95 protein-coding genes, 1 tRNA gene and 1 riboswitch (2 of these 97 cut by a window edge) are annotated in these 115,343 nt (G+C 55.1%); of the genes, 74 read left to right on the top strand and 22 right to left on the bottom strand.

All coding sequences use genetic code 11. The features are described from left to right. Nucleotides 1-901, bottom strand: partial view of an S-methyl-5-thioribose-1-phosphate isomerase gene (gene mtnA, locus NQZ67_RS10770; RefSeq protein ID WP_257445337.1) — the 5' portion only. Its footprint begins 155 nt before the window's first position; 901 of the gene's 1,056 nt are visible here — the first part of the coding sequence; the start codon lies at nt 899-901; its stop codon lies off the left edge, out of view. A 32-nt stretch (nt 902-933) separates the two neighbouring features. Beyond that, nucleotides 934-2,145, bottom strand: coding sequence for an S-methyl-5-thioribose kinase (mtnK, locus tag NQZ67_RS10765; protein WP_257445335.1), 1,212 nt, complete (start codon nt 2,143-2,145; stop codon nt 934-936). A 177-nt stretch (nt 2,146-2,322) separates the two neighbouring features. On the opposite strand from mtnK, the gene NQZ67_RS10760 reads away from it, so the two are divergent. The 6 genes from NQZ67_RS10760 (at nt 2,323) to sufB (ending at nt 8,223) form a co-directional block, all read left to right on the top strand. Next, a complete protein-coding gene (locus NQZ67_RS10760) occupies nt 2,323-2,907 on the top strand; it encodes a DUF1802 family protein (protein ID WP_257445333.1) in 585 nt (194 codons plus the stop codon). Nucleotides 2,908-3,051: 144 nt separating this feature from the next. Continuing rightward, nucleotides 3,052-3,831 carry a Fe-S cluster assembly ATPase SufC gene (gene sufC, locus NQZ67_RS10755; RefSeq protein ID WP_257445331.1) on the top strand — a complete coding sequence of 260 codons (780 nt, stop codon included), beginning with the start codon at nt 3,052-3,054 and terminating at the stop codon, nt 3,829-3,831. A 21-nt stretch (nt 3,832-3,852) separates the two neighbouring features. Then, a complete protein-coding gene (sufD, locus tag NQZ67_RS10750) occupies nt 3,853-5,160 on the top strand; it encodes a Fe-S cluster assembly protein SufD (protein ID WP_257445330.1) in 1,308 nt (435 codons plus the stop codon). Then, entirely contained in the window at nt 5,157-6,383 is a 1,227-nt protein-coding gene (locus NQZ67_RS10745; protein ID WP_257445328.1) for a cysteine desulfurase, read from the top strand. The genes sufD and NQZ67_RS10745 overlap by 4 nt, the downstream gene beginning before the upstream one ends. Continuing rightward, nucleotides 6,370-6,789, top strand: coding sequence for a Fe-S cluster assembly sulfur transfer protein SufU (gene sufU, locus NQZ67_RS10740; protein WP_257445326.1), 420 nt, complete (start codon nt 6,370-6,372; stop codon nt 6,787-6,789). The genes NQZ67_RS10745 and sufU overlap by 14 nt, the downstream gene beginning before the upstream one ends. Nucleotides 6,790-6,825: 36 nt before the next feature. Beyond that, a complete protein-coding gene (gene sufB / locus NQZ67_RS10735) occupies nt 6,826-8,223 on the top strand; it encodes a Fe-S cluster assembly protein SufB (RefSeq protein WP_257445325.1) in 1,398 nt (465 codons plus the stop codon). A gap of 67 nt (nt 8,224-8,290) precedes the next feature. Here sufB and NQZ67_RS10730 read toward each other — a convergent pair whose 3' ends face one another. The 3 genes from NQZ67_RS10730 to NQZ67_RS10720 form a co-directional block, all read right to left on the bottom strand. Further along, a complete protein-coding gene (locus NQZ67_RS10730; protein WP_257445324.1) occupies nt 8,291-9,364 on the bottom strand; it encodes an HD-GYP domain-containing protein in 1,074 nt (357 codons plus the stop codon). A gap of 126 nt (nt 9,365-9,490) precedes the next feature. Further along, a complete protein-coding gene (locus NQZ67_RS10725; protein WP_257445323.1) occupies nt 9,491-10,543 on the bottom strand; it encodes a ThiF family adenylyltransferase in 1,053 nt (350 codons plus the stop codon). Nucleotides 10,544-10,562: 19 nt separating this feature from the next. Then, entirely contained in the window at nt 10,563-11,294 is a 732-nt protein-coding gene (locus tag NQZ67_RS10720) for a molybdenum cofactor biosynthesis protein (RefSeq protein ID WP_257445321.1), read from the bottom strand. 100 nt (nt 11,295-11,394) lie between these two features. Between NQZ67_RS10720 and moaA the strand changes: the two genes are divergently transcribed. The 7 genes from moaA (at nt 11,395) to NQZ67_RS10685 (ending at nt 20,430) form a co-directional block, all read left to right on the top strand. After that, nucleotides 11,395-12,396 carry a GTP 3',8-cyclase MoaA gene (gene moaA, locus NQZ67_RS10715; RefSeq protein ID WP_257445320.1) on the top strand — a complete coding sequence of 334 codons (1,002 nt, stop codon included), beginning with the start codon at nt 11,395-11,397 and terminating at the stop codon, nt 12,394-12,396. A 36-nt stretch (nt 12,397-12,432) separates the two neighbouring features. Continuing rightward, on the top strand, nt 12,433-13,875 hold the full coding sequence (locus NQZ67_RS10710; RefSeq protein WP_257445319.1) for a bifunctional metallophosphatase/5'-nucleotidase: 1,443 nt from the start codon (nt 12,433-12,435) through the stop codon (nt 13,873-13,875). Nucleotides 13,876-14,024: 149 nt separating this feature from the next. Beyond that, nucleotides 14,025-15,146, top strand: a complete 1,122-nt coding sequence (locus tag NQZ67_RS10705) for an HD-GYP domain-containing protein (RefSeq protein WP_257445318.1) — start codon at nt 14,025-14,027, stop codon at nt 15,144-15,146. Nucleotides 15,147-15,266: 120 nt separating this feature from the next. Then, nucleotides 15,267-16,412, top strand: coding sequence for a radical SAM/CxCxxxxC motif protein YfkAB (gene yfkAB / locus NQZ67_RS10700; protein WP_257445317.1), 1,146 nt, complete (start codon nt 15,267-15,269; stop codon nt 16,410-16,412). Nucleotides 16,413-16,436: 24 nt separating this feature from the next. Further along, a complete protein-coding gene (ytvI, locus tag NQZ67_RS10695) occupies nt 16,437-17,468 on the top strand; it encodes a sporulation integral membrane protein YtvI (protein WP_257445315.1) in 1,032 nt (343 codons plus the stop codon). Between the two features lie 45 nt (nt 17,469-17,513). Next, a riboswitch (TPP riboswitch) is annotated at nt 17,514-17,616 on the top strand. A 201-nt stretch (nt 17,617-17,817) separates the two neighbouring features. Beyond that, nucleotides 17,818-19,575 (top strand): phosphomethylpyrimidine synthase ThiC, encoded by a 1,758-nt coding sequence (thiC, locus tag NQZ67_RS10690; protein ID WP_257445314.1) that lies wholly within the window; start codon nt 17,818-17,820, stop codon nt 19,573-19,575. A gap of 126 nt (nt 19,576-19,701) precedes the next feature. Beyond that, on the top strand, nt 19,702-20,430 hold the full coding sequence (locus NQZ67_RS10685) for a GT-D fold domain-containing glycosyltransferase (RefSeq protein ID WP_257445313.1): 729 nt from the start codon (nt 19,702-19,704) through the stop codon (nt 20,428-20,430). A 54-nt stretch (nt 20,431-20,484) separates the two neighbouring features. Here the strand turns inward: NQZ67_RS10685 and NQZ67_RS10680 are convergent, their stop codons facing one another. After that, nucleotides 20,485-21,483, bottom strand: a complete 999-nt coding sequence (locus tag NQZ67_RS10680; protein ID WP_257445311.1) for a ketoacyl-ACP synthase III — start codon at nt 21,481-21,483, stop codon at nt 20,485-20,487. Nucleotides 21,484-21,680: 197 nt separating this feature from the next. Between NQZ67_RS10680 and NQZ67_RS10675 the strand changes: the two genes are divergently transcribed. From NQZ67_RS10675 to NQZ67_RS10650, 6 genes are all read left to right on the top strand, one after another. Continuing rightward, nucleotides 21,681-22,904: an exosporium leader peptide gene (locus NQZ67_RS10675; protein ID WP_257445310.1), complete on the top strand. Its 1,224-nt coding sequence runs from the start codon at nt 21,681-21,683 to the stop codon at nt 22,902-22,904. A gap of 183 nt (nt 22,905-23,087) precedes the next feature. Further along, nucleotides 23,088-23,822, top strand: a complete 735-nt coding sequence (locus tag NQZ67_RS10670) for a YhcN/YlaJ family sporulation lipoprotein (protein ID WP_257445308.1) — start codon at nt 23,088-23,090, stop codon at nt 23,820-23,822. 153 nt (nt 23,823-23,975) lie between these two features. Next, complete coding sequence (locus tag NQZ67_RS10665) at nt 23,976-25,337, top strand: nucleotide sugar dehydrogenase (protein ID WP_257445305.1); 1,362 nt, start codon at nt 23,976-23,978, stop codon at nt 25,335-25,337. Then, entirely contained in the window at nt 25,334-26,020 is a 687-nt protein-coding gene (locus NQZ67_RS10660; protein ID WP_257445304.1) for a putative rhamnosyl transferase, read from the top strand. The genes NQZ67_RS10665 and NQZ67_RS10660 overlap by 4 nt, the downstream gene beginning before the upstream one ends. 13 nt (nt 26,021-26,033) lie before the next feature. Further along, nucleotides 26,034-26,897 carry a dTDP-4-dehydrorhamnose reductase family protein gene (locus NQZ67_RS10655; RefSeq protein ID WP_257445302.1) on the top strand — a complete coding sequence of 288 codons (864 nt, stop codon included), beginning with the start codon at nt 26,034-26,036 and terminating at the stop codon, nt 26,895-26,897. 30 nt (nt 26,898-26,927) lie between these two features. Further along, nucleotides 26,928-28,148: a glycosyltransferase gene (locus tag NQZ67_RS10650; protein ID WP_257445301.1), complete on the top strand. Its 1,221-nt coding sequence runs from the start codon at nt 26,928-26,930 to the stop codon at nt 28,146-28,148. Between the two features lie 53 nt (nt 28,149-28,201). On the opposite strand, the gene wecB is transcribed toward NQZ67_RS10650, so the two are convergent. Next, entirely contained in the window at nt 28,202-29,275 is a 1,074-nt protein-coding gene (gene wecB, locus NQZ67_RS10645; protein WP_257445299.1) for a non-hydrolyzing UDP-N-acetylglucosamine 2-epimerase, read from the bottom strand. A 196-nt stretch (nt 29,276-29,471) separates the two neighbouring features. Here wecB and NQZ67_RS10640 point away from each other — a divergent pair, with 196 nt between their 5' ends. The 16 genes from NQZ67_RS10640 to NQZ67_RS10565 all read left to right on the top strand — a co-directional run bounded on the left by NQZ67_RS10640 (nt 29,472) and on the right by NQZ67_RS10565 (nt 51,357). After that, nucleotides 29,472-30,530, top strand: a complete 1,059-nt coding sequence (locus tag NQZ67_RS10640; protein WP_257445298.1) for a Gfo/Idh/MocA family protein — start codon at nt 29,472-29,474, stop codon at nt 30,528-30,530. 5 nt (nt 30,531-30,535) lie between these two features. Next, nucleotides 30,536-31,639 (top strand): DegT/DnrJ/EryC1/StrS family aminotransferase, encoded by a 1,104-nt coding sequence (locus NQZ67_RS10635; RefSeq protein WP_257445297.1) that lies wholly within the window; start codon nt 30,536-30,538, stop codon nt 31,637-31,639. A gap of 4 nt (nt 31,640-31,643) precedes the next feature. Next, nucleotides 31,644-32,360, top strand: a complete 717-nt coding sequence (locus NQZ67_RS10630) for an acyltransferase (RefSeq protein WP_257445295.1) — start codon at nt 31,644-31,646, stop codon at nt 32,358-32,360. 22 nt (nt 32,361-32,382) lie between these two features. Next, nucleotides 32,383-33,351, top strand: coding sequence for a glycosyltransferase family protein (locus NQZ67_RS10625; protein ID WP_257445293.1), 969 nt, complete (start codon nt 32,383-32,385; stop codon nt 33,349-33,351). A 208-nt stretch (nt 33,352-33,559) separates the two neighbouring features. After that, nucleotides 33,560-37,387 (top strand): glycosyltransferase family 39 protein, encoded by a 3,828-nt coding sequence (locus NQZ67_RS10620; protein ID WP_257445292.1) that lies wholly within the window; start codon nt 33,560-33,562, stop codon nt 37,385-37,387. A gap of 241 nt (nt 37,388-37,628) precedes the next feature. After that, nucleotides 37,629-38,642, top strand: coding sequence for a glycosyltransferase family 2 protein (locus NQZ67_RS10615; protein WP_257445290.1), 1,014 nt, complete (start codon nt 37,629-37,631; stop codon nt 38,640-38,642). Beyond that, nucleotides 38,563-39,084 (top strand): GtrA family protein, encoded by a 522-nt coding sequence (locus tag NQZ67_RS10610; protein WP_257445288.1) that lies wholly within the window; start codon nt 38,563-38,565, stop codon nt 39,082-39,084. The genes NQZ67_RS10615 and NQZ67_RS10610 overlap by 80 nt, the downstream gene beginning before the upstream one ends. Next, nucleotides 39,027-39,779 carry a class D sortase gene (locus tag NQZ67_RS10605; protein ID WP_257445286.1) on the top strand — a complete coding sequence of 251 codons (753 nt, stop codon included), beginning with the start codon at nt 39,027-39,029 and terminating at the stop codon, nt 39,777-39,779. The genes NQZ67_RS10610 and NQZ67_RS10605 overlap by 58 nt, the downstream gene beginning before the upstream one ends. Before the next feature lie 128 nt (nt 39,780-39,907). Then, the gene (locus tag NQZ67_RS10600) at nt 39,908-40,132 is read left to right on the top strand and encodes a helix-turn-helix domain-containing protein (protein WP_006040330.1); all 225 of its coding nucleotides are present in this window, start codon (nt 39,908-39,910) and stop codon (nt 40,130-40,132) included. Between the two features lie 189 nt (nt 40,133-40,321). Beyond that, complete coding sequence (locus tag NQZ67_RS10595; protein ID WP_257445279.1) at nt 40,322-41,932, top strand: glycosyl hydrolase family 18 protein; 1,611 nt, start codon at nt 40,322-40,324, stop codon at nt 41,930-41,932. Nucleotides 41,933-42,477: 545 nt separating this feature from the next. Next, on the top strand, nt 42,478-43,449 hold the full coding sequence (locus NQZ67_RS10590) for an ABC transporter permease (protein WP_257445277.1): 972 nt from the start codon (nt 42,478-42,480) through the stop codon (nt 43,447-43,449). 36 nt (nt 43,450-43,485) lie between these two features. Beyond that, nucleotides 43,486-44,376 carry a carbohydrate ABC transporter permease gene (locus NQZ67_RS10585; protein ID WP_257445474.1) on the top strand — a complete coding sequence of 297 codons (891 nt, stop codon included), beginning with the start codon at nt 43,486-43,488 and terminating at the stop codon, nt 44,374-44,376. 76 nt (nt 44,377-44,452) lie between these two features. Beyond that, nucleotides 44,453-46,141, top strand: coding sequence for an extracellular solute-binding protein (locus NQZ67_RS10580; protein ID WP_257445275.1), 1,689 nt, complete (start codon nt 44,453-44,455; stop codon nt 46,139-46,141). 158 nt (nt 46,142-46,299) lie between these two features. Next, nucleotides 46,300-47,979, top strand: coding sequence for an extracellular solute-binding protein (locus tag NQZ67_RS10575; RefSeq protein ID WP_257445273.1), 1,680 nt, complete (start codon nt 46,300-46,302; stop codon nt 47,977-47,979). Between the two features lie 39 nt (nt 47,980-48,018). Next, nucleotides 48,019-49,599, top strand: coding sequence for a response regulator (locus NQZ67_RS10570; RefSeq protein WP_371825290.1), 1,581 nt, complete (start codon nt 48,019-48,021; stop codon nt 49,597-49,599). A 9-nt stretch (nt 49,600-49,608) separates the two neighbouring features. Next, nucleotides 49,609-51,357: a cache domain-containing sensor histidine kinase gene (locus NQZ67_RS10565; protein WP_257445270.1), complete on the top strand. Its 1,749-nt coding sequence runs from the start codon at nt 49,609-49,611 to the stop codon at nt 51,355-51,357. Here NQZ67_RS10565 and NQZ67_RS10560 read toward each other — a convergent pair. Both NQZ67_RS10560 and NQZ67_RS10555 read right to left on the bottom strand, forming a co-directional pair. Next, nucleotides 51,354-51,629 carry an HPr family phosphocarrier protein gene (locus NQZ67_RS10560; RefSeq protein ID WP_257445254.1) on the bottom strand — a complete coding sequence of 92 codons (276 nt, stop codon included), beginning with the start codon at nt 51,627-51,629 and terminating at the stop codon, nt 51,354-51,356. The two genes, NQZ67_RS10565 and NQZ67_RS10560, sit on opposite strands and share 4 nt — an antisense overlap. A 115-nt stretch (nt 51,630-51,744) precedes the next feature. Then, complete coding sequence (locus NQZ67_RS10555; protein ID WP_257445473.1) at nt 51,745-53,310, bottom strand: catalase; 1,566 nt, start codon at nt 53,308-53,310, stop codon at nt 51,745-51,747. Nucleotides 53,311-53,533: 223 nt separating this feature from the next. On the opposite strand from NQZ67_RS10555, the gene NQZ67_RS10550 reads away from it, so the two are divergent. From NQZ67_RS10550 to NQZ67_RS10510, 9 genes are all read left to right on the top strand, one after another. After that, nucleotides 53,534-54,214, top strand: a complete 681-nt coding sequence (locus NQZ67_RS10550) for a tetratricopeptide repeat protein (protein WP_371825289.1) — start codon at nt 53,534-53,536, stop codon at nt 54,212-54,214. Nucleotides 54,215-54,317: 103 nt separating this feature from the next. Continuing rightward, nucleotides 54,318-56,063, top strand: a complete 1,746-nt coding sequence (locus NQZ67_RS10545) for a sensor histidine kinase (protein ID WP_257445251.1) — start codon at nt 54,318-54,320, stop codon at nt 56,061-56,063. A gap of 118 nt (nt 56,064-56,181) precedes the next feature. Further along, on the top strand, nt 56,182-57,801 hold the full coding sequence (locus NQZ67_RS10540; RefSeq protein WP_257445249.1) for an SWIM zinc finger family protein: 1,620 nt from the start codon (nt 56,182-56,184) through the stop codon (nt 57,799-57,801). Next, entirely contained in the window at nt 57,798-60,677 is a 2,880-nt protein-coding gene (locus NQZ67_RS10535; protein ID WP_257445247.1) for a DEAD/DEAH box helicase, read from the top strand. The genes NQZ67_RS10540 and NQZ67_RS10535 overlap by 4 nt, the downstream gene beginning before the upstream one ends. Before the next feature lie 7 nt (nt 60,678-60,684). Then, on the top strand, nt 60,685-60,876 hold the full coding sequence (locus tag NQZ67_RS10530) for a hypothetical protein (protein WP_257445245.1): 192 nt from the start codon (nt 60,685-60,687) through the stop codon (nt 60,874-60,876). A 350-nt stretch (nt 60,877-61,226) separates the two neighbouring features. Next, entirely contained in the window at nt 61,227-62,594 is a 1,368-nt protein-coding gene (locus NQZ67_RS10525) for an ABC transporter substrate-binding protein (protein WP_257445243.1), read from the top strand. Nucleotides 62,595-62,607: 13 nt separating this feature from the next. Continuing rightward, a complete protein-coding gene (locus tag NQZ67_RS10520; protein WP_257445241.1) occupies nt 62,608-64,419 on the top strand; it encodes a cache domain-containing sensor histidine kinase in 1,812 nt (603 codons plus the stop codon). Next, a complete protein-coding gene (locus NQZ67_RS10515) occupies nt 64,416-66,035 on the top strand; it encodes a response regulator transcription factor (protein WP_257445239.1) in 1,620 nt (539 codons plus the stop codon). Before NQZ67_RS10520 ends, NQZ67_RS10515 begins: the two co-directional genes overlap by 4 nt. 60 nt (nt 66,036-66,095) lie before the next feature. Beyond that, nucleotides 66,096-67,715: a glycoside hydrolase family 3 protein gene (locus NQZ67_RS10510; RefSeq protein WP_306812802.1), complete on the top strand. Its 1,620-nt coding sequence runs from the start codon at nt 66,096-66,098 to the stop codon at nt 67,713-67,715. A gap of 70 nt (nt 67,716-67,785) precedes the next feature. On the opposite strand, the gene NQZ67_RS10505 is transcribed toward NQZ67_RS10510, so the two are convergent. Continuing rightward, nucleotides 67,786-68,925, bottom strand: a complete 1,140-nt coding sequence (locus tag NQZ67_RS10505) for a YfbR-like 5'-deoxynucleotidase (RefSeq protein WP_257445238.1) — start codon at nt 68,923-68,925, stop codon at nt 67,786-67,788. A 131-nt stretch (nt 68,926-69,056) separates the two neighbouring features. Here NQZ67_RS10505 and NQZ67_RS10500 point away from each other — a divergent pair, with 131 nt between their 5' ends. The 4 genes from NQZ67_RS10500 (at nt 69,057) to NQZ67_RS10485 (ending at nt 73,944) form a co-directional block, all read left to right on the top strand. Then, the gene (locus NQZ67_RS10500; protein WP_257445236.1) at nt 69,057-70,103 is read left to right on the top strand and encodes a DUF3231 family protein; all 1,047 of its coding nucleotides are present in this window, start codon (nt 69,057-69,059) and stop codon (nt 70,101-70,103) included. 185 nt (nt 70,104-70,288) lie between these two features. Beyond that, on the top strand, nt 70,289-71,266 hold the full coding sequence (locus NQZ67_RS10495) for a bile acid:sodium symporter family protein (protein ID WP_257445235.1): 978 nt from the start codon (nt 70,289-70,291) through the stop codon (nt 71,264-71,266). Between the two features lie 50 nt (nt 71,267-71,316). Further along, the gene (gene pnpS, locus NQZ67_RS10490) at nt 71,317-73,095 is read left to right on the top strand and encodes a two-component system histidine kinase PnpS (RefSeq protein ID WP_257445233.1); all 1,779 of its coding nucleotides are present in this window, start codon (nt 71,317-71,319) and stop codon (nt 73,093-73,095) included. Nucleotides 73,096-73,221: 126 nt separating this feature from the next. Beyond that, nucleotides 73,222-73,944, top strand: coding sequence for a response regulator transcription factor (locus NQZ67_RS10485; RefSeq protein WP_257445231.1), 723 nt, complete (start codon nt 73,222-73,224; stop codon nt 73,942-73,944). Nucleotides 73,945-74,012: 68 nt separating this feature from the next. Here NQZ67_RS10485 and NQZ67_RS10480 read toward each other — a convergent pair whose 3' ends face one another. The 4 genes from NQZ67_RS10480 to NQZ67_RS10465 all read right to left on the bottom strand — a co-directional run bounded on the left by NQZ67_RS10480 (nt 74,013) and on the right by NQZ67_RS10465 (nt 77,353). Further along, the gene (locus NQZ67_RS10480; protein ID WP_257445230.1) at nt 74,013-74,879 is read right to left on the bottom strand and encodes an AraC family transcriptional regulator; all 867 of its coding nucleotides are present in this window, start codon (nt 74,877-74,879) and stop codon (nt 74,013-74,015) included. 18 nt (nt 74,880-74,897) lie between these two features. Further along, on the bottom strand, nt 74,898-75,329 hold the full coding sequence (locus NQZ67_RS10475; protein ID WP_257445471.1) for a threonine/serine exporter family protein: 432 nt from the start codon (nt 75,327-75,329) through the stop codon (nt 74,898-74,900). Between the two features lie 17 nt (nt 75,330-75,346). Next, nucleotides 75,347-76,060 (bottom strand): threonine/serine exporter family protein, encoded by a 714-nt coding sequence (locus NQZ67_RS10470; protein WP_257445470.1) that lies wholly within the window; start codon nt 76,058-76,060, stop codon nt 75,347-75,349. A 99-nt stretch (nt 76,061-76,159) separates the two neighbouring features. Next, the gene (locus NQZ67_RS10465) at nt 76,160-77,353 is read right to left on the bottom strand and encodes a M20 family metallopeptidase (protein WP_257445228.1); all 1,194 of its coding nucleotides are present in this window, start codon (nt 77,351-77,353) and stop codon (nt 76,160-76,162) included. Between the two features lie 162 nt (nt 77,354-77,515). Here NQZ67_RS10465 and NQZ67_RS10460 point away from each other — a divergent pair, with 162 nt between their 5' ends. The 9 genes from NQZ67_RS10460 (at nt 77,516) to NQZ67_RS10420 (ending at nt 88,397) form a co-directional block, all read left to right on the top strand. Continuing rightward, on the top strand, nt 77,516-78,706 hold the full coding sequence (locus NQZ67_RS10460) for a methyl-accepting chemotaxis protein (protein ID WP_257445227.1): 1,191 nt from the start codon (nt 77,516-77,518) through the stop codon (nt 78,704-78,706). 107 nt (nt 78,707-78,813) lie between these two features. Then, nucleotides 78,814-79,473, top strand: a complete 660-nt coding sequence (phoU, locus tag NQZ67_RS10455; protein WP_257445468.1) for a phosphate signaling complex protein PhoU — start codon at nt 78,814-78,816, stop codon at nt 79,471-79,473. A 75-nt stretch (nt 79,474-79,548) separates the two neighbouring features. Next, the gene (locus tag NQZ67_RS10450) at nt 79,549-81,009 is read left to right on the top strand and encodes a GGDEF domain-containing protein (protein WP_257445224.1); all 1,461 of its coding nucleotides are present in this window, start codon (nt 79,549-79,551) and stop codon (nt 81,007-81,009) included. A 7-nt stretch (nt 81,010-81,016) separates the two neighbouring features. Further along, nucleotides 81,017-82,234, top strand: a complete 1,218-nt coding sequence (locus NQZ67_RS10445) for an EAL domain-containing protein (RefSeq protein ID WP_257445222.1) — start codon at nt 81,017-81,019, stop codon at nt 82,232-82,234. Between the two features lie 207 nt (nt 82,235-82,441). Further along, nucleotides 82,442-85,120, top strand: a complete 2,679-nt coding sequence (gene polA, locus NQZ67_RS10440; protein ID WP_257445220.1) for a DNA polymerase I — start codon at nt 82,442-82,444, stop codon at nt 85,118-85,120. 67 nt (nt 85,121-85,187) lie between these two features. Beyond that, nucleotides 85,188-86,048, top strand: coding sequence for a DNA-formamidopyrimidine glycosylase (mutM, locus tag NQZ67_RS10435; RefSeq protein ID WP_257445218.1), 861 nt, complete (start codon nt 85,188-85,190; stop codon nt 86,046-86,048). A 145-nt stretch (nt 86,049-86,193) separates the two neighbouring features. Then, the gene (ytaF, locus tag NQZ67_RS10430; RefSeq protein WP_257445216.1) at nt 86,194-86,889 is read left to right on the top strand and encodes a sporulation membrane protein YtaF; all 696 of its coding nucleotides are present in this window, start codon (nt 86,194-86,196) and stop codon (nt 86,887-86,889) included. Between the two features lie 327 nt (nt 86,890-87,216). Further along, nucleotides 87,217-87,819, top strand: coding sequence for a dephospho-CoA kinase (coaE, locus tag NQZ67_RS10425; protein ID WP_257445214.1), 603 nt, complete (start codon nt 87,217-87,219; stop codon nt 87,817-87,819). Beyond that, nucleotides 87,816-88,397, top strand: a complete 582-nt coding sequence (locus tag NQZ67_RS10420; RefSeq protein WP_257445212.1) for a lytic transglycosylase domain-containing protein — start codon at nt 87,816-87,818, stop codon at nt 88,395-88,397. Before coaE ends, NQZ67_RS10420 begins: the two co-directional genes overlap by 4 nt. Nucleotides 88,398-88,514: 117 nt before the next feature. Here NQZ67_RS10420 and NQZ67_RS10415 read toward each other — a convergent pair whose 3' ends face one another. Then, nucleotides 88,515-88,730: an alpha/beta-type small acid-soluble spore protein gene (locus tag NQZ67_RS10415; RefSeq protein ID WP_257445210.1), complete on the bottom strand. Its 216-nt coding sequence runs from the start codon at nt 88,728-88,730 to the stop codon at nt 88,515-88,517. 136 nt (nt 88,731-88,866) lie between these two features. Between NQZ67_RS10415 and nrdR the strand changes: the two genes are divergently transcribed. From nrdR to NQZ67_RS10385, 6 genes are all read left to right on the top strand, one after another. Beyond that, entirely contained in the window at nt 88,867-89,349 is a 483-nt protein-coding gene (gene nrdR, locus NQZ67_RS10410) for a transcriptional regulator NrdR (protein WP_257445466.1), read from the top strand. 299 nt (nt 89,350-89,648) lie between these two features. Next, a complete protein-coding gene (locus NQZ67_RS10405; protein ID WP_257445208.1) occupies nt 89,649-90,557 on the top strand; it encodes a phosphate ABC transporter substrate-binding protein in 909 nt (302 codons plus the stop codon). Between the two features lie 120 nt (nt 90,558-90,677). Continuing rightward, the gene (pstC, locus tag NQZ67_RS10400) at nt 90,678-91,580 is read left to right on the top strand and encodes a phosphate ABC transporter permease subunit PstC (protein WP_257445206.1); all 903 of its coding nucleotides are present in this window, start codon (nt 90,678-90,680) and stop codon (nt 91,578-91,580) included. Continuing rightward, a complete protein-coding gene (pstA, locus tag NQZ67_RS10395; RefSeq protein WP_257445205.1) occupies nt 91,581-92,420 on the top strand; it encodes a phosphate ABC transporter permease PstA in 840 nt (279 codons plus the stop codon). A 112-nt stretch (nt 92,421-92,532) separates the two neighbouring features. Next, a complete protein-coding gene (pstB, locus tag NQZ67_RS10390; RefSeq protein WP_257445203.1) occupies nt 92,533-93,291 on the top strand; it encodes a phosphate ABC transporter ATP-binding protein PstB in 759 nt (252 codons plus the stop codon). 143 nt (nt 93,292-93,434) lie between these two features. Continuing rightward, nucleotides 93,435-93,507 (top strand) — tRNA-Ala (locus tag NQZ67_RS10385). Between the two features lie 444 nt (nt 93,508-93,951). On the opposite strand, the gene NQZ67_RS10380 is transcribed toward NQZ67_RS10385, so the two are convergent. The 3 genes from NQZ67_RS10380 to NQZ67_RS10370 form a co-directional block, all read right to left on the bottom strand. Next, nucleotides 93,952-94,488, bottom strand: a complete 537-nt coding sequence (locus NQZ67_RS10380; protein ID WP_257445201.1) for an NAD(P)H-dependent oxidoreductase — start codon at nt 94,486-94,488, stop codon at nt 93,952-93,954. A gap of 27 nt (nt 94,489-94,515) precedes the next feature. Continuing rightward, nucleotides 94,516-94,836 carry an NIPSNAP family protein gene (locus NQZ67_RS10375; RefSeq protein ID WP_257445199.1) on the bottom strand — a complete coding sequence of 107 codons (321 nt, stop codon included), beginning with the start codon at nt 94,834-94,836 and terminating at the stop codon, nt 94,516-94,518. A 198-nt stretch (nt 94,837-95,034) separates the two neighbouring features. Next, complete coding sequence (locus NQZ67_RS10370; protein WP_257445197.1) at nt 95,035-95,424, bottom strand: winged helix-turn-helix transcriptional regulator; 390 nt, start codon at nt 95,422-95,424, stop codon at nt 95,035-95,037. Between the two features lie 122 nt (nt 95,425-95,546). On the opposite strand from NQZ67_RS10370, the gene NQZ67_RS10365 reads away from it, so the two are divergent. Further along, nucleotides 95,547-96,731, top strand: a complete 1,185-nt coding sequence (locus NQZ67_RS10365; protein ID WP_257445195.1) for an MFS transporter — start codon at nt 95,547-95,549, stop codon at nt 96,729-96,731. Nucleotides 96,732-96,940: 209 nt separating this feature from the next. On the opposite strand, the gene NQZ67_RS10360 is transcribed toward NQZ67_RS10365, so the two are convergent. Together NQZ67_RS10360 and NQZ67_RS10355 are read right to left on the bottom strand one after the other, a co-directional pair. Beyond that, nucleotides 96,941-97,816 (bottom strand): carbohydrate ABC transporter permease, encoded by an 876-nt coding sequence (locus NQZ67_RS10360; protein WP_257445193.1) that lies wholly within the window; start codon nt 97,814-97,816, stop codon nt 96,941-96,943. 18 nt (nt 97,817-97,834) lie between these two features. Further along, entirely contained in the window at nt 97,835-98,764 is a 930-nt protein-coding gene (locus NQZ67_RS10355; RefSeq protein ID WP_257445192.1) for an ABC transporter permease, read from the bottom strand. 231 nt (nt 98,765-98,995) lie between these two features. On the opposite strand from NQZ67_RS10355, the gene NQZ67_RS10350 reads away from it, so the two are divergent. The 3 genes from NQZ67_RS10350 to NQZ67_RS10340 all read left to right on the top strand — a co-directional run bounded on the left by NQZ67_RS10350 (nt 98,996) and on the right by NQZ67_RS10340 (nt 104,508). Then, nucleotides 98,996-101,287, top strand: a complete 2,292-nt coding sequence (locus NQZ67_RS10350) for a helix-turn-helix domain-containing protein (RefSeq protein ID WP_257445191.1) — start codon at nt 98,996-98,998, stop codon at nt 101,285-101,287. Between the two features lie 138 nt (nt 101,288-101,425). Then, nucleotides 101,426-102,982: an extracellular solute-binding protein gene (locus tag NQZ67_RS10345; RefSeq protein ID WP_257445190.1), complete on the top strand. Its 1,557-nt coding sequence runs from the start codon at nt 101,426-101,428 to the stop codon at nt 102,980-102,982. 26 nt (nt 102,983-103,008) lie between these two features. Then, nucleotides 103,009-104,508 carry an alpha-L-arabinofuranosidase C-terminal domain-containing protein gene (locus tag NQZ67_RS10340; RefSeq protein ID WP_257445188.1) on the top strand — a complete coding sequence of 500 codons (1,500 nt, stop codon included), beginning with the start codon at nt 103,009-103,011 and terminating at the stop codon, nt 104,506-104,508. Between the two features lie 192 nt (nt 104,509-104,700). Here the strand turns inward: NQZ67_RS10340 and NQZ67_RS10335 are convergent, their stop codons facing one another. Continuing rightward, complete coding sequence (locus tag NQZ67_RS10335; protein ID WP_257445465.1) at nt 104,701-105,597, bottom strand: MerR family transcriptional regulator; 897 nt, start codon at nt 105,595-105,597, stop codon at nt 104,701-104,703. A gap of 180 nt (nt 105,598-105,777) precedes the next feature. Here NQZ67_RS10335 and NQZ67_RS10330 point away from each other — a divergent pair, with 180 nt between their 5' ends. The 7 genes from NQZ67_RS10330 to NQZ67_RS10300 all read left to right on the top strand — a co-directional run bounded on the left by NQZ67_RS10330 (nt 105,778) and on the right by NQZ67_RS10300 (nt 114,761). Then, nucleotides 105,778-106,704, top strand: a complete 927-nt coding sequence (locus tag NQZ67_RS10330) for a methyl-accepting chemotaxis protein (protein ID WP_306812801.1) — start codon at nt 105,778-105,780, stop codon at nt 106,702-106,704. Between the two features lie 67 nt (nt 106,705-106,771). Beyond that, the gene (locus tag NQZ67_RS10325) at nt 106,772-107,767 is read left to right on the top strand and encodes an EAL domain-containing protein (RefSeq protein ID WP_371825286.1); all 996 of its coding nucleotides are present in this window, start codon (nt 106,772-106,774) and stop codon (nt 107,765-107,767) included. 136 nt (nt 107,768-107,903) lie between these two features. Further along, nucleotides 107,904-109,040: a HEAT repeat domain-containing protein gene (locus NQZ67_RS10320; protein WP_257445185.1), complete on the top strand. Its 1,137-nt coding sequence runs from the start codon at nt 107,904-107,906 to the stop codon at nt 109,038-109,040. A 167-nt stretch (nt 109,041-109,207) separates the two neighbouring features. Beyond that, nucleotides 109,208-110,806 carry a response regulator gene (locus NQZ67_RS10315; protein WP_257445183.1) on the top strand — a complete coding sequence of 533 codons (1,599 nt, stop codon included), beginning with the start codon at nt 109,208-109,210 and terminating at the stop codon, nt 110,804-110,806. A 41-nt stretch (nt 110,807-110,847) separates the two neighbouring features. Then, the gene (locus NQZ67_RS10310; protein ID WP_257445181.1) at nt 110,848-112,605 is read left to right on the top strand and encodes a sensor histidine kinase; all 1,758 of its coding nucleotides are present in this window, start codon (nt 110,848-110,850) and stop codon (nt 112,603-112,605) included. A gap of 31 nt (nt 112,606-112,636) precedes the next feature. Further along, a complete protein-coding gene (locus tag NQZ67_RS10305; RefSeq protein ID WP_257445179.1) occupies nt 112,637-113,917 on the top strand; it encodes an ABC transporter substrate-binding protein in 1,281 nt (426 codons plus the stop codon). A 490-nt stretch (nt 113,918-114,407) separates the two neighbouring features. Beyond that, nucleotides 114,408-114,761 (top strand): hypothetical protein, encoded by a 354-nt coding sequence (locus tag NQZ67_RS10300; protein ID WP_257445178.1) that lies wholly within the window; start codon nt 114,408-114,410, stop codon nt 114,759-114,761. A 135-nt stretch (nt 114,762-114,896) separates the two neighbouring features. On the opposite strand, the gene NQZ67_RS10295 is transcribed toward NQZ67_RS10300, so the two are convergent. Beyond that, a protein-coding gene (locus tag NQZ67_RS10295; RefSeq protein ID WP_257445176.1) for a helix-turn-helix domain-containing protein crosses the window boundary here: on the bottom strand, nt 114,897-115,343 show its end. It continues 666 nt past the right edge of the window; the window shows 447 of its 1,113 coding nt (coding positions 667-1,113); its start codon lies beyond the right edge, outside the window; it ends in the stop codon at nt 114,897-114,899.

Here is a 115,343-nt window from a genome sequence, read left to right as displayed (position 1 = left end):
CCGTAATCTCCTCGGCTCCCCGTTCTTCAATCGGAATGTCCGCTCCTGTCGGCGTGCCAAGGTCAATCGTTGACAAAGGACAAGCTACATAGAACGGAATACCGTGGGCTTTGGCCAACACGGCTACGCTGTACGTGCCTATCTTGTTCGCGACATCGCCGTTGGCGGCGACGCGGTCCGTGCCGACGATAACGGCGTCGACCCAGCCCTTGGACATGACCATGCCGGCCATGTTGTCGCAGATCAGCGTCACGTCCACTCCCGCTTGCTGCAGCTCGAACGCCGTAAGGCGCGCGCCTTGCAATACCGGACGAGTCTCATCCGCGAATACGCGGATGTTCATGCCTTGCTCCTTCGCGAGATAGAACGGGGCGAGAGCCGTTCCGTACTTGGCGGTGGCGAGTCCCCCCGCGTTGCAATGCGTCAGCACGCCCATATCGTCCTTGAACAGGGTAAGCGCGTGCTCGCCGATCAGGCGGTTCGTCTCTTCGTCTTCGCTTTGAATGGCGATCGCCTCTTGGATCAGTGCTTCCTTGCAGGACTCGAGCGTCAATCCCGATTCGACAAATCGGGACGCGGCGGCTTTCATCCGGTCGAGCGCCCAGAACAAGTTGACGGCGGTCGGCCGGGACGTTGCCAAATATTCCGCTTCCTTCTGAACGGCCGCGCTCCATTCTTCAAGCGTGGTTGCGGAGCTGCTGCCCAGCACAACGCCGTAAGCGGCGGAAATGCCGATCGCAGGAGCTCCGCGCACCTTCAAATGGCGGATCGCTTCCCATACGTCCTCCGCACTCGTGAGCGGCAAATAAACGATTTCCTCCGGCAGCAGCCGTTGGTCGAGCAGGTCAAGCTTGTCGCCTGTCCATATAACGGATTGCAGGCCAGCGTAAGTTCCTGTCATGCTTTGAGTACCTCTTTTCTCTCGTGCGTGCGTTATTGGCTGATTGCGGATTTGGCCGCATCGATCAGCTCTTGAATGGATACTGCCGTTCTGCTTCGTTTGATCAGGCTTGTGCCGATCGCGAGGGCAAGTCTTTGAGCCCGCTCGCGGCTAGCGTCGTCCGGGATGCGGTCGATATCGGCGACATGGGACAAGCCAACGATCCGGCGCACGATCTTGCAGCCGGCGAAGCCGATCGTGTCTTGGAGAAGCCTGCGCATATAAAATTCCTGATAGCCGGCGGCGGCGGAAGCTAGACGGTCCACGCCGTGCTCGTTCCAAAGGGCGCGGAACTTCTCGTCGAACTGATGCCAAGTGTCTACAATCGTATCTAGCAAGTATTGGCGGAATTCGGCGCGGGCATTCGCGTCTCCGCTCCAATGCTCCTGGCCTGCGAAGTTTAGGAGCAAATTGGCGAATACGGCGCCGACATCGAAGCCCATCGGTCCGTAGAACGCGAATTCGGGATCGATCACCTTCGTCGAAGCCGGCGTCGCGAAAATACTGCCGGTATGCAGATCCCCGTGCAGAAGCGCTTGGGCGTTCGTCAAAAATTTGTCGCGCAGAATCGCGACTTCCAGGTGGAGCTCCCCGTCTGTCCACAATGCTTCCGCGGCGTCCCGGATCGCGGGATTGAAGCTGTTGTTCGGCGAGTCCGTATACGGATCGTCGAAGATGAGATCCTCCGTAATTTTGCACAGCTCGGGGTTAATGAACGCTTTCACTTGGAGCTTCTTCTCTTGCTGGTTCATTCCGAGATCGGATGTGAAGAATAAAGTCCGGGCCATGAAAGTAGAAATATGGTCGGCGAACAACGGATATCGCGTGCCGTTCATCAGGCCTTGTCTCATGATGACATGATCGCTTAAGTCTTCCATAACCGTAAGCGCAAGCTCCGGATTGTACTGGTACACGGCCGGAACCAGTCCGGGAACGAGCTTGCCCTCGATCAGAAGCTTCTCGCTTTCGATGCGGGCTCTGTCGAGAGTAAGCGGCCAGGACTCGCCGACGACCTTAGCGTAAGGAAGGGCTTGCTTCATAATAAGGCTCTTGCCGCTGACGCCGTCCGTAATATGGAATACAAGGTTCAAGTTGCCGTCGCCGATCTCTCTGCAAGCAAGAGAGGCGCCGGGCGGGAAAAATCCTTCAATATCCTGGGCGATCCGAATCGCTTCTTGTTCGCTCAAGGGATGATAGGTAGACATGTTCGCACACCTCCGAATTGATCTGGTCGTTCAGATACCATGCCTTTTAGTATAATGGATAATTTTTCGGCATGGAATACCTTATCCCGTCAATGATTGACTTCATGCGCTGTTTTTTTCAAAATAGAGAAAAGGCGGCGAAGCTTCATGGAATGCCGAAAGGATGGGAGAGAAAGCATGGAACGACAGATTAGCCGGGAGGCGATCGCTCTTAAGGAATGGGCTGTATCGGTTAAGGCGCTGCAAGAAGGCAAGCAGATCCTCGTAATGCGCAAAGGCGGTATTATTGAAGAAACGCGGGATTTCCGGCTGCTAAGCCAAAGCTTCTACTTAATGCCCGCCTACGAGCACCAGCGGAAAGAGCTGCTCAAGGAGCCCTTCCAGGAGGAGATGGACGAGACGCTGAAGGAATGGTCGCCGGAAGCGGACACGATCAAGCTCGAAGCGTATGCCGAAGCGGTTCAAGATATCGAAATCAACGATCAGGAAACGCTCGATAAGCTGAGGGAGCTGCATATCTGGACCGACACGTTCGCGGAGGAGAGGCTCAAGTGGAAGCGCAAGAAGCCGCTGCATTTGCTGATTCTCAAGGTCTACAAGCTCGAGGAGCCGATCCTCGCGCCGATGAGGCCCGCGTATACCGGGTGCAAATCGTGGGTAAGCCTGGAGGATCCGGTCGCGGAGCCCGCCATGAAGCCTGTTATGACGGACGAGCGGTTCGAAGAGGAGAAGCGGCGGATTTTGTCGGCATTAGGAAGATGAAGATGTTATGAAACTCGGGAGGATTCGCCTTTCGTGACGCCTCTTGCGTTGATTTATAACAAAAGTTAAATTATAATGATTATTGAGAATCAGTGAGAATCAGCAATCGACGAAGTAAACCAACCTTGGAGGGATCAGTATAATATGGCAACGCATTTTGTCATCGACGGCCTGAAAGCCGAAATCGAAGGAAAAGAAATTCTGAAAGGCATCAACCTGGAGATCAAAGGCGGAGAAATCCACGCGATCATGGGTCCGAACGGAACGGGTAAATCGACTCTTGCTTCCGCGCTGATGGGCCATCCTAAATATGAAGTAACAGCAGGCAGCGCCTCCCTTGACGGCGAAGACCTGATGGAGATGGAGACCGACGAGAGAGCGCGCGCTGGCCTGTTCCTCGCGATGCAGTACCCAAGCGAAATTCCAGGCGTGACGAACTCCGACTTCCTTCGCAGCGCGATTAACGCCCGCCGTGAAGAAGGCAACGAGATCTCGCTCATCAAGTTCATCCGCCAAATGGAAGGCAAGATGAAAGAACTGGAAATGAATCCTGAGTTCGCTCACCGCTACTTGAACGAAGGCTTCTCCGGCGGCGAGAAGAAACGGAACGAAATTCTTCAAATGATGCTGCTGGATCCAAAGATCGTCGTGCTCGACGAAATCGATTCCGGTCTCGACATCGACGCGCTCCGCATCGTTGCCAACGGCGTGAACGCTATGCGTTCCGAAGACCGCGGCTTCCTGATCATCACGCATTATCAGCGTCTGCTTAACTATATTACGCCGGACTTCGTCCACGTTATGATGCAAGGACGCATCGTCAAATCCGGCGGACCTGAGCTTGCTCAGCGTCTGGAGAACGAAGGCTACGACTGGGTAAAAGAAGAACTTGGCATTCAAGACGAAACGGTCGGCCAGGCTTAATCGGAGAAGGGGGATTACGAAATGAGCACACAACTAACCACTCCGACCGACCGCAATTCCGCGGAAACGCTCGCGCGCGGCAAAGGCGAGCCGGATTGGCTCGTTAGCCTTCGCGGCGAAGCGGCGGAGCTTGCCGGGACGATCGAATGGCCTAAGCCGGAGAAAGTCCGCATCGAACGCTGGAACCTAACGGCGGTTGGAAGCTACGAGACGCCTGCGGCTGTCGCTTCGCTCGCCGAGCTGCCTGCGAACGTGCAAGAGCTGGTAGCGGAAGGAACGGAGAATTTGCTGGTTCAACGCAATTCCGGCGTGGTATGGAAGCAACTGTCCGCCGAGCTTGCGTCCAAGGGCGTTATTTTCACGGATTTGGAGACGGCATGCAGAGAGCATGGCGACCTCGTTAAGCCTTATTTGTTCCAAGCGGTGAATAAGGACGAAGATAAATTGACGGCGCTGAACGCCGCGATCTGGAACGGCGGCGTATTCGTATACGTGCCGAAGAACGTGGAGGTCGAGCTGCCGCTGCAGGCCGTGTTGTTCAACGATAACGCGGGCGCGACGTTCGCTCCGCACATTCTTGTCGTTGCCGAAGCGAACAGCCGCGTGACGTACGTCGACTGCGTGGTAACGGACAAGTCGAAGGCAAATGGCGAGTTCGTGCATCCGGCCATCGTGGAAGTGTTCGTGAAGCCGGGCGCCCTCGTGCGTTACGGTTCCGTCCATTCCCTTGGCGAAGGCGGCGTTGACATGACGATTCGCCGCGCTGTCGTAGAGAACGACGGCCGCGTCGAGTGGATTATCGGCGACCTGAACGACGGCCACACGCTGTCGGATACGAAATCGGTCATGAAAGGCCAAGGCTCCACCTCCGACGTGAAGGTTATCAGCGTAGGCAATAACGCCCAGCAAATGAGCTTGACTACGAGAGCGGTGCACTTCGGCAAGAGCTCGGACAGCAACATGATCACGCGCGCGGTTATGAGAGACTCCGCTTCGGCGATCATTAACGGCATCACCAAAATCGAGCACGGCGCAACGAAAGCGAACGGCGTTCAAACCGAGAGAGTGCTGATGCTGAGCCCGAAAGCCCGCGGCGACGCGAACCCGATTCTTCTGATCGACGAAGATGACGTAACGGCGGGTCACGCGGCCAGCGTAGGGCAAGTTAATCCCGAGCAAGTATACTACTTGATGTCGAGAGGCATTAGCAGACAGGACGCGGAGCGGTTAATTATTTACGGCTTCCTTGCTCCGGTCGTATCGGAAATTTCGGTCGAAGCGGTGCGGAACCAGCTGCAGCGTCTGCTCGAAAGGAAACTTGAAGGATGAACATACATGCGATACGGGAGCAGTTCCCGATATTGCATCAAGAGGTGAACGGGCATCCGCTCGTTTACTTGGATAGCGCGGCGTCTTCCCAGAAGCCGCGTTCCGTCATTGATGCGGTCAAACGATACTATGAGCTGGATAACGCGAACGTGCATCGCGGCGTTCATACGCTCGGTTCCCGGGCTACGGACGCTTATGAAGGCGCTCGGGCGAAGGTTGCCGCATTTCTGAACGCGGAGACGCCGGAGCAAATCATTTTTACCAGAGGCACGACGACGGCTCTGAACCTGGTCGCTTCCGGATACGCGAGAGCGGTCTGCGGCGAAGGCGACGAAATCGTCATTACGCCGATGGAGCATCACAGCAACCTCATTCCTTGGCAGCAAGCGGCGAAGGCGACAGGGGCTACGCTTAAGTACATCCCTCTTCGGCCGGACGGCACGATCTCGCTGGAGGACGCGGAGAAGACGATTACGCCGAATACGAAGGTCGTCGCGATGACGTACGTGTCGAACGTGCTCGGCGTCGTCAATCCGATTAAGGAAATCGCCACGATCGCCCATCGGAACGGAGCGATTATGGTTGTCGACGGGGCCCAAAGCACGCCTCACAAGCGGATCGACGTGCAGGCTCTGGACGTTGACTTCTATGCCTTCTCCGGTCATAAGATGTGCGGCCCTACCGGAATCGGCGCCCTGTACGGGAAGAAAGCGCTGCTGAACGGTATGGAGCCGATCGAATACGGCGGCGAGATGATCGACTTCGTCGAGCTGTACGAGTCCACGTGGAAGGAAATTCCTTACCGGTTCGAAGGCGGCACGCCGATGATCGCGGGAGCGGTTGGACTTGGCGCCGCCATCGATTTCCTGGAGAGCATCGGGATGGACGAGATCGAGCGTCATGAGCGCCGGCTTGCGGCATATGCTTACGATAAGCTCTCCTCCATCGAAGGGATCACGATCTACGGTCCGAAGGAAGACCGTGTCGGACTTGTGACCTTCAATCTGGACGACGTGCATCCTCACGATGTCGCGACCGTGCTCGATTCCAAGGGCATAGCCATCAGAGCCGGCCATCATTGCTGCCAGCCGCTGATGAGATGGCTGAACGTATCGGCAACGGCCAGGGCGAGCTTCTACCTGTACAATACCGAAGAGGATATCGACCGGCTGGCCGATGCCCTAATCCAAACAAAGGAGTTCTTCGGCCATGCAATTGGATGATTTGTATCGCAGAGTTATAATGGATCATTATAAAAACCCTCGAAACCGCGGAACCTTAGATGAAGAGTCGGTTACGATCAACTTGAACAATCCGACCTGCGGAGATCGCATCTCGCTGCAGCTGCAAGTCGTGGACGGCAAGGTGACCGACGCCAAGTTCACGGGCGAAGGCTGCTCGATCAGCATGAGCTCCGCATCTATGATGACGGAAGCCGTGAAGGGCCATACGTTCGAAGAAGCCCTAAACATGGCGGAGAGATTCTCCTCCCTGATGAAAGGCGAGGACGTGGAATTCGAAGAGAACGAAGACATCGAAGCCTTGTCTGGGGTTAACAAGTTCCCGGCGCGGATCAAGTGCGCCACGCTGGCCTGGAACGCCCTGCGCAAAGGCATCGAGAATCAATAAGATCTGAATCAAAATATCAATAAGGAGTGAGACACCATGGCAAAATCAATGCCGGAAATGGAAGAATACAAGTATGGCTTCCGCGACGAACATAAGGCGATCTTCCAATCGGGTAAAGGTCTTACGCCGGAAATCGTCCGCACGATCTCCGAGATGAAGAACGAGCCGGAGTGGATGCTGGAATTCCGTCTGAAATCGCTGGAGCAATTCAACAAGATGCCAATGCCGCGCTGGGGCGGCGACTTGGACGATCTGGATTTCGACGATATCCAGTATTACGTGAAGCCATCCGAGAAGCAAGGCAAAACGTGGGAAGAAGTTCCTCAGGAAATTAAGGAAACGTTCGACAAGCTGGGTATTCCGGAAGCGGAACAGAAGTTCCTTGCGGGCGTATCGGCGCAATACGAATCCGAGGTTGTCTACCACAGCATGCAAGAGGACCTGGAGAAGCAAGGCGTTATCTTCACCGACACGGATACGGCGCTTCGCGAATATCCGGAGCTAATGAAAGAATATTTCGGCACGATTATTCCTCCGAACGACAATAAGTTCGCGGCTCTGAACAGCGCGGTATGGTCGGGCGGAAGCTTTATCTACGTACCGAAAGGCGTTCAGTGCGAAATCCCGTTGCAAGCTTATTTCCGGATCAACTCCGAAAATATGGGCCAATTCGAGCGTACGCTGATCATCGCGGACGAAGGCAGCTCCGTGCATTACGTAGAAGGCTGTACGGCCCCGATCTACAGCACGAACTCGCTGCACAGCGCGGTTGTCGAGATTCTCTGCAAGAAGGATTCCCGCGTTCGTTATACAACGATCCAGAACTGGGCGCCGAACATCTACAACCTGGTGACGAAACGTGCCGTTGCGGATGAGAACGCGCAAATGGAATGGATTGACGGCAACATCGGCTCCAAGCTGACGATGAAATATCCGGCAGTCGTGCTGCGCGGCCGCGGCGCAAAAGGCATGGTATTGTCCATCGCCGTTGCGGGCAAAGGCCAGCACCAAGACGCCGGGGCGAAGATGACGCATCTGGCGCCTGACACAAGCTCGACAATCGTATCCAAATCGATCTCCAAGCACGGCGGAAAAGTGACGTACCGCGGTCTGGCCTCGTTCGGACGCAACTCCGACGGCGCGAAATCGAACATCAAATGCGATACGTTGATCTTGGATAACGAATCGACTTCGGATACGATTCCGTATAACGAAATTTTGAACGATAACATTACCCTCGAGCACGAAGCGACGGTTTCGAAGGTTTCCGAGGATCAGCTGTTCTACCTGATGAGCCGCGGCTTGACGGAAGACGAAGCAACGCAAATGATCGTCATGGGCTTCATCGAGCCGTTCACCAAAGAACTCCCAATGGAGTATGCGGTCGAGATGAACCGACTGATCAAATTCGAGATGGAAGGCTCCATCGGTTAAACCAAAATGCCCTGTTCGACCTACCAAGTAGGCGAACAGGGCATTTTTTATGATGATCTATCATTCATTACATATACACATGCGTAATTTCGTAGTCGCGTTCGACGGTCAGATCGATAAACGCCTCGCTAATCTGGATGAGCGGACGGAAAAATTCCGTCGGATGCGTCATGACGATGACGCCGATATCCCCGTTGCTAAGCTGCACGTGCTTCCCGATAAAGTTCGGGATCATATGCTTGATGAATGTATGCGTCGTAACGGGATCCAGCTCTTTGAAGCTGAGACGGTGCAGCTCCCTGAGCACATACAGCAAATCGCGCTCCTTCTGATAGACGCGCGCCGAGATCATCGCGCTGTATATGTCGACGACGGCGATAATCTTGGAGATCGGATGGATTTCATCTCCGCTTAGCTTGCCCGGATATCCCGTTCCGTCCACGCGCTCATGATGCTGGAGCGCCCCTAAAGCAAGAGAGGAATCTTCGAACGAACGTAGAATGATCTCATGTCCATATTCGGTGTGACGTTTGACCTCTTCATATTCCTCTGGGGTTAGCTTGCCGGGCTTGTTCAGGATGGCATCTTCGATGCGGCACTTGCCGATGTCGTGAAGGAAGCCGGCTTTGCCGATCTTGGCTGCTTCGTTATTCGAATAGCCGAGCCAGGTCGCCAAATAATAGGATAACATTCCGACTTGAACGGAATGCTGGTACGTATAGTCATCTTGCGTATTCAAGAGCAGCAGCATCGACACGACGTCCCGTTCGAGCTGCAGGTTATTGAGAAGCGGCTGGAGCACGTTCGTTACCTCGGCATCGTCCACCTTGCCGGTCTCTAACGCCGCGCTAAAAAACTTCTCGAAGCTTTTGACAGCGTTCTCGTAAATCGGCTGCACCTTAGGCAGCCACTTCGGATTCACCGTCGATTCCAGCGTGCGCCCGGCAATAGAAGGCTCTTCTTCGGATGACGGCTGCGACCGTTCCATAATGTCTACAAAATCGATATGATGCTGCAGCAATCGCGAGATCTCGGATTTATAGAGCTTAGTTCCTTTGGACAGTACATGGAGTCCGTAGTCGTTAAAGACATCGCCGCTCAATTGGTCTCCATCAATTATATCGGTTACATGAATGCGCATAGAGACACCTCAGAAATTGGGATTGTGCATTCTTCTACTAACTTTTGAGAGAATAGTAGCAAGATTCATTCCTTTATAGTAACAATCAATTCTGAAAATGGCAATATGAGGGATGCCGAAATGCGGCTAAACACCTAATAATTCGGCATAAATCGACCTTGCTTTTGCAAGATCCTCGGTCCCTTGCACGATAGCCCTCCCGTCTCGGAATAGGACGAACGTCATTTCTCCGGGCATGGCTACTTTGAGCAGAAAGGCGTTAGCTGTCACGCTGCCCGCCGCTGACAGCTTGCCGGATAGCAAGGATAAATCCAGCTCGGCCTGGGTGCCGGGCGTCAGATGGACAGACTCGCGCCCGCACAAGGCAACGGCGACCGTCTCCGCGGTATGCTGCTCCAAGTAATGGAGTTGACGCCTGACGCAAGCCGGGCAGTCCGCGCGCTTTGCGTGGCTCATGTCGATCGGCAGCCAGGAATGGTTCCACAGGTCAACCTGGAACAAGGTGCCGTGGAGGGCGGCTTCGTTGCCGGATAATAGTTTTATCGCTTCTGCGGCTTGTATGGAGGCAATAATATCGATAATGGGGGATATGACGCCGGCCGTCTCGCATGTATCGGTCGTTCCGGGGGCAGGGGAATCCGGGAACAGGCAGCGGTAACAGGCCGTAACGCCGGGGCGAAACGTCATCGTCATGCCGGACGCGCCGACTGCGCCTCCGTAAACCCAAGGAACGCCGTGCTTCACGCTGTAATCATTGATTAAGGAGCGGACCGTGAAATTGTCCGACCCGTCCAGAATGAGCTGCGCGCCGTCAAGCAGCTCCTCCGCGTTCGCGGGCGTCAAATCGGCCGTATAGGGCTCGATCTTAACCGTGCTGTTTATCGCGCGCAGACGGCGCGCCGCGGCCTCGGCCTTGGGCAGCAGCTCCATCGCGTCCTGCTCTGTATACAGCATCTGGCGCTGCAGGTTGCTCCACTCGATGACGTCGCGGTCGATCAACCGGACGCAGCCAATGCCTGCCCGCACCAGATGCTGGCCGAGGACGGAGCCGAGCGCGCCCATGCCGACGATGGCGACGCGGCTGTCCTGCAGCATGGCTTGGCCCTGCCGGCCGATGCGCGCGAAGCGGATTTGGCGGGAGTATCTGTCCTCCGCGTTGCTCTCTGTATGTGGATGCATGATTCCGGCTCCTCCCGCTTTATTCGTTAAGCACGGCCGTAGGGTCCCATGGCCCCTTCTGATGGCCTTTCCATTCGGACCCGTCCGCCCATATTTCTTTCTTCCAGATGGGCACGATCTGTTTAAGGCGTTCGATCGCATAGCGGCTGGCGTCGTAGCAGCTCTCCCGGTGCGGGGCCGATACCGCGATGACCACGCTGGTCTCGGCGAGCCCAACGACGCCAATCCGGTGGCTGATCGCGCACAGGGCTCCGGGCCAACGCTCCGCGATTTCGTCGCCGATCTGCTTCATCATGGCAACCGCCATCGGCTCGTACGCTTCGTACTCGAGATGAACCGTACGCTGCCCCTCGGTCCACTCCCGGGTCGTTCCGACAAAGGCGAGGGACGCGCCGTGCTCCTTAACGATCACCTTGCGCAGTACGTCGTCCGTGGCGATAGGCTCGGAGGTAATGACGTAGAAGCCGTCGTTCTCCCCGCCATCGGCCGGTTCCTCTTCGCCGCCCGACACGGGAGGCAGCAGCGCCAGCTCGTCCCTTGCGCTAAGCTGCATCTGGTCTGCCGCGTATGCGTGGTTGCGCGCCGCGAACGAGATCGCTATTAGCGAAGCATGGTCCGGGTATTCCTTAGCAAGCATCTCCTTGAGCTCGCGAACGGTCAAGTTATCGCGGTCGGAATGAAGAATGAGTTCGCTGCGGCCGAGCCGCTCCTGCAATCCCGCAAATAGTTTGATTTTCCACTCGTATGTCATGTCATGTAACCTTTCATCGTTATGACGTAATCGTGTCTCTAGAATACCATAATCGGCGAAAAAATGTTATGCTTAGAGGTACTAGAGAGGGGGCGGGAGCATGGAAGCGTTGACCGACCGATTTGGACGCGTTCATAATTATTTGAGAATATCCGTGACGGACCGCTGCAATTTGCGCTGCGTATACTGCATGCCGGAGGAAGGGGTGGCCTTCACGGAATCGTCCAATCTTCTAACCTACGACCAGATCGTGGAGGTCGTGGAGGCGGGCGCCGGGCTGGGCATCAAGAAGCTTAGAATAACCGGGGGAGAGCCGCTCGTTAGGCCGAACCTGGATCGATTAATCGCGAGACTTGCCGACATTCCCGGCATCGACGACATATCGCTGACGACGAACGGGGTGTTCCTGGCGAAGCAGGCGGATGCTTTAAAGGCGGCGGGACTTAACCGCGTCAATATCAGCTTGGATACGCTGGATCCCGCCAGATTCGCTTTTATCGCGAGAAGGAGCGAGCTCCGCCGGGTAATGGAGGGCATCGAGGCCGCTGCCAAAGCAGGCTTCAATCCGATTAAGCTGAACTGCGTACTGCTCAAAGGCATTAACGAAGACGAAATCGCGGCGTTCCTAAAAATGGCTTACGAGCAGCCTCTGCACGTGCGGTTTATCGAATATATGCCGATCGGGCATGCGGACGACAACTGGCGCAAGATGTATTTGCCATTGTCCCGCGTGCTGGAGATCGCGGAGGAGCAGGGCTATCAGGTCGCTAGGCGGGATCAGGTGAAGGGCAACGGTCCTTCCGAGGACTTCGAATTCGCGGGGGGCGTCGGATCGTTCGGGCTCATTCACCCGATCAGCGACCACTTCTGCAAAAATTGCAACAGGCTCCGCCTGACCGCGGACGGCAATTTGAAGCCGTGCTTGTATTGGGTAGACGAGCTGAACGTAAAAAGCGCCCTTGGCGATTCCGACGCGCTCAGAAGGATGTTCGCCAAGGCGATGGATATTAAGCCGGAAAATCACGAGATGGCGGCCAAGCTGGCAGACGGCGCGTTGTCGCATGTTCCCACGGACAGGCGCATGTCCCAAATCGGAGGATAAAGCGAGGCTTGGAACGACTTAGGAGGCGCGCAGGATATGCCGAAAACGATGCAAACGCAAGTCGTGCTTCTGCATAGCAACGACATACACAGCCGGCTCGAGAACGCGGCCCGCATATCCGCGATGATCGCCGAGGAACGCAGGCAATGGGGAGCGGATCGGGTCCTGGCCATCGACTGCGGCGATCATATGGACCGGATGCGGATGGAGTCGGAAGGCAGCGGAGGCAAGGTCAATCTCGAGCTGCTGCGAGAGGCGGGTTACGAAGCGGTTACGCTCGGCAATAACGAGGGTCTTACCTGCTCGGCGGACATGCTGGAGCAGCTGTACGGCGACGCTGCCGGACTCGCGGTCGTCTGCGCGAACATGAGCGTCAGCTCCACGGGCGAACGGCCCGAGTGGATGCTCCCCCACGCCTTCATCGAGAAGAACGGTCTGACGATCGGCTTAATCGGGGCTACAGCGAATTACGCCGAATTTTACGCTTTGCTGGGCTGGACCACTACGGATCCGCTGGAAGCCATACGCGAGCAAGTAGCCGCGATTCGCGGCCGGTGCGACGTTATTGTCGTCATGTCGCATCTCGGCATTAAGCTGGACCAGGAGATGGCGCAGGAAATCGAGGGCATCGACCTGATCGTTGGCGGCCATACGCATCATCTGCTGGAAGAGCCCTTACGCATCGGCATGACCACGATTTGCGCGGCTGGCAAGTTCGGCGATTATCTCGGACGGGTCGAGATCGGATGGGATTCGGAGACGGGGAGACCGCTGTTCCGCGCGTCCTGCGTTCCGACGAATGCCTATCCGGAGCAGCCGGAAGCGGAAGCCGTCATCCGCGCTTATAAGGAATCGGCAAGGCAGGCGCTCAGCCGGGTCATCGCCGATCTAAGGGAACCACTCCCCGCGAGGACCGACGCGGAATCCCCGTTTGCCAATTTGCTTGCCAGAGGACTGCGGAGATGGACCGGCGCCGAAATCGGATTGGTCAACACGGGACAATTGCTAGGCGGTCTGGCCGGGGGCGAGGTGACTGCCGGGGAGCTCCATGCGTTATGTCCGTCTCCGATTAATCCGTGCCTGATTATGATCGCCGGAAGGCATGTACGAAGGGCGCTCGAGGAAGCCCTGCTTGAGGAATTTGTTGCGAAGCCGATCAAAGGCTACGGGTTCCGGGGCGAGGTGCTGGGCACGCTGGCGCTCGATGGCATGACTGTCCGCTACGACGACCGCCGCGAGCCCATGAACAAAATCGTTAGCGCGCTCGTAAACGGGGAACCGCTGCAGGAAGACCGCATCTACGCGGTCGGTTCTATAGATATGTTCAGCTTCCGTGTCGGTTACGTATCGCTGGCGGACGGAGAGAGCTACCGCTATTATTTGCCCGAATTCATTCGCGACGTTATCGGCTACGAGCTGACGATGGAAGAAGCCATAACGGCTTGTCACCGGCTTCATTGGGTGGATCATTCGACATAAGCGGATAAAATATCCAGTTAACTTGACGTAAACTGTCGAATTATAGGTAAAAATGGTTGCAGTCAAGCGCATTTTCACGTAAATTAACAATATATACGGTTTGCTCCGATGTATAAGGTATAGAAAGTCTTGAAGGGGATGGACCGAAAATGCGTTTGCTGCCCATTTCGCACTGCGAACCCGGCATGAAGCTTGCCAAAAAAATATTTTCCGCTGACGGCATCGTTCTTCTCGGCCAAGGCATGGAGCTGACGAACCGGCTGATCGCCAGACTTGAGCAATGCGGCGTGCAATATGTTTACATAGAGGATATCCGCACGGAGGATGTCCAAGCGCCGTCGATCATCAGCGAGGAAACGTTCCGGATGGCGATCAAGGAAATCCGTACGAACTTTCTCGAGATGATGGAGCGCCCGAAGATGAAGAAGGGCGTTACGTATCCGTTTATCGCGCAGCCATTTCGCATGATGATGAATAATATCATCGATGAGCTGTCCAACCATAAAGACGCCATGATCATGCTGATGAACATGGGAACCGTCGATCATTATTTGTTCCAGCATTCCTTGAACGTCTGCGTATACACAACCTTGCTCGGCATGTCGAACGGCTATTCCCGCGATGAAGTGATGACGCTTGGCATGGGCGCGCTGCTGCACGACGTTGGCAAAACCCAAATCTCCATGCAGGTGCTGCAGAAGCCCGGCGCGCTCTCGAGAGAAGAGTTCGAGCAGATGAAACGGCATCCCCAGCTTGGCTACGAGCTGCTCAAGGACGAGCCGAACATGCCGCTCCTCGTTGCGCATTGCGCGTTCCAGCATCATGAACGGCTGGACGGCAGCGGCTATCCGAGAGGGATCAAAGGAAACGAAATCCATGACTACGCCAAGTGGATCGGTCTTGTCGATTCCTACGACGCGATGACCACGAACCGGGTATACCGCGCTCCGATGCTTCCGCACGAAGCCGCGGAACGATTGTATGCGGGAACGGGCACGTTGTACGAGCAGCGCATGCTCCAGCTGTTCCGGGACAAGGTGGCGATCTATCCTATCGGCATCAACGTCAGACTGCAGACCGGGGAGAGAGGCATCGTCTCCAGCTTGAATAACACTTATCCGCATCGTCCTACCGTCCGAGTCTTGTACAACGAAGCGGGAGAAGCGTTGAAATCGCCATACGAGATCGACTTGTCCACGCAGCTAACGGCTATGATCGTCGGCGTGAACGAAGAGGAGTCCGCGGAACCGCCGCTCGTTTCCAGTCTATAGGGCCTTACGGCTCTTTTTTTCTTTGCAGCGCTTTATTAGCTTTATTTGCTTCCTGCCGCCACGGACATTACAATGAAAATAACTATAGCATTACGAGATTATGAAGTCAGGTGTTGAACAATGAACGTACTAGATACAAGGAATCATAGCTTTCATCCCGCTTTGTCCCCCTTATCGCCTACCAACGACCCATGGGACCCCATCCGTTCGCTTCGTCAATATGGAAGACACAGGCTGACCAGCGTCGAGATGACCGTTACGAATTTATGCAATATGAGATGCGAGCATTGCGCCGTCGGCGATTCTCTGGTGCTGGCCGAGCCGGACAAAATTCCGCTGGCGGACATGCTGCGGAGACTCGACGAGGTCGAGCACTTGGAGACAATCAGCATTACCGGCGGCGAGCCGACGTTCTCCGGCCGGACGGTGAGCGACTATATGGTTCCGCTGCTCCAGTATGCGAGAAGCAGGGGAATCCGCTCGCAGATCAATTCGAACGTGACGCTGCCGTACTCGAGGTACGAGCAGCTGGCGCCTTATCTTGACGTCATGCATATCTCGTTCAATTATACGAGCGCGGAAGACTTCCATGCGATCGGATTCGCCAAGTCTGGACACAGCGTATCGCTTGAAGCCGCATCCAAGCTATATGACCGGATGATCGACAACGCGCGCCGCTTAAGCGAAGCAGGCGTTCTCGTGTCGGCGGAATCGATGATCAATTACCGGACGTACGACAAGATTGACGAGATTCATCGCCTGATCGTAGAGATGGGCTGCCGGCGGCACGAGGTGCATCCGATGTATCCGAGCTCCTTCGCCAAGGATTTGCCCGTCATTACCAAGGAACAAATGCGCGGCGCGGTAGAGAAGCTGCTCGACAATCGCGACAAGGACGTTTGGATGCTATTCGGCACGCTCCCGTTCTATCATTGCAGCGATGACGCGGAGGAGCGCGCGCTGCTTGGAAGGCTCGCGAGAGAGAGCAACGTCACGGTGCGGAACGATCCGGACGGACGCAACCGCCTGAACGTTAATCTGTTCACGGGCGACGTGTTCGTTACGGACTTCTCGGACGTGCCGGCTTTCGGCAATATCGCGGAGTCGGGCCTCGACGAGCTGTTCAACCGCTGGCTGGACCATCCGCTCGCGCAAGGCGTCAACTGCCATTGCCCGGCGGCATCCTGCTGCGGCCCGAATCTGCTTGTCAAAGACATGTATTACAAAGACGAGAATTTCCTCATGCGCAGCGCGAAGCTTGAATAAAATCTGGGAGGGGAGGGAAACCGCATGTCCATACGCACGGTCGTCATGATTGCCGTCGGTTTGTTATTGATTTATTTAAGCTTCACGGTCGGAGCGCCGTTCCTGTTAGCCCTTGTGGTCGCCATATTCCTGGAGCCGCTGAACGGGTTTCTGATGAAACGGTTCAAGCTTAACCGGTTGGTCGCGGCCGTTATCTCCAGCACCTTGTTCACCGTCCTGCTTATCGGATTAATCGTGCTTCTCGGCATCAAGATCGTGGCGGAGCTGATCGCGTTTCTGCAGAAGGTTCCGCAATATTTCGAGAACGCGAATGAAATCGTCGACCAGCTGCTGGTTGACGCGCGCGGCTTGTACCAGAACCTCCCGCCGGACGCGATCGAGACGCTTGAAGGCTATCTGCTTAAGCTGACCGGCACGATCACGACGATGGTCGGCAAGCTGTCGACCTCCGTCGTTTCGTTTGCCTCCACGCTGCCCGGCGTATTTATATTCCTGATCGTGTTCCTCGTCGCGGTGTATATGTTCAGCTTCAGTCTGAACACGATGAAGGCTTCCGTGCTTTCGTTGTTCGACGAATCGTCCAGATCGCAGGTTGACCAGATGCTGAACAACCTCCGCAAGTCGATTTTCGGCTTTCTGCGGTCGCAAATTATTCTGAGCGCGATGACCTACGTCATCTCGCTCGCGGGCTTGCTCATTCTGGACATCAAGTACCCGATGGCGATTGCGCTGCTGATTATCGTCGTCGATATTATGCCGATTCTCGGTACCGGCTCGGTGCTTGTGCCGTGGGCTTCTTACCTGATCCTGACAGGCGACCTGTTCACGGGTATCGGCCTGATCATTCTGTTCCTGTTCATTACGGTGTTCCGCAGAATCGTGGAGCCGAAAATACTCGGCGATTCGGTCGGCATCGGCGCGTTGTCCGCGCTTATCAGCTTATACGTGGGCTTCAAGCTGGTCGGCGTCATCGGCGTCTTCATCGGTCCGCTGATCGTCATTATTTACATGGCGGCGCGGCAGGCGGGACTGTTCCAGCAGAAGATTAAGTTGTAAAAAAAGGTTGACAATTATTTCCGTAGAACAGTATAGTCGATAAAGGAAATCCACTAGGGGCGCCGAAAGGCTGAGATAAAGCATTTGCTTTGGTCCCTTTGAACCTGATCTGGGTCATGCCAGCGTAGGAAAGTGGGATAATCGGCTTCGCCGCGGCCAAGCCGAACCAATCGCGCGCCATGCGACACGCGCCGATTCGCCGTATTTTGCAGCAATGTTTAAAATTTTGCTGCCTATCTACGTACGAGCGAATGGGATGAGCACAAGCTGCAGCGCCGAACAAACTTTCTTATCGATCTGCGTATGCCTCCAGGTGGAATTCCAATTCCATTTAGGAGGTTTTTTTGTTATGTTGACGACGCCATTGCCGGGGAGCAGGAAGGTCTATGTCCAAGGATCGGACGCTTCGATCCAAGTGCCGATGAGGGAGATCGCGCTCGCCAAGAGCCAAGGGAGAGATGGAGAAGAGCTGGCGAACGAGCCGGTGAGGGTCTACGATGCCAGCGGTCCTTATACGGATCCGGACTACATAGCGGATGTAAGAGCCGGGTTGCCCAAGCGAAGAGAGCGGTGGATACGGGCCCGCGGGGACGTCGAGGCGTATGAAGGACGGGAGGTGAAGCCCGAGGATAACGGCTTCGCGTCGGAGGAGAGGGCGAGGGAGAAGGGTGCCGAAATATTCCCGAGCCTATCGAACAGACCGCTGAGGGCAAAAGAAGGACGGAACGTGACGCAGCTCCATTACGCTCGTCGAGGGACCATAACGCCGGAGATGGAGTTCATCGCGATCCGGGAAGGGATGTCTCCGGAATTCGTCCGGGACGAGGTGGCAAGAGGCAGAGCGATTATTCCGGCGAACATCAATCATCCCGAGAGCGAGCCGATGATCATCGGCAGGGCCTTCCACGTGAAGATTAACGCCAACATCGGTAACTCCGCCGTCGCTTCTTCGATCGAGGAGGAGGTCGAGAAGATGACGTGGGCGACGCGCTGGGGCGCCGATACGATCATGGACTTGTCCACCGGGAAGAACATCCACACGACAAGGGAGTGGATCGTCCGGAATTCCCCGGTGCCGGTCGGAACGGTGCCGATCTATCAGGCGCTCGAGAAGGTGAACGGCAAAGCCGAGGATCTAAGCTGGGAGGTGTTCCGCGACACGCTGATCGAACAGGCGGAGCAGGGCGTCGATTATTTTACGATACATGCGGGGGTGCTTCTGCGCTATATTCCGCTCACGGCGAAGCGCGTGACGGGTATCGTGTCGAGGGGCGGCTCGATCATGGCGGCATGGTGCCTGGCGCATCACAAGGAGAACTTTCTGTACACGCATTTCGAAGACATATGCGAGATCATGAAGCGGTACGACGTTGCCTTCTCGCTCGGCGACGGACTTCGCCCGGGCTCGATCGCGGACGCGAACGACGAGGCGCAATTCGCGGAGCTGGATACGCTTGGAGAGCTGACGAAGCTCGCGTGGAAGCATGACGTGCAGGTCATGATTGAAGGTCCCGGACACGTGCCGATGCATCTCATCCAGGAGAACATGACCCGTCAGCTTGCCGTTTGCGACGAAGCCCCGTTCTACACGCTGGGGCCGCTGACGACGGATATCGCGCCCGGCTACGACCATATTACATCCGCGATCGGCGCGGCGATGATCGGCTGGTTCGGCACGGCTATGCTTTGCTACGTCACGCCAAAGGAGCATCTGGGACTGCCGAACAAGGAAGACGTGAAGGAAGGGGTCATCACGTACAAGATTGCGGCGCACGCGGCGGACTTGGCTAAAGGACATCCGAGAGCGAAGGTGCGGGATGACGCTTTGTCCAAAGCAAGGTTCGAATTCCGCTGGCGGGACCAATTCCATCTATCGCTCGATCCGGAACGCGCCATGGCCTACCACGACGAGACGCTGCCGGCCGAAGCCGCCAAATCCGCCCACTTCTGCTCGATGTGCGGGCCGAAGTTCTGCAGCATGCGCATAACGCAGGACATTCGCGAATATGCGGCGCAGAGCGGTCTGGAGACGGCCGAAGCGATTGAAGCGGGCATGAAGGAGAAAGCGGACGCGTTCAAAGCCGCGGGCAGCTCAATCTACACATGACGTTCGGCAACAGAACCGGGAGGCTATCCCTTATCGGCAAGGGCAGCTGTCCAATCCCTCGCGAAACCGTCTCATATACTATCAGGACGATAGAAGATGAGACCATACGACCTTGGAGGGTTGGACATGATTGCACATATTCCGAACGAGAGCCTGCTAGACAAGGATGAGATTATATCGCGCCTCGGAGAGGCGCTGAAGGAGAAGAAGCCTTACTGCCTCGTCCGCATCGGAGACGGAGAGAACTTCGTGTTGTCGCAGGATTCGGTGTATACGATGGAGCATACGCTTCAGCAGCTGTGGGTGCAAGAAGCGAACAAAGGCAGGAAAGGCGTCCGGCTTCCGAATATCGCGCTTCGCGACCAGATCGTGACGGCAATCCGCGAGGCGGATATCGTAGGGATTCTGGCGCAGAACGACAAAGTGATCCGGGCGCATCCGAATCACAAGCGGGTGCTCACAAACCGCATTTTCCAGCATTTCGGTCTGGAGCCGAAGGCGGTGTGCAACGCGATTGTGAACCGGGAGTTGATCCACTACCAGCCGTTCTGGCAGATGCTGGCCGAACAAGGGGCGAGGGTCGTGCTCGTCTCGAGATGGGCGGGCGGAACGAAGCAGAGGCTGATTCGGCCGCCTTTTAATCTGAATATTCCGTTCACGCTCCCGTTCGAGCGGAACGAGATGATGGAAAGCACGCTGGAGGTGCTGGAATCCCGGAAGGACGAATACGACATCATGCTTGCTTCCTGCGGCGTGAACGCGGTCGTGCTGGCTCACCAGGTGGCCGCTCGAATCGGCAAAATCGGGGTCGATTTCGGTATAGGGTCGCAAATTATTTCTTATATGAAGTCGTAGAAAAAAGAGGATGCTGATTTCGCGCGGTCATGCGCGAAACAGCATCCTCTTCTGTTACGTTTCGATCGTCCAACGAATAATGACGCCTGCTTGCGTCAGCCCGCCGCCGAAGCCGTGGAGCAGAAGCGTGTCACCGTTCTTCACCCGTCCTTCGCGAACGGCATCGTCAAGCGCCAGCGGGATGGATGCCGCCGACGTGTTGCCGTAATGCGCGATGCTGGATAACGCTTGCTCGGGCCGAAAGCCGGTACGTTCGCAGAGAGCCTCGATAATGCGCTGGTTGGCGTTATGGGGAACGAACCAGTCGACGTCGTCCGTCCCGAGACCCGCGACCGCTAGAAGCTGCCGAATGCCTTCCGATACTTGGCTTACCGCCCAACGGTAAACCTCCCGGCCGTTCTGCACGATTTTCCCGTGATCCAGAATGTCGTGTTCGTCGATGGATTTCGCTTGGTTGCTCAAATAAACATGATGACCGCCGCCGCCGTTTGTATCCGAATACGCCGCGAGCATGCTGCCTTCGCCTCCCGCATGGACTTCGAGCAGAACGGCCCCCGCCCCGTCGCCGAACAAGATGCAGGTCGTACGATCCGAATAATCGGTAACCTTCGTCAGCGCGTCGGCGCCTACGATCAATATTTTTCGGTAGACTCCGGACAACAGGAGGCTATTCCCCAGCTGAAGCGCTGCGGTAAAGCCGGCGCATGCCGCTTGCAGATCAATGGCGCCGCAGCGTTCGATTCCGAATCTTGCTTGGAGACGGGTAGCCATGCTTGGGAATACGGTATCCGGCGTGGAGGTGGCTACGATGACATAGTCGACGTCCTTCAGATTGACATCGTAACGCTCCGCCATATTCGAGACGGCGCCCGCGATCAAGTCGAACGCGTGCTCGTGCTCCGAGAGCGCCCGGCGTTCCCGAATGCCGGTCCTCTGCACGATCCATTCGTCATTCGTGTCTACTAGCTTCTCCATATCGGCATTCGTTATCCTGCGTTCAGGAACGTAAGAGCCGATTGCGGTAATGCGTGAATTCGATTGCAGCGCTGTCATATTTGCTTCACCTCGACTTATTTAGTATCTGGTACTAATACCTGATACTAATGATAGGGATTGCTGTGGGAAATGTCAAGATTAATTAAGGGGTAAAGGTTAGACCGCGTTACGACGCAAAAATAAACCATAAATACGATCCACTTGTCCATTCGTTTATTATCATTCCTTCATACGATGTATGAGGAGGTGAAGGAATGAAAAGCTTATTTATTAAAGATAAAAACAAGTGTTTCATCAAAGAACTCAAAATTAAAAAGCTGTGCATCGTGATTCGAAACAAAATTATCGTTAAAAAGGGCGAAGGACCTCCCGGCCCCCCGGGACCTGCCGGCGTCACCGGGCCGCCCGGCCCGCAAGGAGCGACAGGCGCTGCCGGCCCGCAAGGAGCGACAGGCGCTGCCGGCCCGCAAGGAGCGACAGGCGCCGCCGGCGCAACGGGACCTACAGGTCCAACGGGACCTGGCTGCGTTGAGCCGCTGCCCATATTCACTCAAATCGTTTATGTCAACAAAGCGGGCAACGACGCGACGGCGGATGGGAGCGAATGCCAACCTTTTCTAACCGTCACTGCGGCAATGGCTTCCATCGTGGACGCTACGCCGGCTAAGCGGTATGCCATATCCATTGGACCTGGCACGTACACCGAACCGCTTATTCATCTGAAAGCGAACGTCCAGCTTATAGGAACAAGCACGCTATTAACCCGGTTGGCTATTCCATTCGATATTAATGATCCTTCCTGGGCGGAGCCGGGATTCGTGAACGATAATCGCTCCGGATTCGTCGATCTTACATTGCTGTCCGCGCCCCTTGACTTTAATTTCGTGACGGCCAGCAGCTTTAGCGGAAAATTGTTTTTCGTTAGCGTCAATATGACGCCTGCCCCGGTCTTCACCGCGCTAACGACCTCCGTTAATCAAGTGAATATTCGCGACTCGCAATTGGCCTCCGGCTATACACAGAATGGCATTAATATGGTCATGTTCGCTTCGTTCGTCTCCAGCGGCAATATTATTATTAATTCGCAAGCTACGACGGATACGCAGGTTAACTTGGTGGGCGGAGGAATAAACGGCAATGTTATCATAAACGTTCAATCCGGGCATATTCCGATCGATCCGCTGAATTTAACCAGCTTTGCCATAACGGAAAACATCTTCAATCCATTCCCGAATTCCGGGCAGCTCATCGTGAACGGCGCAAATAACGTGATTACGCGAGTCAGGGCTACGGTTGATTCCATTCCCATACGTTCGCGAGTGGTGCTAGTTGGTACCAATACGACCTTGGTCAGGGTGGACGACGCGTTCGGGTTGGCGTATACCCCTGCTAATCCCGCGGACTGGGCAGCTCCGCCTCCTTCGACCGTTCAAGAAGCGTTAGACCGAATTGCGGCCCAAATAGGTCCCGTTCCTTAACTTTTTGCAGCATTATGGCGTTACCAGCTCCTAGAAAGGCGTTCCCGCGAATAGCAAGCATGCGATTGGCGAACGCTAAGGTTGATCAAGCTGAATAAAGAATGAGCGGCGAAGCGACCATCCGTTCGCGACATTCGCCGCCTTCGGCTTGGATGCTACGATACGAGGAGGTATGGCATGCCTATGCGTAAGAAGTTAGCGGCGCTGTCCGCCGGCGTACTGATCGGCACGCTGCTCAGCGGCTGCAGCGAATATCAGGGGGATATAGGCAACAAAAACATCCGGACGAACAATGCGGAGTATAATTCTTTCGGCGTGATCCGGGACAAGCGGTTCGCGGATGACGGGAAAAACGAGCAAAACCGGGTACGCGGCAGCCAGCAAAATAATAATAACGTTATTGGTTCTCATCGCAATTATCGATTGGAAATGAGCGAGGAAATAGCCGACCGAATCAAGGAGATTACCTCGGTCAAAGCGTCATACGTCATGCTGGCCGACAAAAAAGCTTATGTAGCCGTATCGCTCCACGACCATGCTCCGCAAGGCGAGACGAAGGCGATGAGCCGGACGCATCTGGGCTTGTTCGGCAAGAACGGCGCCGAGGACGGAAGACGGATCAGCAGCATGTCCACGGGTGAAGAGCTTCTAACGGCGGATATGAAATCGCAGATCGCCGAAGCGGTCAAGGAGCTCCATCCTCAGATCGCCAATATTTATATATCGGCGAATCCCGAATTCGTCGGGCGTATGAATATGTATATGAACGACAACATGCTCGGCTATCCCGTTCAAAACTATATTATGGAATTTAACGCGATGGCGGAGCGGGTGTTCCCGGTTGGCGCGCCCGACTCTACGGGCGACGGAATCCTGAAATCGACCAGCGTAAACCGCAAGCACCGTTTGCTGGACTAGCCATAGTCCCTGAAGTCAAGGCTGATCGCCGGAATAGGCGGTCAGCCTTTTTGCGCATTCGAAGGCTGATTCGTCCATTCCTTTTCTATCATCCCGTCATATTGTAATTCTAGCTATTTGAAACAGGCTGGAAAGAAGGCGAGATGCTACAAGATGGTTGAAAGAAACGAAATGGAAGATTTGCATGCCCAGGGCGGCACGGAACAGAAGACGGTTGCCATCCTGGGCCTTGGTTATGTTGGTCTACCGCTAGCGCTGCTGTTCGTGGACAGAGGATTCCGCGTGCTTGGCATCGACCCCGACGCAGACAAGGTCGAGAAGCTTCACAAAGGAATCAGCTATATTCACGAAATTTCGAACCGTCAAATACAGGAGGCGATGATGACCGATCGCTTCCTGCCGACGAATCGGCACAGCGCCATTCAAGCGGCGGAAGCGATTATTATCTGCGTCCCGACACCGCTCACGGCATATGGAACGCCTGACCTCAGCTTCTTGACGATCGCGGCCTCCCAGGTCGGCCACCGTCTCAAGAAAGGCCAGCTTGTGGTGCTGGAGAGCTCGACGTATCCCGGGACGACGCGGGAGGTGCTGCTCCCTCTTCTCGAGAAGACGGGGCTTAAGGCCGGAGAGCATTTCCACCTGGCTTATTCTCCCGAGCGCGTCGATCCGGGCAATGAACGCTTCCCGCTCGAGAGGATCCCGAAGATCGTGAGCGGAATAACGGAGGGCTGCCTCGACCGCATTCTCCAGCTTTATGGTCAAGTATTCCCAAGCCTCCATCCCGTATCCAGCACGGACGCCGCGGAGATGGCCAAAATTTTGGAAAATTCTTACCGGCTCATCAACATATCCTTCATAAACGAAATGGCGATGCTTAGCGATCAGCTGAATTTGGACGTATGGGAAGTGATCGACGCGGCAGGGACGAAGCCGTTCGGATTTATGCCCTTCTATCCGGGACCGGGCATCGGGGGGCATTGCATTCCCGTCGACCCGTCGTATCTGCTATGGAAGGCGAAGCAGCATGGCATGACGTCCGAATTCATCAGCATGTCGAATGCCGTTAACCACAAGATGCCGCTGTATATTGTCCAGCAGCTGAGGAAAGCGATGGCGCCGAAGCCGTTGTCGGGGTCGAATATTTTGATCTACGGGGCGGCCTATAAGCCTAACATCGCCGACGCCCGCGAATCCGCCTCGATCGATCTTATGAAGCTCATGCAGCTGGAAGGGGCGAATGTATTCTATCATGATCCGTACATTCCGCAAGTCAAGCTGGGGGACGGCCCGCTGACCAGCGTCGAGCTGACGCCGAAGCTGGTAGAGAGCATGGATGCGGTCATCATAGCGACTCCCCATAAAGGAATGCCTCTTACGATGCTGGCGGAGCATGCGGCGTTCATCTACGACACCCGGAACGTGACCCGGCATATCGAAGGAAGAGGCCGTATTATGAGGCTCGGAACGGGGACGCGGTCGAATTCGTCTCAAGAAAGCGGGGGACGGACATGAACGATCGGATCGTGATTATCGAGATCCAATTCAACACGGTCAAGTACAGCGACAATATTTATAAGCCATCATGGATTGATTACCGGATGGACATTACGATGCGTTTCACGGCCAAAAGCTTGAGCGGGCAGTCGAGGAGCGATTTCAAGGCGTTCATCTATTATTTGGACGAAACGGAGCCCCTAATCGCCGCGTCGCTGGCGCGCCACGAGCCGCTTCCGGCTCATATCGAATTCGTTCCGTTCTCGAAGCGCAAGGAACGGATGGATGCAGCGGTGCAGGGATATTCCAAGGCTTACGTCGCGCGCATTGATTCCGACAACATGTTCAAAAAAGACTACGTCGAACGGTTGTACGCGCACGTCCCGAAGCCCGCGACGCAGGTGTTGATCTCCCAGCGCGGTTATTTGTACGATTCCAACACGAACCGGCTCGCGAACGTATCGTATGCGTCGCCATCCTTTTATACGTTTATCTACGACACCGAAAAGTTTTTGTCCGGATACCGTTATCCGCTCAAAACCCATCACGACGCGATTCGCTACAAGCATGAGTTGATGGCCGGCCGCAACTTCGTGGTCGTCGTTCATCAGACGAACGTGATGAACAAATTTACGGTGGGCAGAAAATCGGATCTGATCGAAGCGGGCAAGGTGCAGGAAATACTCGGAGATTTTATGTAAGGGGGGGCGGAAAGTGAGTCGGATTGTCGTATTAGGCTCGGCGGGAATGGCGGGGCATTTGCTCGTCCGATATTTGACGGAGAAGGGCCATGACGTGACGGCCGTCAGCCGGAATGGAGGAGAGGGGCAGCTGCAGCTCGATCTTCGCGGACACGCCGAGCTGGAGGACGCTTTGCGTCTTCTGAAGCCGGATGCGGTCGTCAATGCGGCCGGCATACTGAACGAAGCGGCCAAGGAGCGACAGAAGGAAGCGATTATGATTAATAGCTTGCTTCCGCATCGATTGGCCAAATGGGGGGATAAGCTGGGATACCGGCTTATCCATATAAGCACGGATTGCGTATTTTCCGGCCTCGGGGGTCCTTACGACGAATCCAGAAAGCCGGACGGTACGTCCGCATACGCGAAAACCAAAAGCTTGGGCGAAGTGAAGCGGCCCGGCCATTTGACGATCCGCACGTCCATTATCGGGCCGGAATTGAAGCGGGACGGCGTTGGCTTGTTTCATTGGTTCATGGCGCAGGAGGGGAGCATTAGCGGTTATTCGCGCGTATTCTGGAACGGAGTGACGACGCTCGAGCTCGCGGCGTTCGTTGAGCAGATGCTGCAGAGTCCGCTTGACGGAATCGTGCATCTCGCAGCGAACGGCAAAGTATCGAAGCATGAGCTGCTTCTGATGCTGAAGGACGTGTTCCGGAACGGGCATGAAGTCGATATTCAGCCGAACGATAAGTTTCACCATGACAAGAGCTTGCTGAATACGAGAAGCGATATGACGTATGCCGTTCCCGGTTATCCCGAGATGCTGCGTCAGATGGCCGCATGGATGAAAGGACATGAGGAGCTTTACAGCCAGTACCGGCTGGACGGGATATAAGGCTCTTCCAGTGATCGGAGGCGAATGGCGTTGAGAATATGCAAGCTGATTCGAAGACACTCTTTCCTTGACGTCAGAGTGTTCCAGAAGGAGGCCAAAAGCTTGGCGGCGCTCGGGCATGACGTATGCTTGCTGGCGCCCAAATACAATGGGGCCTTGCTGAATATTAATAAGGCGCCGATCAGGGATACGCGCTCTGCTTCTCCGTCTTTCGGAGAAGACGGGGTGACGGTCATTCCCTACGAGGCGAAGCGGATCGCCTCTATTTATCATAAAACGAATGTGGAGAAGGCGATGCTGCGCAGTCTGCAGAACGGCACGGAAGGCTATCAGCTGGACGGGTTGCTGGCGAAGGCGCGGGATGCCCAGGCCGACGTCTATCATGCCCATGAGCCGGAGACGCTGTACGAGGCGGTTCAAGCGAAGCGCTTCTTGCGCAATCAGGGAAGGAACGCGAGGGTCGTATTCGACGCTCACGAGCTGGAGAACGACACGCCGCTGCTCAGGGAACTAATGAAGGACACGGACTGGCTCATCACGGTGTCGGACAGCATCGCGGCCATCTATGCGAAGCGTTATCCGGGGATTCCGATTACCGTCATCTATAATTCTCCGAGGCTGCTTCAGCTTAGCGGGGAGCCGCGGCAGCCGGACGGTTTCTCCGAGGAACGGCCCATGATTATCGGCTATGAAGGGATGCTGACGAAGGAGAAAGGCGATCCGGGGCGCATCATCGCCTTGCTCGACAGCTTAACGCAAGCCGGCCTGCATGCGCGGTTCAAAATCGCCGGTCAAGTTCATCACCCCGCGCCTGCGGAAAAGGCCAAAATCGAGAAGCGGCTCCGATCCGATCCGCGGATCGACTACGCGTGGGTCGACTATGACAAGCTCGGCGATCAGTGGAACCAGGTCGACGTCGGTTATATTTATTTTGACTTAAGCTCGAAAAACAGGCTGTACGCGCTGCCGAACAAATTTTTCAGCCTGCTCGGCAGCGGCGTTCCCGTCGTCGTTAACGAGTCGGCCGCGATGTCGCACGTCATTCGTGAGCATGAATGCGGACTCGTTGTCGGATCGAAGAACGCTTCTGCGGCGGATTTCGCGCAGCAGCTCGCCAAGCTGTATAACGACCGCGAGCTCCTAGCGGCTATGGGGCGCAACGCCAGAGCCGCGATGAGTGACGTGTACTGCTGGGAGAAGATGGAGCAGCGGCTTGCGGCCATGTATCAAGAGCTGGAGCGCCAAGGATAACATAACAAAGCCTGTCATGATGGACATGACAGGCCTTTTTTCTGCCGTCCTGGCTATTGGAGAGCAAACCGCTCCATAAGGCGGCACATCCGCTCGGCCGAACGCCCGTCGCCGAAGATAGGGGGATGCTGCTCGGGCACGAATATGCCGCCGTACGCCTCCAGGATCGAGCTTGCATCCGCGGCGGCGAGCCGGTTCCAGCGATGGGCGACCGTCTCGACCCACTCCGTCTCGTTTCGAATGGTCAGGCACGGCACCCGGAGCATGTAGGCTTCTTTTTGCAGCCCGCCGGAATCCGTCAGCACCGCGTGAGCGCCGGAGGTTAAGCTCAGCATATCCAAATAAGGCAGAGGCTCCAGCACCTTCAAGTTGGGCGCTTCGAGCATCGGCTCGAGGCCCCATTTGTTCAAATAATGGCGCGCCCGGGGGTGCAGCGGAAGAACGACGGGTCTATCCAGCTGGGATAGAGCGGAGAGAATGCTCCGCATGCGATCCGGCGAGTCGGTATTCTCGTTCCGGTGCACGGTTGCGACGGCATACTGCCGGGGCGACAGCCCAAGCCGGGTTAGTATATCGGATTTCTCTCGCGCGATTGGAAGAAAAGCGAGAACGGCGTCATACATGATGTCCCCGACCATGTGGACATGCTCGCGAATGCCTTCTCTCTCCAAGTTGGCGACGGCTTCGTCGGTGGGACAGAAGAGCAGGGACGACATATGGTCCGTCAGCACGCGGTTCGTCTCTTCGGGCATCCGCCTGTTGAAGCTGCGGAGGCCCGCCTCGACGTGAACGATCGGAATATGCAGCTTGGCGGCCGCGAGACTGCCGGCCAAGGTGGAATTGGTATCGCCGTAGACGAGCAGCAGGTCCGGGGTTTCGCGTATAAGCGTCTCCTCGATCCCTTCGAGCATTCGGGCCGTCTGTTTCCCGTGCGGGCCGGAGCCGACTCCGAGATGGACGTCCGGGGCGGGAAGACCAAGCTCTTGGAAGAAAACGTCCGATAACGAAGGATCGTAATGCTGTCCCGTATGAATCAGCAGCTCGCGATGCGTTTGCCTGATCGCTTTGCTGAGCGGCGCGGCTTTCACGAATTGGGGGCGCGCGCCGACGACCGTTGCGATTTTCAATGGAATCCCTCCTCTGTCGTATAACAACATCTCTCTATCTAGTAAGGTATTCTTGCCGCTGGGTAATGGCATGTTGCAAGAGACTAGGTAGCCAACCTATTTTGCCCGGGCCGATAGATTCGTCCATAGCAATCCCGAGTCCTATTCATATAGTAAGAAGACGGAATCGTTCGATAGATTTGAAAGGAGGCCCCTAATGGAAGCAGTGCGCGCCGCCATTATTGGATGCGGCAAAATCGCCGAAAAACACGTGAACGCGCTGGCCGAGCTGGGAGGCGAAGCGGTGCTCGCCGCTTTGTTCGACTTGGACGAAGAGAGGCTGGAGCGCTTTGCGGACCGCTGCAAGCCGCGGTTTCCTGAGGTTCAGACGTATGGCTCCATAGACGCTCTGCTAAACCAATCGGACGCGGAGCTAATCGTGATCGCGACTAGCAGCGACTCGCATGCGGAGCTGGCGATGAAGGCGCTTCGCGCGGGCAAGCATGTGCTGGTGGAGAAGCCGCTGGCTTTATCCATGAAGGAAGCCAGGGACGCCGCGGAGGAGGCTGAGAGGCGGGGATTAGTGCTTGCCGTCTCGTTCCAGGCCCGGTACATGCCGCAGATGAGGGCGATGAAGGAAGCGGTGGAGCAAGGGCGGTTCGGCTCGATCGGACATGGCGTGGTGACGATGCGCTGGAGCAGGGGGCTGCCTTATTACAAGGAAAGCCCGTGGCGGGAGAGCTGGGAGAAGGGCGGCGGGCTCTTCATGAATCAATGCATTCATTACATCGACTTGCTTCAGTGGATGCTGGGGCCCGTGCGCTCGGTGTATGCGCAAGCTGCGGTCGTCGGACAGGAGATCGGCGTCGAAAATACAGGGGCCGTCGTGCTCCGGTTCCAGAGCGGCGCGATCGGCTTGATCGAAGCGACAACGCTGGCGTATCCCAGCTCGCTGGGCACTTCCATTGCCTTGTTCGGAGAGAAAGGCTCCGCGGCGATGGAAGGCGCCATGCTGAACGAGCTGAAGCTATGGCAATTCGAGGATGGGGCAGACGGCGCATGGCCCCCTCCGCGGATAGAAGGAATCTCTCATGCGCCGCTTTACCGGGATTTGGCGGGCGCGATCCGCTCGGGAGCCATTCCGCTGGTTACGGCAGCCGATTCGCTGTCCGCGCTGGAAATCGTGCTGGCGATCTATCGCTCGATCTCAAGCGGCAAGGCAGTGGAGCTTCCTCTCGGGCATTTCGAAATGAGCAAGATGGCATGGATGGAGTGAATGCTATGAATATACCTTTAATTGATTTGCATGCGCAGTATCGCGAGCTGAAGACGGAAATCGACGGCGCGATGCGGCGCGTATTAGATAGCGGCGTCTATATCGGCGGTCCCGAGGTCGAGGCGCTCGAGAAAGAGATTGCGGCGCAGACGGGAGCCAGGTTCGCGATTTCCGTCGCGAACGGAACCGATGCGCTGACGCTGGCTCTCGAGGCGGCGGGTATCGGTGAGGGCGACGAAGTGATCACGACGGCGTTCACGTTCTTCGCCACGGCCGAAGCGATCGTCCGCGTCGGGGCTGTCCCGGTGTTCGCCGATATCGATCCCGTCACCTTCAATCTGAATCCGGTAGACGTGGAGGCGAAGGTGACGCCGCGAACCAAAGCGCTGCTGCCCGTCCATATCTTCGGATTGCCGGCCGATATGGACGCTCTGCAAAGCATTGCGGAACGCCACGGGCTTCTGATCATCGAGGATGCCTGCCAAGCGATAGGGGCGGAATACAAAGGACGCCCGGTCGGCGCGCTCGGAGACATCGGCTGCATCTCTTTCTTCCCGACCAAAAACTTGGGCGGTTACGGAGACGGCGGCATTGTCGTTACGAACAACGAAGGGCTCGCGGACCGGATCCGCCTGCTCTGCCACCATGGCAGCCGCAGAAAATATTTCCACGAGGAAGTCGGCTATAACAGCAGGCTCGACCCTCTGCAAGCCGCGGCTCTTCGCGTCAAGCTGACCAAGCTTCGCGAATGGAACGACAGGCGGCGCGAGGCTGCCGTCCGCTACGGCTCGCTGCTGAGCGGGCTCCCGCTGGCACTTCCGGCGGCGCCGGCCGACTATCGTCACGTGTACCATCTGTACGTCACGCTGACCAAAGACCGCGACCGGCTGGCCGTTCAGCTGAAGCGGCACGGCATCTCGACCGGCCATTATTATCCTTGTCCGCTGCATCTGCAGCAGGCGATGAGCTCGCTTGGGATGAAGCGGGGCGATCTCCCGGTAACGGAGCAGGTGTGCGAGCGCTCCTTCGCGCTGCCGATGTCGCCGCATCTGACGCGGGAGCAGCAGGATTATATCGCGGATAAGCTCAAGCGATATGCGAGAGGGTGAGAGTATGGGCAACGAAGCGAGGATAGGGCTGCACACCGTCATCGGCGCAGGCGTAACGATCGGCGAAGGAGCGGTTATCGGCCATCATGTCGTCATTCTTGAAGGCACGTCGATCGGCAGCTACGCTGTCATACACGATCATGCCGTGATCGGCAAGCTGCCGATGAAGGCCGCCAATTCCGCCACGACGAACGCGGGAGCGCGGCTGGCCCCGGCCCGGATCGGCGACGGCTGCACGATCGGCACGGGAGCGGTCATATACCGGGGAGCGGAGCTCCGCGAGAAGGCGTTCGTCGCCGACTTGGCGACCGTGCGCGAGAGGGTAACGATCGGCGAGAAGACGATTATCGGGCGCGGCGCCGCGATCGAAAACGATTGCGTGATCGGCGCCTTCTGCAAGCTGGAAACGAACAGCTACATTTGCGCGTTCTCCGAGCTGGAGGACCACGTATTCGTGGCGCCGTGCGTCACGACGACGAACGACAATTACTTGGCGCGTTCGGACGCGCGCTTCGGCCGGTTCAAAGGCGTCACGATTAAGAAGGGCGGCCGAGTGGGCGCGAACGCCACGATTTTACCGGGAAGGACGATACACGAGGACGGCGTTGCCGCGGCCGGGAGCGTCGTCACGAAGGATGTGCCCGCCCGAACGATCGTTGCTGGCAATCCCGCCCGGAAGCTGCGCGATGTCCCGCCCGAGCAATGGCTGGAGAACCAGTAACGGAAATGGGAGGCTCCATGACGTGGGGACAGAGAAACCTTTAAAAATATTAATGCTCGCCAAACGGTTTGCCGAAGCCATGCCGAAGCATCAGCATAAATTCGATATGCTGGAGGCGATCGGGAGGGTTGCCGACGTCCGGTATTGGACGAAGGACGGGGACATCTTCGATATTATGGCCCGGCTCGACTTCCGGCCGGACATGATCTTCCATTACGATTTCGAATGGCGCAACGCTTTCGCTCCGAATATCCGAAATCTGGACCGCGCGGACATCCTGAAGGGCTGCTACGTGCTCGACGTCCACTTCGACCCGGCGGCGCGAAGAGAATATTTTGACCGGAGCGGGAAGCCGGATATCATTTTCTCCGCCAGCAAATACCCGTTTCTGGAGGCGTTCCCGGATTGCGCCTCGCGCTTCGAATGGCTGCCGTTCGGCATCAACGAAAGCCTGATCAAGGATTACGGGCTGCCGAAGGATATCCGCTATTCCCTGATGGGGCTGATGGATCCGAAGTATCCGTTCCGGCACGCCGTGGCGAGCCGCATGAAGGGCGCGGAAGGGTTCGTCCATTTCAAGCATCCCGGCCACCGGACGCCGGATCGGCCCGGATTATTCGTAAAGGAGGAATATGCCCGGGCGATCAACCGGTCGATGATCTCGTTCACGTGCGGGAGCGTGCTTCGCATTCCGGTCGCCAAGTTTCTCGAAATTCCGGGCTGCCGCGCCCTAATGCTGGCCGAGCCGAATCGCGATATCGAGGAGCTGGGCTTCGAGGACGGCGTGCATTACGTCGCCTGCAACCGGACGAACGTCGGAACCCAAGCGCTCTATTACGCGGAGGCGGCGGAGGAGAGGGAGCAATTGACGGACGCGGGGTACGAGCTCGTGCACAGAGCGCATACGAACGAAGCGAGAGCGAGACAATTCGTCGACGCCGTCAAGGCGAGATTGACGGGAGGCGGAAGAGCGGGCGAACGCGCGACGTGAAGACAAGGTCTGCTTGGGGCGGCGACAGCGCCCTCGGCAGGCCGTTTTTTTGGCGCTTCTCATTTTCTGCGAACATAATAGATGGCGCCCGCGTCTATAGGTTGAAGAAAAGTTTTCCGCGCCGGCATTGACCGCCAATGGCGCATTCGATAAAGTGAGTATGAGTTTGATATAATTTGGTAGTTAACGAGAACGGAAAGGAATCGTGATGACGATGAGCAAAGGCTACTCCCGCATGGCCGCGATCATGCTGGCCCTCCTGCTCCTGATGCTGCCGGGGACGACGGGGTACGCGGCGGACAACCTGCTTGCGAACGCGGACTTCGAGCAGTCGGACGGCAGCATGCCGAGCGGCTGGCGGATCGAGGCATGGGTGAAGGATGAAGGCGTAACGGACTACGGCGTTACCCGCGAAGGGGCGTATGCCGGAGAGCAGTCGGCTTTTATACATAGCATAAGCGATAATCATGCCCGGCTGGTTCAGACGGTGAAGGTGAAGCCGGACACCAGCTACCGCTTCTCGGGTTACGTGAAGACGGAGGGCGTTCGGGCGGATGCGACGGGCGCGCATCTGTATGTGGACGGCACCGCGGTCTATTACCCGGACTTCCGCGACACTCATGGCGAGTGGGCGTATTTGGAGTTTTACGGGAAGACGGGCGGCAAGCAGAAGGAATTGTTGTTCGGCATCAGCTTGGGCGGCTACGGCAGCCTTAACTCGGGACAAGCCTGGTTCGATTCCTTGACGGTGGAGGAAGTGTCTGCGGCGCCGGAAGGGGCGGAGGTGCTCGCGCTTGATCCGACGAACGCGCAGGGCGGGACGGCGGAGCAGCCGCCTGAGAAGATATCGATTCTAAGCACGCTGCTGTACGCGTCTTTGTTCGCCGCGTTGTTCGCGATCGTTCACCGAAGGCTGCTCAGAAGCGAGGAGCGTCTTGGCCCGCGCGGCAGCCGTATGCTGGTATTACTGGCGTCAGGCTTCGCCGTTGCTCTGGCGATTCGGTTGTACATCGCGGCCGGGCATGGCGGATACGCCAATGACGTCGCCTTGTTCATCCATTGGTCCAATCAAGCCGTGCAGGAAGGCATAGCCGGCTTCTACCATACCGATATGTTCGTCGATTACCCGCCGGGGTACATTTACGTGCTGTTCGCGCTGGGGCATATCAAGAGCTGGCTCGGCATTGCCCCCGGCTCGTCGGCCGAGCTGCTGCTGTATAAGCTGCCCGCGATCGCGGCGGATCTCGCGGCGGCCGCGCTGCTGTACAGGGCGGCCACTCGGATGAAAGCCGGAAGCAAGACAGCTCTCGGACTTGCGCTGGTATGGCTGTTCAATCCGGCCGTCATCCTCGATTCCGCGGCATGGGGTCAGGTCGATTCGGTGTTTGCGCTCGTTCTGGCATTGGCGATTTGCGGCATCGCGGAGCGCAAATACGGCCGAGCGTCTGTCTGGTACGCGATCGCGGCTCTCATTAAGCCGCAGGCGTTCATCTTTATGCCCGTTCTTCTGCTTGCGCTCCTGGTCGGCAGGAAGTGGCGGGACGTGGCCGTCAGCGCGTATTACGGCTTCGGCACGTTCATTCTGCTGGCGCTGCCGTTCTTCTGGAGCGGAAGCGGGCTTAAAGGGCTGTACGAGCTGTACAAAGGCACGCTGTCCTCTTATCCCTACGCGACATTGAACGCGTTTAACCTGTACTCCTTGAACGGCGCCAATTGGAAGCCGATTACGGATACGTGGTTGTTCGTGGAATACGGGCTGCTCGGCAACTTGTTTATCCTCGCGGCTGTCGCGCTTGCGGTTTTCTACGCGCTGGCCGGAAGGAAAGGGGACGGCGGGGATCGCTCTTTCTTCATCGCGATGGTGCTCATAGCCGTCGTATTCCTGCTGGTCACCAAGATGCACGAGCGGTATATGTTCCCGTTCCTGCTTCTCAGCTTGCTTGCGTACCTGCAGTCGAAGGACCGCCGGATGCTGCGGCTGTTCTTCGGCTTCTCGATCACGAACTTCGTGAACATGAGCTACGTGCTGGCGTACAGCGCGCATACGACGAACGTGCCGAACGACGGCATCGTGCTGCTCTGCTCGATCGCGAATTTGAGCATGCTGGCTTACATGCTTTATGTTGGGTATGACCTGTACGCCAAAGGACGGGTGCAAGCGCTGGTGCCCGTAACCGAGGAAGACCGGCGGGCGGCGGACGATAAGCTGCTAGCCGGATTCAAGCGGCAGGCTTCGATAGAAGGGCGCGTTTCTGGCAAGAATAGGATGAAGCGCAAGGATTGGTGGTGGATGGGCGGCTTGACGGCGGTGTATACGATCGTCGCTTTGGTCAATCTCGGCTCGGTGAAAGCTCCCGAGACGGTATGGCAGCCCGCCCGGACCGGACAAAGCTTCTATGTCGATCTTGGCGGCAAGGTAGCCTTGGACCGCATCACAACCTTCGGCGGCGTAGGCACGGGGAAATATACGCTGGAATTCGCAACCGAGCCGGACCAATGGGGCAATAAGCTGGAGGTCGACAGCAGCCACGTCGCGGTATTCGCGTGGACGGTTCATCCGGCGGCTTTCGAAACGCGCTACGTGAAGCTTACGGCGTCCCAGCTGGGCTTCTCGATTCACGAGATGGCCTTCTATACGGCGGGCGGCCAAGAGCCTCTGGCCGTAGCGGCCGTGAACGACGACGAGGCGAAGGAAGCGAAGCGCGGCTCGGTAGCCCAGCTATTCGACGAACAGGGACTCGCCGAATACGAGCACAGCTTCATGAAAGGCAGCTATTTCGACGAAATTTATCACGCGCGCACCGCCTACGAGAATATCGAAGGCATTGTGGCTTACGAGAATACGCATCCGCCGCTCGGCAAAATCATTATCGCGGCCGGCATCAAGCTGTTCGGCCTCGGTCCGTTCGGGTGGCGCATCGCGGGCACGGCGTTCGGCATCGCGATGATTCCGATCATTTACATGACCGCTAGAAGGCTGTTCGGCCGCACGTCCTATGCCGCGCTCGCGGCGGGGCTTCTGGCCGCCGACTTCATGCATTTTGCCCAGACCCGCATTTCGACCATCGACGTATACGGCGTGTTCTTCATTATGCTGATGTTCCACTTCATGAACAAATACGCGGCGCTCAGCTTCTACAAGACGAAGCTCGCCGCCACGCTGCTGCCGCTCGGCTTGGCGGGCTTATTCTTCGGGCTGGGCGTCGCTTCGAAATGGATTGTCTTGTACGGCGGGGCCGGTCTAGCCGTTATGCTGGCGATATCGCTCTGGGACCGCTATAAGGAATACGCGGCAGCGAAACGGAAGCTGGCAGGGAATGGCGAGCATGCCGAAGCCTTCGACACCGCGGCGCTGAAACGGATCGCAGCCATCTTCCCGAGGAATACGATCCTGACGCTTGCGGCCTGCCTCGTGTTCTATATCGCGATACCCGCGGGCATCTACGCGCTTTCCTATATTCCGATCCTGTCGGTCATGGAAGGCGGCTATACGTGGAAGGCGCTGGTCGATTACCAGGTGAACATGTACAATTACCACAGCAATCTCGTCTCTTCGCATCCGTTCTCGTCCTCCTGGTGGGAATGGCCGTTCATGAAGCGTCCGGTCTGGTATTATTCCGGCGACGGGCTTGCCGCGGACTTGAAGTCGACGATCGTGACGATGGGCAATCCGGTCATCTGGTGGTTCGGCATCTTCGCGATGCTCCTTACGATCTGGCTGAGCGTGAAGCGCGGAGAGAAGAAGATGTATATGGTCTGGATCGCGTTCCTGGCGCAATACATTCCTTGGATGCTGGTGCCTCGCGAGACGTTCCTGTACCATTATTTCGCGATGGTTCCGTTCATGATCTTGAGCATTGTGTACATTTGGGGCGTCCTCGAGGAACGGAATCCGTCCTTCCGGAAAGCGCGCATCGGATACGCCGTCGCGGCAGGAGCGTTATTCGTCCTGTTCTATCCGGCCTTGTCCGGCTTGACGGTGCCGAAGTGGTACGTGGACGTCCTGCTCCGCTGGTTCCCCAGCTGGGTATTTTAAGAGGTTGTTCAAAAAGTCCACTTTTGATCACGAAGCGTATCAGGGAGTCTACTCGACATCGAATATCGAATTCAGCCGAAACTAGGCGTATGCTTTCGAAGTGCGTTTCCTAGGGAAACGCTTCAGGTGCTCACGTAGCTTTCACTACGCTCCGCTCCTCAGTTCCTAGCTTCATCCGATCTTCTTGGTGCTGAAAACTGGACATTTTGAACACGCACTTTAATGAAAAAGGAGCCTTGCGATGAATGCAAAGCGCGTCAATTACAGCGTAATTGTCCCGATGTACAACGAAGAGGAAGTCATCGAGCATACGTATAGAAGGCTTAAGGCGGTCATGGATACGACGGATAAGCCCTATGAGCTGGTCTTCGTGAACGACGGCAGCAAGGACCGCACGGTACAAATCATGAAGAAGATCGGCGGCGAGGACCCGAACGTCAGGCTGATCGATTTTTCCCGCAATTTCGGCCATCAGATCGCGATTTCCGCGGGGATGGATTATGCGCGGGGAGATGCGATCATCGTCATCGACGCCGACTTGCAGGATCCGCCCGAGGTCATTCTTCAGATGATCGAGAAGTGGAAGGAAGGCTACGAAGTCGTCTACGGCCGGAGATTGAAGCGCAAGGGAGAGACGGTGTTCAAGAAGCTGACCGCGCTTGCGTTCTATCGATTATTGAAGAGCATGACAAGCGTGGACATCCCGCTGGATACGGGCGACTTCCGCTTAATCGACCGGAAGGTGTGCGACGTGCTGAGAGGGCTGAAGGAGAAAAACCGGTTCGTGCGCGGGTTGATCAGCTGGATCGGCTTCCGGCAGACGAGCGTGGAATACGTTCGCGAAGAACGATTCGCGGGCGAGACCAAATATCCGCTCAAGAAGATGATCAGCTTCGCCTTGGACGGCATCACGAGCTTCTCCTATAAGCCGCTGAAGATCGCGAGCTACCTGGGCTTCGCGTTATCGTGCGGAGGCTTCGTCTACCTGCTTATCGTCATCTTCCAACGGCTGTTCACGCAATCGACGGTTGAAGGCTGGACGACCATCGTCGCGCTCAACCTGCTGTTCAACGGGATCATCCTCATTCTGCTCGGCGTCATCGGCGAATATATTGGACGTATCTACGACGAATCGAAGAACCGTCCGCTCTATATTGTCCGGGAGGTGACGGGACATGCGGGGGACGGAGAAAGCCGGCTTGACGGCGAAGGCCTCGAACGGAAGAACGCCGAACCGGAAAAACATTATGTTTAAACGGTTGGACGCCGCAACGGTCAAGCAGATCATGAGCTTCGGCGTCATCGGCGTGCTAAACACGCTGATCGACATGGCCGTATTCGCGCTGCTCGTGTTCCTGAACGTGCATTATGCGGCCGCGCAGCTGGCGGCTTACGGCGCCGGCATGACGAACAGCTATTTCATGAACCGGGCGTTCACGTTCCGTACCGACCCGTCCCTTGTGAACCGGACGGAGGAGCGGCGACGGAAGCTGCGCTTCGCGGCGTGGAACGTCGCCATGCTGACGTTATCGATTCTGATGCTGGCGGTCGCGACGGATTGGCTGATGTGGCGGGAGCTGCCGGCCAAAGCCGTGGTGACCGCATTAATTGTTGCCGTGAATTTCTACGGAAGCAAAAAATGGGTATTCGCGGTGAAGCCCGCGATAGAACGGGGGGGACAACGATCAAGAAGCTGACAGCTTACGGCTTGATTCTTATCGGCATTATCATCATATGTTATCCGAAGGCCAGCGAGTGGTACGATACCCGGCAAGAAGAGAAGCTTCTGGCCGCCTGGGAAGAAAGCCTAATGAACGAAGAGGCGGAACAGGAAGCGCTGGATCAATACGACGGCTTGACGTCGTTGTTCGCGGAGGGGGCGGAAGCTGTCGAGCCGTCGGCGGAGGCTGCTCCGTCAGCGGAGGCTGCGCCTTCTGCGAGCGCGCAAGGCGAGCCGTCCGCGGCGACAGCGCCGGCTCCGGCGAAGGCTCCCCCGAAGCTGAACGCAATCGCCACGATCAAGATTCCGAGCATCGACCTGAAGCTTCCGGTACTTGAAGGAGCCACGGAGAAAAACATGAAGGTCGCCGCGGTTCATCTGAAGGAAACGACGAAGATCGGCGAGGTTGGCAACGCCGCGATCGCCGCGCACCGGATGCGAATCAAAGGCCGGCTGTTCAACCGGCTTGACGAGGTCGAAGTCGGGGATAAGATCACGGTTGAAACGAAGGATGACACGTTCGTCTATAAGGTATATAAAATTTCGATTGTCGAACCGACCGACGTATCGGTACTGAATTACAATAACAAGGACCGCCGGCTGACGCTCATCACCTGCGATCCGCTCATCGATCCGACGCACCGCCTGATCGTTCACGCGGAGATGGAATAAACCGGGTTCTAAAGCGCCCAATTTGCTCATAGACAGCACCTTCGCCGCACCCCCTTCATATGATAATTTGACTGTATCCCTTGCCCTTGTTACACCATAAAATCCCGAGCAAGGAGGGGTGACAAACATTGAAGGGAAGCGACCATAAGAGCAAGTTTTTATTGACCCATCGTGAACGAGAGGTATTCGAGCTGTTGGTGCAGGACAAAACGACAAGAGATATTGCGCAACAATTATTTATCAGCGAGAAAACCGTTCGCAACCATATCTCGAATGTGATGCAAAAGTTGAACGTCAAAGGTCGTTCGCAAGCGGTTGTCGAGCTGATTAAGCTTGGGGAGTTACAAATCTAACATAACAAGGTCTCTCCATTCTCGTTTGTCAGGGCTTCTGGCCCTTTCTACATGCCGAAACCATAGCAAGTCTTGCAAGCAGCATCTCGGATGCTGCTTTTTGTTTTGCGCGCGGTATGCAACCTACTCTACGAATTCAGCGTCTATCCTCTCGTCGAGCTTTCTAAGTTTGGGAGGGAGAGATAGAGGATGAGAGGGAAAAGGATAGCGGCAGCCGCGCTGGCGCTTATGATGTTGTTCTCGGGACAAGCGTTCGCCTACGAGGCGCAGCTGAAGCCGTTTAAGGACGTCCCGAACGACTACGCCCAAGAAGCAATCTACACGTTGACGGCGCTCGGCGTCATTGACGGCTATGAGGATTTGACGTACCGGCCGGAGGGGAGCCTGTCGCGCGAAGCGTTCGTGAAGCTGCTTGTGGCGGCTTCGCAAACCGAGGCGGGAACGGGAAGGCTTCCGGCGGATGTGGCGAAGGATCGCTGGTCCGCGCCTTATCTATCAGTCGCCTATGAGAACGAGTGGCTTGGCAGCTTGCTAGATTCGGATGGCAAGCTAATGCCCGCCAAGACGATTACAAGACAAGAGGTCGCAATGCTAATCGGGGTGTCGCAGCTGCAGATGCTGGACGAAGAGAGCCGGGAACGGTGGCTGACTTCCGAATGGGAGAAGGAACGGGACGACCGCAGCTTCCAGGATGCCGAGTCGATTGACGCGGACTTGCGGCCGTACGTGTATTACGCGGCCCGGCACGGCATCATGGAAGGGGATCCCGCCGGGTTCAAGCCGTCGGAGCCGCTTAACCGGAAGCAGGCGGCGGCCGTCATCTACCGGCTGCTGGACAACCGCGTCTCGGGAGAATTGGTTGATATGACCGGCTATTACGCGCTTGGCTCTTATCCAGCCATTCATCATGTCGAGAAGCTGTCCCGCGTCATTTACGGCTGGTCAAGCCTGCAGTACGATGGAGCCGGCTCGGCGTCTCTGAACGTCAGTACGACAGAGTACAAAATTCCAAACGGCTATGCAGAACCGCTTGAAGCCGCTAACGAGGCCGGCGCCGCCAAGGAACTAATGGTGTTTTACGCGGGAGCGGATTTGAAGGATTTCTTGAAGGATCAGGAAGCGCAGGAGTCCTTTATCGAGTCGCTGCTTGCGGCCATGAACGACCCTACATACTCCTTCGATGGCGTGCACATCGATTTCGAAGGGTTGAAGGAAGCGGGCAGCGCGGCGGATTACGCCAGTTTTCTGACCCTTCTGAAGGAGGAATTAGGAGCATTCACCTTGTCGGTCGCCGTCCCTCCTATCGAATATTACAAGGGCTATGATTTGAAGAAGATCGGGGAGCTGGCCGATTCGGTCGTGCTTATGGCTTACGATTTCACGCATGGCGAGAGCCGTCTGCCGTCGGCTCCGCTTCCGCTCGTGAACGAAGCGGTGCAGACCGCGCTTCGTTCGATTCCGAAGGAGAAGCTGGTGCTCGGCGTTTCGAAGCAGGCGAATCAGTGGATTACGGCGCCGGACGGCACGACGGGTCCGGTCTTTCGTCCGGCCATTGCCGATGTGGAGAAAAGACTTGCGTCAGCGGGCGTAACGGCGACCTGGTCCATGCCGTACTTGCTCAAGAAGCTGGAGTTCAAGGATGAACGCGGGAGCCATCTGCTCTATTACGAGGATACGCAAAGCATCGAGAAGAAGATATGGCTTGCCAAATATTACGGTTTAAGCGGCGTATCCCTGTGGCACATGGGGAATTACACCGCGGGAGACTGGGAGCTGGTCGGGAAGCACGCGTCGGAGTAGACGCCGGAGCAGCCTGCCTCATATAGGATTTAAAGCTTGTCGCGGAAGCGGCAGGCTTTTTTTGTATAGGAAATTATACATCGCAAAAGAAGCGAGGCGGAGCAACAAGGTGGGGAGCAACTAGTTAGTCGGCTTCGATGCTTCCTGAGAATAGCGGCATTTTCGGAGTTATTTTCTTGGATGAAGGTGGTTGGTCGGGAATAGCGGCAATTATACCGTTAATTTGGAGGGCATATGGCAGATTGGGGAATATGGACTGCAATAAGGGTAAAATCGCCGCTATTTACGGGGAAAGAGGGAGTCAGCTTGAAAATAAGGGTACAATGTCCGCTATTTCAATTCTGGTCATTATGCGGCGGTGGAGATGGTGTGCGGAGGAAGGCCTGATAGGTGGTTTTGTTTATTGAGCTCCACCCGCGTAAAAGTATCATTTTTTGTCCGAGAAGTTCATGCGGAAGTATCACAAATCGATGGTCTGTTATATCGTTTCGGCGGCTTGGCTTCTATAAAATGAGGATAAATCAAAGGCAAGTGGGAGGAAAAACATGTCGGAAGCAACAACAATCGAGCCTTTCGCCGAGCCGCCGTCGAGAACGCCGAGGAAGAGCGCGCTCCGCAGGCTGTGGAAGCAAATGGACGTGCAGCTGATGGTATGGCCGGGCATTCTGCTCGTGTTCGTCTTTTCGTACATCCCGATGTACGGCATTCTGACGGCGTTTATGGACTACAACATTTTCACCGCGCATCGGATATTCGAGAATCCATGGGTCGGGCTCAAGCATTTCGAGTCGTTTTTTAATGCGCCAAACTTCGAGATGATCATGCGCAATACGATCATCATCAGCCTGCTGAAGTTCGCGATCGGTTTCCCGGCGCCCATCATTCTCGCGCTGATGCTGAACGAAGTGCGGCATATGTTCTTCAAACGGTTCGTGCAGACGGTCACGTATTTGCCGCACTTCATGTCTTGGGTCATCGTAGGCGGTCTGGTCATGTCGCTTCTGTCAACTGACAACGGCAGCGTCAATATCGCGCTCAAGGGGATCGGGGCGATCGACGAATCGATCAACTTCTTATCGATGAAAGAGTATTTCTGGTCGATCCTCATCACCACGAACGTGTGGAAGGAAATCGGCTTCAGCTCCATCGTTTATTTGGCGGCCATCGCCGGCGTCGACCCGAATATGTACGAGGCGGCCGACATCGACGGCGCAAGCAAGTTCAAGCAGATTTACCTGATTACGATTCCGACGATCATGCCGGTCATTCTGATCTTCATGATTCTGGCGGTAGGAAATCTGCTGAACGCCGGCTTCGAGGACATTCTCATTCTGGCGGAGAATCCGCTGCTCAGGCCGGTTTCGGACGTCATCGACGTCTATGTGTACCGCATCGGCTTGCAAAATCAGAAATATTCGTTTGCGGTCGCCATCGGGTTGTTCAAGGCGGTCATCAGCGTCGGACTGCTTACGATGGCCAATTATTTGGCGCGCAGGGCGGGCAGCAGCTTATGGTAATGCGCAATCGAATACGGGAGGCGACAAACGTTGAGCTTGAAACGAATTGGAACTAGCGACCGAATCATGCTCGTTGCGATCTATCTGTTCCTCATCCTGCTGACGGTATCCACGTTGTATCCGTTCTGGAACGCGCTGGTCGTGTCGTTGAACGTGGGACTGGATACAGCCAAAGGCGGAGTGACGGTATGGCCGAGGGCATTCACGCTGGAAAACTACAAAACGGTCATGGAAAACGACAAGCTGCTGAACGGCTTCGTCGTCTCGATTCTCCGCACGGTCGTCGGCACGATAACGGCTACACTGTTCACGTCGTTATTGGCGTACGGCATGACGAAGTCCTATTTAATGGGCCGCAAGTTTTATATGGTGTTCTTCATCTTCACGATGTACTTCGGCGGAGGGCTCATCCCGACGTTTCTGCTCATTCGTTCGGTTGGGCTGATGGATAAATTCCTTGTCTTCATTATTCCCGCGCTCATCAGCGTGTGGAACATGATCATCTTCCGTACTTTTTTCAAAAGTCTTCCGGCGGGCCTCGAGGAGTCGGCTCAAATCGACGGCTGCACGAACTGGGGCGTGTATTTCAAAATCGTGCTGCCGCTCTCCGGTCCCGTCATCGCCACGCTCAGTCTGTTCACCGCCATCGCGCATTGGAACGACTGGTTCGTGCCGAGCATCTATATCTCCAACCCTGATTTGCTCCCGGTGCAGACGATGCTAAGACGGTTGCTGAATGCCAACATCATGGAGCTAGCCGGTCTGGACTCGGGCGCCGTCTCCAAAATTCAGAGCATGGTCACGATCACGAGCAAGTCGCTCGTCTCCGCGACGATGATGGTCGTCACGCTTCCGATCATCGCGGTGTACCCGTTCGTTCAGAAGTATTTTGTGAAGGGCGTATTGATCGGGTCGCTTAAGGAATAGCGGCCGCATGCATCCGGTTTGAGGCGAGCTATCGCTTTGGACATAAATATGTATTCATGAGAGGGGTTAGTAAGCAATGAAAAGAAACAAGCCGCTGCTGCTGATCGTGTCGGCCGTGCTGGCGCTGACGACGATGCTCGCCGCATGCAGCAACTCCAATTCCGGCAGCAACGCAGATCCTTTGCCAAGCGCATCGCCGCCCGCCGAAGGCAACGACGCGAAGCCGAGCGAAGGCAGCGCAAGCGATGCCTGGGTATTCGGTTCGGAGCCGCTGGAGTTCTCGCTGTACTACCATTATGACTGGGCCGACTTCTTGGGTATGGATGAATATCCGGCGACGAGATGGCTGAAGGAGAACAAGAACCTGAACATTATCGCGAAGCAAGCTAACGGCAACGCGACGGAAGTGATGACGACGATGATGGGCGGAGGCTCGCTTCCGGACGTGATATGGGCGGACCGCTTCCATCAGGACATCGACCGGCTCTACCAGAACGGCCAGCTCGTGGCGCTGGATCCGTATCTCGAGAAATATCCCAATCTGCTGAAGTGGGCCGGCAAGGAGAAGCTGGACCTGCTCCGCGCCGAAGACGGCAAGCTGTATAAATTCCCGAACTGGTACACGGATAAATCCACGAACACGGCAGGCTACGCGATCAACAATAAGATTTACAGGGAAATGGGCTCGCCGAAGCTGGAGACGATCGAGCAGCTGTATGACTATCTCGTGAAGGTGAAAGAAAAATACGGCGATCAAGTCATTCCGTTCGAAACGGACCGCGCGGTGGACGGCCAAGGCGTCGGCGTGCTGTACACCGCCTTCAAGGAAGGCGCCATGTACGACTCCTTGGGCAAGCAGCTGATTGCCGTTCCAAGCGGCGACAAGCTGGTCTCTCTCTTCACGGATCCGGCGTTCCGCGAATCCCAGAAGTTTATCTCGAAGCTGTACCGGGAGAAGCTGATGACGCAGGACGCGTTCACGCAAACGAACGAGCAGGTTCTCGAGAAGCTGATGACGAACCGGGTGGCGGTGTACGCGAGCTCCAACGTAACGGCCAAGGCAAGTCAAGCGCATCAGGAGCTGATCAAACAAAATCCGGAGGACGGTTATTTCGTCACTTGGCCGTTCCATAAGGAAGGACTGGACAAAAACAAAATTTACCCTGGCGGCTACGACCGGCTTGGCTGGAACGTCTCTGTCATTACGAAAGCGGCCAAGGATCCGGAGAAGATCTTCGCGTTCCTGGATTGGTTCACGAGCCCCGAGGGCATGAACCTGCAGTTCTTCGGACCGGAAGGCGGCAACTGGAAAGGCTACGACGAAGAAGGCTTCCCGAATTTTACCGAACAATACAATCCGGCGGAGGTCGCGAAAATACAAACGGATAACGAATGGGTCATGATCAACGGCAATACGACCTATATCGATCCGGCCAAAAACAAAGTCGAGCTGACGCTCCCGCCAGACAAGCAAAACTGGCAGGCGAAATACCAGCGTGAAATTACGTGGCCGACCGGCATCGACATTACCGAATTCAAGGACTTGACGCCTCCGGCCGATAGTCCGGAGGGCGATGCTCAGGCGCTGATGACGGAGCTTCTAACAGAGGTGCTGGCGGCCTCTTCGCAAGCGGGCAGCGACGAGCAGGTCGACGACATTCTGGACCAGGCGGAGAAGGACGCGAAACAATTCGGCTACCAGCAACTTCTCGACTGGCGTACGGCCAAGTGGCACGAGAAACGTAAAATTCTTGGCTTGGACTAATTTATCGTCTTAAGAAGAACATCACGGCGGATTCGAATGAATCCGCTGTGATGTCTATATGCTTTTATTGATCAAAATTTTGTTCATAATCATCATTCCGTTTGGTATTATGAGAATATTATGCTTAATCTTTCCATTCGAGCAAAGGGGGCCATCGAATGATGAACAAGAGAGAGAAGCTGCTGCCGCTTAGTCCGATTCTGTCGTTCTGCCTGCTTGCGGCGATTATCGGCTGCAGTGATTCGGACGGTGGAGGGCTTCAAACGGAGGCTTCGAACCTTCCGGCTGCTAGCGCGCCCGCAAGCAGTGCGGACAATGACCGATTCGAATTGGGCCAAGAACCGCTGGAGCTCACCTTCTACGGCCATTACAGCTACTACACCATGCCTGAGTGGGGCGCGGATCCTTCTTCGAGATGGATTCGCGATACGTTCGATATCCAGATCGATGCGATTAACGCCGACGGCAACGCCAAGCTGAAGCTGCAGAAGATGATCGCCGGGAAGCAGCTGCCCGATATTATTTGGGGGGATCGGGATTCCGATCTGGAGCGGATGCGCGAAGCGGGCCTGCTGGTGCCGCTCGACGATTACATCGACCAATACCCCAATCTAAAAACTTGGGCAGGGTCGAACATTTTGGATTTATTGCGCTCGCCCGACGGGCACATTTATTACTTCCCTAATTATTATACGAATCAGCCTCACGGCAACGCGGGATACGTCGTGAACGAGCGCGTCTACAAAAAGCTCGGTTCGCCTCCTCTCGCAACGACGGATGATCTCTACCGATACCTCGTGCTCGTGAAGGAGCGATATCCCGGCATCATCCCGTTCGAGACGGGCCAAGCCAAAGAAGGGCATGGCATTGATCAGCTGTTCTCCGCCTTCAAGGAGGAGAATTACGGATTCACCCGGTTCTATGCCGTGACGGAGGGGGATCGGATGGCTTCGATCTATAAGGATGAAGGGTTCCGGGAATCGGCCGCGTACGTCGCCAAGCTGATGCGGGAAGGCTTGATGACGCCGGACGCGATGACCCAGACCGAGGATCAGGTCAGCGAGAAGCTCATGTCCGGCAAGGTCGCCGTATTCGCGAGCGCAGATCCGATCCGGCAGGTCATGAAAGCCAATGCGGAGCTGCGCCAAGCGAATCCGGAGGACGGCTACGTCTTCATTCCGCCTATCTACAAGGAGGGCCTCGATCCAACCAAAATTTATCCCGGCACTTACAATATCTTAGGCTGGAACGTGGCCGCCATCACGACAAGCGCGGATAATCCGGAAGGATTGTTCGCGATGCTGGATTGGATGACGGGCCCCGAAGGCTCGGCTGTTCAGATGTGGGGACCGCCGGGGCCCGAAGGCTTCTGGAACGGATTCGCCGAGGACGGCGTCACGCCATTGTTCACGGAACGTTACGGCAGCGACCCGGAGGGGCTTGCGGATATTCAAGCGGTATCCGGCGAGATGATCTGGGTCGGGAATACCGTATACCTGGATCAGACCAAAGTCGCGTACGAATCGACGCTGCCCGAGGAGCGGCGCAATTGGGCTACCTATTGGCAGCAGAAGGTGACGTGGCCGTCCCAAGGAGACGGTACGCCGTTCCTGAACATCCTGCCGGCTCCGAATACGGCGGAAGGCGACATTATGCGAAACGTAAAGGAGATTTGGCTGCGCGCGCGGGCGGATGCCATGTTCGGAGCCTCGGACGAGGAGGTTCTGGCTATTCTGGACGCGGCGCACGAGGCTTCGATGGAGGCGGGCTTTCAGAAGGTGCTGGACGCGATGACGGCCAAGTGGCAAGAGAATAGGAGAAGACTTAGCCAAGGCTGACCGGTATGGCAGAAGAGAGGAGGGGTCACGTTGTACAACGTGCTGCTGGTAGACGACGAAGAACTGGATCTGGAGGGCATGAAACGATTTATACCTTGGGCGGAGCTTGGCATGCTGGTTGCGGGAAGCGTCAACAACGCGCTGTCGGCTTGCGAGATTCTTGACCGGCAGCCGATCGACATTCTGGTTAGCGATGTCAATATGCCCTATATGTCGGGCCTTGAGCTTGCGAGAATCGCGCTGGAGCGAAGGCCGGGCCTGCGCATCATCTTCGTCAGCGGCTTCCAGGAATTTAGCTACGTGCAGCAAGCGCTGTCGCTCAAAGCCTACAGCTACGTGCTGAAGCCGATGGATGACAGCGAGCTGGTCGCATCGTTGATGAAAGTAAAGCGGGATCTCGATGAGGAGAGGAAGCGGCATGAGGTCGAGGCCGCTTACAGGCAGATGATCCCGATCGCGAAGAACGAGCTGCTGCAGAGACTGCTCGAAGGCGAGGATACCGCCAATCGGGAATTCATGTCCCGGCTTATGCAGGCGCACGATCTGAAACAGCTGCATTGGCCGGCAAGGGTAGCCGTTATGGAGCTTGACGCGTTCGCAAGGTCCGGGGCCGGAGCCGGAGAAGCCGGCGCGTCCGGGCAAGAGATTTCCCGCGCTTTCTTGAAGCTGCTGCACGAAGCGCTCGAGCCCCTCGGCTTCGCGCCTTCCTGCAAGCTGAATTCGAATCGCGTAGCGGTGCTGCTGGAAGCGGGATCCGCGGACGTGACCGCGTCGCGCATCCTCGAAGCGGTCCGCCGGAGCTTGCCGGTAACGGTGACGGCGGGGCTGGGAACTTCCGTCGACAGCCTAGGGCAGCTTCACTCGTCGTACAGGCAGGCGATTCAGGCGGTGGAAGGCAAGATGTTCCTCGGCAAAGGCGGCGTCATCAAGTACGAGGAGGTTAGCGCGGAGCCCGGCATGCTCGACGCGCGAACGCTCGAGACGCATATGAACGCCGTGACGAAAGCGATGAAGGATTACGATCTCGTGCAGGTTTACGACGAGTGCGAAAATTTGTTCCGCTCGTTCTCGGGTCTGCGCTCGCCGTTTACCGTCCGGAATCTGACCACCTACATGATCTGGAAGCTGGATCAGTTCCTGTCCGCGATGGACGAAAACTTGTTCGAGCTGCTGGACATCGACATCCTTAAGCTCGATATCGTCATGCAGTTCGAGACGATCGCCGATATCCGCTCGTGGCTCGTGCATCGCATTTTCGAAATATCGGAGCGGCTGCACGAGAAGAACAATACGAAGGACGGCAAATTTATACGAAGCGTCATGAAGACGATAAAGGAAAGGATGGGCGAGAACATCACGCTGAAGGATATCGCCCAGCACTTTTCGTTTTCCCCGAGCTATCTGGGATTTCTGATCAAGGAGAAGTCCGGCCATACGTTCAACGAGCTGCTCGTCCAGCTAAGGATGGAGCGGGCATGCGAGCTGCTGAAGCAGCCGGGCATGAAGGTATACGAGATCGCGGATCAGGTCGGCTATCGGTATTTGCCCTATTTCAGCAGGCAGTTCAAGGAGAAATTCGGAATGACGCCGCTCGAGTACCGGAAGAAGAAGCTGGAGTAGGGGGCCTATATGAAGTTCAACTATTTGCCGATCGGGTACAAGCTTATGCTTTCGTATCTCGTCTTCATTATCATACTCGTTTCCGTGAATGGTTACGTGACCCATTCCATGTACGATTCCTCCATGCGAGAGCAGACCCGCGGCAATATTCAGGGAACGCTCACCCAAATTCGAGATAACGTCGCTTACAAAACCGACGACATGGTCCGGATCTCTTCCACTTTATACGACGAGGCTTCGTTCGTTGACAGCCTGAAGCGCCGGGTATCGGGCAAGGAAAACAACATCCGCATGGAGCAGGTGCTGCTCCCGAAGCTAGAAAGCGCGTCGAAGTCGATCGGCGTCAATCTCAGGCTGTCGGTGTACTTGCATAACGAAACGATCGACGAACGTTATTATGTATACAAGAACGGCAATAAGTACGACGACATTCAGACGTATAATATTTATTGGATGAGCCGGATTCTGTCCGCGGATTGGTATACCTCGCTGCCGGCCGAAGAGCACGGCGTCACGATGGCTTGGAAGCAAGTCGAAGAGGATGCGGACGGAGGCCGGATCTCGATGATTCGCAGAATCGTCGATTTAAGCGATCCGCTGCATGTAACGGAAATGGGCGTCATGCGGTTCAGCGTGCCCCTGGACGAGCTGTTCGAAAGCGTCGACTACCGGAAGCTTGGGGACGGCGCCATGCTGATGGTGAAGGACCGGGCGGGGAGGCTCATTTATTCGTCCGGCGGGCCGCCTTCGGATGATCTCTCCGGCAGCTATTTGACGATCGAAAACCGCATGCAGCAGCAGGACTGGACGATAACGGCGTATGTTCCGCTTACCATCATCAAGCAGGAGGCCGAACGGGTTCGCGCGTTCATTATTGGCGTCTGCGTCGTTTGCTTCGTGTTGTTCACCTTCGCGGGAGCGTTCATTTCCCGCTACTTCTCGAAGCGCGTGACGAAATTCGTGTCCGTCCTGAATTCGTTCCGCGAAGGCGATTTGCACAGACGGATTACGTACCGGGGGAAAGACGAATTCTCGCAGATCGCGGTAGCGCTTAACGGCATGGGCGAGGATGTGGAGTCGCTTATCCATAAGGTGTATCTCACGCAGCTTCAGAAGAAGGAAGCGGAGCTCGAGATGCTGCAGACGCAGATTAATCCGCACTTCCTCTACAACACGCTGTCTTCCATTAATCGGCTGGCGAAGTTCGGGGAAAACGAGAAGCTTCAGAAGATGGTCGTTCAATTGGCCAAGTTTTATAGGCTGAGCTTAAATTCCGGCCGAACCTTGATACCGATTCACGCCGAGATCGAACAATCAAACGCCTATCTGGACATTCAGAAGGTGAAATACGGACAGCGGCTGGAGGTGACCTACGATGTCGATCCCGCCGTATGGCCATACGAGACGATTAAGCTTATCCTGCAGCCGTTTATCGAGAACGTGCTGAAGCACGCGTGGAGCGGGGACAGGATCCATATTCGCATCGTCGTGAAGCTGGAGGAAGGCGACATCCTGTACCGGATCATCGACGATGGGCTCGGCGTGCGCGGGGAGCGGATTCGGGACATGATGAGCGGTAAGAATGACAATGAATCGGGATACGGGATACGGAATATTCATCAGCGCGTGCAGCTGCAGTACGGAGCGGAATATGGCGTGTCCATATTCAGCCGCGTCGGCGTCGGCACATCCGTTACTATTCGGATTCCCGCGCGCAAGCGGAGGTTGTTCGCGAGGGGCGAAGAGACGGCAGGCTAACCGGCAGGCCCGCTTGGACCTACCTTCGTCAGCAGGCTGCCGATCGCATCGACGACTTCGGCTGCCGCAGCGCCTTCTTCCGCGCTCACGGTGACGATATCCCCGAACTTGGCTTCGGCGGACAGGAGCTGCACGAGACTTTTGGCGTCATATCTTTTTCCTTCGATTTCGAGGGACACGCGCAAAGGATAAGCCTTGGCCATATGCGTAATATGGCGGACAGGGCTCGGCTGCAAGCCGAAGGGATTCTGAATCGTGAATTGTTTTTTCAATGGGCCGGAGCCTCCCGCATCAATCATGACTCGGCAACGGACGCGGACCTGCGCATGCTTTGAAGCGCGCGCAGGTCCGTCCTTGCCCTCTAGTATTTCCGGTCGGATCGGTTCGTTAGTAGCCGTCCGTGGAATGGCCGAGCTCGGCCGACATTTCCATTCCTTCATTCGCCTGAGGCGTGCCGACATGGCCCTTGGACGCCTGGGCTTTCTTCAGCCCCTCCGCGACTCTCCGCCCGTAATCGGGGTCCGCTTCCGTGAAATGATGAATCATCCGTTCTTGAATAAACGGCGTGCAGGTGCTTAGCGCATCGACAAGGTTCCCGATCAATTCATCTCTCTCCCAATCTTCGAATTGCCGGTAGGTTTCGCCGGCCTGCTTGAAATTGTTCTGCCGGTCGATCGGCGCCCGCGTCAGCTTGGCGTTGTACTCCGGCTCGTGCGGCGCTCCCGGCCGATCCGCTTCCTTCAAGCCGCCGAGGGAAGAAGGCTCGTAGTTGATATGGGGGTTTTGCCCCGGCGCGATATCGACGTAGAACGCCATCTGCCCGTCGCGCTGATTGGTCGCCACCTTCTTCTTCGGCGCGTTGATCGGCAGCTGCAAGTAGTTGCTGCCCACGCGATAACGCTGCGTGTCGGAGTAGGAGAACGTCCGGCCTTGCAGCATCTTGTCGTCGGAGAAGTCGAGGCCGTCGACGAGCACGCCGGTACCGAAAGCGGCCTGCTCCACCTCCGCGAAGTAGTTCTCCGGGTTGCGGTTCAGCACCATCTTGCCGACAGGCAGCATCGGGAACTTGTCCGTCGGCCACAGCTTCGTGTCGTCGAGCGGATCGAAGTCGAGCTCGGGATGCTCGTCGTCGCTCATCCACTGCACCTGCAGCTCCCACTCCGGATAATCGCCCCGTTCGATCGCTTCGTACAGATCCTGCGTCGCGTGGTTGAAGTTCTTGGCCTGCAGCGCTTCCGCTTCTTTCTGCGTCAGGTTGCGGATCCCTTGCTTCAGCGGCTCCCAATGATATTTGACGAGCACGGCCGTTCCCTCGCTATTGACCCATTTGTAGGTGTTAACGCCCGAGCCCTGCATCTGCCTGTAGTTGGCCGGAATGCCCCAAGGCGAGAACAGGAAGGTGATCATATGAGTCGCTTCCGGCGACTGGGATACGAAATCGAAGAAGCGTTCCGAGCTTTGCACGTTCGTGACGGGGTCCGGCTTGAACGCGTGGACCATATCCGGAAACTTCATCGCGTCGCGGATGAAGAATATTTTAAGATTGTTCCCCACCAGATCCCAGTTGCCGTCTTCGGTATAGAACTTGGTCGCGAATCCGCGGGGGTCGCGCAGCGTCTCCGGCGAATGGCCGCCGTGGATGACGGTCGAGAAGCGGACGAACACAGGCGTGCGTTTGCCGGCTTCCTGGAACAGCTTCGCCCGGGTATACTTGGAGATCGGCTCGTTCCCTAGCTTGCCGTAAGCCTCGAAATAGCCGTGAGCGCCGGCGCCTCTGCCGTGCACGACTCTCTCCGGCACGCGTTCTCTATCGAAATGGGAGATCTTCTCGATAAAATGGTAATTTTCCAGAGTCGAAGGTCCCCGGCTGCCAACGGTCCGAATATTCTGATTATCGGTGATCGGGTGGCCCTGGCGATTCGTGAGCGTATCGGCAGTTTCGCCCGGAGCCATGTTCGCCGAATTCGGCCTGTCATCCGTTTTTGGAGGTTCGTTGTTTATCATCGCGACTTTTTTCCACCTTCGCTTAAAATTGGCAAAGCTTCCTAGCTAGTATGAGAGGCGGTCGTTTTTTTTATTCTGTCGAAACAGGAAGAATTTCCTGCAAAAGGACTCTTCGAACAAGCTCTATATGATATGATGGAACTATATGCCTTCCCATAATTTGATGAAGAAGGTGAGAATCTTGTTTAAATTTACCTTTTTGTTTCTATGGTTAAGCTGGCTGCTTGGCAACCCCATAGTGGCTATAATCGTGCTGGTTATCCTTCTCTACGCGCTCGACCGAAGGTTTGTGGGATTATCGCCAAGCCTCTGGAAGCCGCTGAAGAGAAGGTCGAGAATCTCGAAGCTGAGGCAGCAAATCGAGGCTACTCCGAGCGATGTGTCATCCAAGCAAGAGCTGGCCCGCTTGTTGATTGAAGCGAAGAAAACGAATGAGGCGCAACGGGTGCTCGAGCCTCTTCAGAACGCGCTTTCGGACTCGGCTGAATATTGGGACGATCTCGGCACCTGTTATTTGACGGCGGGCCGCGCGGAGGAAGGAGAGTCTCTCATTCTGCGCGCGCTTGGTCTTAATCCGAAGGTGAAATACGGAGCGCCTTATCTAAGGCTCGCGGCCGCGCATTCCAAGCGGAATCCGGAGAAGGCGTTGTCTTATCTGCGCGAATTCCAGGACATTCATTCTTCCTCCTGCGAAGCATATGATCGGCTTTCTTCTATTTATAAGGATTTGGGCCGGAGCGAAGACGCCAAGCGGGCTGCGGAGGAAGGCCTCCGGCTGTACAAGGCGCTGCCGAAATACAGGAAACGCTCGGAGCGGAAGTGGGCGGTCCGATTGCTGCTCAAAAAAACATAATAATTTAAGTTCAAAAAGTCTGGATGTCGATTATGCTTCTTGAATTGCCTCGTGATCAAAACCGGACTTTTTGAACTACCTCTAAAGGAGCAAGTGGTGGCAGATGCAGCGTAATGTGTGGCTAATCGCAATCAGCGTGGTGCTCGCGTTGATTCTTATCAATAATACGATCTATTATCTCCTGACGAAGCAGACGCTAGAGGAAGGACACGAGGCCGAGATGCTCCGGCTAGGCAAGCAAATCGAAATATCGGTCGAGCAGACGCGCAAGAGCTCGGCCTATTACGAGGAGCTGATCGCGAGAGAGCTTCGCGCGGTTTCCATTGCAGCCCAATACGCGCTCGATCCCGACGTGGAGAAGGTGACGGACGAACAATTGAAGGAGCTAAGCGCGAAGCTTGCGGTCGAGCATATTACGCTGCTGAAGCGAACGGAGGACGACATTCTGCTGTACCGCTCCTCGGACCCGACCCAGCCCGGCACCAGCACGAAAACCTGGAAGCCGTGGCATCAAATTTTCCAGCAGCTGCTGGATCGGGAGAGGCACGAGGAGTGGGTGGGACAATCGTTGACCGACTTCTGGAGCGGGCCGTTCGAAACGTCCTCCACGGATAAAGGAAAGGTGTACAAATGGGGCTATTATTACGACGGCACCACGAACTACATTATTGATCCCTATGTCAGCTACCAGGGGACCCAGGGAGAGTTCGACAAGATGGTCGGCGTGGAGAGGGTCGTTAACGATTTGATTCAGCGGGGCGATTCCCTGCTCGAGATCGCGATCTTCAATCCGGAGACGTTCCCCGATGGCGTCTGGTATGTGAAGGAGGCCGTCGGCAAGAAGGAGAACATGGTGCAGCGGGCTCAGCTGCACGGCCATTACAATTTGAAGTCGGACAAGGATGTCCAATCGGTTAAGCAGGCTTACGGCAGCAACGAAGTCGTGTCGTTCGACGAGAAGCTTGGGGAGCGTCATATTCATAAAATGTTTATTCCCGTCAAGAGCTCAAGCGAGGATGTCCGAATCGTGGACGAGAATGGAGAACCAATGGACAGCTATGTCCTATCGATCGTATCCGACTACAGCGATATACAGAAGAAGCTCGACAAACAATTTCTTAACTTGGGCCTTATTATTCTCTTACTTACCATTGCAAGCTTAACGATCGCGATCATCGCCATGCGATATTACAGACAATCCCGGGAGAAGGCCGTGGCCGTGACGCAAGAGACCTATACGGAGGAGATTAACAGCATGTTCAACTCGATCCGCGCCCAGCGTCATGATTTCCTGAACCACGTCCAGACGATTCATTCTCTGGCCGAGCTTAACAAGCATCAGGAGCTGGTCGCCTACACGAAGGAACTGACGGGTGATATCCAGCTGATGAACGATATTATCGATATCGGGAATCCGGCGATCGCCGCCCTGATCCGCTCCAAAATTTCGCAGGCGGAGAGCTACCGGATCCGGTTCAGCTGCAGTCTTGGCGGCTTCAAGCTTCAGGGCATGGGCGCCAAAACGCTCGATATGAACCGCGTGCTGGGCAATCTGATCGACAATGCCTTCGATGAGGTCATGAAATACGAGGAGCACGAACGCGAAGTCGTCCTGATCGGCAGCCAGTCGGAGCATGTGCTGGAGTTCGTCATTACGAATACGTGCCTGGACGCGAAGCGTCTTGCGGCCAAGCCGTTGTTCGAAGCCGGTTATTCGACCAAACGGGGCCAGCATCAAGGGCTCGGGCTTTCGATCGTGAAATCGATCGTCGACAGCTATAAGGGCGAGGTCGCGGCGTTCGCGGACGCCAAGGACCGGTTGTCGTTCATCGTCCGCATTCCGCTATAGGAGCAGCGGCAGTCTGCTTGAATCGTCATCCGACGGAACGCGTGCGTTCGTCGCGATGGCGATTTTTTGTGCTATAATAGAAAGAATGCAAACGTACGGAAGGCGGGGTGAATGGCCCATGAGTCATGGGGCGAAGCTGCTTGAAGAGCTGGAGAAGCGGATTGGAGCGGAGCTGACGGCCCCCATCGTCAAACGGGGCTACGGCTACTATCAAGAAGGCAGGGTGCAAAGCTCGCAAACGACCGTTCACCAGACATTGATGGGCGTCGTTCGCGGCTCCGACCTGTATGCGGTCGTGATGGACGCGGATCATTTCGGCTACAGCACCTGCACGTGCCCATTCGACGGGTTCTGCAAACATATGGCGGCCGTTTTTTTCCAATATTATGCGGACGAGAGAGGACGGGGAGCGGCGGAGCAGGCTTACTTCCGCATGCTGGGCTTGACGCGGGCAAGCGAAGTTGCCGCACAGCGTCCTTCCGCGCCGCCGCCGGCGGGCGCTGCCGCTCCTCCGGCCGGGCCGGAGCCTGACAGCCAGCCGCATCCGGGGGAGCGGGGCACGGCGGAGCAGTGGCTGGAGTGGATGGAAGCGGCCTACGGAGATACCTGGAAGAAGTGCCGCCACTCGCTGCATGCGCTTCAGCCCGTGTTGTCCGGCCTAAAGGGATTGTCCCGGGACTGGGAGAAGCCGGTTCAGCGCCTGCATTGGTCGACGGCGATCCTGTTCGTGCTGGAGCAGTCCGAGCGGGCCATCACAACGGTGGACAGCTTCAGCCGCTATTACCACGAGATGTCGTTCATCCGGATGGCGGAGCCGTGGATCGAGCATCTCCAGACGCTGATCGGCGAGCTGACGCCGCTTGAGATGAGCGAGGAGGAGTTGGCTTGGAGCGATGCGATCATCGGCCTCGCGAAGCGCCGGGCGCTGCTCTCCGAACGGCAGTTATTCGAATGGGGATACCTCTATCTCGCATTCTGCGAGCGATTCAGCGAGCTGGGGGAGTGGTTCCGCAGAGAGAAGATGTCCTTGCTGTCGGAGCTCGACTCGCCAAGCGCCGAAGACCGTGACGAGTCCTTCCTTCATGCGGCGCTGGGCATGCTGTACTTCTTCGAGGGAGACGATGCCCGGTCGATCGACTCTTTCGCCCAAGGCGCTTTCGAGAAGGTGCAGAAGCTGGTCTATCCATGCGTCGCGCAGAGGATGGAGTCGGGCGACTGGGAGTGGACGGAGCGGTGGATGGGCTTCTTGTACGAGAAGGTGTACGCGATCCGCAGCGCCCGCAGCATCGGGCCGTTCATGGCGCTGTGCCGGAGAGCCGACGAAGACCGGCCGGAGCAGCCGGTCTGGACGACTTATATGACGGAGCTTCTTCCTTATTCGTACGCCGAGCTGTCCGAGCATTGGCTCAGCGTCAAGCGCTACGAGGATTGGGCCGACCTGCAGCTGTTCGTGGGCGTGAAGCCGGAGGAGATCGACTCGCCGGAGCTGCGCGAAGTCGCGAAGACGGCTCCGCATACGCTGCTGCCGTTGTACCACCAATCCATCGACGCCGCGATCGGCTCCCGCAACCGGCAGGGCTACCGCCTCGCGGTGAAGCTGCTGAAGAAGCTGGAGAAGCTGTATAAAGGAACAAAGGAATCGGGCAAATGGGATGTCTATCTGGCTGAGCTCGTCGCAAAAAACCAGCGTCTGAGGGCGCTTCAGGAAGAATTGTGGAAGGGAAAAATCGTCACATGAGGACGCTTGCGAACGGTAGAGAGATGAATGTGGATGGTATCTACAGCGCGGACGGCGAAGAAGCTTGCGTGCTGCTTAGCGGAGGGGACCGAAGGGAGCAGACGGAAGGCAGGCTGCGTTCGCTTCTGTTCGCCTGGCATAAAGCGACTTGGTACGGCGTGAAGATAGAGGAAAGCAAGGCGGGGGCGCAGATGTTCCTGAAGCTGTCTCCGCTTATGGCCGTGGATTATTTGTCCGCCCCGGCACCCGTCCGGCTGCTGCGCGTCGTCTGGTCGCCGCGTCTGCGCGTTCTGATGGAGCTCGCGGGGATGATCCGGGAGATGCTTCTGAACGGATGGTTTATGCCGGACCACGCGGCTTGGACGGAGCATAAGCGCGCCTGGATGCCGGCGTTCCCGGACGGCTCGCGCGAGCTTAAGGCGCGCTGGGAGCAAGCTTTGCAGGACGCTCGGGAGAACGAATGTCCCGGCGCGGAAACGTGGCTTGGCGAGGCGATCGAGGAAATATTGGCGACCGACGCGCAGGCGGGCGCGATCTGGCGATCGCTCGGTGCGGCAGCCGGGGAAGGCGTGCTGCGGCGGAAGGGTGCGGACGAAGCGGAATGGCTAATCGCGATCGGCGTGGAGAAGGATATGCTCCCGTTCCGCGTGGCGCTCCAGCTGACGGAGCCCGAGCACGGAAGTGGCTGGCGGCTTCGGCCGGCGCTTCAGAACCGCGAAGGCGGAGCGTGGATCCCGCTGTCCGGCTCGCCGGACGTGCCGGAGCAGGAGCTGCCGGAGGAGTGGCTGCCGCTTCTGGACGATAAGCTCGCGAAGGAGGAAGCGAAGTGGCTCGCGGCCCTGCCCGCGCTCGAGGACGAAGCGTCGGCTGGCAGGCTCCGCCTTGCCTTGACCGAGCAGGAAGCGTGGACCTTCCTTGAGCATGACAGCATCGCGCTGCTCGAGGCCGGTATTCCCGTACTGCTGCCCGCATGGTGGGAGGCCGTTCGCTCCCGCAAGCTGAGACTCAAGGCCAAGATGAAAAATTCCGTCGGGTCGTCGGGCGAATCGTTGTTCGGGCTTGATCAGATCGTGCAATTCGATTGGAAGCTCGCGCTCGGCAACGTGGATCTAAGCGAAAACGAATTTCTGAAGATGGCGGAGGAGAACCGACGATTGTTCCGGATCGGGGACGAATGGGTTCATCTCGATCCGCAGGACGTCGCGCAGATCAAGCAATGGATGAAGCGGGTCGGGAAGCGCAAGGGATTGACGTTCCGCGACGTGCTGGAGATGCATCTGCGCGGCGGAACCGAGCTTGATGTGCTTGACGATCCCGAGCACGCGCTGCAAGCCGAGGTCGAGCTGAACGAGCATCTGGCCTTATGGCTGGAGCAGCTGCAGCACGTCTCCTCGATGCCGCCCGCGAGTCCGCCGGAGTGGTTCCATGGCGAGCTGAGACCTTATCAGCAGCAGGGACTGACGTGGCTGCTGTTCCTGCGGAAATTCGGCCTCGGCGGCATACTCGCGGACGATATGGGGCTTGGCAAAACGATCCAGTTCATGGCCTATCTGTCCTGCGTCCTGGAACGGGAGAAAGGAGAGGGCGGGCCGTCGCTGCTCATCTGTCCGACATCCGTCATCGGCAATTGGGAGAAGGAGCTGAAGCGGTTCGCGCCTCGCTTGAAGGCCTTGATCCATTATGGCAGCAAGCGGCTTAGAGGGGATGAGCTGGCCCAGGAAGCTCAGGAGGCCGATCTGGTTATCACCTCTTATTCCTTGGCTCAGCTGGATGAAGAGGATTTGGCGCTCGTTCAGTGGAACGCGCTGTGTCTGGACGAAGCGCAAAATATAAAAAACGTCTACACGAAGCAGTCCGGCGCCATCCGCAGGCTGGAGGCGCGCCATCGGATCGCGCTGACCGGCACGCCGATGGAGAACCGGCTGACGGAGCTGTGGTCGATCTACGATTTCGTGAATCCCGGCTATCTCGGCAGCCTGAACGATTTCCGCAGGGCGGTCGTCGCGCCGATCGAACGAACTCGGGACAAGGCGATGATCGACGGCTTGCAGCGGTGGGTGAAGCCGTTCATGCTGCGCCGGGTGAAGAAGGATCCTCAGATCCAGCTATCGCTGCCGGATAAGATCGAATCCAAAAGCTATATGACGCTGACGGCCGAGCAGGGAGCGCTCTACGAGAACATCGTCTCCGATCTGATGGAGAAGCTGGATACGCTGGACGCGATGCAGCGAAGAGGTCTCATTCTCGCGACGCTGACCAAGCTGAAGCAGCTTTGCGACCATCCCGCCCTTCTGCTGAAGGAGCGGGGGGAAGAGGCTTGGAAGGCGGACCGGTCGGCCAAGATGGCAAGGCTGCTCGAGATGTGCGAGGAGATCGCGGCGGAAGGCGAGCGCTGTCTTATTTTCACCCAATACGTAGAGATGGGCGAGCAGTTGCAAAGCATGCTGGAAGCCGGGCTTGGCATGCATGTGCCATACTTGCACGGCGGCGTGCCGAAGGTGAAGCGCGACGAGATGATCGCGTCGTTCCAATCGGAGGAAGAGAAGCGCTGCGCGTTCGTTCTCTCGCTCAAGGCCGGGGGAACCGGCTTGAACTTGACGGCGGCCAACCACGTGTTCCATTTCGACCGCTGGTGGAATCCCGCCGTGGAGAACCAAGCGACGGACCGGGCTTTCCGGATTGGGCAGACGAAGCAGGTGCAAGTGCATAAATTTATTACGCTCGGCACGCTCGAGGAGAAGATCGACGAGATGATCGAAAGCAAGCAATCGCTGAGCGAGCAGGTCGTCAGCGGCTCCGAGAACTGGATCACGGAGCTCAGCACGGAGGAACTGAAGGAGCTGTTCACGCTCCGCGAAGGCTGGCTGAAAGGATGATTAGGCAATGGCAGGAGATACGTTGAAGGAGAGAGAAGGGCGTCTGAAGCTGGAGCGCGGCCAACAGGACGCGCCCTCCGGCGAAGGCGGGGCGGCCAACGCGGAAGCGGCGGAGCCGCTCGGCCCTCCTCACGCGAACGAGCATTGGAAAGCGCTTTACGCACGGATAAGCGAGGTTACGGCGGCTTTGCGGCGTTAATTTATAATACGTTTGGATGTTCAAAAAGCCCGGTTTTCAGCACATGGGATGATGCTTACGAAGCTGCGTTTTTTCAAAACGCTGCAGAAGATTGGATGAAGCTAGGAACTGAGGAGCGGAGCGTAGTGGAGCTACGTGAGCACCGGAAGTTTCGGCTGAATTCAATATTCGATGTCGAGTATTCTTCCTGAGTGTGCTTCGTGATCAAAAGCGGGCTTTTTGAACTACCTATAAAAAAAGTAGAATAGTATCCCTTCGTTGTCGTTATTTCGACCTCCTACCGCTTGCCGGACAGGAGATATAATGGATAGGCAAGGAGAACGGAACTCTCCTTAAGGAGGCTTTGGGCGTTGAAGAAAGGATATACCCTGATTATTGTTCTTCTTGCCTTGATGACGAGCGCGACCGCCTGCGGATCATGGAGGCCGGACGAACAAGATGCCGGCGTCGTTCACGATTACCGCGAGGTGACGCTGTCTCTCCGCCATACGCAGATCAAGGAAACGAGCCAAACGCGGCTTCGCGTTCTGACGGACGTGGTGAACCAGACGATGGAGGAGAACAAGGGCGTCACGATTACCATGGAGGGCATCGACGAGAAGTTTCACCGCGACACGAAGCTGAAGCAGGAGATGGCGGCGGGCAATCCCCCCGATATATTCGAAGTGTTCGGCGGCGCGGACTTGATGCTCTACGTGAAAGCGGACCGCATGCTCGATTTGACTCCGATTCTGGAAGAGCTCGGGCTGACGGATCAATTCGCCAGTCTCGAAGAATTTACGATAAACGGCAAGGTGTACGGCATCCCGTACGGCGGTTACAGCGAAGGCATCTTCTACAACAAAAAGATATTCGCCGAGCTCGGTCTGGACATTCCGAAGACGTGGGGCGAAATGATGGCGGCCGCCGAAACGATCAAGCAGGCGAATTACGTGCCGTTCGCCATGGCGGCCAAGGATGCCTGGGTCGCGGGGATGATGTGGAATACGATCATGGAACGGTACGTCGGGATCGACGCGTTCAATCAGCTGGTAACCGGCGAGACGAAGTGGACGGATCCGCAGTTCATCAAAGGCTTCAAGGCGTTCCAGGAAATCGCGCGCAAGGATTATTTTCCGGGCGCCTCGCTCGGAATCGCCGACAACGCGCTGGGCTCCCAGCTTGTAAGGGGGCAAGCGGCGATGGTGTTCACCGGCACGTGGGACGTTAATCAATTCACGGGCGGCAACGCCGGAAGCTTGAACGGCCACATCGGTTTTTTCACGTTTCCGTCCATTCCGGAGGGGCTCGGCGATCAACGCTCGATCAACGCGTCGTACTCCAACGGCTTCGGCTTCTCCTCTACGCTGTCCGAAGATCAGGTGGAGATCGTCAAGAAGTTTATCGCGAACTTCTTCAACGAGAACGTGCAGAAGCGGGCGCTTATGGAAGATAAGCTGCTGCCGTCCATGAAGCTGTCCGACCTGTCGGGAATCGATCCGCTGATGAACGAGGTGCTGACCGTCATGTCCCAGGCGTCGAGCAGCTGGCCCGCCTTCGACGCCATCGTGCAGCCGATCGTCACCGCGGAGATCGGCGTAGGCTTGCAGGAGCTGATCGGGAGCTTGAACACGCCGGAGCAGGTGGCCGAGAATATCCAAGCGGTGCAGGACAAAGCGAACGCCGCCGAGCGTAACACCCCGGGGCTCATCACGCTGCCTGTCCAGGAAAGAAAGTAGGAGGCCACAAGGCATGAATTTAAGGCCCAAGCTGATGCTTGCCTTCATTTCGCTTATCATCATTCCCATGATCGTTCTCGGAATTTTCTCCTTCTTGAACTCCGAGACGCTGCTCGAGAAAAAATACAGCGAGCAGTCCGAGATCACGCTGAAGGCGATCGGGGGCAACATCTCGTATTTCTTCCGCGAGCTCGACCAGCTCTCGAACGGCAACGTCGTCAGCCCCGAGGTGCAGGATACGCTCAGGCAAAGCAAGCTGCCGAAGGACGACAACAGCACCCTGATTCGCATTACGCAAGCGGAGAAAGAGATGAGCCGCATCCTGTTCCAGCATCCGGCCGTCAGCTATGTCGTCCTGTACGCGGGAGACGGCACGATGTTCCGTGCGAACCGCAACGATCCGACGACGTTCAGGCCGATCGCGTTCGACGAGCTGCAGCGTCATTCCTTGTACGATGACGTCATCGAGAAGGGAGGCATGCCGCTCTGGATCGGTCCGCACGAGCAGCGGGATTTGACCGGCGTCGATCCGCCCCTCTTTACGATGCTGCGCGTCGTGAAGGAGCTCGAGTCGTTCAACGATCTCGGGATCATGGTCACGCAGTACAAGACCGAGGTCGTCAGCAGCATGCTGAAGGCGTTCCAGAATCCGGAAGACGAGTCGCAGGGCGCAAGGTATTTCATCCTGAACAGCGAAGGGCTCATCATGCTCGACAGCAATAAGCGGTATGATGGACACAGCATCGATCTGTACACGAATTCCATGCCGCAGCTTACCCAAAATTACGAGAGTGCTCGGATGAAGTTCGACGAGGTCGACAGCTTGGTGTCTTCCTATCAGCTTGACCGGAACGGCTGGATCCTGCTTTCGGTGCAGCCGTGGAACTCGCTGACGGACGAGAACGTCCGGTTCGTGCAGTGGATCGGTATGATTACGGTGCTGGGCTTGCTGTCGGCGGTGCTGTTCAACGTGTTTTTCGTCAACCGGGTCGCCAAATCGATTATTAAAGTCGTCCGCAAGATGCGTCTCGTGGAGCAGGGCTTGCTGGATATACGCGTGACGGCGCAGGGCAAAGACGAGACGGTGCTGCTGGCCAACAGCTTCAACAGCATGGTCGAGCGGATCGGGAATTTGCTCAGCGAGGTTCGGAGGGAGCAGGAGCGGAAGCAGCACGCCGAGATGATGCTCATGCAGGCGCAGATCAAGCCGCATTTCCTCTTCAACACGCTCGAGTCCATCAACGCGCTGGCCGCGCAGAACGAAGGCGGCAAGATCATGCTGATGGTCCGTCGCTTGAGCATCCTGCTTCGCACCAGCATGCATCATTCGGAAGAGATCAGCATCAAGCAGGAAATCGAGCATGTCCGAAGTTATTTGGAGATCCAGAAATATCGATTCGAGGAACTGTTTTCCTATGAATTGCACGTTCCCGAAGAAGCCTTCGATTATACGATTCTGAAGCTGACCTTGCAGCCGCTGGTGGAAAACAGCATTCAGCACGGGTTCGACGGGTACGAGGACGGACAAGGGGTTATTTCGATTCATGTAGAAGTGAAACTCCATAAGCTGGTCATCATGGTCAGCGATAACGGGACCGGCATGAATCGCGAGGTGCTTCACAAATTGTCCGAAGGCTACAACCCGTCCAGAAAAGCGCATGACGAGGCGGAAATGGGAGAACGAAGGGGCTTAGGCATCCGCAACGTCGCCGATCGCCTGCGTATTCATTACGGCCCGGAATTCGGGATGATGATATGCAGCTCCGAAGGCTGCGGCACGACCATTCGTTGCGTAATTCCGAAGAGCAGAGGTGAGGGGCTATGATAGGCAAAGTGCTCCTAGTCGATGACGAAGCACATATTACTAGAAATCTGGAGAAGGTTATTCCCTGGGAAATGCTTGGACTGACAGTAGCAGGGGTAGCCAAAAACGGCGTGGAGGCGCTGCAGCTGATGGAGAAGGAATCGATCCAGCTCCTGCTATGCGATATTCGAATGCCGGTTATGGACGGTCTGGAGCTCGTTCGGCAAATCCGCGAGAGGGAAATGCCTTGCGATATCATCATGTTGTCCGGCTATCAGGACTTCACCTATACGCGCGCGGCGATCCAATACGGCGTCAACGATTACGTCTTGAAGCCGATCCCTTACGACGAATTGACTGGTGTTATCGCCCGCGTGATGGCGGGTCAGCGCAATAAGCAGAAGCAGCTGCAGGAGGAGCAGCAGAAGCTCGGGCGGATGATCGACCTCGCCAGCGAAAAGATACTATACGACATCATTATGGATTACGCGGATTTCTCCGGCAGCCATTGGCTGTTCTCCGGCGACGAGCATCAGCTCAAGCTGCAGCAGTTCGTCATGATCGTCCTCGACCTTGACGTCAGCTCCGAATCGACGAAGGATTGGCGGGATTGGTCCGACAAGGAGCGCAAGCTGTGGAATTTCGCCGTGTGCAACGTGCTGCGCGAGAAGCTGCAGAACAACGGGCTCCACCATGCGGTCATTCAAACGCGGGACGGGGAATGGTGCGTCCTAATCGAGACGGGCAAGTCGATGTCCTTCAACGCGGAAGTCATCCAAGGCTGGGCGGAGATGCTGCTCTCGGCGGTGCGCAATCATGTGAAGCTGTCGCTGAATGCCGGCATCTATCGCCAGTTCGCCAAGGTGGAGGAGCTGTCCCAAGCGTTCAAGCTCGTTCAGATGGGTCTGCAGCTGGCGCCCGCTCACGACGCGATCACGTTCTATCCGGCCGATCAGCAAGGAACGACGGGCGCGGACCAAGCGTTCTGGGTGACCGCGGAGAAGCTGATCAGCGCGGTGAAGCGCGGCGACGGCGCGGCGGTCGACCTGGAGGTTGATAATATTTCGCGCCAGCTACAGCTTATGAATGAACAAGGCGGAGCGCGAGTGAAGCCGCTGCTGCACTTCTTCGTGCTGCATCTCATGAGGGAAATGAAGGAGATGTCCGTCTTCCCGAGAGAGCAGGAGGAGCTGCTGTGGAGAAGGCTGGATCACCGCTTCGGGATCAAGGATTTGCTGACGTTCATCCGCCAGGTTACGAATGCCGTCGCCGAACGGTCGATGGACAAGAAGAAGCAGTCCGAAAATTCGATAGCGGAAGCGAAGACGTTCCTAGACCGCAACCTGTACAGGGATCTGAGCGTTGAGGAGGCGGCGACCCACGTCGGGCTCAGCACCTCGTATTTCAGCTTGCTGTTCAAGCAAACCTTCGGGGAGACGTTCATCGAATACGTCACGCGTCAGCGCATGGAGCGCGCCAAAGGCCTGCTTGCGGAATCCCAGAAGAGCGTCGCCCAAATCGCGAGGGAAGTGGGATACGCGGAACGGCGCTATTTTACCAAAGTATTCATGAAATATACGGGCGACAATCCGTCCGATTACCGGAGCAAGTTCCAAGCGCCGGGCAAAGAAAGCTGAGCCTTGGACGAAGAGTCATAATAGCTCGTCATGGCATTCACGACATAGGGGAGGAACTGGATGATGGTTCGTAATGGGGAATGGAAGAACTGGAGCTTGAAGGAAAAGATCGGACAGTTGTTTGTTTTCGGCTTTTACGGCTATGAGCCGAACGAACAGTTTAAAGGGCTGATCGACGATTACGGTATCGGCGGCACGATCTATTTCTCGCGCAACGTGAAGGACGCGCGGCAAGTACACGGCTTGTCCAGCGAGCTGCAGCGGCTGACGCAGCAGGCCGGCAGACCGCCGATGTTCATCGCGATCGACCAGGAAGGCGGCATGGTGGCCAGGCTCGTGAACGGCGTGACGCTGATGCCGGGCAACATGGCACTGGGGGCTACGGCGTCCACGGAAGCCGCCGAAGAGACGGCGCGCATCTGCGGAGAGGAGCTGCGGGGGCTCGGCATTACGATGAACTACGCGCCTTGCATCGACGTGAACAACAACCCGGACAATCCGGTTATTAACGTCCGCTCCTACAGCGACCGCTCCGATGTCGTATCGAGACTCGGCGCGGCAGCGGTGGCCGGTTATCAATCGGCGGGCGTCGCGGCTACGGTCAAGCATTTCCCCGGACATGGCGACACGAGCGTCGATTCCCATCATGCGCTCCCTGTCCTCCCGCATGATCGCGAGCGGCTGGAGGCGGTCGAGCTGCTTCCGTTCCGCGCCGCGATCGAAGCGGGAACGGACTGCATCATGACGGCTCACGTCTGCCTGCCGGCTTTGGAGCCGAGCGGCGTGCCGTCCACGCTATCCGAGAACGTGCTGACGGGGCTGCTGAGAGGCGAGCTTGGCTACGACGGCGTCGTCGTGACGGATTGCCTCGAGATGAGCGCCATCGACGAGTTTTACGGACCGGAGCAGGGCGCGGTGAAAGCGATTAAGGCCGGCGCGGATATGGTGCTCGTCAGCCATACATTCGAGAAGCAGCGCGCGGCGCTTGAAGCAGTCGCCGCGGCCGTGGAAAGCGGCGAAATCAGCGTAGAGCGTATCGAACAATCGGTTGCGCGCATCATGCGATTGAAGGAGAAGCTGCGGCTGGAAGAACCGATTCAGCCATGGGAGCAGGTGCAAGGCGGGATCGGCACGGAAGCGAACAAAGCGGTGGCCCGCAAATGGAGCGAAGCGTCCGTCACGCTTGTCAAAGCGGAAGGCGGCGCGCTGCCTCTGAAGCGCGATGCTCAGACGCTGGTGCTCTGGCCGGACATCGTGCCGGTATCCGTGGCGGACGAGATGCTCTCGGGCGACGGCACGCTTGGCGACTTCCTTAAGCTGTACGGCGCTTCAGTCGTCGAGCGGAGGATGAACGACGAGAGCGTGCTCGAGGGCTTGGACGAGTTCGAGCAGATCGTCGTCGTGACGTACGACGCGTCCAAGCATCCGCATGAGCAGAGCATCGCGCGCGAGGCTGTCAAACGCGCCGGCGACCGCGTGGTCGCGGTATCGGTGCGCAACCCGCTCGACCTGCTGCTGTATCCGGACGTGCGAACGTACCTGGCGGTCTACGAATGCAGGCCGCTCGCTCTGTCATCCGCGGCCAAAGCGCTGCTCGGCGATCTGAAGCCCGCCGGCACGCTGCCGCTGGAAATTTCGGCGGCGTACCCGTTCGGCTGGAGCGCCTTGCCTCTTAGCTAAAACGTCGATGTAAAAAGGCTGTTCGTCGTCTCCATGTTCGGAGAGGGGCGGACAGCCTTTTTTGCGCTCGTTACTTCACAAAATGATCGTACGTCAGATCATGCAAAATATAAGCCAAGAAGAAGATCACGCACGGATTCTCGTAGGTGTGCTGGATGTGTACGAGCTGCTGATAATATTTGTCGCCGTAGTGGGGATTGTTGCGCATCTCAAGGTTGCTCTTGATAAGCGCGTCGATCTTGTCGGCGATATCGACGAGCTCGCCCTCGTACGTCGCGTCCTTGGCATGAACGAGGAAGTCGGTCAGCTCCGCGTGGAAGAAGGCGGGCATCTTCATGACCATCTGCCGGGCGACCTCCTGCTCGTATTGCTCGAACGCCTGCCGGATAACGGGCGAGGACTTCTTGATCGGAGACGCGACGTCCCCGCTCACTCCTTCGACGACGTCGTGAAGGATCGACTTGCCGATTAGACGATACAGGTCGATATCCTTGCGTCCGAACCGCTCCGACTCGAGCAAACCGTTGAACAGCGACATCGCGGCGACGCGGAATGAATGGGTAGCGTCGTTGTCCGGGATAAGATTGAAGCTGCCGCCCCACCGCTCGATCAGATCGAGGTTCAGAATATGCTGGAGAAACTGCCGCACGCCCTCGTCCTTCTCCGAATGCTCCAGCAGCCAACGCACGGACTTGCTTGCCGAACGCTCCAATTCGTCCCGCAGCTCCTCGTATTTCGCTCCGAAGACGGGACTGGAATCCCTCTCGAACTCGCGCTTGCAGAATAACATGGCATCGAATGAATCGATGCTTCGCACCAGCTGGCCGATATAGCTGTCGTCCTCGGCATTCACGATATAGTCATGGAAGCGGGGCTGCAGCGACTTGGACAGCCTGGAGACGATCTCGACGCTGACCTCGGACTCCAGCCTGCGGATGTGATCCGACAGATGTTTATCCTTTTTCGTTACGTATTTGATGGAGCCGGTTACGGTTTCGTTCAAGTCGTGCAGCAGCGCCCGGGCAACGAGCTTCAGCTTGTCCAAACCCTCGCCGAATACTTGCTCCTCGATGATTCCGGCCAGAATGGCGATGGCGGCGCAGCGGAAGCTGTGACTGGCGGCATTGTCCTTATACCGGGGAGAGTATTCCTTCCAGCGGGACACATATTGCATTTGAATGATCGCATGGGTGAATCGGCTGTTTTCCATGGGTTCCTCCCGGGTCGCCATTTTCAAATTATATTTTATTATAACTTTACCATAAGCAGCGGTTCGCTGAATATTTTCCCATCTTTCATCGCAAATTAGGAAAATGAATTTTGCTGGAGGGAGTTTTATGAATGCCATTCACGAAATTAAGTTCCTTGTTTCATTCGAATGAAGGGGCTTCAGACCTCGATCAGAAATTAACGTCTGCCGAGCAGGGGAAGCTATGGGCCTGCTATATCGGGAATACGATGTCGGTATGTGTTCTGACATACATGCTGAAGCATGTGGACGATGAAGAAATTAAGGCGATCCTGGAGCAGGCGCTGTCGTTGTGCAAGCAATTCGTTCAAACGATAAAGGAAATCTACGAAAAAGAAGGATATCCGGTACCGGTAGGCTTCACGGAGACGGACGTCAATCCTGACGCTCCACGGCTGTTCGCGGACGAGTTCTACCTCCATTATTTAAAATATCTCGGCAAAGCCGCGATAAGCCTTTACTCCATCGCCGTTCCGTTGGTAACCCGGTCCGATACCCGCCATTTCTTCACGCACTGCATCGATGCGGCCATTCATCTGTTGAACGATGTGAACGCGTTGATTATGAAGAAGGGCCAATGGACGAAGCCGCCTTTAATTCCATATCCGACGAGTGTCGATTATATTAAAAAACAAAACTATTTAAACGGTTTTTTTGGCGATGTCCGTCCTCTTCAGGCTTTGGAAATTACCCATATGTACGACAACATCGAAAACAACGCCACGAGCAAAGCCGTCCTGCTCGCGTTCAGTCAGGTTGCGACGGTCAAGCAAGCGAAGGATTATTTCCGCAGAGGGTTCGATATCGCATCCAGGCACTTCGAGACGCTGACCAAGTTTCTGCAGGACGAGAACCTGACTTCGGCTCCGTTGTTGGATCCTCTTGTCCATACGTCGACGCAAGCGCCTTTCTCCGATAAATTGATGATGTTTCACAAGCTGGATATGTTCACGGTCCGAATCCGCGCCTATGCCAACGCTCTGTCGATGAGCGCGAGGCACGACATTGCGGCGAAGTACGGACGTTTGATTCTCGAAGTAGGGAATTACGTCGAAGACGGGGCCAATATCATGATCGATCACGGCTGGATGGAGCAGCCGCCCGCTGCGGCCGATCGAGGGGCTCTGGTTCGAAAATAACGAAAAATCCCGGCGGGGCAAGCCGGGATTTTTTGGCGTTCGGCCGCTCACATTCATCTGGGAACAAGATGCCGCGTCTCGAGCCGATTATTTTAAAGGTTGATCCGTTTGGGTTAACGTAAGATAATGTAGAAGTTATGAAGGCTGCTTCAATACGTACTAGATACATAAATGAGGGATGGGAATTGCGGGAGTGGGGACTACGATTTAACCATTATTTCGAGAAATGGATGTTTCTGATCATACCGGGATCGCTTGTGCTTGGGTTCGCCGGCGCGGACGCCTTGCTGCCTTTTGTAGAGGCGGTCCCTTATCTATTCGCGTTCGTAACGCTTACGATGGCTATAGGCTGCGGGCTTCGCGAGCTCTCCGGCGTCATGAAGAAACCGGGCATCATGGGCCTTACCTTCGTCATCGCGCATATCGTGTCGCCGCTTGCGGCATACGGCGTCGGCACGGCCGTATTCGGAGCGGATTCGCCTTATGTCGTGGGCCTCGTGCTGTTCACGATCATCCCGCTCGGGGTGTCGACCGTTCTGTGGGTGGGCATGTCCGGCGGCAGCATTCCGCTCATGCTGTCGATGGTCGTGCTGGATTCGCTTCTAAGCCCGCTTGTCGTACCGGCCGGCATCCATTTCTTCTTCGATACGACGGCCCAGGTCGAGACGGGACCGATGATTCTCGATCTGATCATTATTATCGTCTTGCCGACCGTTATCGGCGTCGCCCTGCATCAGTGGTCGAAGGGCACGATCCAAGAACGGGTGAAGCCGTACACGGCGCCGGTTTCGAAGCTTTGCTTTGTCGGGGTCGTCGCGCTGAACGCCACCGCGATATCGCCGCACCTGCATCAGCTGAAGCAGGATATGGCCGTGCTGGTGCCGATCGTTGTTCTTCTGGTCGGGCTATGCTATACGCTGGGGTTCGTCGGGACCTCGTTCGCGAAGGACGGCAAAACGCAAATTACGGTATCGTACGCGACGGGCATGCGTAACATTTCACTCGGCATCGTGCTCGCGCTCGGCTATTTCAGCCCGCTGGCGGCCGTCCCCGTCGTGTTGTCCATCTTAATCCAACAGCCGATTGCGACCGTGCATCATTATATTTTACAAAAGATTAACAAACACAAGACTAGCGCTCGCGGCGGCGCGCATGTAGGATAAACGTTGGATGTTATGCGGGTGGTCAGCGACTTATTGGGGAGTGGGATGGAATGAACAGTTTTCGGACAAGATTGACCCTTATCATGATCTCGATGATCGCCGTCTCCGTGTTTGCGGCAGGCTTCCTCATGATCAAGACGTTCAAGGAGAACCATATTAACGCGCTTGAGGACAACATGGTCCGCATGATGAAAGTGATCGAAGGCAATCTGGAGTGGCGAAGCGGCGAGCTGCCTGCCCTTATCGATTATTATACAAACAAAGCCGACGAGCTTAGCGAGTTCGCGGACGCCAGAATTACGTTCATTCGCAGCGACGGCGTCGTCGTGGGCGATTCGAATTACGATGTCATGAAGATGGACAACCACTTGATGCGCAAGGAAGTGCAAGAAGCCTACAAGACGGGGACCGGCCGCTCGGTCAGGTCCAGCGACACGATGCACGAGAACATGATCTACGTCGCGATCCCGGTTGCGGCAGCTGAAGGCGAGAAGCCTTATATTCTGCGGATGGCAATGAGCCTTGAAGAGGTCGACCAGAGCATCGGACGGCTTACGATGGTGCTGATTATCGGGCTGCTGATTCTGTTCGTGATCGCCGCCTTGATCAGCTACAGCATCGCTCAAAGCTTGACGCGCCCTCTCGAGCAAATTACGAAGGTCGCCAAGCGGATCAAAAATATGGATTACCGCGCAAGAGTGAAGGTTCGGAAGCAGGATGAGATCGGGGAGCTGGGGACGGCCATCAATGCGATGGCGGACAGCCTTCAGGTGCAGATGTCGCGCATTAAGCAGAACGAAAGCCAGCTGGAGAGCGTCCTCGCGAATATGATCAACGGCATCGTGATGATCGACGCCAAAGGCCAGATCCTGCTCATGAACCGCAGGGCGGAAGAAGTGCTCGGCTTCTCCGCGCGCGAGCTCGTAGGGCGGCACTTCGCGGAAGCGAAGCAGCAATACGAGCTGGCGCAGATCATTCAAGAGGCGCTCGACACGAGGAAGCATCTTCGGGAGGAGATCACGTTCTACTTCCCGGAGGAGCGTCTGCTGGAGCTGAACCTTGTGCCGATCAGCCAGAGCGGTCCGGGCGACTTCGGCGGCGTGCTTCTCGTGCTGCAGGACGTGTCCGCGATTCGCAGACTCGAGCGCATGCGAAGCGAATTCGTCGCGAACGTCTCGCATGAGCTGAAGACGCCGATCGCCGCCGTTAAGGGCTTCGCGGAGACGCTGCTCGGAGGCGCGGTCAAGGACGAGGAGACGACGCGCTCGTTCCTCCAGATCATCTTCGACGAGAGCGACCGGCTTAACCGCTTGATCGGCGATATTCTGGAGCTGTCCAAGATCGAATCGCGCCGCGTCCCGCTCATGTTCTCGCCGATCGAGCTCGAAAGCTTCGTCTCGAAGACGTTCGCGCTGCTCGAGCCGGAAGCGAATCGCAAGCAGATTACGCTTCACCACAAGGTGGAGTCGGGGCTGTACGTCGAAGCGGACGAAGACAGACTTCGCCAGATCCTTATGAATTTGCTGGCGAATGGCATTAATTATACGCCGGAGGGCGGACGCGTCACCTTGTCCGTTCATACCGCGGATCACGATCATATCCGTTTCCAAGTGAGCGATACGGGCATCGGCATTCCGAAAAAGGATTTATCCCGCATATTCGAGAGGTTCTACCGGGTCGACAAGGCCCGGTCGAGAAGCTCAGGCGGCACGGGCCTCGGGCTTTCCATCGTCAAGCATTTGGTGGAGCTGCATAAGGGCACGTTGTCCGTCACGAGTACGGTAGGGGTTGGCACGACGTTCACGATCGATATGCCGGTCATTCAATAGTGGATGTTTGAACACTTGTCAATAGAAAAAAGGTTTACCTATTCTTCATGATTCCATGGTAAACTAAGGGTGATGAATTTCCGAATCGGGATGCTCGGATATCCGGTTCACAAGGTGGAGGTCCATATGTCTCACAAAGTGCTAGTAATAGAAGACGAACCAACTCTCGCTAGATTATTATCATACAACCTGACGCAAGAAGGCTATGAGACAACCGTTATCGACCATGGCGGGGAAGGCCTTCAAGCGGCGCTCCAGCGAAGCTTCGACCTTATTATTCTGGACATTATGCTGCCCGGCTTGAACGGTTTCGAGGTGCTTACCCGCATTCGCCAAAACGGAGTGAGAACCCCGGTTATTATCCTGACGGCCCGCAATGCGGAGGAAGAAGTCGTGCAAGGGCTGAAGCATGGCGCGGACGACTACATTACGAAGCCGTTCGGCGTAGCGGAGCTTCTCGCTCGCGTATCGGCCGTCCTCAGGCGGACGCAGCAGGACGAGGCGCCCGCCGTGCAGACGAACGAGAAGGTCATTACCGTCGGGGAATTGTCGATCTTCCCGGAGAAGTACGAAGTGATCGTCGGAGGAGAGCCGATTCCGCTGCGGCCGAAGGAGTTCGAGGTGCTGCTGTATCTCGTGCAGCGTCCGGGAATGGTCATTACGAGGGACGATCTGATGAATGTCGTGTGGGGCTTCGATTATATCGGAGGCCAGCGCACGGTGGACGTGCACGTCAGCTCGCTGCGCAAGAAGCTGGAGCTCGGCCAGCAATCCGTCCAGATCGAATCGATACGAGGCGTCGGCTACAAGCTCGTCATGCCCAAAAAGCTCGCAAACCCTAAACGCTAGTTAGGGTAGCGAGCTTTTTTTGTTGCTGCAAGCAGGCACAAGGAGCGAAAAAGATCGACCCCGCCGACCTATGTGCGCTGCCAGGTGGACATTTTTCGTTGAAACTGCTTCGGCGAGCAGTCGTTGTATTTTTTGAACATCTTGTAGAAGTGGGCCATGTTCGGCATGCCGATCCTCTCTCCGACTTCGGAGATGCTGAGGTCTTTGGTGAGCAGAATGCGCTCCGCCCATTTCACTTTGCGGTAGTTGACGTATTCCGTGAAGGAGAGTCCGATTGTTTTCTTAAAATATTTGACGAAATAATAATAGCTCATGTTCGCGATCTTGCAAACTTCCTCCACCTGAATGCGGTCGGTCAAATGGTTTTCCACGTAATCCAGGACGGGCTTCAGCCTCACCTTGTCGAAGTTGTCCTGTTCCACGAGTATCTTGCGCGTGTCGCCGCGCAGCAGCAGCAGCAAGATTTGTTTGATCCCGATGCTGACGGCCAGCTCGTAGCCGGTTTCCTTGCGCGACGCTTCCTTCAGAATCTCCTCGATGCACGCGGCGGCCTGCGCTTTGATCGCCTCGTTCTCCTTGAAGATGTAGTTCGCTTTGCTGAGGGGCACCTGCGACTCGGAGAAATACCGGATGTAGGGGATCGAGCTGTGATCGAAAAACTGCTCCAGATCAAATTGCAGAACGATATAGTCCAGCTCTTTGCTGCTGCGGTCGCGGTGAAGCTCGGAGTCCCCGATGATCAGCAGATCGCCGGCCCTCATAAAATAGCTGTCTTCCTCCAGATACACGTCGAGCTTGCCGTCCAGCACGAGCAGCAGCTCCAGCTGCTTGTGATAATGCCAATTCGTGTAGCCGACCTCCTGCCTCTGAGCACGGAAGATTCGTATCGAAAGCAAAGGGTTTTCGTACACGACTTTTTCGTTGATTGCTTCCACTTCGCTGCAGAGCCTCCTTTATTTGATCGTCTTGCGGATGACCTGGTTGACGACCTCTGAGAGTACAAGCCCAATCGCGATCGTGCCGGAGATCATAAACGCTTTGACCGCGAGCTGGACGGCGGTATCGTATTGATTCTCCACCACGTTGCGCATCGCGTCATACGCAATGCCTCCCGGCACGAGGGGAATGATGCCCGCGACGCTGAAGACGATGATCGGCGTCTTGTATTGCTTGGCGAACAGCTGGCTGATGACGGTGACCAGGAACGCGGCGATCAATGTCGCGGGAATGACGCCCTGGCCGAGCTCGATCCCCGCGTAATACGCGATCCAGCCGGCCATGCCGACGAAGCCGCATTGCGGCAGCATGCGGGTTGGCGAGTTAAAGATGAATCCGAACAAAGCGGATGATACGAAGCTCGTCACGAGCTGCGAGAAGATGTCCATCATGCGGTAGCGTGCTCCTAATAGAAGATCGATAGAATGGTTGCGATGCCGGACCCGATCGCGAAGGCGGTCAGGAACGCTTCCGCCCCTTTGGACAAGCCGGAGACGAGATGGCCCGCCATCAGGTCGCGCACCGCGTTCGTGATATGAAGGCCGGGAACGAGAGGCATGACGGAGCCGATAATGATTTGGTCGAGATTGTGCCCGAGCCCAAGCTTAACGAACAGGACGGCCGTCGTGCCAATTAGCAGCGCGGTCAGAAATTCGGCGAAAAACTTGATTTGCACGATGCTGTGCACGAATAGGAAAAACAGAAAGCCAAGCCCCCCGGTCACGAAAACGGGGAAAAAGTCGCTCCAGCTTCCTTGGAACATGATTAGAAAGCAGCCGCTCGCGACGGCAGCAGCCAGCACCTTCAGCATGGCGGGGTATTCGCGGGAATGCTTCTCCAGCTCCTTGAGGGAGGCAAGCGCTTCAACCGGTTGAAGCGTTCCGGACGTTATTCGCCTTGAAATATCGTTCACGAGGGCTACTTTGCCGAGATTGATGTTTCGCTCGTTTATTCGGAAGAGGCGGGTAGCCTGAGATGCGCCGCTAATGGCGAAAATAATGCCCGTCGGCATGACGAAGCATTGCGGATCCTCGATGCCGTAGGCCGCCGCGATGCGGGCCATCGTATCTTCGACGCGGTACGTTTCGCCGCCGTTCTGCAGGATGATCCGCCCCGCCATAAGGCACACCTGGGTGATCGTTCGGATCTCTTCCTTCGTAAGATGGGGCGGCGCTCCATGCAGGATTGTTGTATCGGTATGCAAGCCGTTCACCGCTCCTTAACCGTTCTCGCCATTGCCGCCGGCGGCTTGCCGAAGGAACTCTTCTTTGATCGCGGCTTGAAGCTCGGGCCGCGTCATCACGTCGTAGCCCGTGGCGGCCAGCATCTTGGCTCCGAATAGCATGCGGTCCAGCGCCTTCGCCGTCATGGCGGAGTCGCGGAACGACTCCGTATGGAGCATGTAGGGCTCTTCCACGATCTTGACGTACGGATGAATGGCCGGACATCTAACGGAGACATTGCCCAGATCAAGCGAGCCGTGATCCTTGCCGCTCTGGATCTCGTCCGGCGAGACGCCGGCTTCGACCAAATTGGACATAAAGGCCTCCGACAGGGCTTCGTTCGTCCGAAGCTCGTCGTACGAGTATTCGTAATTACTGATCGTAAGCCCGCAGCCCGTCGCGAGCGCGGCCGCTTCGGCGCAGTTGCGCACCTTGGCCGTCAGAATATCCGTATAGGCGCGCGTCGCCGAACGGACGTAGAACTTCGCGGAGGCGTAGTCGGGAATGATGTTCGGCGCCTTGCCGCCATGGTCGATAATGCCATGGATGCGGGCGTCGCTTTTGGTTTGCTGCCGCAGCGCATTGACTCCGCCGAATAGGAGCAGGACCGCGTCCAGCGCGTTGACGCCCGCATGCGGGCTGGCGGCGGCGTGGGAGGCGACTCCCGTATATTCGAACCGGAGAGCGTCCATGGCGAGCGATTCGCCGGAACGCTCGAAAGAGTGGTAGGGGTGGGCCATCAGCGCGACGTCGCAATCGTCGAACAAGCCGGCTTCGGCCATCGGCACTTTGGCGCCTTTGGTTTCTTCGGCTGGCGTGCCGTATACGCGAATGCTGCCGCCATGAGAGTCAGCGGAACTCTTCAGGCCGATCGCGGCGGCGGCGCTCATCGTGCCGATCATATGATGGCCGCAGGCGTGCCCGAGTCCTTCAAGCGCGTCGTACTCGCACAGGAAGGCGACGACCGGGCCGGGCTTGCCGGTATCGTACGTTGCGAGAAAGGCCGTATCGAGACCCAGTATGCCGCGCTCGACCCGGAATCCTTCCCGTTCCAGCAGCTCGCATAGCAGACCGGAAGCATAATATTCTTCATGGCCCAGCTCGGGACGATTGCCGATCGCGAGGGCGATATCGCGGAACGTATCCGCTTTCGATTCAATGGTGCTTATCGTTTGTTGTTTGTTCATCATTGTCTACATCCTTCTTCGGAAATCAGCTTTTATTATACCATATACCGACGACAAATCCGTGAATGCGACATTTAACATTCAGTTAACAATGTGAAAAACATGGGATAATGCTAAAGGTCTATAATTCGGTCATACATAGCTTGTCAATAGGAGGTTTGGAGCATGACGCTACTCACGTTTAGTCAAGATAGATCCGAATCCATTCTCGCGGCGCCAGGTACTGAAACGAAACCAAACAAGGGGCAGGCAGAGCAAGCCTCGAATTCGGAGGTTGCCAAGGCAGTCAGCTTGCGGCTTGCGGACTTCTCGAGAACCGCTCCGGTCGTGGAGGATACAGCCTTGTGCAAAGATCTGCTCGAGAAGTTCCAGGAGCATTCCGATTGCGAATGCATCGTGATGACGGGCGAATCCGGCGAGATCAGCGGGCTCGCGATGCGAAACCGGTTCTCGTACAAGCTTGCTCACCGCTACAGCGTCGCTTTGTTCTACAACAAACCTGCCTTGCAGCTGGCCGATACGGCTCCGATTATCGTCGAGGCTGATTTCGACCCCCGTTCGCTGATCGATCTCGCGATGTCCCGCCAAGGGGATTCGTTGTACGATTGCATCGTGCTGACCTCGAAGGGACGGTTCGCTGGCGTCCTCGCGATCAGCGACTTGCTCAGGCTGTCCAAGGAGCTTCAGCTGCAGGCGATGAGGGATCAGCAAGTCACGATCGCGGCTGCCAAGGAACGCGTCTCCGGCATCGAAGGCGCGGTAGAGAGCGTTCGCGAATCGGTGCGGGAAGGCGACTCGTTGTCTATGCGAATGGTGGATTTGACGCTGCAAGGCAAAAACGAGCTGACCGTCATCAAACATTCCTTCGAATCGCTCGAGAAAAGCTCCGAGCTGCAGGCGGAGCGGATGAAGGAGCTGGAGCGCGAGACGGATTCCATCGTCGCCATGTCGAATCTGATCAAGGAGCTCGCGGAGCAATGCAACATTCTCGCGATCAACGCTTCCATTGAAGCGGCCCGCGCCGGCGAATACGGCCGCGGCTTCTCGGTCGTGGCGAGCGAGATCATGAATTTGGCAAACCAGACCAAGAAATCCGCCATAGACATCAAGGGCATGACGACCAATATCGTGCAGGCGATCATGCGGACGTCCGAGCTCGTCGAAGAGGGGTTGAAGCAGACGGCCGCAAGCGGCAAGAACGTGGAAGCGGCAAACGACGCCTATCAGGCGATCTTCAAAGCTGCCGCGGACAATCGCGTCAACGCGCAGCGGATCGGAGAGCTCGCGGGGGAAGCGCATCGGCTGTCGGCTGAAGTGTCCGAAGAGATGGAGCAGCTTAGCCGGTCTTATTCCTGATCTTTTTACTTCTACTTAACAAATGAGATACGTTCCATTAACATTCCGCGAGTAAAATACAGGCTGTAATGGCTAGTTCAACGATTCGGGGGAGGTTTATTGGAATGATGTCAGTCAGAAAAGAATTCGATCACGGCTTAGAAAACTTGCATCAATGGATCGTGGAGATGGGCAATTTCGTCGAGAACGCGTTGGCGGAATCGGTCGCCGCTTTGAAAGACGTCGATACGAAACGCGCGGAGGCGGTTATCGCAGCGGACCATCAGCTTAATAAAATGGAAGAAAAAATCATGGACCTTGGCGCGCGGTTGATCGCGACCCAACAGCCCGTGGCAAAGGATCTCAGACGTATTCTGTCCTCGTTCCGCATCGCGAGCGACTTGGAGCGCATGGGAGACCTGGCCGTCGATATCGCGAAGACGGTGCTGAGACTGGAAGGCCAACCGCTCATTAAGCCGCTGATCGATCTTCCGCGCATGGCGGAAATCGTCGCGACGATGACGTACGAATCCATCCAGTCCTTTATTAACGAGAACGTGGATCTCGCGTACAAGATGGCCAAGGACGACGATCAGGTCGACGCCCTGTACGGTCAAATTACTCGCGAGCTTACGATGCTAATGATGGAGAATCCGCGCAACATCGCGCAAGCCTCGCTGCTGAGCTTCGTCAGCAGGCATCTGGAGCGCTTCGGCGACCACGCGACGAATATCGGGGAAAGCGTGGTTTATCTGGTCACGAGCGAACGTCCTGACCTGAATCAGTAAGCCATGTCGCCGGCGCTATCCGGATGATCTCTCAGCAGGCGGCGGTGCTGTGCATCAAGGATCGAGGGGATCGTTGTGAGCAAGGCCGGAACGGGACTATTGAACGAAGCTTTGGTGAGCGCTGTCGTTAACCGGTGGCGGGATGGCGGAGTTGCCGTCGTGTACTTGGAGACGGGGAACGCTGACCGCATGTTGACCGAAGCGGTGGAAGAATGGGCAGCGAAGGAGTCGGCGGTGTTCTGGCAGCACCGAATGGAAACCGGATATCTCAATTGGCTAGGCATACCTTCGGAGGGATGGACCGCCGAAGGTATCCGCGGCCAGGTCACGGAGCAATTACGAAGGACGATTTCATTCGGACGCGCTTCCGGACAAAATCGCGCCGTAAACGTGGCGACGGCCTTCAGCGCGGGAGTCGCGCTTACAAGGCCGTCGACGCCTCCGGAGAAAGCGGAAGCGCATTTGATCCGCCGGATTCGGGAAGCGATGCTTCGAGGCATTCGCGGACTGGGGAAGGAGAATAAGGAATCCTCGGTGCCGGACATTCGCGCGAGAGCTATCGCCGGCAATGGATACATAATCGGCTTGCTGGCTAATGCGGTACCGCAATTCGAACATCATGCCAAGGTTTCCGAAGTCGCGTCCTTCTTCGACCATAACCCGAATGCGCAAGGCGTCGTCATCGTGAAGGAACGGAAGCCGTTAGGCGTCATCATGCGGGACAGACTCTATCAGCAGCTTGCCGGCCAATTCGGCCATGCCCTATACGCAAGCCGCCCCGTGGAGCTCGTGATGGACCGCGATCCGTTGATTGTGGACGAACAAACGCCGCTCGAGCGGGTATCGCAGCTCGCGATGTCGCGGGACGATTCCCGGCTGTACGACATCGTCGTGACGGTGAACGAAGGCGTCGTCCGGGGGGCGGCGACCATTCGGGACATTCTGGAATGCATGACGGCACTGCGCACCGAAGAAGCGAGGAGGGCCAATCCGCTGACCGGCTTGCCGGGTAACTCGGGCATAGAGGCCGAGCTTTCCCGCTTGATCGCGATTGGTGACCCGTTCGCTGTCGTGTACGCGGATTTGGATTATTTCAAATGGTTTAACGATTGTTTCGGATTCGCGCGCGGCGACGAGCTGATCCGGTATTTGGCCGATTTGCTCGTCGGCGAGTTCGACGCGAGCGGCAGCCGCCGTTTTTTTGTCGGCCATATCGGAGGCGACGACTTCATCGGCGTCGTGGAGCCTGAATTTGCGGAGTCGATCTGCGAGCGTCTCATCCGTTCATTCGATCTGGGCGTTCGCAGGTTCTACGGCGGGACGGAAGTGACGGCCGTAGAGAACCGTCAGGGTCAACGAATCGAGCAGGATGGCGTCTCGCTGTCATTGTCGCTGCTCTATTGCGAAGGGAACGACGGCATGAAGCTGGAGGATATATCCGTCTGCGCCGCTAGATTGAAGAAGAGGGCGAAATCGATGAAGGGCAGCGTGTATGTCGCCAGTGAATGGAAGAACAGTCAGCCGAGAGAGAAGTGAGGTATTCATGGAGCAGAACTACGCAATTTCGTATAAGCCCGAGGGCATGACGGGGGGCTCGAATCGAACCCGATATTTGGCCGTCATCGGTCTGTTGTGGGATCATTCCGCATCGGGATCGCAAGAAGGCGGGAAAGTGACCGGCGAGCATTGGCGGGCATGGACTTCCCTTGCCGAACGTTCGATCCCCGAATTCGTGCCGTCGTCCCACGACAAGCGTATGTATCAATGGTTAGCGAACGATTTGTTTATATCGTTCTTATGGCCGGCGGATGGCGGCGAACACCCGGAATCCGTGCTGAGCGCCCGCGCTCTCCGCGCGGCGAGCAAGCTGGAGCGCGAATTCATTATGGCGGCGCCTGGCCGCGAAGGCGGCGGCAAGCTGCGGATCGGTCTCAGCGCTCTGGCTTGCGAAGCGGAATCGTACGGAGACGATCTCTATTACGAGGCGATGAAGCGGGCCATCGTAAACGCGCAGTCGGAAGGCGGAGCGGAACAGCGATTGCGGGGCGGCTTTTTCTCGGAGCTGCTGACCGAAAGGCTTATCTATCCGGTCTACCAACCGATCTTCTCGCTTGGGAGCGGGGAAGTGTTCGGCTTCGAGGCGCTGACGCGCCTGCCGGTCAACAGCTGGTTCCGGGGTCCGATCGATTTGTTTCGGTTCGCGGAGGAGAACGGAAGCCTGTATGGGCTTGACCGGCTCGCCCGCGAGCTTGCGATCGACGGCTGTCTCGCGCTTCGGAAGGAACAGAAGCTCTTCATCAACGTGATGGCTCAAATCATGTCGGATCCGGGCTTCTCTCCCGGACGGACGATCAGCTTGCTGGAAGAGCATCATCTGTCGCCGCATCAGGTCGTATTCGAAATTACGGAACGCAGCTCCATCGAAGATTACCCCACCGTCAAGAAGGCGCTTCAGCATTACCGCAGCCAAGGCTACCGGATCGCGATCGACGACGTGGGGGCGGGTTACTCCTCCTTGCAATCCATCGTGGAGCTGAGGCCGGATTACATGAAGATCGACCGTTCGATTATTCAGAACATCCACAAGGACGACGTGAAAGCCCATATTCTGACGACGCTGCAGGAGGTTGCCGGCAAGATCGGTTCGGAGTTGATCGCAGAGGGCATCGAATCGAAGGACGAGCTGGACAAGCTGGTCCAGATGGGGATTCCTTACGCCCAAGGGTATTTGCTGGGGCGTCCGGCGCCGTTTCCCGGATAGGAGCGGGGGAATGAAGATCGTAAAAAGCCTTTCGCCATTCGCGGGCGCGCCGCGGGTAGGGGAAGGCTTTTTTCGTATCGGGACGTGAGCCAAGGCGCGTTCATGCAGGAACGAGCGTTCGGGCTTAGGATGACGCGCGACCGATTCGCCTTGTGTTATAATAAGGACTAGGTATTGACTGCTGGAAACGAGGTGCTATTCGAACCAATGGACAAATGGATGTTAATTGACGGGAACAGCGTCGCCTACCGGGCGTTCTTCGCGCTGCCGCCGCTCACGAATTCGAGCGGGCTGCATACGAACGCGATCTACGGCTTCACGACGATGCTGCTGAAGCTGCTGGAGGAGCATAAGCCGACGCACGTGCTGGTCGCGTTCGACGCGGGCAAGGTGACGTTCCGCCATGAAGGCTACAGCGAATATAAAGGCGGCCGGCAGAAGACGCCGCCGGAGCTGTCCGAGCAGTTCCCCGTGCTGAAGGAGCTGATCTCCTCGTTCGGCATCGCGCAGTTCGAGCTGTCCGGCTACGAGGCGGACGACATTATCGGAACGCTGACGAAGCAGGCGGACGAGAAGGGCGTGGAGGCTGTCGTCGTATCCGGGGACAAGGATATGCTGCAGCTGACGTCGGAACGCGTAACGGTCGCCGTCACGAAGAAGGGCGTTAGCGAGCTGGATGTGTACACGCCAGAGATCTTCCGGGAGAAATACGGCCTCGAGCCGCGGCAACACATCGATTTGAAGGGGCTCATGGGCGATACGTCGGATAACATACCCGGCGTGCCGGGCGTCGGCGAGAAAACCGCTCTGAAGCTGCTTCATGAGTTTTCGTCGGTAGAGAACGTCCTGGACAATCTGGACAAGCTCAAGGGCAAGCTGAAGGAAAATATTGAAGCGAACCGGGACAACGCGCTTATGAGCAAGAAGCTGGCGACGATCTTCCGGGAGGTGCCGCTGGAGCGGGAGACGGAAGAAATTCGATATAACGGCTATGAAGCGGACAAGCTGGGCGAGGCGTTCCGCAAGCTGGAGTTCAAATCGCTGATGGACAAGCTGGAGCTCAGCGCCGACAGCGGCGCGAGCGAATCCGAGGCCCGAGCCGCGGCGGCCGACTTGAAGGTGACCGTTCTCGATGCCGACGGAGACCATCATGGCATCGACCGTTTGCTGCGAGCGCTTGATGCTTCGGATGATCATGGCCTATACATAGAAGCGATCGGGGAGAATCCGCATCAGGCGGAGCTGCTCGGGCTGTCGGTCGCCCTGGAGGACGAGGTGTTCGTCTTGCCTCAGCAAGCGCTTACCGGGGACTTCGCGAGCGGCTTGCGGGGCTGGCTGGCCGACGAAACGCGGCCGAAATACGGCTTCGACATGCACAAGTCGGAGCTGGCGCTTCGCTGGGCGGGACTCGCGCTGGGAGGGGCGGCTCTGGACGTACAGCTTGCGGCGTACCTGCTCAATCCGACGGAGACGCAGCTGTCGCTCAGCGCCGTGAACGAGAGGCTAGGCGGGACGGGCGTTCCTTCAGACGAAGCCGTATACGGCAAAGGCGCGAAGTTCAAGGTGCCGGAGAAGGACGCGTTCTATCGCCACCTCGCCCTGAAAGCGGACGCCGTCCGGCGGCTCTTGCCGGCCGTACGCGAAGAGCTTGAACGGACAGGAATGAACAAGCTGTATTTCGATCTGGAGCAGCCGCTCGCCCGCGTGCTCGCCGGCATGGAGAGCCAAGGCATCAAAGTGGAGCGCGAGGAGCTGGAGAAGCTGGGCGACAGCCTGCAGTCGCAGCTCACGACGATCATGGCCGACATCTACGCCAAGGCGGGAACGGAGTTCAACATCGGCTCTCCGAAGCAGCTCGGCGAAATCCTGTTCGAGAAGCTGGGCTTGCCGGCGAAGAAGAAGACGAAGACCGGCTATTCGACGGACGCCGAGGTGCTTGAGGAGCTTGCGCCGTACCACGAGATCATCCCGCTTATTCTGCACTACCGCCAGCTGTCGAAGCTGCAGTCGACGTACGTGGAAGGACTGCTGAAGGAGATTCGCGAGGAGACGGGCAAGGTGCACACGTACTACCGTCAGACGATCGCCGCGACGGGCCGTCTCAGCAGCCAATTCCCGAATTTGCAGAACATCCCGATCCGCCTCGAGGAAGGCCGGCAAATCCGCAAGGCGTTCGTGCCTTCCGAGCCCGGCTGGTCAATTCTCGCGGCCGACTATTCGCAGATCGAGCTTCGCGTGCTCGCCCATATCTCGGGCGACGAGAACCTGAAGGAAGCGTTCATTCACGATATGGACATCCACACGAAGACGGCGAGCGACGTGTTCGGCGTTCCTGCCGATCAAGTCGATTCGAATATGCGCCGTTCCGCGAAGGCGGTCAACTTCGGCATCGTGTACGGGATCAGCGATTTCGGTCTGTCACAGAACCTTGGCATCACGCGTAAGGAAGCCGCGCAGTTCATTGAGCAATATTTCAGCGTGTTCAAAGGCGTGCGCAAATATATGGACGATATCGTGGCGCAAGCGAAGAATGACGGCTATGTCACGACGCTGTTGGACCGCCGGCGTTATCTGCCGGAAATTCGCTCCTCGAACTTCAACCTGCGTTCGTTCGCCGAGCGTACGGCGATGAATACGCCGATCCAGGGCTCCGCCGCCGACATTATCAAGCTCGCCATGGTGCAGATGGACGAGGCGCTGCGCGAGCGCAAGCTGAAGAGCCGCATGCTGCTGCAGGTGCATGACGAATTGGTATTCGAGGTGCCGCCGGACGAGCTGGAGCTTATGAAACAGCTGCTTCCGGACGTGATGTCCGGGGCGCTCAAGCTGGACGTGCCGCTGAAGGCGGACGTCAGCTTCGGCGATAATTGGTACGAAGCCAAATAAAGGTTAGAGAACGTTAACGGACGTAGGGCCCTGCCGTGAGGTATAATGGTAGCTGAGGTGAGGAGACATGCCTGAACTGCCAGAGGTAGAGACGGTTAGACGAACATTGATCGAGCTCGTGGCGGGCAAACGCATCGCGTCCGTTACGGTGAAGCTCCCTAGAATTATACAGAGGCCGGCGGACCCGCGTCAGTTCGAAGACGCGCTTGCCGGCCGCACGATTCAGACGATAGAGCGGAGAGGAAAGTTTCTTCGCATTATTTTGGACGGATTGGTGCTTGTGTCGCATCTGAGAATGGAAGGGCGCTACGGCGTATATGGCTCCGATGAGCCCGTGGAGCTCCATACACACGTGCTGTTCCACTTCGACGACGGCACGGATCTGAGGTACAAGGATGTCCGGCAATTCGGCACGATGCACTTGTTCCAGCCCGGAGAGGAATTCGAGCTGCCGCCGCTGAACAAGCTCGGCATCGAGCCGCTCGACGAAGAAGCCTTCACCTTGAAGGCGTTCCGCGAGAGGCTGGAGAAGCGCTCCACGCGCATCAAGCCGCTGCTGCTGAACCAGGAGCACATCGTGGGCCTCGGCAATATTTACGTCGACGAGGCTTTGTTCCAAGCGCGCATTCATCCCGAGCGTTCGCCGGAGAGCTTGAGCCCGGCCGAATGGAAGAAGCTGCACGAATCCATCCGGGCTACTCTTGCCCGGGCCGTGGAGGCCGGTGGCTCGTCGATCAAGTCGTACGTGAACGGCCAAGGCGAGATGGGCATGTTCCAGCATCAGCTGCTTGTGTACGGACGGAAGGACGAGCCTTGCCCAAGCTGCGGCAAGCCGATCCATAAGTTCGTCGTGGGCGGAAGGGGTACCCATATTTGCAAGAAATGCCAGAAGACAAAGGAAGCGCGGCCGGTTAAGGCAGAAGCCTGATTCGCGTCCGTCCGTGCACCGCAAGCCGAACCCCGCATATGATGATGTTACGAACGATAGGCGCATGCCCTGTCGACGCTCGCGAAACGCTTCTAGCTTCGCTTGCGGGGATTCGGGCATCCGCTATGCGGGGAGGAGCTTGAAGTTGACTGCACATCTGGTATCCCTGGTCGTGCTTGCGTTCGCCGTGAGCCTGGACGGCTTCGGCGTCGGCGTGACCTACGGTCTTCGGAAGATACGCATTCCTATCTTATCGGTATTGATTATCGCGTGTTGCTCGGGCTTCATCATCTGGTTGTCGATGCAGGCCGGGGGATGGCTTGGGGGATATATCTCGGAATCGGCCGCCAAGCTGATCGGCGCGGTTATCCTGATCGGCATCGGCTGCTGGGCGTTGTACCAGCTTACACGAAGCAAAGGCGATGAGGGAGAAGCGGCCGCTTCGTCGGAGGAGAAGTCGGAGAAGGCGGTAACCTCGGGCTCCGCGGCGCTCGAAACGGCTCAGCTGCTCAAGCTGGAGCTGAAGCGGCTTGGACTTGTTATCCAAATCCTGAGAACGCCTCAGGCGGCTGACGTCGACCGCTCCGGCATCATCTCGGCTTCAGAAGCCGTCATGCTGGGCGTCGCTCTGTCGCTTGACGCATTCGGCGCGGGGCTCGGCGCGGCGCTGCTTGGGTTGCCGGCGCTGCTGACATCCGTCGTCATCGCGGCGGCCAGCGCGATTTTCCTGGTGACGGGAACGCAGCTGGGCCTTCGGCTTTCGGCGAAACGGGGCATGCAGGCGCTGTCTTATTTGCCGGGTATATTATTAATCATGATGGGTATTATGAAGCTGTTGTAAGAGGATGTTCAAAAAGTCCACTTTTGCCCGCATAAGAATTTATATATTTCCGAGCATACGGAAAAATAAATTCTTATTGGCGATAAAACCTACCTTTAAACGCGGTCGCTCATCCATGAAAGGCCTCGATATAGGTTTTATCATCACGAAGCACTTGCAGGAAGCGGATTCGACGTCGAATATCGAATTCAGCCGAAACTTCCGGTGCTCACGTAGCGCTGCTACGCTACGCTCCTCAGTTTCTAGCTTCATCCGATCTTCTCGGTGCTGAAAAGTGGACTTTTTGAACTCTCATTTGAACTCTCAATTGAACTGGAGGTGATCGCTTTGATCATTGGACTAACCGGCGGCATCGCCAGCGGCAAGAGCACGGTCGGCGGCATGCTGGCCGGCCTTGGCGCGAAGCTGGTCGACGCCGACGCGGTCGCCCGCGAGGTCGTGCTTCCCGGAGAGCCGGCGCTTGAAGCGATCGCCTCTCTCTTCGGACAAGCCGTGCTTCATCCGGACGGGACGCTTGACCGGACGGCGTTAGGAAGCATCGTTTTCCAAGACCGCGAGGCGCTGGCCAAGCTTGAGGCGATTACGCATCCCGCCATACGCAAACGAATGTGGGATCGTATTCATACATATGAGGAAGAAGAGCCGAATGGATTGATCATCGGCGACGTACCCTTATTGTACGAGACCGGGCAGGACAAGCTGTACGAAGGCGTGCTTGTCGTCTACGTTCCCGCGGCGGTTCAGGTCGAAAGGCTAATGCAGCGGAACAAAATGAACGAAGATGAAGCCAGGCGAAGGGTTTCGCTTCAGATGGACATTGAGGAGAAGCGAAGGCGGGCGGAATGGGTGATTGACAACAGCGGCACGCTCGAGGAGACCCGGCGGCAGGTTCATGATTTTTGGCAGAGCAGGCAGGTCGGAACGTTATGAAGAAGAAAAGGCGACGCATCCGCGTGAAAAAACGATTTTTCCTGTTCCTCATAGCGGCGTTCGTGTCGGTCCTATTCCTCAAGTCCGATTGGCTGGCGACATGGATGTATCCGATTCATTACAAGGACGACATCCGCGCAAGCGCATCGAATTACGGGCTTGAGCCTCACTTGGTGGCGGCCATCATTCGGGCGGAGTCCAATTACGAGACGGGACGGGAATCGAGGAAAGGCGCGCTAGGGCTTATGCAGCTCATGCCGGACACCGCGCATTGGGTTGTCGAGAAAGCGGGCTTCGAGAAGGTGAACGACGATATGCTGCGCCATCGGGCGGATGTCAGCATCGAGGTTGGATCTTGGTATTTGAATGCGCTGCATAGGCAATTCGAACATAATCAGGTGGCGGCGGTGGCGGCCTATAACGCCGGTCCCGGCAACGTTCGCAAATGGCTGGATTCCGGAAGCTGGGACGGCAGCATGGAGACGGTGAAGGAAATTCCGTTCGGCGAAACCAGGCACTATGTACAACGGGTTTTTTATTATTATAATAAGTACAAGGATTTATATCCCGAGTTCTGATCCCTTAAGAGGTTGTTGAACACGCACTTTAACTGATGAACGTTAAGAAAGCCTTGAAGGGCTCGTCGCTTCAGGACAAGCACCTCCAAGACTTCCGTTATTCATACAGATGAATCACTATTTTGTGCCGGCTAGGGATTGTTCGGCAATTTGTACCAGGCGACGGGTGATGTAACCCCCGATGGAGCCTGCGTCACGCGTTGCCATGTTTCCATAGTAGCCGTCTTGAGGAATCGCGATACCCAGCTCTTGTGCGACCTCGAATTTCATTTGGTCCAGAGCTGCTGTCGCTTGCGGCACTACCAGTTGGTTACTGCTGCGGGATGCGCTCATTGATGTTCACCTCCTTGCGGTTGGTAACTGTATTATGTGCGTAATTCCAGAGTTCATTACAGGAAACGGTTGGAATTTTTAATTCGATGGATTGGAATGTAGAACAAAACAAGCTCCGGAAGGGAGGAATGTCATGATGAAATGCCCATATTGCGATTACGCGGGAACCAAGGTGCTGGACTCCAGACCCGCCAACGAAAACAAATCGATCCGCAGACGCCGCGAGTGCGAGAAATGCAGCCGACGCTTCACGACGTTCGAGATGGTCGAGGAAACGCCGCTCATCGTCATCAAGAAGGACGGCAGCCGTGAGGAATTCAGCCGGGACAAAATCCTGCGCGGCCTAATTCGCGCCTGTGAGAAACGCCCTGTGCCGGTCGAAAGGCTGGAGGTCATCGTCTCCGAAGTTGAGAAGGAGCTCCGTACGACGGCGAATGCCGAGGTCGATAGCAGCGAGATCGGCGGCTATGTCATGAACCAGCTGTACCCGATCGACGAAGTCGCTTACGTTCGCTTCGCGTCCGTGTACAGACAGTTCAAGGATATCGACATGTTCATGAAAGAGCTGAACAGTCTGCTCTCGAAGCATCCTCTTAACGGCGGAATGCACAATTCTTAGAGCAAGCCGAATGAAATGAATTAGACCGCTCAAAACCGTATCCTGTTAAAAGGATGCGGTTTTTTTTCGCATGAATGGGAAAGTCAATTGAAAAACGTATAGTCCTTCGCCATGAAATGGGTATGGGTAGCACGCACGTCCAGCGACAATATGCGACAAATCTATTCGATGCTCTATCATTTTCGCAAGATAGCTTGATATTTTACATTGAATTTACACTCCGCATATACGCATTTAAAAAAAGCTCCCTATAATTCAGTTTGTAGCCAGCAAATATAAAGGTGGAGGAATGGAAACCAATGAAAAATCTATTCAAAGGTAAAATGTTCACGGGGGCAATTTTGACAGTTCTGACATCGGCCATGATCATGACAGGTTGCGGCGGAAACAATAACGGAGGCAACAATGGCGCAGCAACGAACTCGCCATCGAACACACCGACGGAATCGGCATCCCCATCGCCGGAGACAACGGTTAGCGGAACGGTAACGATCGCGGGCTCTACGTCCGTGCAACCACTTGCCGAAGAACTTGGAACGGCGTTCATGGGCACTAACGGAGACGCTCGCATCGAAGTAGCAGGCGGCGGTTCCGGCGCAGGCGTAAAAGCAGCTCAAGCAGGCACGGCTGACATCGGCATGGCATCCCGCGCGCTGAAAGACGAAGAAACGGGCATCGAACCGATCGTTATCGCGATCGACGGTATCGCGGTTGTCGTAAACCCTGGCAACTCGGTCGAGGATCTGACGGTTGATCAAGTAAAAGGCATCTTCTCGGGCGCAATCAAGAACTGGAGCGAAGTTGGCGGCCAAGCGGGCGACATCGTCGTGATCAACCGTGAGGAAGGTTCCGGAACGCGCGACGCATTCGGCGAGCTTGTCCTCGGCGAAGAGCCATTCGTGGCAGAAGCCATTATCCAGAACTCCACTGGCGCCGTACGCGAAGCCGTAGGCCAAGACGTGAACGCGATCGGTTACGTATCCACGGGCGGTCTGAACGACAGCGTGAAGGCACTGAAGGTTGACGGACACGAGCCGACGGAAGAGAACATCAAATCCGCCGTATACCCAATCCAACGTCCGTTCAACTTCCTGGTAGGCGAAGGCAAAGAAAATTCCGCAGTTGCTCAAGCATTCATCGACTACGTGCTTAGCGAAGAAGGCCAAAGAATCGTCGTTGAGAACGGTTATGTAACGGCAACGAAATAATCGTCCATTCATTCGCAACAAATCATCAATACTCGCGAGGATAGCCGAATCTCTGTGCTATCCTCCGAGCCTGTTATAGAGAAGGTGCATAATGACCGTTGTGTCTTGGGGGGATGACGTTTGAACCGGCTTCTGGAAGAGAAAATCGTAAAAACCTTGTTATTCATAACCGCCTTTACGGCAGTATTCAGCGTTTTGCTGATCGGCGTCTTCGTTTTCATCGAAGGGCTGCCCATCTTTTTCAAATATGGAATTACCGATGTATTGTTCGGTAACGTGTGGAATCCTACGAATCAGGTGTACGGCATTTGGCCAATGATCGTAGGCACGATCTATGTTACTTTCGTGGCTATTCTGATCGGTGCGCCGATGGGACTCGGAGTAGCCGTTTATCTTGTCGAGATTGCCAATCAACGAATATCCCGGATCATTATTCCCGCCGTCGAGCTTCTGGCTGGGATTCCGTCCGTCGTATATGGTTTGTTCGGAATGTTCGCCGTTCGCGGCGTTATCTCCAGTCTGGAGAGAGGGCCGCTCGCGGAGTACTTACCATCCAATTATCAGACTGGTTATTCGATTCTGACTGCCGCTATTATTTTGGCCATTATGATCTTACCGACCATTATTAATATTTCGTTAGATGCCCTGCGGGCGGTGCCGAAGGAATACAAGGAAGGCTCCTTGGCGCTTGGCGTATCGCATTGGCAGACGATTTACAAAGTGCTGGTGCCGGCAGCCAAGTCGGGCATCATTACAGCCATCATTCTCGGCGTTGGCCGCGCGCTCGGCGAGACGATGGCCGTCATCATGGTTATCGGCAACACGCCGCTCGTTCCTGCATTAGATTGGACCGGATTGTTCGCGCCGGCACGTTCGATGACCGCCAACATCGCGCTCGAGATGGGTTACGCAGGTCCTGAGCATCAGCAAGCGCTGTTCGCGACAGGCATCGTGTTGTTCGTCTTCATTATCATCTTGAACTCCATCACGACGCTGCTGGTACGCCGCAAAGGGAGGAAGTAAATGAACGTTCTAAGAAAACAAAAAATCGCTTTCGCCTGTTTGAGCGGATTGGGCTTGCTGACGGTATGCGTACTCATCTTCATCATCGGTTATATTCTCAGTCAAGGTCTTACGATGATCAATATTGAATTCCTTACCTCGAAACCGCGCAAAATGGGCGCGGAAGGCGGTATCTTCCCGGCTATTATCGGTACATTGTATCTAGTCATCACAACAATGATCATCGCGACGCCAATCGGCGTCGGGGCAGCCATTTATTTGAACGAATACACATCCCGCGGCAAAATCACGTCGGTGATCCGTTTCGCGACGGAAGCGCTCGCGGGTATCCCTTCGATCGTATTCGGTTTGTTCGGCTTCGCGTTTTTCGTTATCTTGCTCGAGCCCGTCACGGGTGGCTGGTCGATTCTGTCCGCGGCGCTTACCGGCGTGACTATGGTTCTGCCGACGATCGTGCGTACGGCCGAAGAGGCGCTCAAAGCCGTACCGGACTCGCTCCGCGAAGGCAGTCTCGCGCTCGGCACAACCAAATGGCAGACGATCAAAGGCTTGATTCTCCCGACCGCGATGCCAGGTATCATTACGGGCATTATCTTGTCGATCGGCCGCGTCGTCGGGGAGACGGCGGCATTCCTGCTGACGCTGGGCGGCACCTTGCTCATCCCGCAATCCCTCATGGACGGCAGCCGGACCCTATCGCTGCACCTGTATATGGTGGCGATGGAGACGGGTGCCATGGACGTCGCGTTCGGAACCGCGGCCGTGCTCATTATTTTGATCCTGATCATCAACCTGACGGCAAGCTGGTTCTTCCGCAGACTGATCAAACGATTCTCGTAGCCATAGCGATTCGTCAACGAAGGGGAGGATCCACTTGCAAGCGACTTTAACCAAACCAACTAACCACACAACGCCTATAGAAAAGAAGCCGAACGAAGGGGGAAAAATAGAAATGAGCACTCCGCAAATCGCAGCGAAAAACCTGGATTTGTTTTATGGGGAATTTCAGGCGCTTCACGACATCAATCTCAACATCTCCGAGAAACAGATTACGGCGCTGATCGGACCGTCCGGCTGCGGCAAATCGACGTTCCTTCGTACGCTGAACCGTATGAACGATCTCGTGAAGGGCGTCTCCATCAAAGGAGAAATCCAAATCGGCGGCGAAAACATTTATGACAAATCGGTAAACGTCGTCGAGCTGCGCAAAAAGGTCGGTATGGTATTCCAGAAGCCAAACCCGTTCCCGATGAGCATCTACGACAATATCGCATACGGCCCAAGAGCCCATGGCATCAAGAAGAAAGCACAGCTGAACGAAATCGTTGAGCGCAGCCTGAAGCAAGCGGCGCTCTGGAACGAGGTCAAGGATCGCCTGCATTCTTCGGCATTGGGATTGTCCGGCGGTCAGCAGCAGCGTCTCTGCATCGCCCGCGTGCTCGCCGTCGAGCCCGAGATCGTCCTGATGGACGAACCGACTTCCGCGCTCGATCCGCTCGCGACTCTGAAGGTAGAAGAGCTGGTTAACGAGCTGAAGCAGCAGTACACGATCGTCATCGTTACCCATAACATGCAGCAAGCGGCTCGGATCTCGGATATCACGTCGTTCTTCCTCAACGGCAAGATCGTGGAAACCGACATTACGAGCAAAGTGTTCACGAACCCGTCCAACAAACAAACGGAAGACTACATCACCGGCAAATTCGGCTGATCTTGCGTATGTCGCGAAAGCCCTTTTTCCAGAGGGGAGAAGGGCTTTTTCATGCCATTGAACTCGCATAAAAAATGGTGCGCTGAGTGATTGACAATCTTTCAGAGTGTATGGTATGATCTTACTTGTCGCCACAATTATACGGGGCCTTAGCTCAGCTGGGAGAGCGCATCGCTGGCAGCGATGAGGTCAGGGGTTCGATCCCCCTAGGCTCCATACGAAGAGAACGCCATCACAAATCGTGATGGCGTTTTTCGTATGGATTGCCTGGGGGGAGATGAACCCCTAAATTGGGGTTCGCCCGCGCGCAGGGAGCCGAAGGCGGACGAGCACGGCGTCTGAATCCACCGCTAAAAGTCCTCGTCGAGTACGCTTCGTCAGCTATTCGTTCAGGATTCGGACATCCCATGTCGGATTGCCGAGCATGTGCGAGTCATATCCCCCTAGGCTCCATACGAAGAGAACGCCATCACAAATCGTGATGGCGTTTTTCGTATGGATTGCCTGGGGGGAGATGAACCCCTAAATTGGGGTTCGCCCGCGCGCAGGGAGCCGAAGGCGATTGTTTATCGGGGGCCCCGCAAAGCACTCGGAATAAGCTTCGAAGGCAATCGTCACTTTGTGGGGTGTGAAAACGGCGTCTGAATCTACCGCTAAAAGTCACACAGAAGTAGTCTGAACAGATGTGATGTATCTTACATAACTAATTTTGCTTTTCTCGAGCTCCTCATCGGTCACATTTGAAACATCGCTCAATGTAAACGGCGGTATAAATCGAGCACCGATATAATGACAAGTGGCATCGATCGGCTTGAGCAATTCTTCGATCGTAAATCGGTTAGCCCCACCCAGCTGATAAGATTCTTCTGAACCGTAGGTTGAAATCGCAATTCCAATCTCTTTGCCTTGCATTTTATCTCCGTCCGGACCATAAGCCCAGCCATATTGCAGTACGGCATCTAACCATTTTTTCAGTAATGGCGGCATGTTGTACCAATAAAACGGGTATTGCAAAATGATGCGGTCATGCGCTTCCAATAGCGCTTGCTCCCTAGCCACATCTATGACTTCGTTCGGATAAGCTTGATATAGTTGATGGATTGTAATGTTGCTGTGCTGCTCTAATTCTTGGACCCACGCCTTATTGATACGGGATTCGTGAATATTTGGATGAGTAACAATGACTAATGTTTTCATTTGGATTTCCCCTTTATTTTGGATTTGTTATTTTTTGAAAAATGCGACCGTCTTTAGAAAAACAATATCGATTTTCTCGAAAAGAGGTCCGTTAAGCTCCGTAACACGTTTAAGCTCTAACCATTCCGGATCATTGTGGAACTTCTCAAAGCTTTGATTCCGTGTCTCCATATCTGAATGCTCCATGACATAATATAGGCGGTTATTCTCTTCATTAGCGTCTTCCCAGAACTCGGTAACTTTCAATCCATGATTTGCAAAGATTTGAAGCGTTCGATTTTGAAACCTTGCTTGGATCTCTTGCATCTTCCCCGGATGAATATAGTAGATTCTTAGTTCATATAACATATTTCACCTCCATGTTAGCCTCCTTGAAACGGTTTATGTGGTCCACGTGACTAATCATACATAACGCACTAAATAAAAGTAAGTACGCACTTTTTCGGTAAATACTCACCAAAGGGAAAGTATAGCTACGGTGAGATATAAAAAAAGTGGCAGTCCAGAACATGAAATATCGTTCCAGACGGCCACTTCTTATGATTTTCAAAATACTTCCTTTACGTCCTCAGCAACGGTTTGGGATTCTTCTGCATCATCGGCTTTGAAGTACATACCCCATTGTCTCAGATGTTCGACAGCTGGTCGTAAGCCTTCCCCTAATGCTGTTAGCTCGTATTCAACCTTTGGCGGAACTACAGGATAGACATGTCTCTGTATGATCCCGGCAGATTCCAACTCTCGTAATTGTTCAGCTAGCATTTTATGGTTAATGTTCAATATATTTTTTTTGAGTTCGCCATATCTTTTTTTTCCTTGAAGGAGTTCGCAAATAATGGTCGATTTCCATCTGCCGGCAAGTATAGAAACCGAAAGTTCGATGGGGCAGTAAAACTGCTTCCCGTTTAATTCATACTTGCTCTCGTAAGACCCCATAACCATACTTCCCTTCTGGTAAGTATTAACCTAAAAAGTGCGTACTTACATTTCTTTAGTATATTATGTATGATCAGCCTTGTAAAACATCATACATCATCTTACGGAGGATCAGATCGTTTATGCGAAAAAAAATACTCGTCTATTTAGTATCTATCGTAGCCTTCTTCGGTCCATTCACTCAGACTATTTATACACCAATGCTGCCTGAGATTGGACAGCAATTTCAAGCGTCGCAGGATGCTATCAACTTGACGGTATCCATATATCCGCTTTTTTTCGCAATCATGCAACTCGTATATGGACCGCTAATCGATAAGTATGGCCGACGTAAAATTCTGTTAATCGGATTTCTGTTTTTTTTGTTGGCAACTGTAGGTGCGGCTATGTCTAACTCCGTTCAAATGCTTATCTTATTTCGTGCATTACAAGCTTGTGGGGGAGCTGTTGGATCAGTCGCTGCCATTACTGTAATCGGGGATTTATTTGAGGGTAAGCTGCGAGGTCGAGCCATGGGCATTTATCAAATGCTTGTCGCACTTGGACCGGGATTGGGACCCATATTCGGAGGGTTTGTCGGACAGCATTACGGGATACATCGTATTTTCTGGGCTCTTTTTGGAATCACGGTGGTGTTATGGTTCATTTTGCTACTATTTTTGCCTGAAACCAAAACGAAAGCGAGCGGTGTTGATCGATTCCGTATCCGACAGTTATCCAATGTGCTTACTCATCGGGTAGGTTTGGCTATTGTCGTTCTTGGCTCCGTCCAATATTCCGTCTTCTATTTGTTATTGATTTTACTACCAAGTATCCTTACCGATCTTTATCAACTGAGTCCTAGTCAAACTGGATTGATGTTCCTTCCTATATCCCTGTGTATTGTTATTGGAAGCTTAGTGGGCGGTCGTATTCAAGAGTATTTCAATTTGAAAAAATTACTTATTACTATGGCCATATTGAATATGGCAACTATTCTGTTATTTGCAGTAGTTGCTTCGGTTTCCTTGCCGATTTTGACAGTTAGCCTTTCTCTCTTTGGCATGTTTCTTGGTTTATCTCTTCCTTTGCAAACAACGCTGCTCGCAAATGAGCTGCCGCATCATCGGGCTACATCTACAGGTGTATATAATTTTTTTCGTTACGTTTGGATGACAATCGGTCCCGTCGTAGGGACGTTTTTTTACCGCTTCGGTTTCCAGATGGAGTTTTATGTATGTGTGATCATATTCGCATGCTCCCTCGTATTCATATATCGACAATTTTTTTTCGCTCCCGTGGGAGAGCGCATCGTTGGGCAGCGATGAGGTCGGGAGTTCAATCATCCAATGCTCCATACAAAGTGCAAGAAAACCGATCCAATTCACGGATCGGTTTTTTACTTTGTATGGCGCCGCGAAGGGGGCGAGCCCTGGGGTTCAGTCCGCGCGCAGAAAGCCGAAGGCGATTGTTTATCGGGGTCCCAGCAAAGTACTCGGAATAAGCTTCGAAGGTGATCGTCACTTTGTGGGGCCTGCTATTCCTTAACCGACCCGATCAATAAGCCTTTAATGAAGTACCGTTGAAGGAAAGGATAGAACAAGACGATCGGACCGATGGTGACGATCGCGGTTGCCATCTTGATGGATTCGGTCGGAAGCAGCGACGTCGACAGCGAGGCCGTAGTGGATTGCATCTGCTGGATCATGCTGATTTCCGAATTGAGCTTGAATAGCAAGTACTGCAACGGATACAGATTCGGGGTATCGACGAGCATGATCGCGTTAAACCAATTGTTCCAGTAGCCAATACCATAGAACAGAGTGATGGTGGCCAGCACGGGCAGGCTAAGCGGGAAGAAGATCCTGAAGGCGATAAACGCATCGTTCGCGCCGTCCATTTTGGCAGCTTCGATCAGCGATTCGGGAATCTGCTTCATATAGTTTCGGGCAAGGAACAGATTGAACGGATTGAAAACAAGCGAAGGGATAATTAACGCCCATATATTGTTTTGGAGGCCAAGCTTGGTGCTTATCATATACCACGGGACCAATCCCGTGTTGAATACCATGGTCACAAAGAAAAACATGGCTAGGCCATTGCGGTAACGAACATGGCGTGCCGCCAGCGTATAACCGGCCATTGAGGTAATCATAACCGCAAGCAGCGTTCCTACTACCGTGACGGTGATGGAGACGATGTAGCTCTGCAACAATGGCGAGCTGCCTGAGAAAAGCATGCGGTAAGCATCAAATGACCACTGATCCGGGAAGAAGCTATAGCCTCGACTTTGAATAGAGCGCTCATCGGTTATCGATACGATTAGGACCAGCAGCAAAGGAAGCGTACATAAGAGGGCTAGGATGGAAATAAACGTCTTGTTGAAAACATCGAATGGTTTATAGGTTCTCATAGAGACTCCTTTCTCGATTTAAAATAGGGAATTATCCGGACTGACTTTGCGCACGATCAAGTTGACCCCGAATACAAGAATGAATCCAACGATGGACTGATAGAGTCCAACGGCCATTGCCTGAGCAGGATTGCCAATCGTTCGCAAAGAACGGAATACATACGTATCGATGACGTCGACTGTCGGATACAGCAAGCCGTTATCCTTGATGATCGCGTAAATCATGTCAAAGCTGCCGTACATGATCTTGCCTAACGCCAGCAAGGACAGAATAGTCACGGTAGGCATGAGCAGCGGCAGCGTGATGTAACGAATCTGCTGGCGGCGGTTGGCGCCATCAATGGTCGCCGCTTCGTACAAGGAATTGTCGATGCCGGCGATAGCCGCCAGATAGATGACGAGCGAGATGCCGACTTCTTTCCACACGTTTACGGAGACGAGAATCGATACCCAATAACGCGGTTCGGAATACCAGTTCTCCTGAGGCAGTCCCAGCCAATCCAAAGTCTGATTAAGCAATCCGTAATTAGAAGCGAAGAAGCTGTAAAGGACATAGCTGACAATGACCCAGGACAGGAAATGGGGAAACAGGATGGTGGATTGCATGATTCTGGAGAAGCGCCGTCCCTTTAATTCGTTAAACAATATGGCAAGCAATAGGGCAGCTGCCGTGCCGACGACAATAAATAGGAAATTCAGACGAATCGTATTGAATGTCACCTGCCAGGCGCGATCCGACATGAAGAAAAATTCGAAGTTATCCAAGCCGATAAACGGCGACTTCCAAATGCCTAGCTTGTAGTTGAACTTCTGGAACGAAATCAGGATGTAAGGAAGCGTCAGGTAGCCGAAAATAAACGTATAGATGACGGCGGGCAAAGCGAGTAAGTAAGCGATGTGGTTTTTCCTTATTTCTTGGAATGTCCTTTTCATTAGACTCAAGTTCATTGGGTAGTCCTCTCCTTCGGATCGATATGAGAAACATGGTCTATTCCTAAACTATCTCAGCGTCTTTTCGGTTTAAACTTTGATTTCCGGCTTCCCCACCACTTTCCCGGTGCTGGACATTTCGTTTTTCTAAATTAACTTCGATTTCCGGGGATTTAGGTATGAAGCGCGCTATTTCCTTGCTACAATGTTGAGACAAATCGTACTGTGCGCATATCGGGGGAGTTTTTGATGCGGATCCGAAATAAACTATTTCTTTATGCAACCTATCGCAAGCTGTTCCTCAGCTATTTTTTGCTGCTCTCCGTCTCGATCGGAGTAGTCTGCGCGGCGCTTTATATGTTCTTTTCGGCCAACTCGGTAAAGGAGGTTGCCGGCGTCTCTCAGTCGATGCTCCGTCAGACGAGCTACGTGTCGAACATCGTCAACCAGCAAGTGTACGAGGTCGGCAACCATCTGCTCAACAATCCCGATATCGTAACGGGCATGTTTAATCCGGAAATCGATTATTTGCAGGAGTATCGCGTCGTACGCGCCTTGACGGACGTGCAGGCAGGTTACCCGTTTCTTACTTTCATTGGCATTTATAATGGCTACACGGAACGTTATATCAATAATAAGGGAGTGAGCCGTCAAGCCGAGGCGGAGCTTCTGGACCAGGCATCCGGTTCCTCTGAAACGGCCTATAGCAGTCTGTATCCGAGAACGTTCGAGAATCCGGTCACGGGAACGAGCGAGCGGGTATTCACCTTCGTGCTCAAGCCCGGCTTCAACTCTTACTTGCCCAAAAAGGGAGCTATCGTCATCAATATCAACGAAAGCTACATCCAGCAGCTTGTTCAGCAAATCCGGAGCAATCGTGCCGACTTTATCGTCATTGCCGACGATGCCGGCTCCATCCTTATGCAAAGCGACAGCGAATCTCCGCTCGTGAACGTCGCCAGCGAGTCCTATCTGAATAGGATGCTAGCTTCGAAATCGACAAGCGGGAGCTACACCGTCAATATTGACCGCGAGAAATATTTGGTCAGCTATGTCAAGTCCGAAGAGCTGAACTGGTCATTCGTTAGCGTGAACCGTTACAAAGATTTGCTGTCGAATCTCGGGCGACTCCGTTCTATCGTGCTGACCATTGCGTTCGCGATGTTCTTAGCGGGAGTCGCTGCCGTAATCTGGCTGACAAACAATATGTACGACCCGCTGGACAAGCTGCTGCGCAAGTTGAATTCTAAGTACGCGGTCCAAGGGTACGAACCGCGCCAGAAGGTGAACGAATATTCTTTGCTCGGCGAAGCGTTTCAGGACATCGCCGATAAAGTTTCCTCCATAAGCCCGGCCTTGCAGATCGCGCAGAAGAGCCATCTGCTGAACTATTTCAAAGGGAGCCAGATCGATCTTGCGAATCGTTACCGAGAGCCGTTAAAGGGCCCTCATTTCTTGGCCATCGTTCTGAAAATCGATCGCTTCGCCGCATTCAGCCATATCCACTCGGAGCAATCGCGGTCGCTCATACGATTCGCCGTCTGTAATATTGGCCAGGAATTGACGGGAATGGAAGCTATCGTTGTCGCTGCAGACGAGATAGGCATACTCGGAAAGCTTGATTCTCCGATTATGCCGAGCGAGCTGCAGGCCAGGCTGCAGGAGGTTCAGCGCCATGTCGAGGAGTACTTCAAAATAACGGTATCCATCGGCATCGGTCCCATCGTAAATACGGACATCGAAATTCGGGATTCCTATGAGAAGGGCAAGGAGGCGCTGCTAAACAGGTTCTTTGCCGGGGCAGGCAGAATCTTCTACGGCGGGGAAGACGAAGAACCGGCATCGGGGATCCGCTACCCATCCTCGATCGAGAAGGTTTTGGTAGAATCGATTCTGGCTTCCCGCGACGACGTCGCCGTGAAAGAAATTGATGCATTGGCGGTCTATGTATCCGAGCTTCCCTACGACCAGGCGTTGGTCTGCCTCAATCAATTGGTTATAACGATGTACAGGAATTTCGTCGTTGTACCCGCCTGTAAGAGCGAAGCTAACGGGTTAATGGAATTGGCTACAAGCTTGACGCTTTACGAGACATTGGAGGAAGTTCTCTCTGAATTGACGAGGATTTGTATGACTATGTCCGAGGCAATCAAAGCCGGCTCGAAAGGCAGACAGGGAGAGATTATCGAAGAAATCAAAGCGTATATCGAACAGAATTATTCGAGGCCGGATCTGTCGCTGGATTTCATCGCCGATCGGGTTCAATTGACGCCGGGCCATCTTGGCAAGCTGTTCAAGGCGCATAGCGGATTGTCCTTCAATGATTACTTGAAAAACACAAGGTTGGAAAAGGCGAAGGATCTGTTGCTGGAGACGGACGACTCGGCCAATACGATCAGCGAACGGATCGGCATCTTTAACACCACTTACTTCTACACCATTTTCAAAAAAAAGTATGGCATATCGCCGGCCCAGTACCGTTCGGAAGCGCTTGCCAGCCGGTTGAAATCGCCTGAAGAGGAAAGCGAGAATCCCGAATAATTGAAATCGCGCCGCGAATCATAGCCGGCAAAAGCCCGGAAATCGAAGCAATCTCCTGATTTCGAAGTTTACGTGCTTTCGGGTGCGGCCCTATTATGGGCATGTGCTTCAAAAAACGATTAAAGGAGAGGGTCTCGCATGATCGAAAAGCTATTTCGTTTCAAACGTCCGCTGACGCTGCTGCTTGGAGCCGTGCTCGTGACGTCCGCGCTTGCGGCATGCTCAAATTCAAGGAACGAGGGCAATTCTTCCGGGGGAAACACGGATCCTTCATCTGCGGCCAGCGCCAATAGCGGCGCCGGCGGAGAGAAGTTGCCCGTTCGTTATGTCATGCCCGGTTCGGCGCCGCAGGATCAGGCTATGGTGGAGGAGGCCATCAATAAACAGCTGGAGCAGGATGGACTTAACCTGAAGTATGAAGCTATCTATATCCCATGGGATGTATGGGATCAGAAGACGAACCTAATGATGTCGACAGGCGAAGAGTTCGAATTGATCCATATTATGCACGACCTGAAGGGACCGAATATTCTTGCAAGCAACGGCGGGATTATCCCCATTGACGATTTGCTCGAGGAACACGGGAGCGAATTGAAGAAATCGCTTCCCGACTGGGTTTGGGATGCAGCCAAGATTCAAGGACAGACGTACTTCGTTCCGGACTTCTGGACCGACACCGCCTATGCCGACGGGATGATTACCATTCGTACCGACCTGCTGAAGCAGAACAATCTGCAGCCTCCAACATCGCCGGAGGAATTGCTTTCGATGTCGGAGACGTTGAAGAATAATTGGCCCGAAGACAACAAGGACGTGTACATTAGAGTGCTGAAGGAAGAGACCCCGGCTTACCTGCACTCGGCGTACGATACGTACCCGTTCGCAGTGTTCCAGGACTTGATCTATGTGGACCAACAAGGCAATGTGAAACCGTGGATCGAGACGGAGGAATTCAAGAAAGACGCACAGTTTTTCCGGGAGGCTTATACCCGGAAGCTCATCAACCCGGATATTCTCACCGTCCCGAAAGAGTTGGAATCGAAGGAAGAATCGAACGGCAGATTCCTTTATCGCGAAGCCGAGGCGCTGATCGGAGACTTGGGGAATAAAATCCAAGGAGCTTCCGTAGACACCTTCTATCTGAATGACAAAGCGAAGTTCCGGTCTTACGGCGTTCGCAATTCCAACGGCGTGTCCGCTACCAGCAACCATCCCGAGGCGGCTATCCAATTTCTGAACTGGCTGTACGGCAAGCAGGAGAACTTCGACCTGGTCATGTATGGCATCAAGGATATCCATTGGAAAGACAATGGGCCGAACAAGATGGAGTTGCTGAAAAAAGACGAGAAAAACGCCCCTGCGTATCAATTGCAATACTGGATGCTGGGGAACATCGAAATGGGCCGCTGGACTCCGGAAACGCATCCGACTTATGTAAGAACCAAGACGACGGTGGAGGAGAACGCGATCAACAGCGTCACGGTAGGCTTTAACTTCGACGCAAGCAAGGTCGGGGTAGAATATTCGAACTGTCTGACCGAGCTTAAGACGAGCATCTATCCGATCAAGCTCGGATTAGTAGATTATGCCGAAGCGTTCCCCGATGCGCTCAAGAGGATGAAGGCTGCAGGGCTTGATAAGGTCGTGGCCGAATATCAACGACAATTCGAGGAGTGGAAGAATAGCAACGCTTAAACGCGACCAAGGAGTGGATTCATCCTATGCAAGCCCGTATCAGCGTAAATGTGACAAAGAAACAAAATGCAATTCATCCTAACATGTACGGACAGTTTATCGAGTTTCTCGGAAGGTGCATTGATCAAGGCATCTATCACCCCGGTTCCCCGTTGTCCGATCATCACGGGTTCCGTCAAGACGTACAAAAGAAAGCAAAAGAACTGAAGCCGCCGATTCTACGCTTCCCCGGCGGTACCATGGTGAAATTGTATCACTGGATGGACGGCGTCGGAGCGGCGAAGGAGCGGAAGCGCCAGAGCAATCGGATATGGGGCGGGGTCATCGACCATGCGTTCGGAACGAACGAGTTCATTCAATATTGCCGGGAAATCGGCGCCGAACCTTTCATCATCGTCAACATGACGACGGGAACGGCGGAAGAGGCCGCCGATTGGGTGGAATATTGCAACGGAACGGACGACACTTACTATGCCAATCTGCGCAGAAGCCACGGCTTCGAGGAGCCGCATAACGTCAAATACTGGGGACTGGGAAACGAGGAAGCGGCGGTCCCTGATATCGGCTTCCTTCATGATCCGAACGAATACATTAAAGCCTCTTGGGAGTTCGCCAAACAGATGAAGCTGGCCGACCGTTCGATCAAGCTCGTGATGGTGGGGGAGAAGCCGGAGTGGAACAAGGCGATTCTGGATGAGCTTCATCCGATATGCGATTATCTATCGCTCCACTATTATGCGCGCTCGGAGAGCGACGACTATGCCAATTTGTTTCATCACGCGGTCCGAATGGAGCGCATGATCGTCGACACCAAGAAGCTTCTTGATCTTTATCCTGTCAAGGTGGAGTCATTCGATCGCTGGTATCGCTTCCCGCCAAGACAACAAGAAATTCAGATCGCGCTTGACGAATGGGGAATTTGGCAGCATCAAAGCTCGAACGATTACGTTGCGGACCTGGAGGCTATATTCAACTGGAAGGAAGCGCTGCTCGTCGCCAGCATGCTGAACGTCCTCCAACGTCAGAGTCATACGGTCACGATGGCGACCTTTGCGCAGCTTGTGAACGTTCTGGCGCCGATCTTCACGAACGAGAACGGTTCGTTCTGCCAAACGATTTATCATCCGCTGCAAATGTATCGGGAGCACTGCGGGAACTGGCTGCTGTCGTGCGAAGCCGAATCCATGATGTTATTAGACGGAGAAGGCCAAGAAACAGAGAGTGCCTGTCTGGATGTATCGGCTACCTATCACGATGAGAATGGAGAGGTCATCGTTGCCGTTGTCAATCGCCATCCCGAACGATCATTGACTGCGACGCTATCTTATATCGGACAGGAGAACTTGCAGATTTTCGAGGCGATTGAGTTAAACTGCCCATCCTGGGAGACGGTTAACGGTTTTGACATCGAGGATCAGGTTGCGCGCGTTACAAAGATAGATGCCCGTTACGACTCGGAGCGGGGATATGTCTTCCCTCCCCATTCAATCACGCTGCTGAAACATCGCTACATCATCAATGATTAATCTCATGGAGCAGAGCCGATTCGATGAGAAATTGCGCTTATTACTTATGAAAAAGGGGCGAGTGTTCGCTCCTTTTTTTGGTCTGCTGCAGGCTGCCCCACGCACCTTTAGGCATACTTCCCCATTTCATCTAGCATAGCTTTCTTCTTTCGAGTTCGACTAATTTGATAGCTTCGATAAGGGTTATTCTCATCATTTTTCCTCTCGATTCCTAATCGTCTTGGTGAACCATTCCTCCCAATCCTCCGGATCAGGCGATAATACATAAGATGCGAGGGGGCCGCCGTCTCGAAGAAACCCTTTGCCTCCGAGCACGAATGTAAGATCCGGCATTTCGGTCCGGCAATATTTAATCCAGCTCTCCATTCCCTTGCCATGATGGAAGTGGGTAACGGATACGGCGATAATTTCTATGTTATTCTCCTTGATCAACGGAATGATTGTAGCCAGCGGAGTATGCGCCCCTAAGTAGATGACATCCATGCCTTTCTTTCGGAGAAACAGCGCAAAGAGCAATAAACCGATATGGTGCAGCTCGCCTTCCGGGCATAAAGCTATCGCTCTCGGGAGCCGGGGATCGACCGGAAGCATCCGGAAAAACTGCATGATTCGTTGAAGAAGCAGCTGCGAGGCAAAATGCTCCTGGGCGACGGTAATACTGCCCGCTTCCCATTCCTCTCCGAGACGGAACAGGATCGGAATGAATACATGATGAAAAACATGCTCGTAGTGGTACATGACCAATAAAGAGTCGATGGTTTCGTGCGCGAAATTCCATTGCAAAGCAATCAGCTTCTCATAAAGCCGGTCCGCGATTTCTTCAGGCGTTCCAAGATGGGGCTTGCCGACATCTCCTGCATGGCTCGATTTTGCTTGAGCCGGAGCTTCCATCTTCATCATTCTTACCGCATCGCCAATTTTGAGCCCGCTGTCCAGCCGCTCTTTGAGCGCACGTAACAGCCTAATATCCGCTTCGCTATACAACCGATGCCCCCCTTCGGTTCGCGAAGGATCGACGACACCATACCGAGTCTCCCACGCTCGCAGCGTAACCGCAGGTATGCCGAGCATTTCTGAAGCTTTTTTCATGCTGTACACGTCTTGTCCACCTCGAATTTAGTTATACATAAATTATACATTATTTCATCTAGGTCTAAATAACAAGTCGATAATTTTAAAAAATGGTTGTAGGTTGGACTCGAATCGTGTATATTCGTCTATAAGTTATACAAAATCTATACATGAATTATACATGAGAAGGGGTACCATATGAGCTTTTCGACCATGACTAGGGAAGTCTCCGCTCACGTATTAAATCGCGAGGCCATCCTTTCGGCTCTTGAAAGTTCGTTAGCCATGATTGAATTCGATACGGATGGCAAGGTGATAGGGGTCAACGAACGCTTCGCGTGCGCGATGGAGTACGAAGCCGGCGAAATGCTGGGATTGATGCACCGACAGTTCTGCACGGAGGAGTTCCGGGCAAGCGATGATTACGAGCTGTTCTGGAGCCAATTGCGCCAAGGGCGCACGTTTCAGCAGAAAATTCAAAGAGTTACCAAACGAAACCGAATCCGTTGGCTAGAGGCGACCTACATGCCGGTAGTTGATGATAATGGCAGAGTCATAGCCGTACTGAAAGCGGCAACCGATATTACGGAACGAGAGGAAGCAATGAGCAAGCTTGCCGAAAGTTTGCGGGACATGGCTACGGGCTTGCTGGAAAGCGCCAATTCAGGCATGGAAGGGAGCAACCGGATGGCCGAATCGATAAGGGAAGCTACCGAAGCCTTTCATGCGAACATGGGACTGCTGCGAAAGCTGGACGAGATGGCGGGCGATGTAAAACGAACCATTGGCGTCATTCGCGACGTCTCCTCGCAAACGAATCTGCTCGCGCTGAACGCGGCCATTGAAGCGGCGCATGCCGGTGAATACGGACGGGGATTCAGCATTGTGGCCGCGGAAATTCGCAAGCTGGCACATCAAGCAGCAGCTGCGGCGGGGGACGTTCAGAGAAGCCTGGAGGAGATGGTGCGACAGGCGGCCGAGATCGGTAATGGAACGAAGACAGCTCAAAAGATCGTATTGGAAAGTCGGCGCCGTTCCGATGAAGCGTTAGGCGAGCTGGCAGGGATGGGTGACGCTGCCCGAACGCTGGAGCGGCAGGCTAAATTACTAACGACAATTTTATAACGGAGTCCGCATTTAAACATAATCGCAACATCAGGAGGAAATTTCCATGCCGTGCCGAGGCTGCATAGTGAATAAGCTGGAATTTGAGGTGAAGATCGAAGAACCGGAGCATTTGCATCGACTGCTTGCGATCTTTAAGCCCTGTAACGAAAGAGCAGCAGAAATCAAAGTATCGGAACACGGCCATCTTATGATGAATGAATCCCTCATGAGAGGTTTCGTCGATTTCTGTACGGATCACTTGAACGGAATCGAAATCCTCTTTCGGACGAGCGGCGAGGATTGGCTGCCGTTGTCGTCTGCCGAAGCGGTGTTTGATGCGAAATGGATCGACGGCGTCATCGCGGAAGAGGCCGTTCGATTCGACTTCCAGCCTATCGTGGATTTGAAGGGGAAAACGTACGGCTATGAATGTCTGGCCAGATTTTGGCGCGAGGATGGTACCCGTGTATCTCCGGCGGAGGCATTCGCGGCGGCTAAGACTAGAGGAAGATTATATGCGCTGGACAGAATGTGCAGGCTGGCCGCCTTACGTATGACTGCGGATATGGATCCGGCATGGAAGGTATTTATAAATTTTATCCCAACCTCTATCTATTCTCCGGAATTTTGCCTGAAATCGACTGTCGATCTGGCCAATCAATTGGGCATATCTCCCGATCGTTTCGTCTTCGAGGTGGTAGAGACGGAATGGGTGGAAGACGTAGAGCATTTGAAACGGGTATTGGCTTATTACCGAGAGAAGGGCTTCGCTTACGCGTTGGACGATGTCGGGGAAGGGTACAGCACGATCGAAATGCTCGCGGATCTGCGTCCGCATTTCATGAAACTGGATATGAAGTACGTAAGAGGCGTGTCCGAAGACAGCCGGAAACAACGGGTTGCGAGTACATTCTTGGAGAAAGCTTTGCAGCTCGGCTCAGTACCTTTGGCGGAGGGCATCGAAACCCGGGAAGAGCTTGAATGGCTTAGGCAGCGAGGCTATCAGCTATTCCAAGGGTACCTATTCGGTAAACCGGGAACGTTCTCCGAAATGCAGCAGAGGGGGGCACGATTAGCTTAACGGTTCCAGCCTCCCTTCGTCGAGTCGATTTCGTCAACCATTCCATTGAGATTCGAACATCCAAAAAATACGACAAGACAGCTTTTAATGGTATAATATAGCTACTTTTCGCTATTTTAAGAGGATGGGTGCGCATATGAGCCAAGATTTGAATGGAATGGGAAGATTTCATCTGCAGAATGATTCATACGGAATCGCTGCCTTTTATTTTCACCGGGCGATCCGGCAACAGCCTTCTACCGGAAGCGCGTGGAACGGCCTTGTGCTTTCATTAGGTTTGATGCGAAGGGAAGCCGACACCCAAACGGTTCTAGCGAGATTCGCGCTCAGCCCGCAGCTCCCCTTCGACAAGCAGCTGGTTCCAAGCGCGTTCATGATGTACAGGAACCATCCGCAGGCAATGGCCGCATGGGCGCGCGCGATGGCAGGTCGCTCGAATGTGAGCGCGGAAGAGCGTCAGGGTTTCACGGCAATGGCGGAGGATATTGACGAACAGTATGGCAAGCTGGTGGCGGAACGCGGGGAAGAAGCGTTGAAACGCGAAGGCATGATGACGCTTGAGGAACTGGCAGCCCGCGTGACCGAATTGGATTTGATCATGCAGGGGCAAGCGGACGCGTTAGTCGCGAGAGCGGAACAATGGTTGAAGGACGAGTCTACGGCGCTGACGGCCATACGAATGTTAAGTCTGTTGCCCGAGCCGAGGAGCGAACGATTATTGCGCCGGACGTGCCGCGACGAGTCGCTTCCCGGGAAGATGAGAACGCACGCGCTGCTTGCGCTGCGTTGGATGGGCGTGCGTGAGAAGGTGCGTCTTCATAAGCTGGGAGAGTCATTCGTAGTGGATCTTAGCGATCCGAAACCGGAGCTGACGATCTCGGTTCCTTCCGCGTACAAGCCAGCCTTGGATCGGATGCATCTCTGGATAGCCAAAGAGCAAGGCATGGTGACGCATGAGGAGTACGAGAGCTTTGCCTCGACGGAGGAGCTGGAGCTGCCGCAACCGCTGGCGGAGAAGGTGAAGGCGGCCGATCTGCCAGGCCATTTGCAGGAAGTTGTTCATACGGTGATCCGAAGCGCTTACGATGAGTATTATCCAGTGGTTCCTTTCATCCGCGAGTATCGCTCTTGGGGCAATGCATTCTTGATTATTATGAAGGAGTACGTAGAAGGCAACGGGATGAAATGGACGTATGGGGAGTTGGAGCAGGATGACACGGCGGCGTTGCACCGTAATTGGCTGCTGAGCGCGGTTTCCGACTTCCAACAATAAATGAATCTTTCCGTAGAGAATGATATTGAAGAATCGATGCGCCGTGCATCGGTTCTTTTTTTGTAATAAAGATGTGCGCGATAATTGGGCGGAACCGAAAAGGTTCTATGTTTTTCATCCCATATACAATAAAATGTGCCTATACGTACCTTAAGAGAAATCGAGGGATGGCGATGTTCAAAGTAATCATTGTAGATGACGAATTGTTAATGCGCATCGGCATACGGTCGATGATTGAATGGGAGGAGCACGGATTTCGGCTCGCCGGTGAAGCGGCTAACGGCAGAGAGGCGCTTGACCTCTCGCTGCGCGTGGGACCGGACTTGATCATCACGGATATTAAGATGCCGATCATGGATGGACTTAGTCTCATACGCGAGGTTTCGAAAGCGCTTAACCATTGCAAATTCGTCATTCTGAGCAACTTCGACGAGATCGGATATGTGAAGGAAGCGTTGCGGCTCGGAGCATCGGATTACATCATTAAGTCCGAAATCACGAAGCATACCCTTACCGATCTGCTGGCTGGTCTCAGAGAGAAGCTGCAGCCGGCGTCCGGTGCCGAGTCCGCTCCATTCCGGCAACCTATGGACTATACGGAGAGCTTGACCCATCTGAAGGAGCGCCTGTTCAAAGATTTGATTAGCGGATTGCTCGACGAAAAGGAAGCGTCGGCGAAGGCGGAGCAGCTGCAAGCGCGCGTCCGCTCGGACCGTCTCGTCCTGGCAAAGCTTCGGATCGATCGATTCGGAGACGTGAAGAAGAAGTATGTGGAGAAGGACGAGAGGCTGCTTCGTTTCTCCGTCCGGAACATTATGGAGGAGATTATTCCAAGCAGCCGGAATACCGAGGTTATCGTGGAGAGCTCCTCGGAATATTTGCTGATTCATAATCCGACGGCCGAAGACGCGCGGGAGGCTCGCAAGGAAATAGGGAAGCTATGCGGCAGCATCGCGAGTACAATGAAGGATTTCATGAACATCTCCATCTCCGCGGGAATCAGCACGGTCGTGTCAGGATTCCGAGAGGTGAAGCAAGCGTATCGGGAGGCGGACCTTGCCTTGAGCGGGCGGTTCTTCAGAGGGATCGGACAGCTTGCCTATTACGAGGATTTGGCAGGTTTGCTCGACAGAGAATCGATCGATACGCAGCTGGAAGGCGAACCGGCACTTGTATTCCGCGACGCGCTCGAGTCGATGCAGGCGGATCGGGTCGTCTCGTTCTTAGACGGCTTTCGGAGGGAGCTGGAGGCGATGCACGTCGATGAGAAATCCATAAGGAAGGCGTATATTCGGCTGGCGGAAATCGTTAATTCGCAGAGCTCGCGATCACGGCAGTCGGAAGACCTGTCATCGCCGTACGAAGACGTGTTAACCGCGGAGACTTGGGACGACATTCATGAAATCGTATCCGAATATGCTTGCCGGACCGTAACGGACGGCCGTCCGAGCGATCAAGCAAGCTATGCGGAGATGGCTGCGGAGCTCATTCATCGGTACTATGCCGAGGACATTTCTCTTCAGAGCGTGGCAGCCCAGATCAATGTGCATCCGTCTTATCTTAGCCGGGTATTCAAGCAGGAGAAGGGCGAAAATTTTATTTCATATTTGACGAGAATTCGAATCGAACGCGCGAAGTCCTTCCTGGAGAGCCGGCATTATAAAATTTACGAAGTGGCGGACAAGGTCGGCTACCACAACTATACGTACTTCAGCAAGCTGTTCAAAAAAATCGTCGGCCTGAGTCCCGAGGAATTCCGCGGATAGACCGACTGGATGGATTACCGAAGCCGACCCGAGGTGAAATTATGCGAAACCGCTTGCCGTTCGTCAGTATTAAGACCAAGATTGTACTGATTTGTTTGATCGCCATCATCTTGCCGGTATTCGTCATGACGGTCACATCGTACGCGTCAACCCAGCGGATGCTGGAACGCAAGTATACGGAGCTGATGATGGACGTAGCCGGGCAGACGAATACCCGAATCGAAGAATACCTGAAGGAAATCGAGAAGATATCGTTGGTCGCCAGCTTCGGCATGAACAGCAACGTAAGCGTGTCGGCCGAAGACAACTATCCCATTCAGGAATTTCTACTGGACGACAACAAGGAAAATGAAAATGCGGCGTACGGGCTGCTCATGAATTACGTGATCATGAAAGACCGTGACATCAACTTCTATGTTTATAACCTGAACGGCGGACAGGATTTATTCGTCGGAACCGATCCCCCCTATGACTATACCTATCACCCTTCGGAAGAAGAATGGTTCCGGTACTTCCAAGTATCGACCAGCAAGACAATGACTCTCGATACGCATGTCGACCGCCAGTCGAGGAATGGCAAGCTGGTCATCTCGCATGTGCGGAAAATACTCGACATGAACAGCGGCACGCTGCTCGGGTTCATGGTCGTCAATATCGATCTCGATGTCATTGACGTCGTGAACGGCAGGCTTCAAGAATCGCTGCGATCGCGCTTCACGATTGTGGACGAGGCGGATAATATCATCTATAACGCGAATGCCTCGCTGATCGGCGAAGAGTTCTCCAAGACTGTACGGCCGGATGCGGACAGCCATATCATGGTGGCGAGCCCGTTCGAACGGGAGCGCTGGACAACGTACCTGTACATGCCGATGAGCGAGCTGTCGTCTGAAGGAGCGATTCTTAGGCAGAATATCGTACTTCTGGCAGCTCTGATGATCCTCTTCACCGCTGTCGTGTCGCTGTACCTGTCCAACGTGATTACGCGGCCGATCAAAAAGCTGATGAATAGCATTCTGCTAGTCGAAAAGGGGCAATTCGATCAGGTGGAGGATATCCGATCCCGTGACGAAATCGGCCATTTGTCCGTGAGATTCAACCGGATGTCTCGCGAGCTGAAGGCGCTGGTCGAGCAAATTCAGCGGGAGGAGAGCGAGAAGGCGGCGGCGGAGATGCGCGCGCTGCAGTCCCAGATCAACCCGCATTTCTTGTATAACACGCTCGGCTCGGTGAAGTGGATTGCCTCGATGCAGAGAGCGGATACGATCGTGGACATGACGGAAGCGTTGATCGCTATGCTGCGTTATGCCGCACGCGATGAAGGAACTGTCGTGACCTTGCGCGACGAGTTGACCAATCTGCGCAATTATATGGCCATCCAGAAGGTGCGCTACTATAACCGGATCCGAATGCTGGAGCAATTGGATGAGGAGCTGCTGGACTGCCGAATGCCCCGGATGATCCTGCAGCCGGTCGTGGAGAACGCGATATTTCACGGTCTGTCGGTTCAGGAGGAAGACGGTATGATCGAGATTCGAATGGCGCGCAGGGCGGACGACCTGGTCGTCGAGATAGAAGATAACGGCCTTGGCATGGATGAGGAGACGGCGGCCGCTCTACGGAACAGCTTGTCGGAAGGCCGGGCCGAACGGCGGGGAATCGGGCTGCATAACGTCCAGCGCCGCCTGCAGCTGCATTACGGCAATCGATACGGCATCGAGTTTGACACCAGTCCCGGCGAAGGCACGACGTTCCGCGTCTGCCTGCCTGTCGAGCGAGATGAACGAGGAACGGGATAGCTTAATCGGGTGCTCGGAAGGAGGCGGTCAAATGAAGGGAAATGACTACACGCGAGGCTGGATTGCACTTTGCGCCTTATTCATGCTGTTTGCGTTATCCGGTTGCGGGGCTGCCGGCGAGGCTGTCGACATGTCCGCAAGCAAGAAAGAACGCTCCGAACCTGTCGTGCTGCGCTATTCCAGCTTTCAAATGGATTCGGGCAGCGCCTACTTCGAATGGATCGCCGAGTTCGAGCGGCACAATCCGGATATCAAGATCGATGTCGATTATATCGAGAACGCCAATTATATGACGGGCTTGAAGATGCGGCTGTTGGGCGGCGAACGGATGGATGTGTTCGATGTTTGGTCATCGAGCCTATTCGAGGAAGTTCGTCGGATCGAGCCGAACGCCTACCTGGATATAAGCGGCTCTCCTTTCCTGGACGACTTCCATCCGGCTTCGCTGGCGCCCGTAACGATTGGGGGTAAGGTATACGGCGTGCCGGGGCTTATGCATACAAGCGGCCTGATCTATAACAAGTCGATGTTCGAGCGGCTGGGACTCGAGGTGCCTGTTTCCTGGGACGAATTTCTAATCGTTTGCGAAGAGCTCCGGAGCCGCGGAATCGTGCCTGTAGCACTGAATTCGGAATGGTGGGTGCCGCAATTTCTGTTCGGTTCGATGATGTCGAACAACGGGGCGGACGCGGCGTGGACGGACAAGCTGGAGAGCGGGGAGGCGAGAGCCAATGATCCGATTCTGATCGATGCCATGATGAAGACGAAGGAGATCATTGACCGCGGTTACGTGCCTTCCGACTGGCAGCGTAACAAGCATGAACAGTCCAAGGAAATGCTGTTTAGGGGAGAAGCGGCGATGATCGTTACGGGAACTTGGGATTTACCCAACGTTATATCCCGCAGTCCGGATCAGAAGTTCGAATTTATGATGGTACCCGGCGAGGATCGCACCGTGCCGAATTTGAACATTGGTTCCTACAAGGTCATCAGCTCCGGTACGGATCATCCGGAAGAAGCTAAGCGGTTTCTCGCTTTTATGAACGGAAGGGAGATGCAGCAGCAAGGTGCCCGTACGATGTTAGCCGTTCCTTCGGCGAAAGACGCCATTGTCGATGAACCGATCGTAGACAAGATCTCGTCATTCGTATTGCGCCGCGACGCGGTGATTTATTGGCCGCATACGATATCGACCGAATCGCTGCAGGTTGCGATATTGGAGCAGGTGAACGCGTATCTGGCAGGACAGGATCTGGAATCGACTCTATCCGCGATCCAGGACGAAGTGGATCGGGACCGCGTGGCGCGGTGAAGGTGTGAATAGTGTCAGAAGAAAATAAAGTTCTAGAATGAGAAAAAAAGTATTAGACTGACCATTCTTTGTTAAGCTGACGGGCAGTATTAAACCACTACGCTGCAGGATCCGACTAACGGAACTGACAGACGTTATTCGCTAGATTTCAGGTGGTTTGTCGCTCCTTACGGAACTGAGCGATGTTATTTGCGCCTTTTTAATGGTGGAAAAGGGCCAATCGAATGAATAAGAGCTCACAGTTCCGTAAGAATCCTCAAAATACGATTTTTAGCTCAAATAGCGTCCGTCAGTTCCGTTTAGCAACGTGAGTCTTCGGCGAGATGGCCACTACGGAGAACGTTATTTCAGAGCACCAGGAGCAGTTTGCCTTCGTGGTAGCTGCTTTTTTTCATTAAGCTAAAGGATACTTACAATTTGTGTTAAAATGAAGGTCTGAAGGATCACCGCCGAGATATTGGGAAAACGATCATGCAAGGAGCGATTGTATATGGATAAAAATATCGTCCAGTATCATTACAGTGAGCTGATTAAGTCGTTAATTACGTTGGCTGCACCAGCTGAGAATCAAAAATACATTAAGGGCTACGGACACGTAGGGGACGATATGATAATTGAATTCGATAGCCATTATAATCTCGGCATGACTGTCTATTACCTCAATATAGGGCTTTTCTCAGACAAGCAATTACAGAAACTAGATGATTATGATAAATTTCTTGATAAAAAATGCGGTGAACAAGAGTTGGATTTTTTCACCGATTTTGATCAATTGAAAAGTAATCCGGTATGGGAAGATATTAGAGTGGGAACGTCTAAAAGCTTATCGGGGAACGTTAGCTGAATCCAGACACGACGGCAGCCGGCCTTTGACCGGTTGCCGTTTTCTCAACTAACGGGCAGAAGAGTTGAGTAAAGATTGTGATTAATATAATAAAGCCCTCATTTCGAGGGCTAAGTCAGTTCTTACAACGAACCATTACTTCCAAATGCCCGTATGAACCTTGTCAGTTGCTGCAGTCTCTAGATCTTGGATGAATGCAATCATTCTTTCATCGCTCTGGTATTGTGGAAAGACCTTCTTTAGGCGATTGATTGTGCCCTGACAAGCGTTTTGAGAAGAATTATTTCCCATCATTCCTTTAGAGTCTTCCATAAATTTGATGGATTCCATGGAATATGAAGGGTTCTGATCGAAACGTACCGAATGGTACACGCTCTGTTTAATACTATCCCACATGCCTTCGGTGTCTTCAATTTCGGCTTGAGACTCGGCGAGATCCATAAAACTCCAAGAGCATATCAAGTCACAATAATTGGGCGTTTCATGAATGAAACTCTGAAGAAAAGTGGCATGAAGCTTTTGTAAAGCTACAACATAGTGCAAATTATTCTCTTTTCGAAAGCATTTTTTTAATGGTTCAGT

This window comes from Paenibacillus soyae (assembly GCF_024623455.1).
GTDB classification, from domain to species: domain Bacteria; phylum Bacillota; class Bacilli; order Paenibacillales; family Paenibacillaceae; genus Pristimantibacillus; species Pristimantibacillus soyae.
This window is presented reverse-complemented; position numbering and strand designations above follow the sequence as displayed.

What these genes read in the sequence shown, in the direction of transcription:
- nrdR (WP_257445466.1), top strand. Translation starts at nt 88,867, where the DNA reads ATGAAATGCCCATATTGCGATTACGCGGGAACCAAGGTGCTGGACTCC.
- thiC (WP_257445314.1), top strand. Translation starts at nt 17,818, where the DNA reads ATGTTGACGACGCCATTGCCGGGGAGCAGGAAGGTCTATGTCCAAGGA.
- NQZ67_RS10370 (WP_257445197.1), bottom strand. Translation starts at nt 95,424, where the DNA reads ATGGGGTCTTACGAGAGCAAGTATGAATTAAACGGGAAGCAGTTTTAC.
- ytvI (WP_257445315.1), top strand. Translation starts at nt 16,437, where the DNA reads ATGTCCATACGCACGGTCGTCATGATTGCCGTCGGTTTGTTATTGATT.
- NQZ67_RS10760 (WP_257445333.1), top strand. Translation starts at nt 2,323, where the DNA reads ATGGAACGACAGATTAGCCGGGAGGCGATCGCTCTTAAGGAATGGGCT.
- NQZ67_RS10720 (WP_257445321.1), bottom strand. Translation starts at nt 11,294, where the DNA reads ATGACATACGAGTGGAAAATCAAACTATTTGCGGGATTGCAGGAGCGG.
- NQZ67_RS10545 (WP_257445251.1), top strand. Translation starts at nt 54,318, where the DNA reads ATGCAGCGTAATGTGTGGCTAATCGCAATCAGCGTGGTGCTCGCGTTG.
- NQZ67_RS10305 (WP_257445179.1), top strand. Translation starts at nt 112,637, where the DNA reads ATGAAGGGAAATGACTACACGCGAGGCTGGATTGCACTTTGCGCCTTA.
- NQZ67_RS10420 (WP_257445212.1), top strand. Translation starts at nt 87,816, where the DNA reads ATGAAGAAGAAAAGGCGACGCATCCGCGTGAAAAAACGATTTTTCCTG.
- NQZ67_RS10675 (WP_257445310.1), top strand. Translation starts at nt 21,681, where the DNA reads ATGAAAAGCTTATTTATTAAAGATAAAAACAAGTGTTTCATCAAAGAA.
- pstA (WP_257445205.1), top strand. Translation starts at nt 91,581, where the DNA reads ATGAACGTTCTAAGAAAACAAAAAATCGCTTTCGCCTGTTTGAGCGGA.
- NQZ67_RS10470 (WP_257445470.1), bottom strand. Translation starts at nt 76,060, where the DNA reads ATGGCGGGGCGGATCATCCTGCAGAACGGCGGCGAAACGTACCGCGTC.
- NQZ67_RS10730 (WP_257445324.1), bottom strand. Translation starts at nt 9,364, where the DNA reads ATGCGCATTCATGTAACCGATATAATTGATGGAGACCAATTGAGCGGC.
- NQZ67_RS10300 (WP_257445178.1), top strand. Translation starts at nt 114,408, where the DNA reads ATGGATAAAAATATCGTCCAGTATCATTACAGTGAGCTGATTAAGTCG.
- NQZ67_RS10365 (WP_257445195.1), top strand. Translation starts at nt 95,547, where the DNA reads ATGCGAAAAAAAATACTCGTCTATTTAGTATCTATCGTAGCCTTCTTC.
- NQZ67_RS10680 (WP_257445311.1), bottom strand. Translation starts at nt 21,483, where the DNA reads ATGACAGCGCTGCAATCGAATTCACGCATTACCGCAATCGGCTCTTAC.
- NQZ67_RS10505 (WP_257445238.1), bottom strand. Translation starts at nt 68,925, where the DNA reads ATGGAAAACAGCCGATTCACCCATGCGATCATTCAAATGCAATATGTG.
- NQZ67_RS10315 (WP_257445183.1), top strand. Translation starts at nt 109,208, where the DNA reads ATGGCGATGTTCAAAGTAATCATTGTAGATGACGAATTGTTAATGCGC.
- NQZ67_RS10630 (WP_257445295.1), top strand. Translation starts at nt 31,644, where the DNA reads ATGGGCAACGAAGCGAGGATAGGGCTGCACACCGTCATCGGCGCAGGC.
- NQZ67_RS10620 (WP_257445292.1), top strand. Translation starts at nt 33,560, where the DNA reads ATGACGATGAGCAAAGGCTACTCCCGCATGGCCGCGATCATGCTGGCC.
- NQZ67_RS10745 (WP_257445328.1), top strand. Translation starts at nt 5,157, where the DNA reads ATGAACATACATGCGATACGGGAGCAGTTCCCGATATTGCATCAAGAG.
- NQZ67_RS10685 (WP_257445313.1), top strand. Translation starts at nt 19,702, where the DNA reads ATGATTGCACATATTCCGAACGAGAGCCTGCTAGACAAGGATGAGATT.
- NQZ67_RS10635 (WP_257445297.1), top strand. Translation starts at nt 30,536, where the DNA reads ATGAATATACCTTTAATTGATTTGCATGCGCAGTATCGCGAGCTGAAG.
- NQZ67_RS10665 (WP_257445305.1), top strand. Translation starts at nt 23,976, where the DNA reads ATGGTTGAAAGAAACGAAATGGAAGATTTGCATGCCCAGGGCGGCACG.
- NQZ67_RS10310 (WP_257445181.1), top strand. Translation starts at nt 110,848, where the DNA reads ATGCGAAACCGCTTGCCGTTCGTCAGTATTAAGACCAAGATTGTACTG.
- NQZ67_RS10500 (WP_257445236.1), top strand. Translation starts at nt 69,057, where the DNA reads ATGCCATTCACGAAATTAAGTTCCTTGTTTCATTCGAATGAAGGGGCT.
- NQZ67_RS10530 (WP_257445245.1), top strand. Translation starts at nt 60,685, where the DNA reads ATGGCAGGAGATACGTTGAAGGAGAGAGAAGGGCGTCTGAAGCTGGAG.
- NQZ67_RS10345 (WP_257445190.1), top strand. Translation starts at nt 101,426, where the DNA reads ATGATCGAAAAGCTATTTCGTTTCAAACGTCCGCTGACGCTGCTGCTT.
- NQZ67_RS10705 (WP_257445318.1), top strand. Translation starts at nt 14,025, where the DNA reads ATGCGTTTGCTGCCCATTTCGCACTGCGAACCCGGCATGAAGCTTGCC.
- sufU (WP_257445326.1), top strand. Translation starts at nt 6,370, where the DNA reads ATGCAATTGGATGATTTGTATCGCAGAGTTATAATGGATCATTATAAA.
- NQZ67_RS10580 (WP_257445275.1), top strand. Translation starts at nt 44,453, where the DNA reads ATGAAAAGAAACAAGCCGCTGCTGCTGATCGTGTCGGCCGTGCTGGCG.
- yfkAB (WP_257445317.1), top strand. Translation starts at nt 15,267, where the DNA reads ATGAACGTACTAGATACAAGGAATCATAGCTTTCATCCCGCTTTGTCC.
- NQZ67_RS10340 (WP_257445188.1), top strand. Translation starts at nt 103,009, where the DNA reads ATGCAAGCCCGTATCAGCGTAAATGTGACAAAGAAACAAAATGCAATT.
- NQZ67_RS10595 (WP_257445279.1), top strand. Translation starts at nt 40,322, where the DNA reads ATGAGAGGGAAAAGGATAGCGGCAGCCGCGCTGGCGCTTATGATGTTG.
- NQZ67_RS10465 (WP_257445228.1), bottom strand. Translation starts at nt 77,353, where the DNA reads ATGATGAACAAACAACAAACGATAAGCACCATTGAATCGAAAGCGGAT.
- mutM (WP_257445218.1), top strand. Translation starts at nt 85,188, where the DNA reads ATGCCTGAACTGCCAGAGGTAGAGACGGTTAGACGAACATTGATCGAG.
- NQZ67_RS10670 (WP_257445308.1), top strand. Translation starts at nt 23,088, where the DNA reads ATGCGTAAGAAGTTAGCGGCGCTGTCCGCCGGCGTACTGATCGGCACG.
- NQZ67_RS10415 (WP_257445210.1), bottom strand. Translation starts at nt 88,730, where the DNA reads ATGAGCGCATCCCGCAGCAGTAACCAACTGGTAGTGCCGCAAGCGACA.
- pnpS (WP_257445233.1), top strand. Translation starts at nt 71,317, where the DNA reads ATGAACAGTTTTCGGACAAGATTGACCCTTATCATGATCTCGATGATC.
- polA (WP_257445220.1), top strand. Translation starts at nt 82,442, where the DNA reads ATGGACAAATGGATGTTAATTGACGGGAACAGCGTCGCCTACCGGGCG.
- NQZ67_RS10485 (WP_257445231.1), top strand. Translation starts at nt 73,222, where the DNA reads ATGTCTCACAAAGTGCTAGTAATAGAAGACGAACCAACTCTCGCTAGA.
- NQZ67_RS10555 (WP_257445473.1), bottom strand. Translation starts at nt 53,310, where the DNA reads ATGGCTCCGGGCGAAACTGCCGATACGCTCACGAATCGCCAGGGCCAC.
- NQZ67_RS10515 (WP_257445239.1), top strand. Translation starts at nt 64,416, where the DNA reads ATGATAGGCAAAGTGCTCCTAGTCGATGACGAAGCACATATTACTAGA.
- NQZ67_RS10460 (WP_257445227.1), top strand. Translation starts at nt 77,516, where the DNA reads ATGACGCTACTCACGTTTAGTCAAGATAGATCCGAATCCATTCTCGCG.
- NQZ67_RS10360 (WP_257445193.1), bottom strand. Translation starts at nt 97,816, where the DNA reads ATGAGAACCTATAAACCATTCGATGTTTTCAACAAGACGTTTATTTCC.
- NQZ67_RS10660 (WP_257445304.1), top strand. Translation starts at nt 25,334, where the DNA reads ATGAACGATCGGATCGTGATTATCGAGATCCAATTCAACACGGTCAAG.
- moaA (WP_257445320.1), top strand. Translation starts at nt 11,395, where the DNA reads ATGGAAGCGTTGACCGACCGATTTGGACGCGTTCATAATTATTTGAGA.
- NQZ67_RS10355 (WP_257445192.1), bottom strand. Translation starts at nt 98,764, where the DNA reads ATGAACTTGAGTCTAATGAAAAGGACATTCCAAGAAATAAGGAAAAAC.
- NQZ67_RS10710 (WP_257445319.1), top strand. Translation starts at nt 12,433, where the DNA reads ATGCCGAAAACGATGCAAACGCAAGTCGTGCTTCTGCATAGCAACGAC.
- NQZ67_RS10330 (WP_306812801.1), top strand. Translation starts at nt 105,778, where the DNA reads ATGAGCTTTTCGACCATGACTAGGGAAGTCTCCGCTCACGTATTAAAT.
- NQZ67_RS10405 (WP_257445208.1), top strand. Translation starts at nt 89,649, where the DNA reads ATGAAAAATCTATTCAAAGGTAAAATGTTCACGGGGGCAATTTTGACA.
- NQZ67_RS10445 (WP_257445222.1), top strand. Translation starts at nt 81,017, where the DNA reads ATGGAGCAGAACTACGCAATTTCGTATAAGCCCGAGGGCATGACGGGG.
- NQZ67_RS10335 (WP_257445465.1), bottom strand. Translation starts at nt 105,597, where the DNA reads ATGAAAAAAGCTTCAGAAATGCTCGGCATACCTGCGGTTACGCTGCGA.
- pstB (WP_257445203.1), top strand. Translation starts at nt 92,533, where the DNA reads ATGAGCACTCCGCAAATCGCAGCGAAAAACCTGGATTTGTTTTATGGG.
- mtnK (WP_257445335.1), bottom strand. Translation starts at nt 2,145, where the DNA reads ATGTCTACCTATCATCCCTTGAGCGAACAAGAAGCGATTCGGATCGCC.
- sufB (WP_257445325.1), top strand. Translation starts at nt 6,826, where the DNA reads ATGGCAAAATCAATGCCGGAAATGGAAGAATACAAGTATGGCTTCCGC.
- NQZ67_RS10535 (WP_257445247.1), top strand. Translation starts at nt 57,798, where the DNA reads ATGAGGACGCTTGCGAACGGTAGAGAGATGAATGTGGATGGTATCTAC.
- NQZ67_RS10350 (WP_257445191.1), top strand. Translation starts at nt 98,996, where the DNA reads ATGCGGATCCGAAATAAACTATTTCTTTATGCAACCTATCGCAAGCTG.
- NQZ67_RS10375 (WP_257445199.1), bottom strand. Translation starts at nt 94,836, where the DNA reads ATGTTATATGAACTAAGAATCTACTATATTCATCCGGGGAAGATGCAA.
- NQZ67_RS10610 (WP_257445288.1), top strand. Translation starts at nt 38,563, where the DNA reads ATGCGGGGGACGGAGAAAGCCGGCTTGACGGCGAAGGCCTCGAACGGA.
- NQZ67_RS10605 (WP_257445286.1), top strand. Translation starts at nt 39,027, where the DNA reads ATGGGTATTCGCGGTGAAGCCCGCGATAGAACGGGGGGGACAACGATC.
- sufC (WP_257445331.1), top strand. Translation starts at nt 3,052, where the DNA reads ATGGCAACGCATTTTGTCATCGACGGCCTGAAAGCCGAAATCGAAGGA.
- NQZ67_RS10380 (WP_257445201.1), bottom strand. Translation starts at nt 94,488, where the DNA reads ATGAAAACATTAGTCATTGTTACTCATCCAAATATTCACGAATCCCGT.
- sufD (WP_257445330.1), top strand. Translation starts at nt 3,853, where the DNA reads ATGAGCACACAACTAACCACTCCGACCGACCGCAATTCCGCGGAAACG.
- NQZ67_RS10540 (WP_257445249.1), top strand. Translation starts at nt 56,182, where the DNA reads ATGAGTCATGGGGCGAAGCTGCTTGAAGAGCTGGAGAAGCGGATTGGA.
- NQZ67_RS10475 (WP_257445471.1), bottom strand. Translation starts at nt 75,329, where the DNA reads ATGGACATCTTCTCGCAGCTCGTGACGAGCTTCGTATCATCCGCTTTG.
- phoU (WP_257445468.1), top strand. Translation starts at nt 78,814, where the DNA reads ATGTCAGTCAGAAAAGAATTCGATCACGGCTTAGAAAACTTGCATCAA.
- NQZ67_RS10640 (WP_257445298.1), top strand. Translation starts at nt 29,472, where the DNA reads ATGGAAGCAGTGCGCGCCGCCATTATTGGATGCGGCAAAATCGCCGAA.
- NQZ67_RS10615 (WP_257445290.1), top strand. Translation starts at nt 37,629, where the DNA reads ATGAATGCAAAGCGCGTCAATTACAGCGTAATTGTCCCGATGTACAAC.
- NQZ67_RS10320 (WP_257445185.1), top strand. Translation starts at nt 107,904, where the DNA reads ATGAGCCAAGATTTGAATGGAATGGGAAGATTTCATCTGCAGAATGAT.
- NQZ67_RS10520 (WP_257445241.1), top strand. Translation starts at nt 62,608, where the DNA reads ATGAATTTAAGGCCCAAGCTGATGCTTGCCTTCATTTCGCTTATCATC.
- NQZ67_RS10565 (WP_257445270.1), top strand. Translation starts at nt 49,609, where the DNA reads ATGAAGTTCAACTATTTGCCGATCGGGTACAAGCTTATGCTTTCGTAT.
- NQZ67_RS10510 (WP_306812802.1), top strand. Translation starts at nt 66,096, where the DNA reads ATGATGGTTCGTAATGGGGAATGGAAGAACTGGAGCTTGAAGGAAAAG.
- NQZ67_RS10575 (WP_257445273.1), top strand. Translation starts at nt 46,300, where the DNA reads ATGATGAACAAGAGAGAGAAGCTGCTGCCGCTTAGTCCGATTCTGTCG.
- NQZ67_RS10590 (WP_257445277.1), top strand. Translation starts at nt 42,478, where the DNA reads ATGTCGGAAGCAACAACAATCGAGCCTTTCGCCGAGCCGCCGTCGAGA.
- NQZ67_RS10725 (WP_257445323.1), bottom strand. Translation starts at nt 10,543, where the DNA reads ATGCATCCACATACAGAGAGCAACGCGGAGGACAGATACTCCCGCCAA.